The sequence below is a fragment of the Streptomyces sp. NPDC054883 genome (assembly GCF_053610645.1).
In genome coordinates this window covers 78,024-160,525 of the sequence record NZ_JBSGYT010000011.1, presented here as the reverse complement: position 1 = coordinate 160,525, position 82,502 = coordinate 78,024, and the positions used below count along the sequence as shown (strand labels likewise).

The following is an 82,502-nucleotide window of genomic DNA, read 5'->3' as shown; positions in this document are numbered from 1 at the left end:
AGGGTCTGGGTGGGCGTGCACTACCCGCACGACGTACTCGCCGGCTTCCTCGTCGGCGCCCTCGTCGCCGCCACGGCGGCCACCATCGTCCGACGCCACGGCCCGGCCCTCACCACCCGCCTGGGCGCGGGCCCCCTCCGCCCGCTCCTGACCGCGCGCTAGCCGGCGAGGTCCGCGACCGTCGGGGCGACGACGCCGAACAGGTCCCCGATGGTGGTCAGGGCGCCCGCCTGGAGGGCGGCGGCGGGCACCACGACGCCGTCCGGACCGGTCAGCGCGCGGGTGGCCGTGGCTTCGGCGACGACGGTGGGCCGGTAGCCGCGGTAGAAGGCGCCCTCGGCCGTGAAGGTGACGCACATGTGCGTCATGAAGCCCGCCAGCACCAGCTCCTTGCCCGCGCCCACCTCGTGCAGGGCCTTCTCCAGCCCGGTGTCGTGGAAGGCGTTCGGGAACTGCTTGACCACCACCGGCTCACCGGCGACCGGCGCGACCTCGTCGCTGATCGCGCCGATCTCCGCGCGGATGTCGTACGGCGTGCCCTCGCCGCCGTCGTTGACGATGTGGATGACGGGGATCCCGGCGGCCCGCGCCGCCCCCAGCAGCCGGGCCCCGGCCGCGAGCGCCCGCTCGGCGCCTTCGAGGGCCATCACGCCGGTGCGGTAGGTGTTCTGGTAGTCGATCATGATGAGGGTGCTGTCGGCGAGGCGGGGCAGCTCGTTGTCGAGGCCGATCACATCGCGCAGGGTCGCGGAAGCGGACATGGCAAAGCTCCTTGGGTCAGTGAGATCCGTCAGGAAGAGACGCGGAAACGGCGGCGGTACGCCGCCGGAGTGGTGCCGATCTGCTTGCGCAGCGCGCGGTGGAGCGTCTCCACCGAACCGAGCCCGCAGGCGGCGGCCACTTGATCGAGCGGCCGGTCGGTGCTCTCCAGCAGCCGACGCGCCGCCTCCACCCGGGCGGCCTCGACGTACGCGGCGGCGGTCGTGCCGGTCTCCTGGCGGAACACCCGCGCGAAGTGCCGCTCGCTCAGGCACATCCGCGCCGCGAGGGCCGCGGCGGACAGATCGCCGTCCAAGTGCTCGGCGATGTACATCCGCAGCTCGTCGATGTCCCTGCGGGAGGCCGCCGGCCGGCTGAGCGGGACCGAGAACTGGCTCTGGCCGCCCTGCCGCTTGAGGTACATGACCAGCTGCCGCGCCACCGCCAGCGCCACCTCCTCCCCCAGGTCGTCGGCCACCAGCGCCAGCGCGAGATCCATGCAGGCGCTGATCCCGGCCCCGGTCCACACGTTGCCGGACCGGACGAAGATCGGGTCCGGGTCGACCGTCACCGCCGGATGGTCGGCGGCCAGTTGGGCGGCGGTCGACCAGTGGGTGGTGGCCGTCTTCCCGTCCAGCAAGCCGGCCGCGGCCAGCAGGTGCGCGCCCACGCACACCGACGCCACCCGCCGGGCGAGGGGCGCGACCGTCTCCAGCCACGCCACCACCTCCCGGTCGATCCGGGCGACCGGCCCGTCCGGGTGCAGATCCACGGCGCCGGGCACCAGCAGCGTGTCCAGCACCCCGTCCACGTCGCCGAACGCGAGGTCCGCGACCAGCCGCACCCCCGCCGACGTGGCGACCACACCCGCCGACGGCGCCGCGAGCTCCACCAGGTACCCCGCCCGCCCCCCGGTCTCCCGGTTGGCCAGTGCGAACACCTCGGCCGGGCCGGTGACGTCGAGCAGGTCGACGTCGGGGAAGACCGCGATGACGACGCGGCGGTTCGTGGGCATGCCCCCATCGTCACCCGCGCCCCGGATGACGGCAATGACACCGTTCTGTCACATCCGGCCCCGCCCTGCCCGCACTTACGGCGGCGGAATCGGCCCCGGGGCGGTCACACCCACCGCGGGACGCCAAAAGCGCCCGTCAGGCAGGGCCTGACGGGCGCCGAGGTAGTAGTCCGCATCGCGCTGGAAGCCGAGCCCCGGGACGGCCTGCCGCAGGTGGGGCCAGAGGCCCGGTGCCACACGGTACTCACCCGCCACCATCCAGGGATCGTCGCCCAGCACGAACAGGTGCCGGACGGCGAGGAACTGGTCCCGGGTCAGGGTGGCGGACTCGACCATCTCCTCGTCGGGACTGAAACCGGTCAGGTCCCAGACGAGGTTGTGCCCGTCGGCGAATGGATAGTCGCTGCTCACCGCCTCACGCTAGGCCGCGGGGTGGCCGGCCGCACCTGCTTTTCGGGCCCGCCGACCCCAGCCGGTGCCGGCGGCTTCGACGCCAGGGCACGCAAGCCGGGCTGACGGCCCGCGGACGCCGTCCCGCAGGAGCGCGTAGCGATCTGCGGCGCCGCGGCTAGGCCCCCTCGCTGCGCTCGGAGCTCCCTGAGGCTCCGCCCCGGACCCCGCGCCTCGATCGCCGGTGGGGCTGGGTCGTGAACCCGAACGGCCCGGCCGTTCTTCGGGGGTTTCCCGGCGGTCTTTGGCTTTTCGGGGCGGGGCGGTCGGTCAAGGGTGGCCGAAGGCCATCAACGAAGCGACGCGAGCGCAGCGAGCGCCCTTGACGGGCCGACACGACACGAAAGGACAGTGGACTGACGGGAAACCCGCAGCACTTCCCCGATACCGGGGCAGGGGACACCGCCCCCCGAAGCCCCCGTCAGCCGTCACCGTCCGCCGCCGGGTCCCTGGCCAGCAGCGCGATGTACGCCAGGTCGAACACGGAGCACAGCACCCCCAGCCCGAGGATGAACGGGGCGTCCTCGATCACCCCGAACAGCACGGTCGGTGCCAGTGTCCCCAGCCACTTCGCGGCGGCGATGACCATCGACTGCCCGCGCCGCCCCCGCCGGGCTGTGTACAGCGAGAGGAACAGGACGGACATCAGCAGGTTCTGCAGGAACGCGGAGTAGCGCGTCGCGTCATGCATCCCGAAGTGCGCCACCCGAATCGGCCCCGGCAGCCCCCTTGCCTGACGACCCGTCAGCTACGACGATGCCCGTGCCGGTATGGCGAATCGAGGCGGGTCGGCAACGACGACGCCCCACCCGGTACGGCCCACCAGCGGACGCACGGCACACACGAAAGCGAGGCGGTCACGGCATGGCGCGCGTGTTTACGGAAGGCCGGCTGGCGTACGGGATGCAGCTCCCGATCCAGTCGCAGAGCACCCTGTACGCCGAGCCCTGGGAGGCCGCGGCCACCGCCGCCGACCTCGCCGAGGTGGCCCGGGCCGCCGATCGGGCCGGGTTCGGCTACCTCGCCACCTGCGACCACGTGGCCGTCCCGCGCCGCCTCGCCGGCCCCATGGGCACCGTTTGGTACGACCCGGTGGCCACCCTGGCCTACCTCGCCGGGATCACCGAGCACGTGCGGCTGCTGAGCCACATCGCGATCGTCGGACTGCGCCACCCCCTGCTCACCGCCAAGCAGTACGCCACCCTCGACCACCTCTCGGGCGGCCGGCTGATCCTCGGGGTCGGCGCCGGGCACGTGGCGGAGGAGTTCGAGGCGCTCGGCGTCGACTTCGAGCGCCGCGGTGCCGTCCTCGACGAGACCCTGGACGCCCTGCGCGCGGCCCTCGGCCCCGAGGAGTTCCCGGAGTTCGAGGGGGAACGGTTCTCCTTCAAGGACCTCGGCCAGTTGCCCCGGCCCGCCCAGGCGCGGATCCCCGTGTGGGTCGGCGGCTCCTCGCCCGCCGCCGTGCGCCGGACCGCCGTACGCGGCGACGGCTGGCTCCCGCAGGGCGACCCGCGCGGCGAGCTCCCCGCCCGGATCGCCCGCATCCGGCAGCTCCGCGAGGCGGCCGGGATCACCGAACCCATCGAGTTCGGCGCGATCACCGAGGCGCTGTACGTGGGCGAGCCCGCCTGGGCCACCGGCCGGCGCACCCTCACGGGCAAGGCCGAGGGGCTCGCCGAGTCCCTGCGGGAGTACGCGGCCCTCGGCGTGGACCAGATCCAGGTCCGCTTCCGCAGCCGCGACCGTGCCGAACTGACCGACCAGATCGCCGCGTTCGGAGCCGAGGTGGCCCCCCTCCTCAACGACTAGGAACTCCGATGACCAGGACACTCAACGACTAGGAGCACCCGCATGGGCAAGCTGGAGGGACGCGTCGTCCTGATCACGGGCGCCGCGCGCGGCCAGGGCGAGCAGGAGGCCCGCCTGTTCGCCGCCGAGGGGGCCAAGGTGCTGCTCGGGGACGTACTGGACGAGCAGGGCGCGGCGGTCGCCAAGGAGATCGGCCGGGACCGGGCCCGCTACGTACGGATGGACGTGGGCCGGGAGGAGGACTGGGCGGCCGCCGTCACCGCCGCGAAGGAGGCCTTCGGCCGCATCGACGGGCTGGTCAACAACGCGGGCATCCTGCGCTTCAACGAGCTGACCGCGACCCCGCTGGAGGAGTTCGAGCAGGTGGTCCGGGTCAACCAGGTCGGCGCCTTCCTCGGCATCAAGGCGCTCGCCCCCGAGATCGAGGCGGCCGGTGGCGGGACGATCGTCAACACCTCCTCCTACACCGGCCTGACGGGCATGGCGTACGTGGGTGCGTACGCGGCGACCAAGGCGGCCGTCCTGGGGCTGACGCGCGTCGCCGCGCTGGAACTGGCGGCGAAGAACGTCCGGGTCAACGCGATGTGCCCGGGTGCCGTGGACACCCCGATGGCCAACCCGGGGCTGCTGGACCCGGCAGGCATGACCGACGAGGCCAGGGACGCGATGGCGGACCTGTACAAGCGGGTGGTCCCGCTCGGCCGGGTGGGCCGGCCGGAGGAGGTCGCGAAGCTCGCGCTCTTCCTGACCAGCGAGGACTCCTCGTACATCACCGGACAGCCGTTCGTCATCGACGGCGGCTGGATGGCCGGGGTCAGCCTCCCCTAGCCCTGCGCCCACCGCATTTCCTGATGGCGCGTCAGGTATTGACGCTCCCGGCACACGGTGGAACAGTCGGCTGCATCGAATCTGACGCTACGTCAGAAAACTAAGGACGGTGAACCCCTTGGAATTCGGGCTCTTCGTGCAGGGATACGTGCCTGAGGCGCGGTCCAAGGTCGACCCCGAGGCAGAGCACAAGGCGCTGATCGAGGAGACCGAGTACGTCATCCAGGCCGACAAGTCCGGCTTCAAGTACGCCTGGGCCTCCGAGCACCACTTCCTGGAGGAGTACTCGCACCTCTCCGCGAACGAGGTGTTCCTCGCCTACCTCGCCCACGCCACCGAACGCATCCACCTCGGCTCCGGCATCTTCAACCCCCTCGCCCCGGTGAACCACCCGGTCAAGGTGGCCGAGAAGGTCGCCATGCTCGACCACCTATCCAAGGGACGCTTCGAGTTCGGCACCGGCCGCGGCGCGGGCAGCCACGAGATCCTCGGGTTCCTGCCCGGCATCACCGACATGAACCACACCAAGGAGATCTGGGAGGAGACCATCGCGGAGTTCCCCAAGATGTTCCTCCAGGAGGAATACGAGGGGTTCCAGGGCAAGCACTGGTCGCTCCCGCCGCGCAAGATCTTCCCCAAGCCGTACGGCAAGGCGCACCCCGCCATGTGGTACGCCGCCGGGTCGCCGTCCTCGTACGCGATGGCCGCCAAGAAGGGCCTCGGCGTCCTCGGCTTCAGCGTGCAGAAGGTCTCCGACATGGAGTGGGTGCTGGAGCAGTACAAGACGGCCATCCAGGAGGCCAAGGCCATCGGCGCCTTCGTCAACGACAACGTGATGGTCACCTCGACCGCGATCTGTGCCGAGACCCACGACAAGGCCGTGGAGATCGCCGTCAACGCGAACATGAACCGGTTCCAGTCGCTGGTCTTCCGCTACCACGACACGTTCCCGCGCCCCGAGGCCATCCCGCAGTGGCCCGAGACGCTGCCCGAGTACAACGCGGAGATCATCGAGCTGCTGATCGCGGAGGAGCTGCTGATCTGCGGCGACCCGTCCGAGGTGCGCGCCCAGTGCAAGCGCTGGGAGCAGGCCGGCGCCGACCAGTTGTCCTTCGGCCTGCCGACCGGCGTGTCCTACGAGGACACGATGACGAGCATCAAGCTCATCGGTGAACACGTGATCCCGCACATCGACACGGACCCGGTCCACCGCACGACCCGCTTCCGCCAGGCCGCCTGACCGGGCCTGCCGACCCCGCCCGCCCGACCGGGCCACCCCCCGCCCCGCCTCCGCCCCCGCCCCCGCCGCACCGCCCCGGCGGGGGGGCCGGTTACGCCCGCGGACCAACGGTGCCGACGTGCCAGCGATCACGTCACGGACGAAGGAGCCTCAGCGTCATGCTCGACCACCTGATCAAGGGAGCCACTGTCGTCGACGGAACGGGCGCGCCCGCGCACGTCGGCGACGTCGGCATCCGGAACGGGCGGATCGTCGTCATCGGCGAACCCGGCACCGTCACCGAGGCGGCCCGGACCGGCGAGGACGCCACCGGGCTCGTGCTGACCCCCGGGTTCATCGATCCGCACACGCACTACGACGCCCAGCTGTTCTGGGACCCGTACGCCACCCCCTCCATGAACCACGGCGTCACCACCGTCGCCGGCGGCAACTGCGGCTTCACCCTGGCCCCCCTCAACCCGGCCCGCCCCGACGACGCCGACTACACCCGCCGCATGATGAGCAAGGTCGAGGGGATGGCCCTCGCCGCGCTCGAAGAGGGCGTCGACTGGACCTGGTCCACCTTCGGCGAGTACCTCGACGCGCTGGAGGGGCGGATCGCCGTCAACGCCGGGTTCATGGTCGGCCACTGCGCGCTGCGCCGGCACGTCATGGGCGAGGACGCCGTCGGCGGGCAGCCCACCGAGCAGCAGATGCGGCAGATGCTCGACCTCTTCCACGACGCCATGGACGCCGGGGCCTGGGGCCTGTCCACCACCCAGTCCTCCACCCACTCCGACGGCTCCGGCGCCCCCGTCGCCTCCCGGCACGCGAAACCGGCGGAACTCCTCGCACTCTCCCGCGCGGTCGCCGAACACGAGGGCACCCAGCTGGAGGCGATCGTCGCGGGCTGCCTCGACCAGTTCTCCGACGCGGAGATCGACCTCTTCGTGGAGATGAGCGCGGCCGCCGGACGCCCCCTGAACTGGAACGTCCTCACCATCGACGCCTCCGTCCCGGAACGGGTCCCGCGCCAGCTCGTACCGAGCGAGCGGGCCCGCAAGGCCGGTGGCCGGATCGTCGCGCTGACCATGCCGATCCTCACGCCCATGAACATGTCCCTCGGCACCTTCTGCGCGCTGAACCTCATCCCCGGCTGGGGCGAGGTCCTGGGCCTGCCCGTCCCCGAACGGATCGGCAGGCTGCGCGACCCGGACGTACGCGCCGAGCTGCTGCGCCGCGCCGACAGCAAGGAGGCCGGGGTCTTCCGGCGCCTCGCGAACTTCGGCCGCTACGTCATAGGGGACACGTACAGCAAGGAGAACGAGGGCCTGTCGGGCCGGGTCGTCAATGACATCGCGGCCGAACGCGGCCTGGACGCCTTCCACTGCCTGGTGGAGATCTGCGCCAACGACGACCTGCGCACGGTCCTGTGGCCGATGCCCACCGACAACGACCCGGCCAGCTGGGCCCTGCGCGCCGAGACCTGGCAGCACGAGGACGTCATGCTCGGCGGCTCCGACGCCGGCGCCCACCTGGACCGGATGTGCGGGGCCCCGTACACGACCCGCTTCCTCGGCGACTGCCTGCGCGGCCGCAAGCTGGTGCCGCTGGAGCAGGCGGTACGGATGCTCACCGACGACCCGGCGAAGTTGTTCGGGCTGCGTGGGCGCGGGCGGATCGCCGAGGGGTACCACGCGGACCTGGTGCTCTTCGACCCGGAGCGGATCGAGGCCGGTCCGGCGACGCTCGTGCACGACCTGCCCGGGAACAGCCCGCGGCTGGACGCGCGGGCGGTCGGGATCGTGTCCGTACGCGTCAACGGCGTGGAGACGATCCGCGACGACCAGGTGACCGGCGCGATCCCGGGCACCGTGCTGCGCTCGGGCCGTGACACGAGGACGGTGAGCACGCGATGAGCGCTCCGCAGCGGCTGTACATCGGCGGCGAGTGGGTGGAGCCCGCGGGCGGCCACTACGAGGTGGTCAACCCCGCCGACGAGTCGGTGGTGGGCCTGGCCCCCGAGGCCACGCGCGCCCAGGTGGCGGAGGCGGCCCGCGCGGCGGCCGACGCCTTCGAGGACTGGTCCCGTGCGAGCCCCGAGTCGCGCGCGGCGGTCCTGGACCGGGCCGCGGACATCATCCAGCGGGAGTACGAGCCGTGGGCGGCGCTCGCGCAGGCGGAGACGGGCGCGCCGACGGGCATCGCGCGCGGCATGCAGGTGGGCGTCGGGGCGGCCCGTTTCCGGCGGTACGCGAAGGGCGCCCTGGAACCGGTGGAGCGGGGGCTCCCGCCGCAGGTCACCGAGGCCGGCCCGATGGGCGGGGCGAGCGTGCTCGGCGCGCTGGAGGTGCGCCAGCCGGTCGGCGTGGTCACGTGCATCACCTCGTACAACAACCCGTGGGCGAACCCGGCGGGCAAGGTGGCCCCGGCGCTGGCGATGGGGAACACGGTGGTGGTGAAGCCGGCCCCGCAGGATCCGCTGTCGGTGTTCAAGATGGCCGAGGCGCTGCACGAGGCGGGGGTCCCGGCGGGCGTCGTCAACGTGGTCTCGGGCGCCTCCGTGGAGGTGGGCGAGGCGGCGGTGGACTCCCCGTACGTGGACATGGTGTCGTTCACCGGCTCCACGGGGGTCGGGCAGCGCATCGCCGAGGTGTGCGGCCGCTCCATGAAGCGGCAGCTGATGGAGCTGGGCGGCAAGGGCGCGGCGGTGGTGATGGACGATGTCGACGCCGCCGGTCTCGACGCGGCGGTCGCGGGGATCGGCACCACCTTCTCCTTCTACAGCGGCCAGATCTGTACGGCGCCGACCCGGGTGATCGTGCACCGGTCGGTGTACGGGGCGCTGGTGGAGAAGCTCACCGGCTATCTGGCGTTCATGAAGGTGGGCGATCCGGGGGTGCGGGGCACGGTGGTCGGCCCGGTGATCTCGGCGGCGCACCGGGACCGGGTCGAGTCGTACGTGGAGCTCGGCCGCAAGGAGGGCGCGCGGATCGCGTACGGGGGCGAGCGGCCGGTGGTGGGGGACGGCCGCGGCTTCTACGTCGCCCCGACCCTGCTCGTGGACTGCACGAACGACATGCGCGTGGTGCGGGAGGAGATCTTCGGGCCGGTGGTGGTGGTCGTGCCGTTCGACGGGGGCGAGGACGAGGCGGTGGCGCTGGCCAACGACAGTGACTTCGGTCTGCTGAGCTACGTGTGGTCCGGGGATCCGGCGCGCGCCTTCCGGGTCGCGCGGCGGCTGCGGGCGGGTGGGGTGGGCGTGAACACGATCGGGCGGAACATGGAGGCGCCGTTCGGGGGCTTCAAGCGGTCCGGGGTGGGGCGGGACGTCGGCTCGTACGCGCTGCACGCCTACAGCGAGGTGCAGTCGATCGTATGGGCGGGCTGAGGGCGGGGCCGGGTGGGGCGCAGGTGAGGCGCGGGTCACACGGAAACTTTCCGACCCGACAAAACAGACACATCTGCGGTTTCCGCATAACGGAAGCTTCTATCCGGTTCCTCTCGAACCATGGATGGGTGCCTGAGCGAACCTTGCATTGCCGTGGCGTCAACAACAATCGACGGCGGATTCTAAGGTGATTTGGCGCCCGGCCATCCGGAGTCAAAGCCTCCAGATGTGGAAACCGCACCGTCTAACGTCCTGACCCATGACTCAGCTGGACGTTCGGCCGCCCCACCCGGCCGCAGAGACGGAGGGCGGCGCCGCCGACGGCGACGTCCGCGGCAAGGGGCTCGGCAAGGGGTCCGTCGGCCTCGTCGGAAGCGCCGTCATCGGCATCTCCACCGTCGCCCCCGTCTACTGCCTGACCTCCACGCTGGGCTCCACGGCCGGCGAGGTCGGCGTCCAGATGCCCGCGGTGTTCCTCGCCGGCTTCCTGCCGATGCTGCTCGTCGCCTTCGCGTACCGGGAGCTGAACAAGGCCGTCCCCGACTGCGGAACCTCCTTCACCTGGACCGTCAAGGCCTTCGGCCCGCGCGTCGGCTGGATGTGCGGATGGGGCCTGGTGATCGCCACGATCATCGTGCTCTCCAACCTGGCCGGCGTCGCCACCTCCTACTTCTGGCTGCTGGCCGGGCAGATCACGGGCAACGAGGCGATCGCCGCCCTGGACGGCGACAAACTCGTCCACATCACCACCTGCCTCACCCTGATCGCGGCCGCGACCGCCATCAGCTACCGCGGCATGACCGCCACCAAGGGCGTCCAGTACACCCTGGTCGGCCTGCAACTCGCCGTCCTGGCGATCTTCGTGGCGATGGCCTTCCAGAAGGCCTCGGCCGGGGCGTTCGACACCGGCGCGCACTTCTCCTGGCAGTGGATGAACCCCTTCGCGGTCGAGTCCATGGGCGCCTTCACCGCCGGACTCTCCCTCTCGATCTTCATGTACTGGGGCTGGGACACCTGTCTCACCGCCAACGAGGAGACCATCGGCTCGGCCAAGACCCCCGGCCGCGCCTCGCTGATCGCCATGGTCGTCCTCGTCGGCTCCTACCTGGCCACCGGCATCGCCGCCCAGATGGCCGTCGGCTCGGGCACCAAGGGGCTCGGCCTCGGCAACCCCGAGACCTCGGGCAACGTCTTCGCCGCCCTCGCCGGTCCCGTGATGGGCCCGCTGCTCGGCGTGCTGCTCTTCGTCGCCGTCCTCGCCTCCGCCGCCGCCTCCCTCCAGACCACCTTCATCCCGGTGGCCCGCACGGTCCTGGCCATGTCCACCTACGAGGCGCTGCCCGCCTCCTACGCCAAGGTCCACCCGCGCTTCAAGACGCCGGGCCGCGCCACCGTCATGGCGGGCGTCGCGACCGGCGTCTTCTACACCGTGATGTCCCTGGTCAGCGAGAACGTCCTGACCGACACGATCTTCGCGCTCGGCCTGATGATCTGCTTCTACTACTCGCTGACCGCCTTCGCCTGCGCCTGGTACTTCCGGCGCGAGCTGCGCGGCTCCGCCCGCGACCTGCTCTTCAAGGGCGTCTTCCCGGTCCTGGGCGGTCTGCTGCTGGCCTGCGTCTTCTGCAAGACCCTGGTCGACATGTGGAACCCGGCCTACGGATCCGGTTCCACCGTCTTCGGCGTCGGCAGCGTCTTCATCATCGGCGTCGGCCTGCTCGTCCTCGGCCTGGTCGTCATGCTCGTCACCGAACGCCGCAGCCCCGCTTTCTTCCGGGGCGAAGTGCTGACGAAGTCGACGCCGGCGCTGGTGGTCGAGGACTGAGCGGTCCGCGGACGCGCCCGGCGAGTGACCCCCGGCGCCGTGGGGTCGTTGGGCCCGGCATGAACCCCATCAAGCGCAGCTTCGCCGCCCTGGTCCTCACCGGGGGCGCGGCCCTCGCCCTCACCCCGGGCCTCGCCCACGCCGACGAGCCCGCCGCCCAGGCGCCCCCGATCACCGAGCGCGTCGGCGACATCGTCGACCACCCCGGACACGCCGTGCAGGACACCAAGACGGCGGTGGGCGTCACCGCTTCGACGGCCGGCAACGCGACCAAGGCCACCGGCAGCTCCCTGACCGGCGCCGGCTCGGCGCTGACGGCCGGCCTGCCGAAGGCGCCGAAGGTCGGCTGATACGACGTCGCCCTGCCCGCGGTGGCCGTCGCCGCGGGCGGCCGGACTCGTTGAGCCGTGCATGATCCTCTGGTTACTCAACAACCTCAGCACGTTCGTCCTGGGCGTCCTGCTCGTGGGCGGTTTCACGGCCCTCGCGGTGACCGGCAGCGTCGCCGCACGGCGCCGTTTCCCGCACCTGGCGGCCGGCGAGCACAACGAGATGGTCGGGGTCGCCCTCGGCATGTTCGGCGCGATCTACGGAATCATCCTCGCGTTCGTCGTCGTCACGCTCTGGACACAACTGGAGAACACCCAGAACGTCGTCGCCACCGAGGCCACCGACCTGGCCCTGGTCGTGCGCAGCGCGGAGGCGTTCCCGCCGGCCGACCGGGCCAAGGTGGACCGGGCGGTGGGCTCGTACGTGCACGCCGTGGTCGACGTCCAGTGGCCGCTGATGCGCGAGGGCAGACCCAGCTTCGACGCGACCGCCGAGCAGACGCACGCCCTCTACACGGCGCTCCAGGCGTACGAACCCGCCGGCCCCCGCAGCGAGACCTTCTACCAGGAGGCCGCGAGCCGCCTCAACGACGTCGCGGCGCAGCGCAGGGCGCGGGTGACGATGGCGGAGACGTCGCTGCCGACGCTGTTGCAGGTGCTGGTCTACGGGGGCGCACTGGTGATCCTGCCGCTCACGTTCCTGTTCGGGCTGCGGAGCCTGAAGATGCAGCTGCTGTTCGTGTCGGCGGTGGCCGCGCTGATCGGTTTCAGCCTGCTCCTGGTGATGGCCCTGGACCGCCCGTTCGCGGGTGACCTGAGCGTCAGCCCGGCCCCCTACAAGGAGGCGGCGCTGGCACAGTTCTGGCAGACGCCCGGATAGGACGGCCGGCCCCGGGCCGAGGGTGGGGGCGGGTCCCCGCTGGGCGGGGGTGGTGGGGTGCGGGGGTCCGGGGGCGGGGCCGCAACTTCAGCCTCGTGGAGGCACCTCTGGCCCCCCCGGACGGAGTCTGGGGGAGGCAGCAGCCGGGGGAGATTGAGGCGCGGGGCCCGGCGCGGAGCCCCAGGCCCCGGGGCCCACCGGCGCGGCCCGGCGGCTAGCCGTCCAGGCGGACCGGCATCAGGAGTGAGAAGACGCCCTCGCCATCCGCCCGGCGGATCGCCAGCGGGGCCGTGGGGGCGCCGAGTTCCAGCAACAGCCGGTCCCGGCCTCCCGCGGCGAGCGCCTCCAGCAGGAACGCGCGGTTGACGGCGACGCGCCCCTGATCGTCGTCACCGTCCCCGCAGACGGCCACCACACCACCGGCCGTCACCTTGAGCACGGTGACGTCACAGGACACGCCGTCCTCCTCGCTCGTACGGACGGGACCGCATTCCACCGCCTCCCGGAAGGCCGGCACATCAACCGGCGCACGGCGCCCCGCCGGCAGGCGGACGAGGCGACGGTAGTCAGGGAAGTCGTGATCGAGGCACGGGCCGGCCGCCTGCCGGTCACCCGCCTCCAAGGACACCCGGTCACCATCCACCGTGAGCCGGACGGACGCTTCGCCACCCAGCAGCGCCCGCATCGCATCGGCGAGCGGGGACGGCACGATGACCTGCACCCGGGCCCCGCCGTACCCGGCGGCGCCGACCCGCGCGACGGCCATCCGGTACCGGTCGGTGGCCACGACACGAAGCTCGTCGCCCTCGATGTCGAACAGGACACCGCCGAGCATCGGCAGCTCCGGATCGCTGCCGACGGCGAAGCGGACCGCGTCCAGTGCGGCCGCGAGCTCCGGCGCGGAGACGGCCGACCGGACGGTCGTGGTACGGAGCGAAGTCATGGGGTTCTCCCTGCGTTCGAGTAGCGCTCGGATCGTGGAGAACTCGCTGCGGGCCTCCGCCAGCCCCCGTTCGAGACGGCGCAGATGCGCCTGGAGCAGCTTCCGGACCAGGTCGGTTTCCGCACCGGACCATCCGGCCAGTACCAGCCGGATGTCCGCCAACGGCATGCCCGCCCGGCGCAGCCGGGCCAGTACCCGCGACTCCTCGAGCTGCTCGGGGCCGTACCAGCGGTAGCCGCTCACCGGATCCACCCAGGCCGGCACCAGCACACCGGCCCCGTCGTAGAACCGCAGGGCGCTCACACTCAGACCACTGTCCCGAGCCATCTCACCGATACTGCGCATCTCGCTCTCCACACCCAGGACCCTGGGCCCTCCACCAAGTCGAGGGTCAAGCCCATCTCCTACCGGGCGCTGGGCTCGGCCAGAACCGATCCGAGGACCATGGCTCCAGGAGCCATACCCGCGACCAGCGCTATGACGGCCGCCGCCCCACCGCACCGCATTACGTCCGAAGCCCCTCGCGGCACCGGTGCGTCATGGAAAGACGAGCCGGAACATGCCGCCAGTGAGCCGGCCGGTCCGTGTCCTTGTCATGGCGGCAGTCTCACCGACGTGGACCAGGCGACCAATTCCGGTCCGTGACGCAGCCGATGACGGCCTGGTCGGCGGCGGATGAGGTCAGGCGGCCTACGCCCAGCCCCCGAACGGGCCGCGGTCGCCGTCCCGGAGGAGCGCGTAGCGATCTGCGGCGCCGCGGCTAGGCCCCCTCGCTGCGCTCGGTGCTCCCTGAGGCTCCGCCCCAGAGTCCCCGCTTCCATCGCCGGCGGGGCTGGGTCGTGAACCCGAACGGCCCGGCCGTTCTTCGGGGGCTTCCCGGCAGTCTTTGGCTTTTCGGGGCGGGGCGGTCGGTCAAGGGTGGCCGAAGGCCATCGCGAAGCGACGCGACGAAGGAGCGCCCTTGACGGGCCGGACCGACACGAAAGGACAGTGGACTGACGGGAAACCCCCAGCACCTCCCCAACACCGCCCAAGCGGACCCCGCCCTCCGAAGCCCCCGCCCCCACACCGGTACCGTCGCGCCCCTTCCGACGTACCCTGATCTGATGAGAACTCCACGTCAGGCAGCGCGAATTGTCGTACTCTCCCCGACTGGATCCGTGTTCCTCTTCCGGGAGAACAACATCGAAGTCGGCATCCACTGGCTCCCGCCCGGCGGGGGGATCGACCCCGGGGAGAGTCCCGAGGAGTGCGTGCGGCGCGAGTTGCGGGAGGAGACCGGGTGGACCGATCTGGAGCCGCAGCGGCTGCTCTGCACCTGGGAGCACGACTTCACCCACCAGGGCATACCGGTCCGCCAGTACGAGCACATCTACGTCACCACCGGCCCCCGCCGCGACCCCGTCCCGGAGTATCCCGAGGCCCACTGGCGCTGGCTCTCGCAGGATGCGCTGGCCACGCTCGGGGAGCCGTTGTGGCCGCCGCGGCTCAACGAGTTGCTGGCCCGCGCCTCCGCCGAGCCCGTCCACCTCGGCCTGATCGCCTGACCGCCTGACCGCCTGACCGCCTGATCGCCCGGCCGCCCGGCCGCCCGGCCGCCTGCCCCGTGATCACCCGCCCGTTGACCGCCTGACGGCCCGCCCGCCAACTCCCAGGGCGGGCCGGCGCGATCGCTCACCCACCGAGCTGGGGCCTGTCTCAAAGTCCGGCTCAATTGGTCTTGTGGCAAGATCGCGGGATGCTACGACTAACCGACTTCATCATCGACTGCCCGGACACGATGAAGCTGGCAGCCTTCTACTCCGAGGTGCTGGGGCTCCCGGTCAAGGAGGACAGTAACGAGAACTGGGCCGGTATCCAGTTGGGAAAGATCGAACTGGCCTTCATCCAGGTGGAGGACTACCGCGCCCCGCAGTGGCCCGACAGCGAGCACCCCAAGCAGTTCCACCTCGACTTCGAAGTCGACGACATCGAGGCCGAACAGCGCCGCGTCCTGGCTCTCGGCGCGACCCTGCAGCGGGACTGCACCGGCCCCGACGGCTACGGCTTCCGCGTCTATGCCGACCCCATCGGCCACCCCTTCTGCCTCTGCCGCAACAAGGGTGTCATCTGGACCGATCAGGACCTCATCTGGTCCAAGCGCGGCTAGGGCGTGTTTTGAGTCGGCTGAGCGGCGGCGTGTCCCGCCCGGGAAGGAGCGAGGTCTCCGGTAGGCATCGACGGCATCCGAGGGCGGGTGCGGGTCGGCGCGCCGCGGCGGGACGTGCCCGCGTGCTACGGCTCCTGGCAGGCGGTCCGCGCGCTGTTCCGGCGCTGACAGCGCGACGAGTCCGGACGTGCATCCCGGCCCCGTGGCAGGCCAGGGCCGATGCGGCGGGGCTGGTCGACTGGCAGGTGAGCGTGGATCACCATCATGCGTGTGCATCAACACGCCGCCGGCGCCCGTCGGCAGCCGGATGCCCAGCGGAGCCCGCCGGGCGGGAGCACACCGGAGCCCGGGCGATCACGCGCTGGGCCGTCCCGCGGCGGGCTGTCGACCACACCGCACCTGACCTGCGAGCACGGGCAAAGGCCCTTGTCCCTGGTCATGAGCGCCGGGCAGGCCGGGGATGCCCCGCACTTCGAGGCGGTGATGGCCGGTATCCGCATCGCCCGGCCGTTTGGTGGCCGACCGCGGACCCGGCCGCAGCGGGTCCCCGCCGACAAGGCGCATTCCTCCCGCGCCATCCGCGCCCACCTGCGGCGGCGGCGCCAGATCGCCTGCACCGTTCCCGAGCCCGCTGACCAGGCCGGTCACCGGCGCAGGTGCGGCAGCCGTGGCGGCCGCCCGCCCGCCTTCGACCCGATCGGCTACCGCGGCCGGCATGCCGTGGAGTGCGGCATCGACCGCCTCGAACGCCACCGGGCGGCAGCCACCCGGTTCGGCAAGATCCTCGTCCGCTACCTGGCCACCGTCCACATCACCGTCGTCAACGAATGGCTCCGCCTACTTCGAAACGGCCTAGCCGCGGCCGCCCGGGGCGGCCGTCGCGCGGGCGTACAACGCGGCCGCGTACTCGCCCAGCACCGTACTCGTGGAGACGTCGTCGGTGTCGCCGCCCGTCAGGATGCCGACGATCTTCCCGTCCCGGGCGATCCACGCGCTGCCGCTCGTGCCGCCCGGGAAGTCGGCGCAGTCGAAGCGCTGTTCCGTCGCCTTCTCCCGGCTCGCCACCGCCGTGCACGTGCGGGGCACCTTGCGGTCGGCCGGGTAGCCCGTCACCGTGACCTCTTCGCCGGTGCGGCCCGAGGTGTCCAGGACGGCCGCGCCGGTGAGGTCCTCGATGTTGCGGCCCGACGCGTCGGGGGCCAGGCGGGCGAAGGCGAGGTCGTAGTCGTCGTTCCCGTCGTCCGTCCAGCGTCCGTCCTCGTAGACCTCTTCCAGCTTCCAGGTGCCGTACGGCGCCGCCCCGTTCGCGTACGCGGGTGCGAAGACCGCGCTGCCCACGCCGTCCTTGCCCGCCACCAGGCAGTGCCCGGCGGTGACGATCAGGTTCCGGCCGGGGCTGTGCACGACGGTCGCGGTGCAGAAGTGGTCGCCGTCCAGGCCGCCCTCGAACAACGCTCCCGTGAAGGCGGCCGGGCCACCCGGGCGCGGGGTCACCGGCGTTGAGCTCGGGCGCGGCGGCTTGGACAGTTGGGGCTGCTTCGGCGATTGCGACCGCGACGGCGGGTTCCCGGAAACCGCCTTCGACGGCGCCGCCTTCGGCTGCGCCGACACCGTGCCGTCCGCAGCCGGCACCACCGTCGTCATCGCCGCCGACGCGCCCAGCGCCGCCACCCCGCACAGCACCGCGGTCACCACGGTCCGCTTGTCCACCACCGCCACCCTCCCCACTTTGCTCTGGCGAAGCATGCCTTGGCGCCCCCGCTGCCGCAAGGGCCGGAGCCGGCCAGGGTCCCGCACCCACCATGCCACCCCTGGACCAGGGGTGTTGACACGACAACGCGACACCCGCACACTCCTCTGCATACGGCAGAAACAGTTTCCATAGGACACAGTCTGCGGAGACGGACACAATTAGGAGGACACAGTGCTTTTCGAAGCCACCACCACGGTCGTCACCGGCCTCGCCGCGCCGGCCGCCGCCCTGTTCGGCCACCGCGCACTGCGCCGCTCCCAAGGCGCCCGGGCGCTGCGGATCGACTCCCCCCGCGGGGTCGACGAGCAGGGCTTCGTCCGCATCGGCGGCATCGAGCAGTGGGTCTCGGTGCGCGGCGAGGACCGCGCCAACCCGGTCATCGTCGAGGTCCACGGCGGCCCGGGCGCCCCCAACTCCATCCAGACGGTGCGCACCCGCGCCTGGGAGCGGCACTTCACGATCGTCCGCTGGGACATGCGCGGCGCCGGCAAGACCTACGGCCACGGCGGCCCCGAGGGCCAGGGGGAAACCACGTTCGCCCGGCTCTACGAGGACGCCCTGGAGGTCGTCCGGCACGCCCGCCTCCGGCTCGGTGTCCGCCGGGTCGTGCTGCTCGCCAACTCCTTCGGCAGCATCTTCGGCCTGCGCCTGGTCAGGGACCACCCCGAGCTGTTCTCGGCCTACGTCGGCACGGACCAGAACGTCCCCGACACGGACGCCGACGGCGGCGCCTGCGCCCACCGGGCCGTCCTGGACCGGCTGCGCACCGCCGGGAAGACGCGGCAGCTGGCACGGATCGAGGCGCTGGGTCCGGACCCGCGCGCGTGGAGTGCCGGCCAGCGCGCCACGTACAGCCGGCTCTGTGCCCAGAGCGACCCGCTGACCCTGGACACCCTCAAGAAGGTGGTGCTCGGCTCCATGTGGCTCAGCCCGCTGCACACCCTGCGCGACCTGCGGGACTTCTTCAAGGGACAGGGCTTCTCGGAGCGGGCCGCCGAGGACGCGGCCGGATTCGACGCCCGGGCGGACGGGACGCGCTTCGAGGTGCCGTTCTTCGTCTTCCAGGGCGAGTTGGACGTGCTCACCCCGCCGGAGCGGGCCAAGGCCTTCTTCGACGAGGTCGAGGCACCGGTGAAGGCCTTCGCGCTGATCGGGGGCGCGAGCCACTTCGCCTCGTTCCGGCGCCCCGAGGTCTTCCTGGAGCTGCTCCTGACCCACGTCCGGCCGGTGATCACGGCCGAACGGGTCCGGGAGGCGCCCGCCCACGACCCCGCGCACCCCGACCGCAGCCGGAAGTGACGCCCGCGCGGCGACGCAGGAGGCACCACGGCCGGACCACCACGGCGAGAGCACCACAACCAGACCACCACGGCCGGACCACCACGGCCGGGCACAGGCCAAGGAAGCCGCCCCCTACCCCCTCACCCCGCCGCCCACAGCCCCTCCGGCGTCAGCCCGAGCAGGTCGATGGCGTTGCCCCGGACGATGCGCTCCACCACATCGGGGGCGAGGTGGCCCATCTGGGCCTCGCCGACCTCGCGGGACTTCGGCCAGGTGGAGTCGGAGTGCGGGTAGTCCGTCTCGTAGAGGACGTTGCCCACGCCGATCGCGTCCAGGTTCCGCAGCCCGAACGCGTCGTCGAAGAAGCAGCCGAAGACGTGCTCCGCGAACAGCTCGGACGGCGGCCGGTGGACCTTGTCCGCCACCCCTCCCCAGCCCCGGTTCTCCTCCCACACCACGTTCGCGCGTTCCAGGATGTACGGGATCCACCCGATCTGGCCCTCCGCGTACATGATCCGCAGGTTCGGGAAGCGCTCGAACTTGCCGCTCATCAGCCAGTCGACCATCGAGAAGCAGCAGTTGGCGAAGGTGATGGTGGAACCGACGGCCGGCGGGGCGTCCGCCGAGGTGGACGGCATCCGCGACGAGGAGCCGATGTGCATGGCGATGACCGTGCCGGTCTCGTCGCAGGCCTGGAGGAAGGGGTCCCATTCGTCGGTGTGGACGGAGGGGAGCCCGAGGTGCGGGGGTATCTCCGAGAAGGCGACGGCCCGTACCCCGCGCCCGGCGTTGCGGCGGACCTCGGCGGCGGCCAGGCGGGCGTCCCAGAGCGGGACCAGGGTCAGCGGGATGAGGCGGCCGTGGGCGTCGGGGCCGCACCACTCCTCCACCATCCAGTCGTTGTACGCCCGTACGCCGAGCAGCCCCAGTTCACGGTCCGCGGCTTCGGTGAAGGTCTGGCCGCAAAAACGCGGAAAGGTCGGGAAGCAGAGCGCCGACTGGACGTGGTTGACGTCCATGTCGGCGAGCCGGTCGGGAACCGAGAAGGAGCCCGGGCGCATCTGCTCGTAGGTGATGACTTCCAGTTTGATCTCGTCGCGGTCGTATCCCACGGACGTGTCGAGGCGGGTGAGCGGCCGGTGCAGGTCTTCGTACACCCACCAGTCGCCGACGGGCCCGTCGTCGCCCTTGGCCCCCATGACGGGGGCGAACTTCCCACCGAGGAAGGTCATTTCCTTGAGCGGGGCGCGGACGACACGGGGTCCGGTGTCCCGGTACTTGGACGGGAGCCGGTCCCGCCAGACGTGAGGGGGCTCCACCGTGTGGTCGTCCACCGAGATGATCTTGGGGAAGGTCTCCATGGGGACTACGGTAGCGCTGATCTGACGGATCGTCAGCTGCTTGGGCGTCGGCCGGGAGGGGATCACTCCGCTGCGGGCTGACGGGTACGCGCAAGACAGGGCAGACTGGCCCTTACACCGACGGAAGGCAGGGGGGACGACAGATGGACGGCATACCGGCCATCCCGCACCAGCGGAACCACCCCGAGGCAGCCAGGAGCACTCCCACCACGGTGCCCACCACCGCCGACCCCGCCGCCACCGCCCCGAGCCCCGCCACCGTCCCCACCCCCGGGCCCCCCAACGGCAACCGCTTCGCCGTCCTCGGCACCGTCCGCGCCTGGCGCGGCGCCGAGTCGCTGCCCTCCGGCAGCCCCCAGCAGCGCGCCCTGCTCGCCGCGCTCCTGCTCCGCGACGGCCGCACCGCCACCGCGCCCGAACTCATCGACGCCATCTGGGGCGAGGAGCCGCCGCCACAGGCCCTCGCCACCATCCGTACCTACGCCTCCCGCCTGCGCAAGGTCCTCGATCCCGGGCTGCTCGTCACCGACGCCGGCGGCTACGCCGTCCGCCTGCGCCACGCGGCCGCCCTGGACCTCGGTGTGGCCCGCGCCCTCGCGGCCGACGCCGACAAGGCCCGCGCCGCCGGGGACCGGGTCCTCGCCCGTACGCTGCTCGCCCGCGCCCTGGACCTGTGGGACGGCGAACCCCTCGCCGGCGTCCCCGGCCCGCACGCCGAGACCGAGCGCACCCGCCTCTGCGAGTGGCACCTCCAGCTGCTGGAGACCCGCCTCGACCTGGACCTGGAGGTCGGCCACCACGCCGAGGCCGTCTCCGAGCTCACCGCCCTCACCGCCGCGCACCCCCTGCGCGAGCGGCTGCGCGAGCTGCTGATGCTGGCCCTGTACCGCAGCGGCCGCCAGGCCGAGGCGCTCGCCGTCTACGCCGACACCCGCCGCCTCCTCGCGGACGAACTGGGTGTCGACCCCCGCCCCGAGCTCTCCGCGCTCCAGCAGCGCATCCTGCGCGCCGACGCCGAGCTCGCCCGGGCCGAGGACCCGGCCCCGGCCGCCGCCCCGGTAGCCGTCAGGCCCGCCCAACTCCCGGCCACGGTGCCCGATTTCACCGGTCGCGCCCCCTTCGTCAGCGAGCTCGGCACCATTCTGTCCGGCGCCGAGGGCCAGGTCATGGCCGTCTCCGCGCTCGCCGGGATCGGCGGCGTCGGCAAGACCACCCTCGCCGTGCACGTCGCGCACGCCGCCCGGCCGCACTTCCCCGACGGCCAGCTCTACGTCGACCTCCAGGGCACCGAGCCCCGCCCCGCCGAGCCCGTCGCCGTCCTCGGGTCCTTCCTGCGGGCGCTCGGCACGCCCGACACCGCCATCCCCGACACCGCCGCCGAACGGGCCGCGCTGTACCGCTCCACCCTCGACGGCCGCCGCGTGCTGGTCCTGCTCGACAATGCCCGCGACGCCGCCCAGGTGCGTCCGCTGCTCCCGGGCACGCCGGGCTGCGCCGCCCTGGTGACCAGCCGGGTCCGCATGTCGGGTCTCGCCGGCGCCCACCTCGTCGACCTGGACGTGATGAGCCCCGACGAGGCACTCCAGCTCTTCACCCGCATCGTGGGGGCCGAGCGGGTCGGCGCCGAGCGCCAGGCCGCCCTCGACGTGGTCGGGGCCTGCGGGTTCCTGCCGCTCGCCATCCGGATCGCCGCCTCCCGGCTCGCCGCCCGCCGCACCTGGACGGTGTCCGTCCTCGCCGCGAAGCTCGCCGACGAACGCCGCCGCCTGGACGAGCTCCAGGCGGGCGACCTGGCCGTCAAGGCCACCTTCGAGCTGGGCTACGGCCAGCTGGAGCCCGCCCAGCAGCGGGCGTTCCGGCTCCTCGGGCTCGCGGACGGCCCCGACATCTCCCTGCCAGCGGCCGCCGCCGTCCTCGACCTGCCCGAGCACGACACCGAGGACCTCCTCGAAGCCCTGGTCGACTGTTCCCTGCTCGAATCCGCCGCGCCCGGCCGCTACCGCTTCCACGACCTCGTACGCCTCTACGCGCGCGCCTGCGCCGACCGCGACGAGCAGCCCGAGGACGGCCGCACCGCGGCCCTCGACCGGCTCCTCGACTTCTACCTGGCCACCGCCGCCGGGGTGTACGCGCTGGAGCGCCCCGGCGACCGGCTGCCCGCGCACATGTCGGCCACCCGCCACCCGGGCCTCGCCTTCACCGAGGCCCGCGCCGCCCTGGACTGGCTGTTCGCCGAGGCGGACCCGCTGCTGGCGTGCGTACGGCAGTCCTCCGTACGCGGCGCCGAGCGGCGCGACGTGCTGCGCCGGGCGGTGGACCTGCTGTGGGCGGCGAAGGACCTCACCGAGTCCGGGGCCAACTCCAAGCAGTACGAGTCCGCCGCCCGCGCGCTGTGCGAGACGGCGCGCGCCGTGCGCGACCCGCACGCCGAGGGCCGGGCCCGCACCACGCTGACGATGGTCCACCTGGTGGCGGGCCGCTTCGCCGAGGCCGACGACGAGGCCCGCCAGGCGACGGCCCTGGCCCGGGAGGCGGACGATCCGCTGCCCAGCTGCTGGGCCCCCAACGACCGCGGGATCATCGCGCTCTACCAGGGCCGGCACGCCGACGGCGAGCGGTTCCTGCTGGAGGCGATCACGAACTTCCGGGCCGACGGCAACTTCGTCGGCGAGGCCAGCGCGCTGTGCAACCTCTCCCGGATCCACGTCGGACTCGGGCGCCTGAGCAGTGCCATAGACCTCGCACAGCAGGGCATCGCGATCTACGACCGGATGGGCCTGACCCTGCGCCTGGCCAACGGCCGGTACGCGCTGGGCATCGCCCTCACCCAGGCGGGCCGGCTCGGGGAGGCGCTGGAGCAGCTCGGCGAGGCGCTGTCGCTCTTCCACGAGAACCGGCAGCCGCTGTGGGAGGGCGTGACGCACTTCCGGCTCGCCGAGGCCCATCTGGCGGCCGACCGGCCCAGCTTGGCCGCCTCGCACGCCGAGCAGGCCATCGCGCTGCGCGGCATCGGCGGCGAGTGGCGCCGGGCGACGGTGCTGACGGTGCTGGGGAAGGCCCTGGTGCGGCTGGGGCAGCGGGACCGGGCGCGGGTGTGCTGGCGGGACGCGGAGAGCGTGTTCGCGCAACTGGGTTCGGCGGAGCTGGCCGAAGTACGTACGTTGCTCGCTTCACAGCTGGCGGCCTGACCTGCGCGGCAGCCCGTTGAACGAGACGTTCATCGTTCGTTTATCGCCGCCCGCCATCATGGATACATCGGCTCGGCGCGTCGGGGGGCTCGCGGGTCGACTGGAGGACTACCCGTTCGGCGGTCCACGGGGGAATCGCCGAACGGGCCCGACTCATCCATCAGGAGATCCGATGACGACGAACGAGAACGCCCTGCCGAACGACGGTGACATCAAGCCGCTCGACAACCACGCATCGGGCATCGAGATCAAGCCGCTCGACAACCATGCCTCGGGCGGTACGCCGCTGCCCGGGCAGGAAGAAAAGGCTCCGGACGCGGACATCGTGACGCTGGACAACCACGCGTCCGTACCGCGCCCGTAGCGGAGGCGAGCACGGCAGGTACGGGACAAGCGTACGGGGGAGACGTACCGGCACGTACGGGGGACGTACGGGGGAAGAGCCCACGGGATGCGTACGGGGGGATGCGTACGGGGGAACCGGGGGCTCGGTACGGGGGACGGCGGCCGCGGTGGCCTTGGGGGGACCACCGCGGCCGCCGCACGTCGTTGTGACGGCCCTGTGACCGGAAGCATGGCCTCCGTCACAGCTGCGGGCACCCGTTCCTGATCTGCTGGGGCGATGCGCCCCGCCACCCCCGCCGCCCTGTGCGCCGTCCTCGCCACCACCGTGCTCCTGACCGGATGCGGAACGCGGAACGCCGCCTCCGGACCGGCCGGCGGCTCCGCCCCGCCGAGCTGCAGCCCCACCGCGACCGCGCGCCCGCCCGCCTGGGCGGAGCACGACGGCGTGAGCCTCATCGGCCCGGAGTGCGGCCCCTCCCCGGCTGCGGGCGCCGCCTTCCGGGTCACCAACACCGGCGCGGAAGCCCTCACCTACACCATCACCTTCACGATCCTGAACGGCTCCGGCCCGGCCACGGAAGACGTCCGGCAGACCGTGGCGTCCGTCGGCCCCGGTCAGAGCGTCACCCGCACCGTCGAGCGGACGGACACCGCGCCCGGTTCCGGAGCCCGGCCACGGGTGCGGGTCTCCAAGGTCCGGGCCGTTCCGGCCGCCGAGGCACCCGCCCCGGCCGGCAGCTGCCCGCCCTCCGGGATCCGGGTGACCGCCGACGAGGGCGACGCCGCCATGGGACTGCGCGTCGTGGGACTGCACCTGACCTACTGCGGCGCCGGCACGTACGAGCTCGCCGGCTACCCCGAGCTGCGGCTGTTGGACGAGAGCCGCTCACCCGTGACCGGCGTCGACGTCCTGCACGGCACCGCGGAGATCGCCACGGGCATCGGTCCGGACGCACCGCCCGCGCCGTTGACCCTGCGGCCGGGCGAGTCGGCTTCGGCCTCCCTGGCCTGGCGCAACACCACCGGCTCGGGCGACGCGGTGAACGCCCCGTACGCCAGGGTGACGGCGAAGCCCGGCGCGCCGGCCGTGACCGTGACACCGGAACTCGACCTCGGCACCACGGGCCGGCTCGGCGTCAGCGCCTGGCGGAAGGACGGTGCGCGCACACCGTGAGACCGGCGGGGAACGCGTCTAGGCTGGCTGGGTGTTCACCTCCCAGGGGCCGACCCTCCGCGAACTGGCCGTGCAGGCGCTGTCCTCCGTCGAGCGCGGCTACGACCTGCTCGCCCCGAAGTTCGACGGGACGCCGTTCCGCACCCCGGACCGGATGCTCGACGCGGTCGAGGAGACCCTGGCCGAGCACGAGGGGTCCTTCGGCGCCGGGCTGGACCTGTGCTGCGGCACCGGCGCGGCCCTGCCGCTGCTGCGGCGGCTGTGCCGGGACCGGGTCACCGGGGTGGACCTCAGCGCCGGCATGCTCCGGCAGGCCGCCCGGGGCCTCCCGGACGGGGCCGACCTCGTACGGGCCGACGCGCTGGCGCTGCCGGAGGCGCTCACGGACTCGTACGACCTGGCGGTGAGCTTCGGGGCGTTCGGCCACTTCCTGCCGGCCGAGCGGCCCGCCCTGTTCTCGGGCGTGCACCGGGCGCTGCGCCCCGGCGGCGTGTTCGCCTTCCCGATCGGGGCGCCGATCCCGCCGACGTCCGCGCTGTGGTGGGCGGTGACCGGCTTCGACGCGGCGATGCGGGTCCGCAACGCGGTGTGGCGGCCGCCGTTCGTCATGTACTACCGCTCCTTCCCGTGGGGGCCGGTCCGGGCCGATCTGCGCGCGGCGGGCTTCACGGTGGGGACGGTCCCGGTGGAGCACTTCGGCCGCCGGCCCGACGGGGCCCCGCGCTGGCGGCTGGTGCTGGCCCGCAAGCCCGTGTGAGCCGCACCCGCCGCACCGGGTGCCCGAGCCGCGTCAGCCCCGGGTGCGCAGCTCCCGCTTGAGGACCTTGCCGCTCGCGTTGCGCGGCAGCTCGGTGACGAACTCCACCGTGCGCGGCACCTTGTAGTTGGCCATCTCCCGCCGGGACCAGGCGATCAGGTCGTCGGCGGTGAGCGTGGCGCCGGGGCGCCGGACCGCGTACGCCTTGCCGACCTCGCCGAGGCGCGCGTCGGGTACGCCGACGACGGCGACGTCCGCGATGTCCGGGTGCAGCCCGAGGAGCTGCTCGATCTCGGCGGGGTACGCGTTGAACCCGCCCACGATGAACATGTCCTTGATCCGGTCGGTGATGCGCAGGTTCCCGGCCGGGTCGAGGACGCCGACGTCTCCGGTGCGCAGCCAGCCGTCCGGGGTGATGGCGCGCCGCGTCTCGTGCGGGTCCTCGAAGTAGCCCCGCATGACGTGGTGGCCGCGTACCCACACCTCGCCCGGGGTGCCCGCCGGTGCGGGGGCGCCGCTGTCCTCGGCTATCCGTACCTCGGTGCCGGGGATGGCGCGCCCGGAGGTGGCGGCGATGGTTTCGGGCGGGTCACCGCGGCGGCACATGGTGACGATGCCGCCGGCCTCGGAGAGCCCGTAGGCGGTCAGCACGGTGGATATGTGCAGTTCCCCGCGCAGCCGCTCGACGAGCTGCAGCGGGACGACGGCCGCGCCGGTGACGACCAGGCGCAGCGCGGACAGGTCGTGGTGGTCGCGCTGGGGGTGGTCGAGGAGGGACTGGTGGAGGGTGGGCGGGCCGGGGAGGACGGAGATCCGTTCGGCGGCGACGTTCGCGAGGACGGTGTCGACGTTGAAGACTGGCTGGGGGACCATCGTCGCCCCGCGCATCAGGCAGGCGATGATCCCGGCCTTGTAGCCGAAGGTGTGGAAGAAGGGGTTCACGATCAGGTAGCGGTCGCCTTCGCGCAGGCCGGCGAGCTCGCTCCACACGTCGTAGCAGCGCAGCGTCTGGGCGTGGGTGATGACGGCGCCCTTGGGGCTGCCGGTGGTGCCGGAGGTGAAGATGATGTCGGAGGGTGCGTCGGCACGGAGGGAGTCGGCGCGCTCGCGGACGGCTGCGGCCGGTACGGGGTCGCCGCCGACGAGGAAGTCCTTCCAGGTGCGGAAGGCCTCGGGGGCGTCTTCCGCGAGGACGACGACCTGTTCGAGGTGGGGGAGGCCGGGCAGCGGGCCGCTGCCGTGGCCTTCGGCGGCGGCGCGGCGCAGGGAGGCGACGTACGAGGTGCCGAGGAAGGTGCCGGTGATGAACAGGAGCCGGGCCCGGCTGCGCTGGAGTACGTACGCGGCTTCGGCTCCTTTGAAACGGGTGTTGAGGGGGACGAGCACCGCGCCGGCGCAGACGGCGCCGAGGGCGGAGACGATCCAGTCGAGGCTGTTGGGCGCCCAGACGGCGACCCGGTCGCCGGGCTCGATCCCGGCGGCGAGGCAGCCGGCCGCGGCGCGTTCGACGCGTTCGCCGAGCTGGGCGTAGCTGATGCGGACCCGGCCGTCGGCGACGGCCTCACGGTCCCGGTAGCGGGCGGCGGCGTCGCGCACAAGACCCGCGATGGTGCCCCAGCGCAGGTCGCCGCGGGGGTCGACGGCGTCGGCGATCGCGGCGGCGACGGCCGTGGCACCGGCGGTGATCCCGTCCGGGGTGCCGGCCGTCGCGTCCTGCGTGATCCCGGCCGGGCCTTCGCCGCCGGTCCGACCGCCGTCCCGGCGCTGCCCGGGCACGGCGTCGGCCCGCTGCCGCCGCCGGCCGACGCCACCGTCCTCGTGCTGCTCCTCGCCCATTGCGCGTCGCCCTCCACGGTGCCGCTAGCTGACTATCCGTCAGATTAGCTGTAGCCTTCGCGGCTGTCAGCACTGGCGCGCACCGGAGGTGGCGATGGCGGCAACGCTCAAGGACGCTACGGCAATCGTCGGCATCGGCCAGACCGCCTTTGCCAAACGACTGCCGGGCAGCGAAAAGGAATTGGCCTGCCGCGCGGTCCTCGCGGCGCTCGCCGACGCGGGCATCGAACCGGCCGAGGTGGACGCCTTCGCCTCCTACACGATGGAGGAGACCGACGAGGTCGAGGTCGCCAAGTCCATCGGCGCCGGCGACGTCACCTTCTTCTCCAAGGTCGGCTACGGCGGCGGCGGCTCCTGCGCCACGGTCGGCCACCTCGCCGCCGCCGTCGCCACCGGCCAGGCCTCCGTCGGGGTCGCCTGGCGCTCGCGCAAGCGCGGCTCGGGGCCGCGCCCCTGGAAGAACACAGCCGTGCAGCTGCCCACACCCGGCCAGTGGACCCGCCCGTTCGGGCTGCTGCGCCCGGCCGACGAGATAGGCCTGCTGGCCCGGCGCTACATGCACGAGTACGGGGCCACCCGCGACCACCTCTTCAACGTGGCGATGGCCTGCCGCAACCGGGCCAACGAGAACCCCGCCGCGGTGATGTACGAGCGGCCGCTGACCCGCGAAATGTACATGACCTCGCGCATGATCAGCGAGCCGCTCTGCCTCTTCGACAACTGTCTGGAGACGGACGGGGCGCTGGCCTGCGTCATCGTCTCCGCCGAGCGGGCGCGGGACTGCCGCCACAAGCCGGTCTACGTCCACTCGGTCGCGCAGGGCCTGCCCGCGCAGCACCACGGGATGGTCAACTACTGGAACGACGACCCGCTGTCCGGTCCGGCGTGGACGGCCGCCCGGCACCTGTGGAAGCAGGCGGACTTCGGGCCCGGGGACGTCGACGTCGCCCAGATCTACGACGCGTTCACCCCGCTGATCCCGCTGTCCCTGGAGGGCTACGGATTCTGCGGGCGCGGCGAGGGGGCGGCCTTCACCGAGGGCGGTGCGCTGGAGATGGGCGGCCGGCTGCCGATCAACACCGGTGGCGGCGGCCTGTCGGAGGCGTACGTGCACGGCTTCAACCTGATCAACGAGGGCGTCAAGCAGCTGCGCGGCATCTCCACCGCCCAGGTGCCGGACGCCGCGACGTGCCTGGTGACGGCGGGCGAGGGTGTCCCCACGTCCGCGATCCTGCTGAGGAGCTGACCCGACCATGACCGCGCCCGCCGAAAGCCTCCTCCTCCCGGTCCCGGACGAGGACGGCGCCCCGTTCTGGGAGTACGCCGCCCGGGGCGAACTCCGCGTCCAGGCCTGCGCCGACTGCGGCAGGCTCCGCTTCCCGCCGCGGCCGTGCTGTCCGCACTGCGGGTCGTTCGGCTCCGAGTGGCGGCTGATGAGCGGCCGGGGCCGGATCTGGTCGTACGTACGGCCACACCCGCCGCTGCTGCCCGCCTACGCGGCGCAGGCCCCGTACAACGTCATCCTCGTGGAGCTGGCGGAGGCCCCGCTGATCCGCCTGGCCGGGAACCTCGTCACCTCGGCGGACGCCCCGCTGGACTCCGTGGATCCGGCCCGGCTGCGGATCGGGGCGCGGGTGCAGGTGGTGTTCACCGAGACGGGCGGGATGAGCGTGCCGCGCTGGGTCCTGGAGCGGCCGTGACGGTACGGGTGGAGCGGGACCGGGCGGCCGGGGTCGCGGTCGTCACCCTGGACCGGGAGCGCAAGCACAATGCGATCGACCTCGCGACGGCCGCCGAACTGGCCGCCGTCTGGCAGGGGTTGCGCTACGACGACGACGTACGGGCGGTGGTGCTGACGGGCGCGGGGACGGCCGCGTTCTGCACGGGCATCGACCGGGACGTCTCGGTGCCGCAGCCCGCGTCCCCGTACTCGGCCGACGACCCGCTGCTGGCCGTCGGGCCGAAGGCCAACGACCTGTGGAAGCCGGTGGTCGCGGCCGTCAACGGCATGGCGTGCGGCGGGGCGTTCTACCTGCTGGGCGAGTCGGAGTTCATCGTCGCGTCCTCGTCCGCGACGTTCTTCGACCCGCACACCACGTACGGGATGGTCAGCGCGTACGAGGCGGTGTACATGGCCCAGCGCATGCCGTTCGGGGAGGTGGCCCGGATGTCCCTGATGGGGACGGCCGAGCGGCTCTCGGCGCGCCGGGCGTACGAGACCGGTCTGGTCTCGGAGCTGGCCGAGCCCGGGGAGCTGCCGGCGGCCGCCCTGCGGTCGGCGCGGACCCTGGCGGGCTTCCCGACGGCGGCGGTGCAGGGCACGGTCCGGGCCCTGTGGTCGGCCAAGCGGGCGGCCCTGCGCCAAGCCCTGGACGAGGCGCCGGCCCTGATCGCGCTCGGCAACCTGCCCCCGGCCGAACAGGCGGCCCTCTTCACCGGCCGCCGCGCGTCGCCGGAGCCGCGCGTCCGGTAGGCGGGCGCTCGGCCGGTCAGCCGGCGGCGACGGGGCCGAGCCGGCAGTTCGTGACCCCGCCGGCCTTCGCGGGGTTGCCGAGCGGAACCTCGACCGTGCGGGTCTCGCCCTTCTTGAGCGTGACCCGGGCGGAGGTGCGCTCGACGGTCCCGGTCGCGCCTTCGAAGGTGAGCGGGATCTGGACGGTGCGCTCCGTGCTCGCGAGGGAGGTGACCCTGACGGTGGCCTTCGGCGTACCGGGACCGGCGCAGGTGACGACCTCGGCGCGGGCGGGTGCGCCGGTGCCGGTGGGACTGGGGCCGGCCGTCGACCGGCTGCCGCTCGTCCTGTTGCGGTTGCTGTTGGTGGTGCTGTTGTAGCTGCTGCTCTTGTGGCTCGTGGAGCCGGAGCCGGAGCAGCCGCCCCCGCCCCTGCTCTTGTGGCCGGACGAGAACCCGGTGAGCGCGAGCACCACCCCCACGAGCACCGCTCCGAACCTGATGCGCCGTCCGACCGTCATGACCGGCTCCCTCCCCCTGGGCAACGGCGCGCCACGCTACCAGGCCCCCCGACGGCCCACCCGGGGTGCGGGCGCCGCGGGCCGCACGTAGCGTCGGGACCAAGATCCCCACCTCGGAGGGCCGGGCATGATCCGCAACGTACTCGGCTCGATCCTCGGCCTGATCGGGGCCGCGGTCGCCGTCTGGAGTCCCTTCCGTGCCTGGTACGACGGCCGACACGGGCGCGACTACCGCCTGGTGGAACTCTTCTCCCCGAGCGGGATCACCGGGGCGAAAGCCGCCCTGTTCACCGGGCTGTTGCTGCCGTTCTGCGTCGCGGCGCTGCTGGCCGTCGTCGCGATCGTGCTGTGCTCGCGCGCCCTGATGGCGCTCGCGGGGGTCGTGGTCCTCGGCTTCGCCTTGCTGTGGATGGTCCGGCAGGGCCAAGCCTTGGGAGGCATCTCCGTCGGCGGCGCCCGGGGCGTCGGCGCGGGCGTCGCGAGCGCGTTCGGCGCCGGCGCGCTGCTCCTCCTGGCGGCGGCCGTCATGCGCGGCCGCCCCCGCCGCCGCCTCCGTGACCGCGATCTCCCGCCCACCACCCGGGCTCCGACCTCCCCCACCCGCCACGACGAGCCGTGGCCCCCGGCGCCGCCCGACCGCCCTTAGGCTCGTGCCGTGAGCGACAGCACAGACGGCACGAACGCCGACGGCGTACACATACGGATCAGGCCGGGCGGCCCGGCCGACGCGCCGGCGGTACTGGACATGCTCGACTCCGCGGTGGCCTGGATGAACGCCCGCGGCAACACCGAGCAGTGGGGCACGGTCCCCTATTCGCGGCGGCCCGGCGGGGCCGATCGGGTCGAGCGGTACACGACCGAGAACCTCCCCTTCGTCGCGGAGTGGGACGGCGTACCCGCCGGAGCCCTGGTACTGGATTCGGGACCGAGCCCGCAGCTGCCCATCGCGCCGGCCGGGGAACCCGAGCGGTACGTCCGCCTGCTGGTCGGCGACCGGCGGTACGCGGGCCTGGGGATCGGGGCGGCGCTGCTGGAGCGCGCCGCCGAGGAGACCTGGCGGGCCGGAGCCGGGCTGCTGCGGGTCGACTGCTGGGCGGGCGGCGATGGCGCGCTGGTCGCCTACTACGAGCGCAACGGCTTCACCCCCACCGACCGCTTCCGGTCCGGCACCTGGCCGGGCCGGGTCCTGGCCCGGCGGGTCTGAGCCGGCCCGTCAGCCGTCCGCGGCCGGGGCGCGGTGGCGGAGCTCCGCCAGGGCGCCGGCGTACTTGAGCATCAGGCGGGCGAAGTCGAGGCGCTCGTCCTCGGACCAGTCGGCGGTGATGTACTCGTACGCCGAGCGCTGGTGGCGGCGGAAGCGGGCCATCAGTTCGTGGCCGGCCTCGCTGAGGTGGAGCACCGTGCGGCGGCCGTCGTGCTGGGAGGCGCCGCGCACGAGGTAGCCGGCCTTGATGTTGTCGCTGACCATGCGGCTGGCGACCGAGGGGTCCACGCCGAGCAGTTCGGCCACTCCCCCGACGGTGATCTCCCGGTCCGGCTGCCCGGTGGCTTCCAGTACGTGGTTCAGGACGATGGTGCGGCTCAGGTCCTTCGCCGAGATCGGGTTCTCGACCTCCAGCAGTGAGGTGCGGCGCAGCTTGGAGAACGCCGGCCCGACGGCGTCCAGCAGTTCGTCGGCCGTCATCGTCTCGGGGTTCGCCATGGCCCGAGGATACCTCCGTGAAACCGCGCAGGCATGTGTTGACGCGAAAACGTGTGCGTGCAAGCATGCATATGTTTACTCTCACAGACAAGGCTTCTCATGACCACTCTCGTCACCGGCGCCCGCGGCGCCGTCGCCCGGGCCGTCACCGGTCTCCTGCACTCCGCCGGCCACTCCGTCCGCGCCGCCAGCGCCCGGCCCGCCGAGCTCACCGTGCCGCCCGGCGTGGAGAGCGCCGAGCTGGTCCTGGACCGGCCCGGGACCTTCGCCGCCGCGCTGGCCGGCGTCCGCCGGGTGTTCCTCTACCCCGAGCCGGCCGGTATCCCCGCGTTCGCCGAGGCCGCCGCGGCCGCGGGCGTCGAGCACGTCGTACTGCTGTCGTCCGCCTCCGTCCTGGAACCCGGCGCGGAGGACGACCCGCTGGCCTCGCACAGCCTCCGGGTCGAACGGGCCCTCGCCGGCGCCCCCTTCACCGTGACCCTGCTGCGTCCCGACGCCTTCGCCTCCAACGCCCTCGGCTGGGCCCGCTTCATCGCCCTGGGCGTACCGGTCCCGCTCGCCTACCCGCAGGCGCGCACCGCGCCGGTCCACCCCGCCGACATCGCCGACATCGCCGTCGGCGCGCTGACCGGTGACGGCCTGGCGGGCCGCGCGCTCACCCTCACCGGAGGCGAGTCGCTGACCTTCCGGGAGCAGCTCGCGATCATCGCCGGCGCCATCGGGCGACCCGTTGCCGTAGCGGAGATCACCCGCGAGGAGGCCGAGCAGCAGTTGGCCCGCCACATGCCCTCCGAGATGGCCGGCTCACTCCTCGGCCTGTGGGCCCGCGCCACGGTCACGCCGGTGCCGATCGCCGACACCACGGCCTCCCTCCTCGCCGCCCCGCCGCGCACCTTCGCCCAGTGGGCCCGCGAGAACGCCGCAGCCTTCGCCCCCCGGTGACCACCCGGAACGGAGACCCGCCATGCAGGACACGGACAGGCCCATCGGCTACTGGCTGGCACGCACCGACCAGGCCCTCACCGCCCATATGGACGCCATCCTGACCGATGCCGGCCTCACCCGCCTGACCTGGCAGGTCCTCAACGCGGTCGGAGAGGATCCCGCGACCGATCGCGCGGTACGGGACCTCCTCGCCGCCAACGCGGCGGCGCCGGCCCTGACGGCGGCGGTCGAGGCCCTCCTCGCCACGGACCGGCTCACCCGCCCGGCCCCCGGCACCCTGGCCCTCACCGACGCCGGACGCACCTGTCGCGCCGAGGCTGCCGTACGCGTCGACGCCTTCCGGGCGCTCGCGAAGCAGGGCATCTCCCCCCACGAATACACCACCGCCGTCAGCGTCCTCGCCCGCATGGCCCGCAACCTCACGCCGGCCGCGTGACCTGGGGGCCGGCCGGGTCCTGGCCCGGCGGGTCTGCGCCGGCCCGTGGGCCCGCGAGAACGCCGCAGCCTTCGCCGCCCGGTGACCGCGCGCGGCGTTCAGTCGAGGGGCAGTGCCCGGTGCGCGGCCACGATCGCGTCGATGCGGCGGGCCAGGTCGAAGTCCGCCGCGGTCAGCCGGTTGCCGGTGCCGGGCGTGGTGATCGACGCGCGCAGGTGGTCGATGCGCAGGTCGAGGTCCGCGTGGTGGCGCACGCGCCGGGACCGGTCGGCGATCGTCACGATCGCCGCGACCGCCGCGTGGTACGGGATCTCGTAGGTCCGGGTGATCACGTCGCCGTCCTGCTCCCACCCGGGCAGCTCCGCCAGGCCTTCGGCGATCTCCTCGTGCGTCAGCGGCTTCGGTACGCCCATGTCGGCTCCCCTCGGTCACAGGCGCCGGGACCCGGCGGGCCCGGCCTGCCGGGGCATCGTGCCACGGCCTCAAGCCCCGCCGCACGGTGTCCGGTTCACCGGTCTGGCGCACTCCGGCCGGGCCCGGACATGGCGGCGGCCCCGGTCCCCCGGAGGGGGCGGGGCCGGCCGGCCGGAGCGGGAGGGGTCAGGCGGCGTCGACGACGCCCGAGGCCGCGATCTCGATCTTGGCCGAGGTGCGGCCGGACTGGGAGCCCAGGGACTCGATCTTCTTGACCAGGTCCGAGCCCTCGACGACCTCGCCGAAGACGACGTGCTTGCCGTCGAGCCACGGGGTGGCGATCGTGGTGATGAAGAACTGCGAGCCGTTGGTGTTCTTGCCGGCGTTCGCCATGGACAGCAGGAACGGCCGGTCGTGCTTCAGCTGGAAGTTCTCGTCGGCGAACTTCTCGCCGTAGATGCTCTTCCCGCCGGTGCCGTTCTGGTTGGTGAAGTCACCGCCCTGGAGCATGAACTCGGGGATGACGCGGTGGAAGGGCGAACCGGCGTAGCCGAAGCCGTGCTGCCCGGTGGCCAGCTCGCGGAAGTTCTGGGCCGTCTTCGGGACGACGTCGTCGAAGAGGTTGAAGACGACGCGGCCCGCGGACTCGCCGTTGATGTTGATGTCGAAGTAGACGTTGCTCATGGGGTCCATCCTGTCACTCCCGGTGCGGCGCGCGACCCAGGGGCCCGGCCGCGCTCATCCGCCCGTCCGGGTGCCCGTCCCCTTCGCCGCATCCAGCGCGTACACGCAGCGGTCCTTGCTGCACGCGTAGACCACGCCCGACTCGGCCACCGGGGCGCCGGTGATCTCGCCGCCCGTGGCCAGCTTCCAGCGCAGCTGGCCGCCCGCCGCGTCCAGGGTGTACAGACAGTGGTCCGCCGAGCCGAAGTGCACGCGGCCGTCCGCGACGGCCGGCGAGCCGGTGATCTCCCCGCCCGCCGCGAACCGCCACTTCGGGGTGCCGGTGACCGCGTCGAGCGTGTACAGGGCGCTGCCCGCGCCCAGGTGGACGTTGCCGGCCGCCACCAGGACCGGGTCCGGCGAGGGCCGCGACTCCGTCGCGATGCGCCAGCGGTCCTTGCCGGTCACCGCGTCCAGGGCGTAGACGGTGCCCAGGTAGTCGACGAGGTACACGCCGCCGCCCGTCACCGCCGCGCCCGGGGCGTAGGCCGGGGGCGCCAGGAAGACCGCCGGGGCCTCGAAGTGCCAGCGCACCCGCCCCGAGGCCCGGTCGACGGACAGGACGCGGGTGCCGGCCGCGACGTAGACGTTGCCGTCCGGCGCCGGGGTGACCCGTACCGGGACGTTCCCGCAGGACGCCGCGTCGCCGACCGGGTACGACCAGGCCTCCAGGCCGGAGCGGGCGTCCAGGGCGCGCAGCCGGGCGTCCTGCCACACGTACACGGTGCCGTCGTGCAGGACGGGCGCCGCCTCCGGGGTCTCGAAGTCGGACTGCGCGCCGCTGAGCTCCCACAGCTTCTGGCCGTTGGCGGCCTCCCAGCCCTGGACGCCGCCGCCGCGCGTGGCGGTGATGACGGTGCCCCGCTCGGCGCGCAGCGCGTACACCCACGCCTCGGTGGCCAGCCGCCACCGCTCGGAGCCGTCGGAGGCGTCGAGGGCGTACAGGGAGGGGCCGTCGGAGGCGTGGATGCGGCCGTCCGCGACGGCCATGGACCAGGCGACGTCCCGCGTCTTGAACTGGCGGCGGCCGCTGCCGACGTCCAGGGCGTGCACCTCGAAGGAGGTGACGTAGAGCAGGTCGCCCGCGACGGTGGGGGTGCCCCAGACCTCGTTGGACATGCGGAAGCGCCAGGGCCGCCAGCGGCCGCTGTCGGGCGAGGGGCCGGTCGGGCCCGCGGCGGACGCCGCCGACGACTGGTGCGGCACGGCGGGGACGGCCTCGGCGGACGCGCCGCCCGGCGGGCGGATCCAGCCCGTCGCCAGGTCGGCCCCGGCGGCGGCGGGCGCGGCGGCCGTCGCGCGCGGCCCGGGCCCGATCGGCACCGGCGAGGCGCCGATCCGCACGGGCTCGCCCGAGGGCACCGGGGAGCCGCCCGGCGGGTGGGGCGGGAGCGGCGGGGCGGCCTGGCCGGTGCGCGGGTCCACCCAGGACTCGGCGCCCTCGCGGCGCGGCCGGTGCGTGGCGGGGCCCGACGGCGGACCCTGGACGCCGCGCGGCTTGCGGGCGGGAGCGGGGACCACCGCGGTACGCAGTCCCGCGCGCCGGGCCTCGATCATGGCGACGGCCTGGCCGGGCAGCCAGGCCGAAGCGGTGCCGCTGTCGTCGCCGCCGTCGAAGAGGTGCGGGGCCAGCTGCGCCTGGAGGTCGGCCGGGGTGGGGCGGCGGGTGGCGTCCGTCTGCATGCAGGAGTCGATGAGGGGCCGCAGCTCGTCGGGGAGCCCCTCCAGGTTCGGGCCCTCGCGCAGCAGCATGAACACCGTCTCGACCGGGTTGGCCCCGTGGTAGGGCGGGTGTCCGGTGGCGGCGAAGACGAGCGTCGAGCCGAGCGAGAAGACGTCGCTGGCACCCTTGACGCTGCGCGAGTCCTTCGCCTGCTCGGGCGACATGTAGGCGGGGGTGCCGACGGCGACGTTCGTCATGGTCAGGCGGGTGTTGGAGACCCCGCTCGCGATGCCGAAGTCGATGACGCGCGGGCCGTCCTCCACGACGAGCACGTTGGACGGCTTCAGGTCGCGGTGGACGAGGCCGGCGCCGTGGATGGACTGGAGGGCTTCGGCGATGCCGGCCGCGAGCCACCGCACGGCCTGCACGGGCATGGGCCCGCACTCGTTGACGATCTCCTCCAGCGAGGGCGCGGGCACGTACGCGGTCGCCAGCCACGGCACCGCGGCCCGCGGGTCGGCGTCGACCACGGCCGCGGTGTAGAAGCCGGAGACGGCGCGCGCCGCCTCCACCTCGCGGGTGAAGCGCACACGGAACAGCTGGTCCTCGGCGAGTTCGGTGCGCACCGTCTTGATCGCGACGCGCCGTCCGGATGCCGACCGCGCGAGGTAGACCAGCCCCATGCCGCCGGCGCCGAGCCGTCCCAGCACCTCGAAGGGGCCGATCCGTCTCGGGTCGTGCTGCGTCAGCTGCTCCACCACTCGCCTCCACACCTCCCCGTACGGGCCGTCCGGCCCACGCCGGGCCCGCCCGCAGCGCGCGTCCACCGGCGCGCACGCCCGATTCTGTCAGGCCCGCGCCTGGTCCGGCCCCGGGTCAGGGCCGGGTTTCGCCGCCGGCTTTGGTCCGGGGCTCCGAGAGCACCCCGAACACCGCCCCCTGATTGTCGGCGACGACGGCGATGCGGCCGTACGGGGTGTCCACGGGATCGGCGGTGACCCGGCCGCCGAGGCGCCGTGCGGTGGCCACGGTCTGGTCGCAGTCGGGGACGGCGAAGTAGGCGAGGAAGTGCGACGGCATGATTTCCGGGAACGCGTCGGTGATGACGCTGCGCCCCATGACGGCGGTGGCGGAGCCGGGGGCGCTGCCGGGCGGGGACCAGACGCGGTACTCGATGCCGGAGGCGGGGTCGTCCTGGTCCTCGGGGACGTAGCCGAAGACCTTGGCGTAGAACACGTCGACGGCGTCCCGGGCCCGGGTGTAGACCTCCGACCAGCGGTACGTGTACGGCTCGCCCTGCGCTTCGAAGCCGTGGTGGGTGCCGGGCTGCCAGAGACCGAAGACCGCGCCGCCGGGGTCGGCGGCCATCGCGGCCGTGCCGTAGGGGCCCACGGGCTGCGGGTCCATCACCAGCTGGCCGCCGGCGGCGCGGATGCGGGCGGCGCACGCGTACGCGTCGACGGTGTAGAGGTAGATCCCCCAGACGGTCGGCATGCGCCCGTCGGGTTTGGGGGCGAGGGCGGCGACGTTGCGGCCGCGGCTGTAGGCCTGGGTGTAGTGCCCGTACTCGGCGCCCGCGCTGTCGCCGAAGGTCCACCCGAAGAGCTCACCGTAGAAGCGCTTTCCCGCCTCGACGTCCGGGAGCGAGGCGTCGACCCAGCAGGGGGAGCCTTCCGCGAATGCCGTCATGGGCCCGGTTCCTTCCGTCGTGCGGGGGTATGCCCCCCTTCGTCCGCCCTGCGCCTCCCAGCCATGATGGGTCCGAAAACTTGTCCACAGCCTGTTGACAAGACTATTCGGGGGATTACGACCCGATACGGGTGGGGGCGGTGACGGCCCGCGACGGCGGCGGTGGCGGCGCGGGCGGCGGGCCGGAACGAGCGCCGAGAACGGCCGAAATGCATCGGGTGGCCGGGGCTGCGGGCGCTGTGGCCCAGGTCGGCGGCCGGTTGACCCCATTTGCAGGCGGCCGAATAGCGCGCCGATCACCCCTCGGTAAGCTGACGGCATGACAGGACAAGTACGCACCGTCGACGGGCGTGTCGCCGGCCGGCGCGGCCAGGCGACGCGGCAGAAGCTGCTCGACTGCCTCGGCGAGATGCTCAGCTCCTCGCCGTACCGCGACGTCAAGGTGATCGACGTCGCGCGCAAGGCCGGTACCTCCCCCGCGACCTTCTACCAGTACTTCCCGGACGTCGAAGGTGCCGTCCTGGAGATCGCCGAGGAAATGGCCACGGAGGGCGCCCAGTTGACCGCGCTCGTCGAGGGCCGCAACTGGGTCGGCAAGGCGGGCTGGGCCGCGGCCGAGGAACTGGTCGAGGGCTTCCTGGACTTCTGGCGCCGCAACGACGCGATCCTGCGGGTGGTCGACCTCGGCGCGGCCGAGGGAGACAAGCGGTTCTACAAGATCCGCATGAAGATCCTGAACTCCGTCACCAACTCCCTCACGGAGTCGATGAAGGACCTCCAGACCAAGGGCAAGGTCGACAAGGACGTCAGCCCGGCCGCGATGGCCGGTTCGCTGGTCGCGATGCTGGCCGCGGTCGCCTCGCACCAGAAGGGGTTCCAGACCTGGGGCGTCAAGCAGGCCGAACTCAAGCCGAACCTGGCGCTCCTCGTCCACCTGGGCATCACCGGCAAGAAGCCGACCAGGTAACGGCGGATCCCGGACCCCACCCGGGGGTCCAGGTCCGCCGCGTGGCCTGCCGCACCGCGATCAGCGGCGCTCCAGGCGGAACAGCCGGATCTCACGCTCGATGCGCGCCTGGTACGTCGCGTACGGCGGCCAGAACGCCAAGGCCTCCCGCCAGGCCGCCGCGCGCTCCTCGCCCTGGAGCAGCCGGGCCCGGACGGCGATGTCCTTGCCGTGCCAACTCACCTGCGCGTCGGGGTGTTTGAGCAGGTTGGCGGTCCAGGCCGGGTGGCCGGGGCGGCCGAAGTTGGAGCCGATCAGCAGCCAGCTCGCGCCGTCGTCCAGCGGCATGCAGGCGAGCGGCGTGGTGCGCGGCTCACCCGTTCTGGCGCCCTTGGCGGTGAGGATCACCCCGGGGAGCATCTGCGCGCTGAGGATGACCTTGCCCCGGGTGAGCTTGTGCACCGCCTTGTCCATGGCGGGGATGACGTGCGGTGCGATCTTGGCGAACAGCAGGGTCGAGGAGACCTTCTGCATCAGGCGGACACCGACGGCTGCCATCAGACGGCCATCCCCTCTCGGATCGCCGGGAAGAGCCCGGCGCGCTGCGCGGCGTGCGCCCGCAACCGGTGGGCCGGGCCGAAGAGCAGCTCGTCGGCCGCGGCCCGCTTGAAGTAGAGGTGCGCGTCGTGCTCCCAGGTGAAGCCGATGCCGCCGTGCAGCTGGATGGCCTCCCCGGCCGTCAGCCGCAGCGCCTCCAGCGCCTGGGCGAGGGCGAGGCCGCCCTGGTCGGGGTCCCAGGCGGCGTAGTACGCGGCGGAGCGGGCCGCCTGGACCTGGACGTAGAGGTCCGCGAGCCGGTGCTTGACCGCCTGGAAGGAGCCGACCGCGCGGCCGAACTGCTCGCGCTGGGTCACGTACTCCACCGTGCGGGCCAAGGCCTGGCCGGCCGCGCCGACCGCCTCGGCGGCGAGGACGGTGGCGACGGTGCGGCCGGTCGCCGCGAGCGCCCCGGGCACGTCGCCGTCGCCGCCGCCCAGGAGTTCGGCTTCCACGTCGCGCAGCTGGATACGGCCCTGCGGCCGGGTCTCGTCGAGGGTGGCCTGCCGGGTCCGGACCAGGCCGGGCGCATCCTGCCGTACGAGGAACAGCAGGGTGCGGCTGCGGGCGAAGCCGCCGGTGTGCGCGGCGACCAGGAGCAGCCCGGCGCCGTGCCCGTCCAGCACCTGGGCGGCCTCCCCGTACAGCCGCCAGCCGCCGTCCGGGCCGCCACGGGCCTGCACCCCGCCGGCACGGCCGCCCCCGGACCAGTCGCCGGGGGTGTTGGCGCCGGTCAGCGCGAGGGCGGTGGCCAGGGCCGGCCCGGGTACGGCGAGTGCGGCGGTCAGGGTCCCGGCGGCGAGCGGGGGCAGCAGCGCCGAGCGCTGGACGGGCGTCCCGAGGGCGCCGATCAGCGGTGCGACGAGCCCGGCGGTGGCCAGCAGCGGGGAGGGCAGCAGTACGCGCCCGGTCTCCTCGCAGGCCAGGGCCAGGTCGGCGGGCGTGCAGCCGACCCCGCCGTACTCCTCGGCGAGGGCGATGCCCGGCAGGCCGAGCTGCCGGGAGAGCTGCTGCCACAGCTCGCGGTCGTATCCGGCGGCGGTCCGGACGGCGGCCTTGACCTCATCCGGGCCGCAGCGTTTGCCCAGGACCTCGCGCAGGGTGCGGCGCATCTCGTCCTGCTCCGCGGTGAAGGCGGCATCCATCGTCGGGCTCCTCCCGGGGGCACCTCCCAGCGGTGGCTGGGCACATCTGACGGGGCGTCATGTTAGGGCGGCCGGCCGCGGATGCCCAGGGCCTGTCACCGTCGAAGTCGGCGCGGCGGAACGCGGCCTAGCGCCTGACGGTATGTCAGATATACCGTCGCCCCATGCCTGGACCCCTCTCCGCCGGACCCCCCTCCGCCGCCTCCTCACCCCGCCGCAGGGTCGCGGTCGTCGGCGTCGCGCTCTCGGACTGCGGCCGGGTGGACGGACCCACCCCCTACGCCCTGCACGCCCAAGCCGCCCGCCGGGCGCTCGCCGACTCGGGCCTGGACCGCTCCGTCATCGACGGCCTGGCCTCGGCCGGGCTCGGCACCCTGGCCCCCGTCGAGGTGGCGGAGTACCTGGGTCTGCGCCCCACCTGGGTCGACTCCACCTCCGTCGGCGGCTCCACCTGGGAGGTCATGGCGGCCCACGCCGCCGACGCCATCGCCGCCGGCCACGCCAACGCCGTGCTGCTGGTCTACGGCTCCACCGCCCGCGCCGACATCAAGGCCCGGCGGCGCACCTCGAACCTGTCCTTCGGGGCGCGGGGCCCGCTCCAGTTCGAGGTCCCGTACGGCCACACCCTCGTCGCGAAGTACGCGATGGCCGCGCGCCGCCACATGCACGAGTACGGCACCACGGCGGAGCAGCTCGCCGCGGTCGCCGTCCAGGCCCGGGCGAACGCCGCGACCAACCCGGACGCGATGTACCGCGACCCGATCACGGTGGACGACGTGCTGTCCGCCGAGATGATCGCGGACCCCTTCACGAAGCTGCACTGCTGCATCCGCTCGGACGGCGGCTGCGCCGTGCTGCTCGCGGCGGAGGACTTCGTACCGGACACCGCGAAGGCGCCCGTGTGGATCCTGGGCTCGGGCACCTCCGTCTCCCACACCACCATGTCGGAGTGGCAGGACTTCACCGTCTCCCCGGCCGCGGTCTCGGGCCGGCTCGCCTTCGAGCGGGCGGGGCTGACCCCGGCGGACGTGGACCTGGCGGAGATCTACGACGCCTTCACGTACATGACGCTGGTGACCCTGGAGGACCTCGGCTTCTGCGCGAAGGGCGACGGCGGGGCCTTCGTGGAGAAGGGCCGCCTGCTGCGGGACGGCGAGCTGCCGGTCAACACCGACGGCGGCGGCCTCTCGGCCTGCCACCCGGGAATGCGGGGGCTGTTCCTGCTGGTGGAGGCGGTCCGCCAGCTCCGCGGCGAGGCCGGCCCGGGCCGCCAGGTCACGAAGCGGGACGGCCGGCTGCCCGAGGTGGCACTGGCCTCGGGCACGGGCGGCTGGTTCTGCTCCTCGGGGACGGTACTGCTGGGGCGGTAGGGGGTGTCCGGCGGCTCAGTAGTTCCAGCGGGACCGACTGCCGTCCGGTCGGCAATGGATGAGGCGGCCGTTCGCGCCGTGCGTCTCACGGCCGACGTCGGCCTTGCGGCAGAACTGGCCCGCCTTGTAGCAGTTGCCCGCGTCGGAGACGATCTCGCAGGAGGTCTCCGCGGCGGGCGTCGCCTCGCGAGTCGGCTCCGGGGCCGGGTCCTGGGTCGTGGGCTTCGCCGCGGGCCGCGTCGTCGGTTCGGCGGAGGGTGTCGCTACGGCGACGGTCGCCGGGGCCGAGGCCGAAGCCGAAGCCGTGGCCGAGGGGCCGGGCAGCGGCGTGGCCGAGGGCGGTGCGGAGGCGACCGCCGACGGTGTGGCCGGCGCCAGTGACCGGGCCGGGGCGCTCCCGGTATCGGGCCCGCAGGCTACGGCCACCCCTGCCAGCAGCAGCGTCGTCAACGCCCGCCGCAGCACCGCCCCGGTACGTCCCCCGCGTCTGGCGCCCGTGTCGTCCATCGGTACCCCCACACCTAGCCGTTTGACGAGGGCACATCATACGAACGCCGGCCCCGTGCCGGAGGCGCTTTCCACCGATCCCTGGTCCGCCGGCCCGTGAGGTGCGGCCACGGGCGGAGCCCGGGCGCGCCGCCGCTGCCGGGGACCAGCCCCGGACCCGTCCGGGCGGGGCCCGGGGAACGGGGGAAGGGCGGGGAGGGGACGGCTCCGCGCAGTGGACAACTGCGGCGCCGCTGCCCGGGACCGGCCCCCGGAACCCTCGCCTCAATCACCCAGGGGGCTGGAGTCGCCCGGGCCGGGATGGTGTTCCATGGGTCCATGACCAGCGAGACCGGCGGCGACGACTTCCACCGCACCCTGCACTCCCTGCGCGTCTGGGACGCCCCGCTCCCCTCCTTCGCCCCCCAGGCGGCGCCGCCCGCGCCCTTGCCGCTGTTCCGCGAGTGGTTCGTCCACGCCGCCCGCGCCGGGCAGCCCGAGCCGCACACGATGAGCCTCGCGACCGTCGACGACGAAGGGCGCCCCGACGTACGCACGCTGATGCTGCACGACGCCGACGCGCAGGGCTGGCACTTCGCCTCGCACGCCACCAGCGCCAAGGGCCGCCAACTGGCCGGTCGGCCCGAGGCGGCGCTCGGCTTCTACTGGCCCGCCGTCGCCCGGCAGGTCCGCATCCGCGGACACGTCACCGCCTGCGGCGCACGGGAGAGCCGCGAGGACCTGGCCGTGCGCTCGCGCGGGGCGCTGGCCGCGGCCCTGACCGGCCGCCAGAGCGAGGTGCTGGGCTCCCTGACCGAGCTCGCCGAGGCCTCGGCCGCGGCCTGGGCCCGGGCCGGCGCCGACCCCGAGGCCGCGGCGCCGACGTGGACGCGGTACGTGCTGGCGCCCGTGGAGGTCGAGTTCTTCCAGGGCGACGCGGCCCGCCGCCACGTCCGCCTCCACTACCGGCGCGACCCCGCCGGGGCCTGGACGCGCACCCTGCTGTGGCCGTGAGGGCCGGCGCCGCCCGGCCCGCGCCTCAGCCGTGCGAGTACGAGCCGAGGCCGACCAGGCAGTACACGTACTCGTTGATCGGCGCCCCGTTGAGGGTGTAGCGGTACGAGAACGCGTACTCCGTGCGCGGCGTGTCGTCGCAGCGGTGCAGGTCCGAGGTGAACCCGAAGCGCTGGATCACCTTGTAGTGCGCGTCCGACGCCGAGCAGGAGACCTCCTCCACGTTCTCGACGCTCTGCGCGGTCGTCGAGTCCGGCAGCTGCCCGTTGAGGCAGGTACCCGTGTCGAAGGGGCTCGGATCCGCCGTGGTGGGGGCGGAGGAGGGGTACGGGACGGAACCCGCACCGCCGCTCGTGCCGGAGGTGTACGAGGTCCCGGTCGGCAGCGGCGCCGGCGAATAGGAGCTGTACGTCGGAGTCGGCGACGAAGAGGACGAGGACGAGGACGAAGACGCGGTGTGCTTGTCGTCGTCGCCGCTGTTCACCACGACCGCACCGATGATCACTGCCGCGACGACACCGACCACCGCCAGGCAACCGCCCACGCCGGACGAAGACTTGGGCTGCTGCGGTTGCGCCGGCCCGGGCACGGCCGCGGACGCAACGGTCGGTTGCCCCGCCGCCGCCCCCGCCACCCGGATCCGCAGCAGCACCTCGCCGTCGCCCACGCGGGCCCGTACGAGCTCGCCGTCCCGGCACCCGGCCGGGATCCGCAGTCGCGCGTCCCCGCCGGGAAGCGACACCGGCAGGATCACGCCGTAAGCGGCCTGCTCGGGGGTGATCGTGAGGGGGATCTCCTGCGAGGACACCGGCTGCTCCGAGGGGTGAGGTGGTACGGACCTTTCTGCCGCCGTCCCAGGATCGCCGGGCCCCGCCCGGGGACGCAGCCGTTCCGCCCGACCGGTGCGGGTCTGTGACATACGGCGCGCACTGCCACCGGCTACGCCAACTCCCCGGTGCGCGAGCCGGTTTACCGTTCAGGACGGAACACCGGGACGGCCGTACCCGGGCCGCTCTCGCGGAACGCGACCCTCAGCGGCATTCCGACCCTCAGGTCCGCCGCCTCGCAGTCCACGAGTTCCGTCATCATGCGCGGCCCCTCCGCCAGGTCCACCACCGCCGCCACGTACGGCACCCGCTCCCCGAAGGGCGGCAGGTCGTTGCGGTGGATCACCGACCACGTGTACAGGACGGCCGACCCGTCGGCGTCCTCCCACCGCACCCGCTCCTCCCCGGCCCAGCAGAACGGACATAACTCCCTCGGGTAGTGGTGCGCCCGGCCGCACTCCGCGCAGCGCCGCAGCAGCAGCCGGCCCCGCGCGGCGGCCTCCCAGTAGGGGCGGGTGAAATCGTCCGCCTCGGGCAGGTCGTACCGCGCCGTCGACCCGCTCGACCCGCTCACAGGAACAGTCCCATCGCCGCGTCGAGGGACCAGACCTGCCAGCCCATGGCGAAGAGCGCGACGGCCGAGACGAGCGCCATCATCGCGTTCTGCCCCTGCTCGGCCCAGTCGTGGATCATCAGCACCAGGTACAGCAGGTTCAGCAGCAGTCCGCCGATGAGCGCGACCGGCGTCAGCAGTCCGAGGACCAGGCCGAGGCCGAGGGCGAGTTCCGCGTACACCACCACGTACGCCATGAGCTTGGGGCGGGGCCGGACGACCCGGTCGAAGCCGCCCCGCACGAAGGCCCAGCGGTGCTTGCCCACCACGTCGGCGGCCCACGCGATGCCGGTGCCGCGTTCGAACCAGCCCTTCTTGTCCTTGTGCCGCCAGCTCTCCAGCCACCACAGGCCGAGGCCTGTCCGGAGCACGGCTGTCCATTCGGCCCCACTGAGCCAGACGGTCTGCATCGGCAGCTCCCATCGTCCCTGATCTGACGGTACGTCAGTTGACCCGATCGGGGCCCGTCCCGCAAGGCCCCCGCAGCCGGTCCGTGACCGATCCGCAATCGATTCCCTCCTCGTCCGAGACCCATCAACCCTCTGTGTCGATACGCTCACACCTCATGCCCGGAGTCCCCACAGCCCCCGACCTGACCACCCAGCCGCGCCCCGTGTACGTGATCGGCGCCGGCCCCGGCGGCCTCGCCGCCGCCGCCGCGCTGCGCGCCCGCGGGGTCCGCGCCGTGGTGGTCGAGAAGTCCGACGCCGTCGGCGCCTCCTGGCGCGCCCACTACGACCGGCTCCGCCTGCACACCACGCGGCGCCTCTCCGGCCTGCCGGGCCTGCCCCTGCCGCGCCGCTTCGGGCGCTGGGTCGCGCGGGAGAACGTCGTGCGGTACCTGGAGAAGTACGCCGAGTTCCACGAGCTGGAACTGGTCACCGGCGTGGAGGTGACCCGGATCGAGCGCGCCGCCGACGGGGCCGGCTGGACCCTGCACGCCAGCGGCGGCCGCGAGCTGGCGGCCGGGGCCGTCGTCGTGGCCACCGGGTTCAACCACACCCCGGCGCTGCCCGACTGGCCCGGCCGGGCCGGCTACCGGGGGCGGCTGCTGCACGCCGCCGAGTACCGCCACCCCGCCCCGTACGCCGGCCGGGACGTGCTCGTGGTCGGCGTCGGCAACACCGGCGCGGAGATAGCCGTCGACCTCGCCGAGGGCGGCGCGGCGCGGGTGCGGCTCGCCGTGCGCACCGCCCCGCACATCGTGCGCCGCTCCAGCGCCGGCTGGCCCGCGCAGCGCACCGGCATCCTGGTGCGCCGGCTGCCGGTACGGCTCGTGGACCGGCTCGGCGCACTCGTCGCCAGGGCGACCGTCCCGGACCTGTCGGCGTACGGGCTCCCCCGCCCCACCACCGGCCTGTACAGCAGGGTCCACGAGGGCGCCATCCCCGTCCAGGACGTCGGGCTGATCGACGCGGTCCGCCGCGGCGCGGTCGAGCCGGTCGCCGCCGTCACCGCCTTCGACGGGGCCGGGGTGGAGCTGGCGGACGGCAGCCGGATCACCCCGGACGTGGTGATCGCGGCCACCGGCTACCGGCGGGCGCTGGAGGGCCTGGTCGGCCACCTCGGCGTACTCGACGGGCGCGGCCGCCCCCTCGCGCACGGCGCCGGCAACCCCGCCGGGGCGCCGGACCTCTACTTCACCGGATTCACCAACCCCGTCAGCGGGATGTTCCGCGAAATGGCCCTGGACGCGGAGAAGATCGCGAAGGTCGTGGCCCGCCGCAGGCCGGCCGAACGCCGCCGACGCCGGCGCAGGGTCGGCTGAAACCGTCCTGGACCCCCCGCCCGGGGTTCTGGGACCGTTCCACACACCACCTCCACCATCTTTCCTGCGCAGCCCTGTTCCTGACGGCGTGTCAGTTCAGTAATCTGACTATGCGTCAGCTAGCGAGACTCATGGAGTTCATCGAGCAGGAGCGGGCGGAACGATGCTTGGATCTACTCACGGCACCCTCACCACCGACTTCCGCGCACGGGTCGAGGCCTGCGGCGAGACCCCCCGGACGGCCGTCCACTCCACGGCGGCCCCCACCGCCGAGGACGCGGCCGCACTCGACGTCAGCGGCCGGCCGCTGCGCTCCGACGTGCCCGACCTGGACCGGTTCTTCCGGCCCGGGGCCGTGGCCGTCATCGGCGCCTCCGACGCCGAGGGCAGACCCAACACCGGCATCACCCGCCAGCTCATCGCCTGGGCGGAGCGCGTCGGCGCCCGGCTGCACCCGGTGCACCCGACCCGCGCCACCGTCTTCGGACTGCCCTGCCACGCCTCCGTGGCCGAGCTGCCCGAACAGGTGGACCTGGCGGTCCTGCTCGTGGCCGACCCGCTCCCGGTGATCGAGGAACTGGCCGAGGCCAAGGTCAAGTTCGCAGTGGCCTTCGCCTCCGGGTTCGCCGAGACCGGTGACGCGGGAGCCGCCGCCCAGGCCCGGCTCTCCGCCGCCGTCCGCCGGTCGGGCCTGCGCCTGCTCGGCCCGAACACCAACCTCAACGCCTTCGAGGCGTTCCGCGCGGACCTCGACGGCCCGGCCATCGCGCTGATCACCCAGTCCGGCCACCAGGGCCGGCCCGTCTACGCCCTCCAGGAACTCGGCATCCGGCTCTCGCACTGGGCCCCCACGGGCAACGAGGCCGACCTGGAGACCGCGGACTTCATCTCCTACTTCGCCGAGCGGCCCGAGGTCGGGGCGATCGCCTGCTACGTGGAGGGCCTCAAGGACGGCCGCGCCTTCCTGCTCGCCGCCGACCGGGCCGCGCGGGCCGGGGTGCCCGTCGTCGCCGTCAAGGTCGGCCGTACCGAGACCGGCGCCCGGATGGCGGCCTCCCACACCGGGAAGCTGACGGGCGCCGACGCGGTGGTGGACGCGGCCATGCGGCAGTTCGGGGTGATCCGGGTCGACGGACTGGACGAGCTCCAGGACACCGCCGCCCTGCTGGCCCGCGCGCGCCGGCCCCGGGCCGACGGGGTGGTCGTGTACTCCATCTCCGGTGGCACCGGAGCCCACTTCTCCGACCTGGCCACGGAGGCGGGGCTCACCCTTCCCACCCTCTCGCAGGCCAAGCAGGACGAGCTGCACCAGTGGATCCCGGAGTACCTGAGCGTCGCGAACCCCGTCGACAACGGCGGCCACCCCGTCGGCGACTGGCGCGGCCCCAAGATCATCGAGGCGATCCTCGCCGACCCGTCCGTGGGCGTCCTGATCTGTCCGATCACCGGGCCCTTCCCGCCCATGAGCGACAAGCTGGCGCAGGACCTGGTGGACGCCGCCGAGCGGACGGACAAGCTGATCTGCGTGATCTGGGGCTCCCCGGTCGGCACGGAGGAGGCCTACCGCACCACGCTGCTCGGCTCCTCCCGCGTGGCCACCTTCCGCACCTTCGGCAACTGCATCAGCGCCGTCCGGGCCTACCTGGGCCACCACCGCTTCACCGCGTCCTACCGATCGCCCTTCGAGGAGGCCCCGCGCACGCCGTCCCCCTCCTACCGCAAGGCACAGGCCCTGATGCGCCCCGGCCGGCAGCTCAGCGAGCACGCGGCGAAGCAGCTGCTGCGGGCGTACGGGATCCGGGTCCCGCGCGAGCAGCTGGTGACCAGCGCGGCCGCGGCGGTGCGGGCGGCGGGGCTGGTCGGGTACCCGGTGGTCATGAAGGCCTCGGGGCCCCAGCTGGGGCACAAGACGGAGCTGGGCCTGGTCAAGATCGGCCTGACCTCGGCGAGCCAGATCCGCGACGCCTACCGGGAGCTGACGGACATCGCCCGCTACGAGGGCATCCCGCTGGACGGCATCCTCGTCTGCCAGATGGTCGAGCGGGGCGTGGAGATGGTCGTCGGCGTCACCCAGGACGACCTCTTCGGCCCGACGGTGACGGTGGGCCTCGGCGGGGTGCTGGTGGAGGTCCTGCGCGACGCGGCGGTGCGGGTACCGCCGTTCGGGGAGGACCAGGCCCGGACGATGCTGGCCGAACTGCGCGGGCACGCGCTGCTGGAGGGCGTACGGGGCGCACCCCCGGCGGACGTGGACGCGCTGGTGGAGGTCGTCCTGCGGGCCCAGCGGATGGCGCTGGAACTGGGGGACACCCTCGCCGAGCTGGACATCAACCCCCTGATGGTGCTCCCCCGCGGGCAGGGCGCGGTGGCCCTGGACGCCCTGGCCGTCTGCCGATGACGCCTGCCGCCGCCGCTCCGAGCCACGATCCGGGCCCCCGCGCCCCGGCTCCCGGGCGGCCGGGACGCCCCTGACACGAACGGAGTCCAGCCATGAACCGCGCCCCCGAGGACGAGGTGCTGCACCGCGTCGACAACGGCGTCTCGTGGATCACGCTCAACCGGCCCGAGGCCATGAACGCGGTCACCCGGGAGCAGCGGGAACGGGTCATCGCGCTGCTCGCGCAGGCGTCCGGCGATCCCGGGGTACGGGCCGTCGTCCTCACCGCCACCGGGAAGGGGTTCTGCGCGGGCGCCGACCTGCGCGGCGGCCCGGCCGCCGGTGACCGGGTCGCGGGGGACGTGGCGCGGATGATCAGGCTCGGCGCCCAGCGGCTGATCACCGCGGTGCTCGACTGCGAGAAGCCGGTCATCGCCGCCGTCAACGGCACCGCGGCCGGGATCGGCGCCCATCTCGCATTCGCCTGCGACCTGGTCATCGCGGCCGAACCGGCCCGTTTCATCGAGGTGTTCGTGCGCCGGGGCCTGGTCCCGGACGGCGGCGGCGCGTACCTGCTGCCCCGGCTGCTGGGGCCGCAGAAGGCCAAGGAGCTGATGTTCTTCGGCGACGCCGTCCCCGCCGCCGAGGCGGAACGCCTCGGGCTGGTCAACACGGTGGTCGCGGCCGAGGCACTGGAGGCGACCGCCCGCGCCTGGGCGGAGCGCCTGGCCCAGGGCCCGACCCGGGCCCTGGCCCTGACGAAGCAGTTGGTCAACGCCTCCCTCGACGGGGACCGGGCGGCAGCCCTGGCCGCCGAGGCCGCCGCCCAGGAGATCAACATGACCACCGCCGACGCCAACGAGGGCGTGGCCGGCTTCGTCGAGCGCCGCACCCCCAAGTACCTCGGCCGCTGAGTACGCCGGGGGGCCGGGCCCGGGGCCTACATCCGGGGGCTGGGCTTCAGCAGTGCGAAGGTGGCCCCGAACGGGTCCGCCACCCAGCCGATCCGGCCCACGTCCGGCACGTCCGCCGCCGGCATGAGCACCGAGCCTCCGTTGCCCTGCGCGGCGCCCACGGTGGCGTCCACGTCCGCGACGTGGAAGTAGGGCACCCAGCTCGGCCCGAGGCCGCCGCCGCCCGCGCCGTCACCCAGCGGCGCCACCCCGCCGAAGGACGCCTCGCGCTGGTCGCCGCCTTCCTTGGTGCTCAGCACCCGGTACGTCATCCCCGGCGCCTGCATCTCCTCGCTGCGCCACCCGAACACCCCGTTGTAGAAGGAGATGGCCGCGACCGGGTCCGGCGCGTGCAGCTCCACCCAGACCAGCGAATTCTCGGCCGAGGCCACCTCCAGGCCGGCGGTCTTGCCGGGCTGCCACGAGGCGAACTGGGCGCCCTGCGGGTCGGTGAACTGGGCGAGCCACCCCTCCCCCATGACGTCCATCGGCTCCACCCGGACGGTGCCGCCGCCGTCCCTCACGGCCCGGACGGTGGCCTGTAGGTCCGGGCTCATGAAGTGCACCGTCCAGGCCGACTTCGCGCCCTCCTCGGTGAGCGGTCCGATCCCGGCGACGGTCTTGCCGTCCTGCTGGAAGAAGCCGTACCCGCCGGCCTCGGGTCCGGCGGAGGCGAAGTCCCAGCCGAAGACGCCCCGGTAGAAGGCGACGGCCGCGTCGGTGTCGGGGGTGCCGAGGTCGAGCCAGTTGGGCGAGCCGGTACGGAAATCGGTGCCGAGCATGGGGTCTCCCGGGTGTCTGCGGTGGTGCGGCGTACGGCGGCACGCCGGTCCCCGCCACCATGCCGAGCCCGCGCGCGGCTGTCCGGCGTACGGGTCTCCGGCGGGCCGGGGTTCACCCGACCGGGGTAGAGCGGCGCGGCGCCACTCCACGGCCGGGCTGCTCCACCCCTTCCCGCCCCTTCCCATCTGACGAACCGTCAGCTTCAATCGAATCGTGATGGGACACGCAGGGATGGCGGCCACCGTCGTCCGATACCTCAGGTCGGCCGGCTCCCCCACCTCCGCCGCGGCGGAGCCGGATCCACTGCCGCGCCCCGACCTGCGGGCGGTCCGGGAGGACGAGCGGGCGCCGGTCGGCGCCGCCGAGTTCCGGGCCGTCCTCGGCAACTTCGCCAGCGGGGTCACCGTCATCACCGCCCCGGCCACCGACGGCTCGGCCGGACCGGCCGGTTTCGCCTGCCAGTCCTTCGCCTCCCTGTCCCTGGAGCCGCCCCTGGTCACCTTCATGGTGGCCCGTACGTCGACCACCTGGCCCCGGATCGCCCGGGCGGGGGTGTTCTGCGTCAACGTCCTGGGCGCCGAACAAGGGGCGCTGTGCCGGTCGTTCGCGGTCAGCGGCACCGACAAGTTCGCCGGCGTCGCCCACCGGCCGTCCCCGGCGACCGGCTCACCGCAGCTGGACGCCGTGCCCGCCTGGATCGACTGCCGGATCCACGCCGTCCACACGGGCGGCGACCACCTCATCGTCGTGGGCCGCGTCGAGGCCCTCGGCGCATCCGGCGAGGGCGACCCCCTCCTCTTCCACCGGGGCAGGTTCGGCCGCTTCGCCCCGTGAGCCGGCCGGCTCGCGCCCCACGGGCCGCAGCTGCCCGCCCGGCCCCGACCGGTCAGCCGGATGCGGCGGACAGGAGCACGTCCACCAGCCTGTGCGCCGCGTCCGGCCGTCCGTGCGCCCGGGCCCGTGCCGCCATCGACTCCCGCCGCGCGGGGTCGGTGAGGAGCGGGCCGACCGCGTCCTTGAGCCGGTCGGGGGTGACGTCACCGAGCAGGGCGACGGCGGCGCCGGCCTCCTCCAGGTGGCGGGCGTTGTGCGCCTGCTCGTTCCCGGCCGAGGAAGCGAGCGGGACGAACACCGCGGGCTTGCCCAGCGCCGTCAGCTCGGCGAGCGTCCCGGCGCCGCTTCGGGAGACCACGACGTCGGCCAGCGCCAGCACGTCGGGGAGTTCCGGGCCGACGAACCCGGCGAGGTAGTACCGGCCCGACAGGTGCGGCGGAAGTGCCGCCGCGCGCTGCCGCAGGCCGTCGACGTTGGCCGGCCCGCACTGGTGGAGCACGTTCGCCCGCTCCAGCAGCCACGGCAGTGCGTCCCGTACGACGTCGTTGATCTGTTGGGAGCCCTGGGCGCCGCCGGTGACGTACACGGTCGGCAGGCGCCGGTCGAAGCCGTGCAGGGCCAGCGCCTCCACCGCCTTGTCCGGGTGCCCGGTCAGCACCTCGGGGCGGATCGGGTTGCCGGTGACGACGGCGATCCCGCGCACCGACTCCGGCAGCAGCGGCAGCGACGACTCCGACGACACGGCGATCCGCGTCGCCGAACCGGCGAGCTTCCGGTTGGCCAGGCCCAGCCGCACGGTCTGCTCGTGCAGGACCAGCGGGCGGCGGCACATGCGGGCGGCCAGGCCGGCCGGGACGGCGACGTATCCGCCCGTCGCGAGCACCACGTCGGGCCGGAAGTCGGCGATGATCTTCCGGGCCTGGGCCACGCCGAGCGGCACGCGCGCCATGTCCTTCACGTTCGCCGGGCTCACCATCTTCAGCGGATTGCTGGAGCGGCGGATCTTGCCCGTGGCCACGGTCTTGAAGGCGATGCCCTCGGCCGGTGCCACCCGGGCCTCCAGGCCTTCCGCCGTGCCGATCCAGAGCACCTCGACCGCCCTGCCCTCCGCCGCCAGCCGGTGCTGGAGCGCACGGATCGCGGTCAACGCGGGATAGGTGTGCCCCCCGGTTCCTCCCCCCGTGACGATCAGACGGAAGCCGGCCGGGTGATGAGAAGAACTGTTCATCCGGCGCACCCTACCGGGCCCCCGCCTTTCGTGGCGTGCGGTGCCGGTCGGCGACGGGCGCCCGTGCCAGCGGCCCGACGAGCCTCAGAAGGTGAGCACCCCCCGCGCGACGCGGCCGTGGCGGGCGTCGTCCGCCGCCTTCGCGAAGTCCTCCACCGGGTAGACCTCCGTCACCAGCTCGTCCAGCAGCAGCTTCCCCTGCCGGTACAGCTCGGCGTACAGCGCGATGTCGCGCTGCGGCCGGGAGGACCCGTACCGGCAGCCCATGATCGTCTTGTCCAGGTACAGGGACGACACCTGGAAGGAGGCCTCCTCCTTGAAGCCGGGCACGCCCAGCAGGACCGCCTGCCCGTGCCGGTCGAGGAGGTCGACGGCCTGCCGGATGAGCCGTACGTGGCCCACGCACTCGAAGGCGTGGTCCGCGCCGGTCGGCAGGATCTCGCGGACCGCCGCCGAGGAATCCCCGGCGGCCGACGCGTCGATGAAGTGGGTGGCCCCGAACTGCCGGGCCACCGCCTCCTTCGCCGGGTTGGCGTCCACCGCGACGATGGTCCCGGCCCCGGCGATCCGGGCGCCCTGGAGCACGTTCAGCCCGATGCCGCCGGCGCCGATCACCACCACCGTCTCGCCGTGGCCCACCCGCGCCCGGTTCAGCACTGCCCCCACCCCGGTCAGGACCCCGCAGCCGATCAGCGCGGCCGAGGTCGCCGGGATGTCCTCCGGGATCTTCACGGCCTGCACGGCCCTGACGATCGTGCGCTCCGCGAAAGCCGAGTTGGAAGCGAACTGGAACAACGGCTTCCCACCGCGCGAGAAGGGCTGTCCGGGCATGCCGATGGCCTTGCGGCACATGGTCGGCCGGCCCCGGTCGCAGTCCGCGCACGCCCCGCAGTTGGCCAGGGTGGACAGCGAGACGTGGTCCCCGGCCGTCACGTGCGTGACGCCGGGTCCGACGGCCTCGACCACCCCCGCCCCCTCGTGCCCCAGTACCACCGGCGGCGGGAACGGGATGGTCCCGTCGATCACCGAGAGGTCGCTGTGGCACAGTCCGGCCGCCCTGATCGCGACCAGCACCTCCCCCGGGCCCGGGTCGCGGAGTTCCAGATCGTCGACCACCTGGGCCTGCTTGCCGTCGAACACGACGCCTCGCATGTCGTCACCGCGTCTCTCTGGGCAGGCCGAGCACGCGCTCGGCGATGATGTTCCGCTGGATCTCGTCCGAGCCGCCGTAGATGGTGTCGGCCCGGCTGAACAGGAAGAGTCGCTGCCCCTCGTCGAGCCCGTGTTCGTACGGGTCCTCCCGGCCCCAGTCCGCCGGTCCGGCGGTGGCCGCCGCGCCCCGTACCGCCACCGCCAGCTCGCCGAGCCGCCGGTGCCAGCCGCCCCACAGGAGCTTCGCGACGCTCGGCGCGCCCGGGTCGCCGCAGCCGCCCAGGGTGCGCAGGGCGTTCCAGCGCATGGTGCGCAGCTCGGCCCACTGGCGCACCAGCCGCTCCCGCAGGACGGGGTCGTCCGCCCCCGAGGCGGCGTGGGCGGCCAGGACCCGTTCCAGTTCGGCCGCGAAGCCGATCTGCTGCACGAGGGTGGAGACGCCCCGCTCCAGGGCGAGCAGGCCCATGGCCACGCTCCAGCCGTCGCCTTCGCCGCCGACCGGCTCGGCGGCCACCGCCCCGTCGAAGAACACCTCGTTGAACTCGCTGGTCCCGGTCAGCTGGCGGACGGGCCGGACCTCGATCCGGCCCGGCTGGTCCATCGGCACCAGCAGGAAGGTCAGGCCCCGGTGGCGGCGGGAGCCCGGTTCGGTGCGGGCCAGAACGAAGCACCAGTCGGCCTCCCGGGCGAGGGAGGTCCAGATCTTCTGTCCGGTGATCCGGTAGCGCCCGTCGGCCGGGTCCCGGACGGCCGCCGTACGGACTCCGGCCAGGTCGGAGCCGGCGCCCGGCTCGCTGTACCCCTGGCACCACAGTTCCTCGCCGCGGGCGATCCCGGGCAGGTAGCGGTCCCGTTGCTGCGGGGTGCCGTGGGCGACGAGGGTGGGTGCGAGGAGGTTCTCCCCGATGTGGCCGACCCGTCCGGGGGCGCGCAGCGCCGCGTACTCCTCCGCCCACACCACCTGTCCGGTCAACGAGAGCCGGCGCTGCCCGTAGGCCCCGTCGGGCACCTCCCAGCCCTGGCCGATCCAGCCGCCCCGGCCCAGCTCGCGCTCCCAGGCGCGGCGCGCCTCGACCCCCTCGTGCTCGCTGCCGGGGCCGCCGAGTCCGCGGGCGTTCGCGTACGGGCCCACGAGGTGCTCCCGCAGCCACGACCGGGCGCGGCGGCGCAGTTCCTCGTCCTCGGGCCCGAAGCCGAAGTCCATGGGTCCCCCTCACGCGTTGGGGCGGTCCTTGGCGGCCGCCGCCTTGGCCATGGCCTCCAGCTGCGCGAGCATCGGCATCGGATCGGTGCCCACCGTCCCGGGCAGGAAGTCGGCGATCTTCTCGGGGGTCCAGGAGCCTTCCGCGTACCCGGCGCGCAGTTCGCGCGGCTGCGCCCACACGGCGATCTTCGGGCCCGCGATGGTGTACACCTGCCCGGTGATCGCCTCCGCCTTCGCCCGGTCGCTGAGCAGGTACGTCACGAGCGCCGCGACGTCCTCGGGTTCGCCGATCTCCTTGAGCTCCATGGGTACGTTGGCGGACATCCGGGTCCGGGCGACGGGCGCGACGGCGTTGGCGGTGACCCCGTACTTGGCCAGGCCCAGGGCGGCCGAGCGGACCAGGGAGATGATCCCGCCCTTGGCGGCGCTGTAGTTGGCCTGGGCCACCGAGCCCTGGTGGTTGCCGCTGGTGAAACCGATGAGCGTGCCGGAGCCCTGCCGGCGCATGACGGCGGAGGCGGCGCGGAAGACGGTGAAGGTGCCCTTGAGGTGGGTGGCGACCACGGGGTCCCACTCCTCCTCGGACATGTTGAACAGCATCCGCTCGCGCAGGATGCCGGCGACGCAGACCACCCCGTCGACGCGCCCGTACCGCGCGAGGGCGGTGTCGACGATGCGCTGGCCGCCCGCCATGGTGGAGATGTCGTCGGCGACGGCGACGGCCTCGCCGCCCGAGGTCTCGATCTCCTTGACCACGGACGCGGCGACCTCGCTGGTGGGCTCGCCGCCCTCGATGCCCACGCCGTAGTCGTTGACGACGACCTTGGCCCCCTCGGCGGCCGCGGCGAGTGCCACGGCCCGTCCGATGCCCCGGCCCGCCCCGGTGACGGCGACGACCTTGCCTGCCAGGAAGTTCCCCACGCCCGACCCCTTTCCGCAGTTTCTGACGGACCGTTAGATTCTATGGGCAGTCCGATGCCGCAGCACAAGCCCTGGGAGTTGATGAGGCCATGACCCTGCCGGCCGAGTTCCACGACATCGCCAAGCGCGTCAACAACTGGGGCCGGTGGGGAGCCGAGGACGAGAGGGGAACCTTGAACCTGGTCACCGACGCGGTGGTGCGCGCCGCGGCGGCCGAGGTCCGCACGGGCCTACGGGTCCCGCTGGCGCTCCCGCTCAAGGAGGACGGGGTCCAGGCCGGTCTGATCCCCGGCCGGGTCAACCCGCTGCACACGATGGTGCAGATCAACCAGGAGCTGTTCGGTCCGGGCACGGTGGCGTGCAGCGACGACGCCGTGACGATGGGGCTCCAGGCCGGGACGCACTGGGACGCGCTCACGCACGTCTCGCACTCGGGGCGGATCTACAACGGCCGTCCGGCCGCTTCGATCACGGCGCACGGCCGGGCCGAGTACAGCGGCATCGACAAGGCCGGTCCGGTCGTCTCGCGGGGCGTCCTGCTGGACGTGGCCCGCGCCAAGGGCCTGGACCGGCTGCCGGGCGACCACGCGGTGACCCCCGAGGACCTCGCGGAGGCGGAGGAGTTCGGCCGGGTCACGGTCCGGGCCGGTGACGTCGTCCTGGTCCGCACGGGTCAGGTCCGGGTGTACCTGGCGGGCGACAAGCACGGCTACGGCTTCCCCTCACCGGGCCTGTCGGTCCGCACCCCGGAGTGGTTCCACTCGCGGGACGTGGCGGCCGTCGCCAACGACACCCTGACCTTCGAGGTCTTCCCGCCGGAGATCGAGAACCTGTGGCTGCCGGTGCACGCGCTCGACCTGGTCGAGATGGGCATGCTCCAGGGCCAGAACTGGAACCTCGAAACGTTGTCCACAGCCTGTGCGGAAGCCGGCCGCTACGCGTTCCTCCTGTCGGCGATGCCGGAACCCTTCGTCGGCGGCACCGGCACCCCGGTGGCCCCCGTCGCCGTCCTGTGACCCCCGAGTGGGGCGTACGCCCCGCCGACCACGTGTTCCTGGCGCCCGGCCTCCGACGCGACCACCGGCGCGCGGGAGGGAGACCTACTGGGTGGCGGCGTACGCGCATGCACGCCCCGAGCGCGGCACGGCAGCCGCCACCCCACGACCCGCACTCGTCAAGGCAGGACCCTTGGCGTCCCCTCGCGACGAATCGCTCCCCACCAGAGTGATCAACACGTGACGAACCGTCAACACCTCGTTAGAGGTACACGCGGGGTTCCCCGATCGGGGCAAAGAATTCGGCAGACCTTTCCGGGGTGTCCTCGGCGCGGTCGGCGCACGCCTTCTTCGCCCGGTCGATCTCGCACCAGATCCGTTTCCCCGCGCCCTCGCGCTGCCAGCCCCAGCGGTCCGCCAGCCCGTCGACCAGCTCCAGGCCGCGCCCGCCGGTGTCGTCCCCGGCGGCCTGCCGCCGGGCGGGCGCCCGGTCGCTGGCGTCCGCGACCTCGACCCGCACCCCGGGCCCCCCGAACAGCATCCGCAGCACGGCGGGACAGCCGGTGTGCACGACCGCGTTGGTGACCAGCTCCGAGATCAGCAGGATCAGCGTCTCGGCGAGCGGCTCGTCGTCCCCTATCCCGGAACCCGCCAGCCGGGAGCGCGCCCACCGGCGCGCCCGGCCGACCTCGGCGGGGTCCGCTCCTACCTCAAGCTGAACCTGAAGCACCTGCACCGCTCACACCATCCGAACCGGCGGACACTTCGCCTCACGACGGAACGGGGTCACGGCCAGTGACCCCCTTGCGGAGCAGCATGGTTGACATACAGTCACCACAACAAGCGCTTCGGGCATATTCCAGCGCGAAGGAGTAGGCGTGGTGCATACTGTGCGACGCTCACGCCGCTCAACCGCTCGCATTCGTCGGAGCGTACCGGAGCGCGCCCCGACTCCGGTCCGTAAGGGGGCGGCCGAAGGACACAAACCGATATCAACTCTCCGTAATCGGACATGAGTCCCGCCTCGTTCGTCCCGTGCCTCACGGGCCCGACCCGCACGGCCACGACCCCAGCAGGTCCGCCGCCAACAGCTCCTCCGCCCGCGCCGCCGTCCGCCACTGCTCCGCGCGGACCCACGCCCGCTTGAGGTGCAGGTGTACGTCCGCCTCCCAGGTGAAGCCCATCCCGCCGTACACCTGGAGGCAGTCGCGGGCCCCCCGCACGGCCGCCTCGTCGGCCAGCAGCTTCGCCGCCGCGATCTCGGCCCGGTCGCCCGTCACCGCCGCCGCGTACACCGCCGTACGGGCCAGCTCCGCCCGCACCAGCATGTCCGCGCACAGGTGCTTGACCGCCTGGAACGCCCCGATCGGCTGCCCGAACTGCTCGCGCCCGCGCGCGTGGGCCACGGCCAGCTCCACCGTGCGCAGGGCGCTGCCGGCCTGGAGCGCGGCCGTCAGCAGCGCGCCCTCGTCCCGGTGCGCGTCGGCCTGCCCGGTCCGGCCCACCCGGTGCAGCGGCGTCAGCGGGTCCACCGAGCGCACCGGCTCGCCCTCGGGCGGCTCCGGCGCCCCGAGCACCGCGTCGGACTCCGCCAGGTGGGCCACCAGGGGCCCGTCCAGGTCGAACGCCGTCACCACCGTCGTCCCGGCCGCGGCGCCCGGGACCACCCCGGCCGCCAGGTGCGTGGCCACCAGCGGCCCCGGCAGCAGGGCCCGCCCGGCCTCCTCGAAGACCAGGACCGCCTCCGGGAGCCCGAGCCCGACCCCGCCGTCGGCCTCCGGCAGCCGCAGCGAGAAGAACCCGGCATCGCCCAGCTCCCGCCACAGCCGCCGGTCCACCGCGGCGCCCGCCTCCACCGACGCCCGCAGCGCCTCGCGCCCGTACCGCCCGGCGAGCAGGCCCCGTACGCCCGCACGCAGGTCGCGCTGCTCCCGGCTCGGCTGGAAGTCCACGCCGCTCACCGCCCCTTCGGCAGGCCGAGGACGCGCTCGGCGACGATGTTCCGCTGGATCTGCGAGGTGCCCGCCGCGATGGTGTACGACAGGGACGAGAGCCGGTCCGGCACCCACTCCTCGTCCAGCACGAGCGAGCCCGCGCCGAGCACCTGCGCCGCGGCCTCGTACAGCTCCTGCCGCGCGTGGGAGTACGCCAGCTTGAAGACGCTGCCGCCCGTGCCGGGGACGCCGCCCGAGCGCTCGGACTCGCTGACGTTCCACTGCGTCAGCCTCCAGAGGGCGCCGAACTCCCCGTGGAGGCGCCCGAGGGTGCGACGCAGGACGGGATCGTCCCAGCGACCGTTCTCCTTCGCGGTCCGGGCCAGCAGCGCGAGCGTGCGGCGGCAGGCCACCACCTCGCCGACGAACGCGGTGCCCCGCTCGAAGGACAGCGTGACCATCGTGACCCGCCACCCGTCGTTCTCCGCCCCCACCCGGTTCGCGGCCGGCACCCGCACCTCGTCCAGGAACACCTCCGCGAACTCGGCGGATCCCGCGAGGGTGCGCAGCGGCCGTACGGTGATCCCGGGCGCGTCCATCGGCATGGCCAGCCAGCTGATGCCCTTGTGCTTGGGGGCCCCCGGGTCGGTGCGGACCAGCAGCTCGCACCAGTCGGCGACCTCCGCGTGCGAGGTCCAGATCTTCGAGCCGGTCACCACGTAGTCGTCGCCGTCGCGGACCGCGCGGGTGCGCAGCGAGGCCAGGTCGGAGCCGGCATCCGGCTCGCTGAACCCCTGGCACCACATCTCGTCGCCGCGCAGCACCGGCGGCAGCCAGCGCGCCCGCTGCGCGGCGGTGCCCTCGGCGGCGATGGTGGGCCCCGCGTGCAGCAGTCCGACGAAGTTCGCGCCGACGTACGGAGCGCCGGCCCGTTCCGTCTCCTCCAGGAAGATCAGGTGCTGGGTCGGGGTCGCGCCGCGCCCCCCGGCGTCCAGGGGCCAGTGCAGGCCCGCGTACCCGGCGTCGTACAGCCGTCGCTGCCAGCCCGCGTCGTAGGCGCGGCGGGCCGGCCAGTCGTCGGGGGACGGCCTGGGGGGCAGGGCGGGCAGCTCCTCGGCGAGCCACTCGCGCAGCCGGGCCCGGAACTCCCGCTCCTCCTCGGTGTAGGTCAGCTCCACTGGCGGTCCCCGCGCCGGCGGTCTCCGCGGTCACGGTCCAGGTCCAGGCCCAGCATGCGGATGGCGTTGCCGCGCATCAGCTTGTAGACGGTCTCGTCGTCGAGGCCCTTCACGTGGTCGAGGGCGACGTCCTTGGTGTGCGGGAAGGTCGAGTCGACGTGCGGGTAGTCGGTCTCGAAGGTCGCGTTGTCGCGCCCGACGACGTCGAGCGAGGCGATGCCGTGCTTGTCGCGGAAGAAGCAGCAGAACATCTGCCGGTAGTAGTACGTGGACGGCGGCTCGGGGATCAGGTCGCGGACCCCGCCCCAGGCGCGGTGCTCGCGCCACACGTCGTCGGCGCGTTCCAGGGCGTAGGGGATCCAGCCCATCTGGCCCTCGCTGTAGGCGAGCCTGAGCGTCGGGAACTTGACCAGCACCCCGCTGAACAGGAAGTCCATCATCGAGGCCATCGCGTTGTTGAAGCTGAGCGAGGCCTGGACGGCGGGCGGCGCGTCGGGGGACGCGGCGGGCATCTGGGAGGAGGAGCCGATGTGCATGTTGACGACGGTGCCGGTCTCCTGGCAGACGGCGAAGAAGGGGTCCCAGTACCCGGAGTGGATCGACGGCAGGCCGAGGTAGGTCGGGATCTCGGAGAAGGTCACGGCGCGCACGCCCCGTGCGGCGTTGCGCCGGACCTCCGCCACCGAGAGGTCGATGTCCCAGAGCGGGATGATGCAGAGCGGGATCAGCCGTCCGCCGCTGTCCCCGCACCACTCCTCGACCATCCAGTCGTTGTACGCGCGCACGCAGGCGAGGGCCACTTCCTTGTCGTGCGCCTCGGCGAAGGTCTGGCCGCAGAAGCGGGGGAAGGTCGGGAAGCACAGGGACGCCTCGACGTGGTTCAGGTCCATGTCGGCGAGGCGCGCGGCGGGGTCCCAGCAGCCGCGGCGCATCTCCTCGCGGGTGATGCCCTCCAGGGTCATGTCGTCTCGGTCGAAGCCGACGGCGGCGATGTTGCGCTTGTACGGGAACTTGAGGTCCTCGTAGATCCACCAGTCGGTCGGCGGTCCGTCGGGATCCATGGAGATCACGTACTTGCCTCCGGTGTAGACGAGGTCGCCTATGCCGGCGGTCAGCGCCTTGGGGCCGCGGTCGCGGTATTCGGCCGGCAGCCACACGTCGAAGAGGTGGGCGGGTTCGATCACATGGTCGTCGACGCTGATGATCCGAGGCAGTTCCGTGTCCATGGTGTCAGGTGTCCCCTCGCCGTATCTGATGGACCGTCAGAAATAAGCTAGCCCCGCCACCTCTGGACCGGCAAGCGCCGGAGCCCTACGCTCTCGCCAGATCTGACACATCGTCAGCCAAGGGGAGGCCGGGATGACGGCGACGGACGGGGCCGGGACGGCGGCGGCGGACCGCGGGGCGGCGGCGGACCCCGGCACGGCTCGCGGGGCGGCCGTGGAAACGGCGCGGGCCCTCGGCGGCTGCGCCACTCTCTGGGAGCTCGTCGCCCGCCGGGCCGCGCTCACCCCCGCGGCCCCCGTGCTCATCGAGGCCGCCCCGGACCCCGCCGACGACCGCACCCTCACCTTCGGTGCGCTGCACGAGCGCGCCGAGCGGGTCGCGGCGGGCCTGTACGGGATGGGGGTGCGCCCGGGCACGGTCGTCGCCTGGCAACTGCCCACCCGCATCGAGACGGTACTGCTCTCGCTCGCCCTGGCCCGGCTGGGCGCCGTCCAGACGCCCGTCATCCCCTTCTACCGGGACCGTGAGGCCGGCTTCGCGCTGCGGGAGTCGGGAGCGGAGTTCTTCGCCGTCCCCGGGGAGTGGCGCGGCTTCGACCACGCCGCCATGGCCGCCCGGCTGGGGGCGCGGGGCGTCTTCCGGGCTTACCGGGACCTCCCGGCGGGCGACCCGGCCGCGCTGCCCGCACCACCCGCCTCCGGGACGGACGTGCGCTGGATCTACTGGACCTCCGGCACGACCTCCGACCCCAAGGGCGTGCTGCACACCGACCGGTCCCTGATCGCGGGCGGCTCCTGCCTGGCGCACGCCCTTCGGCCGGGGCCGGGGGACGTCGGCTCGGTGGCCTTCCCGTACGCGCACATAGGCGGCCCGGACTACCTGGTGATGCTGCTGCTGTACGGGTTCCCGGCGGTCCTGTTCGAGAAGTTCGCGATGCCGGACGCGCTGGACGGGTACCGCCGCCACGGGGTCACCATCGCCGGCGGCTCCACCGCGTTCTACTCGATGTTCCTCACCGAACAGCGCAAGGACCCCGGCAGGAGGCTCATCCCGAGCCTGCGCCTGCTGGCGGGCGGCGGCGCCCCGAAGCCGCCGGAGGTCTACCACGCGGTGGTCCGCGAGCTGGGCTGCAAGCTCACCCACGGCTACGGCATGACCGAAGTCCCGATGATCACGATGGGGGACCCGGACGACACGGACGAGAACCTCGCGACGACCGAGGGCCGGCCCCCGCAGGGCATGTCGATCCGCATCACGGCCCCGGACGGCACCCCGCTCCCGCCGTCCGCCGACGGGGAGGTCCGCCTGCGCGGCGAGGCGGTCTGCCGCGGATACCTGGACCCCGACCGGTCGGCGGAGGCCTTCGACGCCGATGGTTACCTGATCACCGGCGACCTCGGCCACCTCACCCCGGCCGGGCACCTGGTCCTGACCGGCCGCAGCAAGGACGTCATCATCCGCAAGGGGGAGAACATCTCGGCGAAGGAGATCGAGGACCTCCTCCACCTGCTCCCCGAGGTCACGGACGCCGCCGTCATCGGCCTCCCGGACCCCGACCGCGGCGAACGCGTCTGCGCGGTGGTCGAGCAACCGCCGTCAGCACCCCCGTTGACGCTGACGGCGGTCACCGCCCACCTGCGCTCCCAGGGCCTTTCCCCGCACAAGCTCCCGGAACAACTGGAACTGGTCGAGGCGCTCCCCAGAAACGAAGCCCTCCGCAAAGTGCTCAAGTACAAACTCCGCGAGCGCTACGCGTGAAAGCACGCCGCCGGCCTCCGAGACCGATAAGGGATTTCGGAGACCGGCGAAAGCGATTCCCCGTTGTGGGGGGTGAATCAGGAAACCGCCGCACCCGCTCTCAGCCCATGGCGACTGTCCCCATTAGATGTTCTTGAGGTAACCGCTCTTGAAGCCGTAGGCGTTCGCGACGACCTGCTGGCGCTTGTCGATCTCGACGCCGAAACCCTTGTAGATGATCGAGCCTTCCCAGACGACCTGGCCGATGGCGTTGCCGCTGGCCAGCTGGGCCTTCGGGACGCCGTGGCCGATGGAGACGGCGCCGTTGAAGTTGCGCTTGCCGCAGTCGGCGTGGTCCACGCGGTCGATCTTGGAGCCGTTGGTGTGGTAGTTCACCCACACGCTCAGCTTGGTGATGGTGATGCCGAAGATCTTCTGGCGGACGGTGTAGGTGGTGTCCCACCAGCCGGCGTGCAGCTTGCCCGCGGCCGAGACCCCGGAGGCGTCGCCCGCGTCGGGGGTGAAGGTGGCCTCGCTGTCGGAGGCGATCTGCACGTCACCGCCCTTGAGGTTCACCAGCTGGTGCACGGGGGCGGGGTTGACCGTCTCGGGGACGTCGGCGACCTCTTCGAGGAGGGCCTTGAGGTTCTCGGGGTCCTCGGCGTAGTTGAGGAACTTGACCTGCTTGTCGTGGGTCAGGGCGTCGAAGTCGCGCAGCGCGTCGGCGGCGCCTTCCTCGGTGCTGCTCTTGAGGCTGTTCTCGTAGGCGGCGATGCGCATGCCGTCCTGCGAAATGAGAGAGGCGCTGGCGTTCGCGGTGCCCATCAGCGTGGTGGCGGCGACGACGGCGAGAACAGCGGCGGTGCGGCGGGGGGTTATGACCTTGGACATGGCTGAGCGGAAGCCTCTCGTGTTGGGGGGTGGCTTGTGGTCTCAGCTAATCAGCGGAACAAACCGTTCCCGCTCAACAGATCCTCAGATCTTCGATCTTCATCGGGCGCGCATCCACACAGGGGGTAAATGCCTGGCCATAGCTGGCAGTTGGGCAAAAAGGTGCGCTAGCGTCCGGCTCACCACGAACTGAAGACAGGTGACCCCGGCGGTGCGCCAACACCCCGGGGTCCGACACCGAAGTAAAGGCCCTTCGATGCACATTCACCTTAGCCCCCGCACGCGCGCGTTCACCGTCCTCGGGAACGAACTCCTCCGCGACCGGCGCCTCAGCTTCACCGCCCGGGGGATCCTCGGCTACCTCCTGTCCCAGCCGGACCAGGTCCGCGAGGACGTACGCTCCCTCGCCGACAACAACCCCGGAGTGGGGCGGCGCGGGGTCTCCAAGGCCGTCGACGAGCTGATCAAGTACGGCTACTACGTGCGGGAGACCGTACGGGACGCCCTGACCGGGCAAGTACGCACGAAGGTGCTCGTCTTCGACACCCCGTACGGTGCTGGGGAGCCGGTTCCCGCAGTACCGGCCACCGGTGAACCGGCCGTCGGGAACCCGGGAACGTTCCCCCTTCGGGCGAAGCAGTACGAGGAGAAAAAACCCACCCTCCCTGAACCCGTGAAGCTGACGGAGGCCGTCAGCCGAGGGGGCGCGCTGCTCCAGCGGCTCGGCGTCTACGAGCCACGGCTGGCGCTCAGCGCCGAAGAGACCCTCGCCCTCGCGCCCCTCGCCGAACAGTGGCTGGACCACGGCGTACCGGAGCTGGAGGCCCGCTCCCTGCTCGCGGACGGGCTACCCCGCCCCGTCCACTCCGCCCGCGCCCTGCTGGCCGACCGCCTCGTGCGCAAACTCCCCGCGTTCCGCACCCGCCGCGACCCCGCCGCCCCGGCGGCACCCCTGCCCGAATGCCCGGCGTGCCGCAACCCGCTCAGCACCCCGGGCGCCCCCTGCACCCCCTGCGCCCGCACCCCCGACCGACCGCCCCGCCGGACCCCGCTCCCCCCGACCGCCGTATCGGCCCACGCCACGGCGGTCCGCCAAGCCCTGCGCGGCGTCCCGGCGCCGGCTCCGTAAGCCGGCGGGTCCGGGCCCGCACCGGTGCCCCCGCCCATGGATGGCCGAGGTCCGCACGCGCCCTTCGGCATGGGCTCCGGCGGGCGTCACTGGCGGGCGCGGCGGGCCGGGCGGGGGGTGTCGGAGGGGCTGTCGAGAGCGCCCTGCGCAAGGAGGCCGAGGGCGCGCAGCAGCGCCTCGCGGTCGGCGGACGGGAGCGAGCCGAGGGCGTCGGCGTGGACCTGGTCGACGATGCGCCGGCTTTCGGCGGCGACGGCGGCGCCCCGCTCGGTGACGGCGATGACGCGGGCCCGCCGGTCCTTGGTGGAAGGCCGCCGCTCGGCCAGCCCCGCCTTCTCCAGCGCGTCGACGGTGACGACCATCGTCGTCTTGTCCATGTCGCCGATCTCGGCGAGCTGGATCTGGGTCCGCTCCTCCTCCAGCGCGTGGACGAGGACGCAGTGCATGCGGGCGGTGAGCCCGATCTCGCCGAGGGCGGCGGCCATACGCGTACGCAGGACGTGGCTGGTGTGGTCCAGGAGGAAGGAGAGATCGGGCTCGGTCCGGGCGGGTGACATGGCGGTCATGGACCCAGCCTAACCGTTAGGTCCGAGATAAATCGTCTGCAACGAAACCATCTGCTACGGTCTCACTATCGCTCGGCCTTCCGCCCGCTCACCGGAGAGAGAGACAGACCGATGTCCGCCGTCACGCGCACCTCCCCCCTGCCCGCCGCCGCCCGCGGCTCCCGCTTCCGCTCCCGCTGGACCGCACTCGCCGTGCTCTCCACCGGCGTCCTCATGACCGTCCTCGACGGCAGCATCGTCACCGTCGCGATGCCCGCCATCCAGGACGACCTCGGCTTCACCCCCGCCGGCCTGAGCTGGGTCGTCAACGCCTACCTGATCGCCTTCGGCAGCCTCCTGCTCCTCGCGGGCCGGCTCGGTGACCTGATCGGCCGCAAGCGGATGTTCCTGGCCGGCACCGGCGTCTTCACCGCCGCCTCGCTGCTCGCCGGATACGCAGCCTCCCCCGCCGTCCTACTGGCCGCGCGGTTCCTCCAAGGCGTGGGCAGTGCCATGGCCTCCGCCGTCAGCCTCGGCATCCTGATCACCCTGTTCACCGAACCCGGGGAACGGGCCAGGGCGATAGCCGTCTTCTCCTTCACCGGGGCGGCGGGCGCCTCGCTGGGCCAGGTCCTCGGCGGGGTCCTCACCGACGCGCTCGACTGGCACTGGATCTTCTTCATCAACCTGCCGATCGGGCTCGCGGCACTGCTCCTGGCCGTTCCCGCGATCCCCGCCGCCCCCGCGGCCCCCGGCACCCCCGCGGGGGCCGACGTACTCGGCGCGGTACTCGTCACGACTGGGCTGATGGTGGGCATCTACAGCGTGGTCAAGGTGGAGGAGTACGGCTGGTCCTCCGCGCACACCCTCGGCCTCGGGGCGCTGGCCCTGGTCCTGCTGGCGGCCTTCACCGCGCGGCAGGCGACGGCCCGCACCCCCCTGATGCCGCTGCGGATCTTCCGCTCCCGCGCCGTGGTCGGCGCGAACCTCGTGCAGATGCTGATGGTGGCCGCGCTGTTCTCGTTCCAGATCCTCGTCGCCCTCTACCTCCAGAAGGTGTCGGGGTACGGGGCCGGCGCGACGGGTCTGGCCATGCTGCCGGCCGCCCTGGTGATCGGAGTCGTCTCGCTGGGCGTCTCGGCCCGGCTGAACTCCCGCTTCGGTGAGCGCGCCGTCCTGTCCGCCGGGCTCGGCCTGCTGGTCGTGGCGCTGGGTCTGCTCACCCGCCTGCCGGTGCACGCCGACTACGTACGGGACCTGCTGCCGGTGATGCTGCTCGCCGCAGGCTTCGGCCTGGCCCTGCCGGCGCTCACCGCCCTGGCCATGTCACAGGCCGGCGAACACGACGCGGGACTCGCGTCCGGCCTGTTCAACACCACCCAGCAGATCGGCATGGCCCTCGGCGTGGCCGTCCTGTCCACCCTGGCGGCCTCCCGCGCCGCTTCCCTCGCCTCCGCCGGCCGGACCTCCGCCGAGGCGCTCACCGGCGGCTACCACCTGGCCTTCGGCATCGGGGCCGGTCTGCTGCTCACCGCGATGGTCATCGCCGCGGCCCTGCTCCGGGGAGAGCGCCGCGACTGATGTCCCCCGTGGAACCCGCCCCGGCGCCCCGCCCCGGTCAGGCGTCCGGGGCGGCCACACCGCAGTAGGCGGCGAAGGCCTTGAGGATTTCGTCCTCCGAGATGCGGTCGTCGCCGTCCGCGTCGAGGGCCGTGGCGATCTGGGCCGCCAGTTCCGGCGGGGTGCCGAGCACGCGCAGGACGCGGGTCGCCGCGGCCGGGGAGGCGCCGTCCGCGGGGCCGTCGCCGGAGGCCACCGCGATCACCGCGCGCAGGAACGGCCGGGCGATCTCCGCGAAGCGCTCCGGGTTGTCGCGCAGCCGCTTCACCGCGCCCGTCACGAACTCCTCGCGTGACACCCGCTGGTCCCCGTCGACGTCGGCGATCCCGGCCATGCCCTGCCAGAACGCCTCCGCGCCGGCGAAGACGGCCTGGCCCCTGTCCGACCGGGCCCGGACGCCGAATTCGGCCAGTACGGCCCGCGCGGCCACGCTGAAGTCCTCCCGGTCGATGTAGCCGGACCCGTCCTGGTCGAAGGTGGCGAATCGGGAGGCGATCTTGCGCTCGTACTCTGCGCTGTCCATATTCGGCGTTCCGCCTTCACATGTGCGTGTGGGTGCAGTTGAGGTGCGGTCGAGACGTGCAGTCGAGACGTGCGGTCAAGAGGTGCAGATCAAGACAAGGCAGGAGCGTACGTCCTCGGTGGCCCGTGCGTTAAGCGGAGCCGTCGGGGAGATGGCCGCATCGAACCCGCGCACGGGAAGCGCGGCAGGGCGCGTACAAATGTGCCTATGCGGGCGTCATGTTCCGCCGGGCAACCCGTGCCGCCCGTAGCACGACGGGCACACTTCCGGGGCGGGCTTCGCCCAAAGACGGGCGCATCCCGCCAGGTGCCGACTACATTCGACGGGTCGACACACGGCTGGGCTGGGGGCACGATGCCGAAGGACGCACCACCGCGCTGGGACCGCCGCATGCAGCAACGCCTCGCCCGCGGTGAGGCCGCCGCGCTCGGGGAGCTGTACGACCGCTTCGCCTCGCTCGTGCACAGCCTCGCGCACCGGGTGCTGGGTGACGAGACGGCCGCGGACCGGATCACCCGCGAGGTGTTCGGGTACATCTGGGAGAACCCGGACGCCTACGACCCCAAGCAGGGCTCCCTGCGCTCCTGGGTCGCCCGGATCACCCAGGGCCAGGCCGTGGCCCGGCTGCGCCAGGCCGAACTGGGCCGCGGCTCCCGCGAGGAGCTGGAGCAGAAGGTGCGCAGCGCCAACGCGGCCGCCCGCGCGGACTACATCGTCACGTCGATGCCCGCGCCGCTGCGCTCCGCGCTGGAACTCGCGTACTTCAAGCGGCGCGACTACCGCCAGGCCGCCGCCGACCTCAAGATCAGCGAGGACGAGGCGCGGCGCCGGCTGCGGCTCGGCCTCCAGTTGCTGTCGACCGCCAACGCCCTCCCGCGGGAGGACACCGCCCCGCCCGGATACGGCCCGCCCGGATATGGAACGCCCCGATGACCGGCCCCGCCGAAGACGCGCCCGACGACGGTTACGAGCGGCCCGTGGGCGGTGCGGCGCGGATACCGGGCCCGCGCTGGGCCGCCGACGACCTCGAACCGCTGCGGGGCCCGAAGCCCGTGCCGGAGCCCGTGAACGTACCCGTACCCGCGCCGGAACCGGTAGCCGCGCCGGAACCGCCGCCCACGCACGCCGTACTGAAGTCCCTGCTCGGGGCGTGGGCGCTGGCCGCCTGCTCCGCCGAGGAGACCCGGGCGGTGGAGGACCACCTGACCGAGTGCGCGCCCTGCGCCGAAGAGGCGCTGCGGTTGCGGGACGCCGTCGGGCTGCTGCACCCGGAGGAGAGCCTGGACCTGAAACCGCTGCTGCGCTCGCGGGTGCTGGAGGACTGCCTGGGCAAGCGCCCGGCCCGCATCCCCGTCCCGGCGTGGGCGACCCCGTACGACACCGAGACCGCCCGCCTCGACGCCCTGCTGCGGGACTTCGGCGACTCGGAGTGGCACACCCCGGTCCGGCTCAAGTGGTTCGAGGAGGAGCGGCGCCGGTCGCGGCGCACCACCGTGGCAGGGGTGATCGGCCACCTGCTGACGGTGGACGGGCTCGTCGCGACGGCGCTCGGGCTGGACGACCCGCTGGGCGCACAGGCTCCGTCGGGCGGTACGGCGGAGCGCACGGAGTTCTTCTGGGACTCCGCACCGCACCCGGCCACCCGCCAGGTCCGCGAGCCGTGGCGGGAGCAGGGCCACACCCTGGTCCGCACCGTCTCCTTCGCGGGCCACGGGGTGGCCGAACTGGAGGTGGACTACGGGAGCTTCGCCCTGCCGCTGGGGGACGCGTTCCTGGAGCGGGCCTTCGAGTGCTGGGTGCACGCGTGGGACATCGCGGAGGCGGTGGACTATCCGTACGAGCCGCCGTCCGGGCCGCACTTGCACCGCATGATCGACCTGGCGGCGCGCCTGCTGCCGGGCGCGCTGGCCGAGCGGCGCCGCGCGGGTCTGGCGGGACCGCCGCGCGGCCTGGTCGCGGCGGGCGCCCCGGGGCGGACCCTGCACCTGGAGATCGAGGGTGCGGGCGGCGGGGGTTGGGACATCGCCCTGGACTCCCCGGCGGCGAAGCCGTCGTCGGACCACACGGTGGCGGAGATCGCGCTGGACGGCCTGGAGTTCTGCCAGCTGGCCGCCGGCCACATCTCCCCGGAGGAAGCGGCGGCGGGCCAGCACGGCGACCGCGAGGCGATCCGCGGCGGCTTCGCTCAGCCGCCTGTAGCGCCGTCGTCCGGCGGCGCTACAGGCGCAACCCGCGGCCCACGCGGCTCGTCCGCGTCAGGCGAAGACCACCGTCCGGGTGCCGTTCAGCAGCACGCGGTGCTCGCTGTGCCACTTCACCGCGCGGGCGAGGGCCTGACACTCCACGTCGCGGCCGATCGCGACGAGCTGTTCCGGGGTCACCTCGTGGCCCACCCGCTCGACCTCCTGCTCGATGATCGGGCCCTCGTCCAGGTCGGCCGTGACGTAGTGCGCGGTCGCGCCGATCAGCTTCACGCCCCGCGCGTGCGCCTGGTGGTACGGCTTCGCGCCCTTGAAGCTCGGCAGGAAGGAGTGGTGGATGTTGATGATCCTGCCGCTCAGCTCCCGGCACAGGGTGTCGGACAGCACCTGCATGTACCGCGCCAGCACCACCAGCTCGACGTTCTGCGCGCGCACCAGCTCCAGCAGCTCCGCCTCGGCGGCCGCCTTCGTGTCCTTCGTCACCGGGATGTGCACGAACGGGATGTCGTAGGAGCCGACCAGCTCCGCGAAGTCGGTGTGGTTCGAGACCACCGCCGCGATCTCCACCGGCAGCGCGCCGATCCGCGACCGGAACAGCAGGTCGTTGAGGCAGTGCCCGAACTTCGACACCATCAGCACGATCCGCATCCGCTCGTCGGAGCGGTGGATCTGCCAGTCCATCTTGAAGGAGTCCCCGATCGCGGCGAAGCTGGCCCGCAGCTTCTCCACGGTGGCCGGCGCGTCCGCCTCGAAGTGCACCCGCATGAAGAACAGACCGGTGTCGCGGTCGCCGAACTGCCGGCTGTCCTCGATGTTGCATCCGGTCATGAACAGGTAGCTGGACACGGCGTGCACAATGCCCTTTTTATCCGGGCAGGAGAGGGTAAGGACGTACTGCTGCGGCTGCGCCTGGCGCTGCGGGTCATCGTTCATGACGGCAAAGCCTTTCACACCGCGCGGGTGATGATTCTCAACAGTTCGAGGGAGCGCGGCGCGGCGTCCGGATCGTCCCCGTCCGCCGTCGCGAGCCGTACGTGGGCCTCGCGCGCCGCCCGTACCGCCTCGGGCCAGGCGTGGTGCTCCAGGTACACGGACACGGGCGCGTCCGGGCCGACCTGGTGCAGGATCCGCAGCACGCGCAGGACCGCGAGGTCGACGAGGGCCGCCTCGCCCGAGTCGCGGAAGATCGTGCCGACGTACTTCTCGGCCGACCAGCTGTCGAGCCAGGTGTCCTCGACGAGCCGGTACACGGCGTCGGTGAGGTCCCCGTACCCTTCGACGCCGGCCTGCCAGACCTCCTCCTGGAACACCGGGTCGGAAAGCATGTGCAGCGCCGAGCGCACGTTGCTGCGCCAGCGCCACCACGGCATGTCGTTGAGGGGCATGCCGCCCATGGTGGAGGAGCGGCCGCCGCGGCGGGAAGAGTTCTTCGAACCTTGGGCGAATGTCACGCTTTCGATCGTACGTTCCCCCATGGCGCGATCTTGAAGCACCTGTGCGTGACCGGACCCCCGCAATTCACCTTCCGGTCACCACATGTTGTGTACACCTCATGCTCGCGTTCCCCCGGGGGCGGAATGGTGCGTGGACATGACCGACCGGCGACGTACGACCTCCCTGTCCCGCACCCTCCTGGCCACGGCGATGGGTGCGTGCCTCGTCGCCGGATGCGGGGTGACCCCCGGGGGCTCGGGGGGCTCCGGGGGCACCATCACGGTGATGACCTTCGCCCCCATGGGGACCAAGGCGACCAACATGCCCGGCATGCCCGGCATGGCCAAGGCGTACGAACGCTGGGTCAACGCCAAGGGCGGCATCAACGGCCACAAGCTGCGCGTCCTGACCTGCAACGAACGGAACACCCCCACCGGCGCCGCCGACTGCGCGCGCAAGGCCATCGCCGAGAAGGCCGTCGCGGTCGTCGGCTCGTACAGCCAGCACGGCCGCGCCTTCATGGCCCCCCTGGAGGCCGAGGGCATCCCCTTCATCGGCGGCTACGGGGTCTCCTCCGAGGAGTTCGAGAGCACTCTGTCCTACCCCGTCAACGGCGGCCAGCCCGTCCTCCTCGCGGGCGCCGGACACCAGCTGGGCAAGGTGTGCGGCCAGGTCGCACTGGTCCGCCCCGACACCCTCGCCGGCGATTCCATGCCGGTGCTGCTCAACGCCGGGCTGCGGGCCAACAAAGTGCCGGACGCCGCCGACATCCGCGCGGCCGAGGACGGCGCCGACTACACGGCGCAGGCCCGCGAGGCGCTGGCCGACTCCACCGGCACCGCCGCCAAGGACCGCGGCTGCGTGACGGCGGTGCTCGGCGAGCGCACGGAGACCTTCCTCGACGCCTTCCGCCGCACCGACGACAAGCACAAGAAGCCGCAGATCGCCTCCGTCCTCGGCAGCGTCAGCCAGGCGCTGGTCGACCGGACCGGCGGCCGCGAGAGCCCCTTCGAGGGCGCCTACCTCACCAGTTGGTACCCGGTGGCCGGCGACCCCCTGTGGGGACCGATGCGCAAGGTGATCTCCGAACAGGCCTTCGGCGACGACAGCGTGGACCCCGACGACAGCGGAACGCAGACGACCTGGATCGCGTACACCGTGCTGAACGAGGTCGTCGGCCGCCTCAAGCGTGACGAGGAGGTCACCGCGCGCAAGATCGCCAAGACCCTCAACCAGACGGCGGGCGTCCAGACCGGCGGCCTCACCCCCGAGCTCAGCTGGCGCTACCAGGACGTACGGGCCGTCGCCGGGTTCCCGCGCATCTCCAACGGGCGGGTCACCTTCCAGGTCGTCCAGCAGGGCCGGCTCGTCGCGCAGCCGGGCGAGGAGCCCCAGGACATGACGCCGACCCTGGAACAGGCGCCCCGCGCAGCCTGACGCCCGGGGCGCCGGGCGTCACAGCTCGGTCTTGTCCCGGCGGGTGAGGCCGTACTTGGCCGCGATCGAGTTCCACATGGTCGCGGCCGACTCCTTGGCCCGCGTCGCCTCACCGCTGGACTTGTTGCCGTCGGCGGCGTTGTCGGTGGACTTCGCCTTGCCGTCCTTGCACTTGCCCTTGTCGTGGTTGACGTCGTCCGCCCAGCCCGCGTAGCTGCGGTCGGCGGCGGCCGAGGACTTCCACGCCTTGGTGAGGGCGGCGGCGAGCTTCGCGTGGTCCGGCAGCTCGTCCATCTTCAGATCCTGCAGCCGGGTGACCATGTCGTCGCGCTTACTCGCGGCGTCCCGCAGGTCCAGGGCCGCCTGGTCGAGGTTGCGGCAGCTCTTGACGTCGTCGACGGCCTTGATCACCGCCGCCCGGCTCTCGTTGCTGTCCGCGAGCACCTTGTCGAGCTGGACGGCCTGTGGGCGGGCCGGATCGACCTGGGCGTCACCGGCCGCCGATCCGGAGCCGGTCGGGGCGGGGGCCTCGGCGGCGCCCGGGTCGCTGTTGGCGGCCTTGCCGCCGTCGCCGAGCAGGGAGCCGACGCCGAGGCCGGCCACGGCGAGGCCGATGACCGCGGCGGCGATGACCCCGGCCGAGATCTTGCGCGGCGGGGCGGGCGGGGGCGGGGCGGGGGCGTAGTGCTGCTGGGGCTGGGGCGGTACGGGGCCTGCCGGAGGCCCGACGGGCCCGCGGCCGCGCGGGGCCCGGCGCGGCACCGGCTCCTGGATCTTGGGCAGTTGCCGGGTGTGGCCGGCGCTGTCTTCATCGCTGCGGAACAGGCCGTCGAAACCCTGCACGGCGGAGTCCGCGGGCGCGGCCGGAACGGGCGGGATGAACTGCGTGGCCGCCTCGTGCGGGGCGGGGCCGTCCACGACCGGCGGGATGTACTGCGTCGCCGCCTCGTGCGGGGCGGGCCCACCAGCGGCCGGAACGGGCGGCATGAACTGCGTCGCCGCCTCGTGCGGGGCGGGCCCGTCCACGACCGGCGGGATGAACTGCGTCGCCGCCTCGTGCTGGGCAGGCCCGTCCACGACCGGCGGGATGAACTGCGTCGCCGCCTCGTGCTGGGCAGGCCCGTCCACGACCGGCGGGATGTACTGGGTCGCCGACTCAACGGGGCCCGGTGTGCCCGGTATGGGCGATATGTATTGGGTCACCGCCTCCGGCAGCGGCGGGTACCCGTAGCCGTGCGGGTCCCCCGGCCCCTCGAAGCCCGGGCCGACCACGTGCCCCGGCGGCGGGTACCCGTACCCCGGCTGCGGGGCGTACCCGGGCGCGGCCTGCGGCGGGTACCCGTAGGCGGGACCGTCCGGCGCCTGCTGCTCCTGCACCCCGTACGCCGGGTACTGCGGCTGCCGGGCGCCGTACTCCGGCTGCGGTGAGCCGTACTCGGACTGCCGGGCGCCGTACTCCGGCTGCCCCGACCCGTACTCCGGCTGCTGCGCCGCGGGCCCCGGGTCCGGGCCCCACGGCGCGCCGGCCTGCGGGGCGGCCTCATGACCGCTCCCCTGTCCGCTCTCCGTCACCGGGAACTCCTTCACCGACCTGCCCGCACGTACGGAACCGTCGGCCCACGCTACCCGGTCACCGGCCGCCCCGGTCAGTCCCACCCGGAGCCGCACCCCGGCTCAGACCGCCGCCACCTCCAGCCGCGCCGCGAACTCCCGCACCGCCGCCTCCTCGCGGTACGGCTCCAGCCGGGCCCGGAAGTCCTCCAGGTACTCCGCCCCGCGCCGGGTGCGCAGCGAGTCCAGCAGATCGGCTGCCTTGGCCGCCGTCTGGCAGGCCTGCTCCACCTCCCGCTGCTGGACCTGCGCCGCCGCCAGCAGCAGCAGCCCGATCGACCGGCGCCGCGCCTTGGCCTCGGGCAGCCCCCGCAGGGCCTCCTCGGCCCGCCGGGCCGCCGCGTCGGCCTGGCCGAGGTCCCGGTGGCAGTGGGCCAGCTCGTCCGCGAGGTAGGCCTGGTCGAAGTGGCGGATCCACACCGGGTCGTCCCCCGACTCGGGCTCCGCCCGCTCCAGCGCGGTCACCGCCCGCCCGGACAGCACCGCCGTGGCCCGGGCATCGCCCAGCAGCGCGTGCCCGCGCGCCTCGGCGGCGTAGAACATCGCCTCCACCCGCGGGGTGACCTGACCGCGCGTGCCCTCCTGGGCGGCCCGGGCCAGCTGCGCGATCTCCCGCGGGTTGCCCAGTTCGGCGGCGAGGTGGCTCATGGACGCGGCCAGGACGTAGCCGCCGTACGCGCGGTCGCCGGCCGCCTGGGCCAGCCGTAGCGCCTGGATGTAGTAGCGCTGGGCGAGGCCCGGCTGGCCCGTGTCCACCGCCATGTAGCCCGCGAGTTCGGTCAGCCGGGCCACGGCCGCGAACAGTGCCCGCCCGACCGGCTCCCGGTAGGAGCCGCCGATCAGCCCGGACACCACGGAGTTGAGGTAGTGCACCACGACCGGGCGCACGTGCCCGCTGCCGAAGCGGTGGTCGAGCTCCTTGAGGGCCTCGGTGGTCGCCCGTACCGCTTCGACGTCGGGCATCCCGACGCGCGAGCCGCTGTTGCGGGCCACCTGGGGGTCGGCGCCGGTGATCAGCCAGTCGCGGCTGGGCTCGACGAGGGCGGAGGCGGCGACGCTGGAGCCGGAGAGGAAGTCGCGGCGGCCGACGTCGCTGCGCCACAGCTCGCAGACCTGCTCGATGGCGCCGATGACGGTCGGGGAGAACTGCAGGCCGACGCCGGAGGCGAGGTTCTTGCCGTTGGCCATGCCGATCTCGTCGATGGTGACGGTCCGGCCGAGTTTGCGCCCGATCGCCTCGGCGATGATGCCCGGTGCCCGGCCGCGCGGCTGCTGTCCGCGCAGCCACCGGGCCACGGAGGTCTTGTCGTAGCGGAGATCGAGGCCGTGCTCGGCCCCGCACATGTTCACGCGCCGGGCGAGCCCGGCGTTGGAGCACCCGGCTTCCTGGATGAGCGCCTGCAGCCGTTCGTTCGGCTGGCGGGCGAGGAGAGGCCTGGCTGCCATGAAAACCCCCTGAAGCCGCGGGAGAGCGTTGGAATGATCACTTCCCGCCTGATGTGCGGAGAATCTTCCTCTCTGCGTGGTGTCGCTACCCACGGACCGCGCCCCGGGCTCCTACGCGCCCCCGCCCGTGCTTCCGTGCGCCCCATTTGCAGGATCGATGCTCCGCCCACGGGCCGGTTTACGCCCGTAACCCCGGCTGGGTGCGGGAGTTGTGATGGGCGTGGAAGAGACCATCGGAGTCACGGAGACCGCACCCATCCCCAAGCAGCGCGGCGAGCAGCTGCTGGACCATGCCGTGCGGTACGCGGAAGAACGGCACTGGGATGTCTTCGCGGGCACCTGGCTGGAGGCGGGCGACGGCCGGGAGGTGTGCTCCTGCGGGAACCCGGAGTGCCCCGCGCCGGGCGCCCACCCGGCGGTGAAGGACTGGGCGGCGCTGGCCACCGGCAGCGCGGTACAGGTGCGCCGGATCTGGGCGAAGCAGCCGCGCGCCTCCATCCTGCTGCCGACGGGCCGGACCTTCGACGCCATCGACGTGCCCTCCGCCGCCGGGATCCACGCCGTGGCGCGGCTGGAGCGGATGCAGCGCACCCTCGGCCCGGTGACCCTCACCCCGGACCACCGGATGCTGTTCTTCGTCCTGCCCGGCGCCGGGGCGAAGGTGCCGGACCTGGTACGGAAGCTGGGCTGGTCGGCGCCCGCGATCGACATGGTCGCGCGGGGCGAGGGCGAGTACGTCGCCGCGCCGCCCACCCGCTTCGGCGGCCGGGGCCCGGTGCAGTGGGCCTGCAAGCCCACTCCGGCCAACCGGTGGCTGCCGGACGCCGAGGAGCTGATCGACGCGCTCGCCTACGCGTGCGGCAGCCAGGCCGCCGCCGCGCGCGCGGGCCGCACCGCCTGAGTTCATGACATAAGTAACTGCTGCCGCCTCGTCCCCTGCTCCTATGGTGAGGAACGTACGACCACGGGGATCAGAACGAGAGGCAGGCGCATGCCGGACCAGGGTGATGCGACGAGCAGGACGGACGGCGGAACGGGGGGCGTGCGATCCGCGCCGCCCGCCGCCGTGCGGATAGAGGGGCTGTGGAAGCGGTTCGGCGAGCAGGTGGCCGTGGCCGGCATCGATCTGGAGATCCCGGCGGGCCGGTTCATCGGGCTCGTCGGACCGAACGGCGCGGGCAAGACGACGACGCTGTCGATGGTGACCGGACTGCTGCGCCCCGACATGGGGCGGGTGTTCGTCGCCGGACACGACGTGTGGGCGGACCCGGCCGAGGTAAAGTCGCGGATCGGCGTCCTGCCGGAGGGGCTGCGGCTGTTCGAGCGGCTCTCCGGGCGGGAACTGCTCGGCTACATGGGCCGGCTGCGCGGTCTGCCGGGCGAGGAGACCGACAAGCGGGCGACGCAGCTGCTGGACGTGCTGGACCTCGCGGGCTCGCAGCACAAGCTGGTCGTCGACTACTCGACGGGCATGCGCAAGAAGATCGGGCTGGCGGCCGCGCTGCTGCACAACCCGGAAGTCCTGTTCCTGGACGAGCCGTTCGAAGGCGTCGACCCGGTGTCCGCGCAGACCATCCGCGGAGTGCTGGAACGTTACACCGCGTCCGGGGCCACCGTGGTGTTCTCCTCCCACGTGATGGAACTCGTCGAGTCGCTGTGCGACTGGGTGGCCGTCATGGCCGGCGGCCACATCCGCGCGGCGGGCCCGCTGGCCGACGTGCGGGGCGCCGCGCCCTCCCTCCAGAGCGCGTTCCTGGAACTGGTCGGAGCGCACGACCGGGCCGCGGGCGACTCCCTGGACTGGCTGGGCGGCGGCCGATGAGCACCCTCCCGGTCACCACCGCCGCGCCCGCGGCACCCGTCACCGCCGCCCCGGCCCTCTCCCTGACGCCGCTCTTCGTCCGCCTGAAGCTGTCGCTGCTCAAGAACGGGCTGAAGGGCTCCTCGAAGCGCAAGGCGGCCTGGTTCGGCACCCTCGTGCTGGCACTGGTGGTGGGCTTCTTCGTCACGCTGGGGCTGGCCCTGCTGCACGGCAACGCGCACGCGGGCACGGTCGTCGTGATCCTCGCGGCGATCCTGGCGCTCGCCTGGAGCTTCATGCCGCTGTTCTTCCCCAGCGGCGACGAGACGCTCGACCCGAGCCGGCTGGTGATGCTGCCGCTGCGCCCGCGGCCGCTGGTACGGGCGCTGCTGGCGTCGTCGCTGGTCGGCATCGGCCCCCTGTTCACGCTCTGCCTGGCCGTCGGCTCGGTGGTGGCGGTGGCCCGGGGCGCGGCCGGGGCGGTGTTCGCCGTCGTGGCCGTTCCGCTGCTGCTGCTGGGCTGTGTGACCCTGGCGCGGGCCGTGGCCACCGCCAACGTACGGCTGCTGTCGAGCCGCAAGGGGCGTGACCTCGCGCTGCTCAGCGGGCTGCTGATCGCGATCGGCGCCCAGCTGGCCAACTTCGCCGCGCAGCGGCTGTCCCAGCCGGGCGGACTGGCCCACCTGGAACCGGCGGAAGCCGTGATCCGCTGGCTGCCGCCCGCGACGGCGGTGGGCATGGTGGACTCCGCGAGCGAGGGCGACTACGCCGCGGCCGTGGCCCAGCTGGTGCTCACCCTCGCCGCCCTGGCCGGGCTGATGTGGTTCTGGGAGCGCAGCCTGACCAGGCTGATGGTGACCCCGGACGGCTCGACCCTGGCGGCCGCCGCCCCGCGCAAGGACCGCGACACCGGGCCGGGCCCGTGGGCCCTGTTGCCGGGGGGCCGTTCGGGCGCCGCGATGCAGCGCACCCTGCGGTACGTGCTGCGCGACCCGAAGACGAAGTCGGCGTGGGTGACGGCGCTGGCGGTGGGCCTGATCGTGCCGGTGTTCAACGCCCTCCAGGGAACCGGCTCCGTCTACCTCGCCTGCTTCGGCACGGGCATGCTCGGCATCCAGATGTACAACCAGTTCGGCCAGGACACCTCGGCGTTCTGGATGGTCGCGCAGACCCTGTCGACGCCGCGCGACGTCTTCGTGGAGATGCGGGCCCGCGCGGGGGCGCTGGCCCTGGTCACGGTCCCGTACGCGGTGCTGGTCACGGCGGTCACCGCCGGGCTGGTCGGCGACTGGGCCTACTTCCCGACGGCGCTGGGCCTGGCGCTGGCCCTGCTGGGCGCGATGCTGTGCACGGGCGCACTGGCGTCGGCCCGCTTCCCGTACTCCATCCCCACGGACGGCGCGTTCAAGAACGTGGCGCCGGGCCAGGGCGGGCTCGCCTGGCTGGGCATCTTCGGCGGCATGTTCACCTCGGCGGTGATCTGCGCGCCGGTGATCGCGGTGACGGTGTACTTCGCCATCACCCCGGAGCAGCAGCCCCTCGCCTGGGCCGTCCTCCCCCTGGGCATCGCCTGGGGCACCCTGGCGGCCTGGGCCGGACTCCACCTGGCGGCCCCCATGGCAGCCCGCCGCCTGCCGGAAATCCTGACGGCAGTCAGCAAGGGCTGACGCCCCGCAGCCCGGCCCGCGCTCCTGAGGGCGGCGCGGGCCGGGCTTTTCCGTGTCCCGATCAGCCGGTGGGGAGCTTCGCCGTGAAGGCGGTCGGGACGCTGACCACGTCGTTGAAGCTGAGCTTGCCCTCGCCGAACCGGTCGGCGGTCATGGCCTTCTTCTTGCCGCCGGTGACCTGCCAGACGGTGTTGCCGTCGGGCTCCGCGTATCGCGGGCCTGGCGCAGGAGGCGCGCACCGATCTGATGACCTTCGCGCCGGGCGGCGGACACCGTGCGGAGAGCCTGGAAACTTCACCGGCTTCGGCTACGACAAGCGTCCGCAACAGTCAGCCGACGGTGGTCTACGCGGCCTGGCTGGGTGACCTCGGCGGCGAGGTGCGGACCGCTCCGGAGCTGCCCACCCGGTTGATGATCTTCAACCGGTCGACCGCGGTGATCCCGGTCAGCAGCGAGGACAGCGCGGCGGGCGCGGTGGTGCTGACCGGGCAGGGCACGCTGATGGCGCTGTGCGCGCTCTTCGACAACGTCTGGGCCGCCGCGCGCCCGCTGGGCACGGCCGAGCCGGTGCGGGACGAGGGCGGGCTCAGCCCGCAGGAGACCACCGTCATCCGGTTGCTGGCCCAAGGCCTGACCGACGAGGCGATAGCCAAGCGACTGGCGGTCTCCCCGCGCACCGCCCGCCGGCTGGCCACGGACCTGATGGACCGGCTGAACGCCCGCAGCCGCTTCGAGTTCGGCGTACGGGCGGTCCAGCGCGGCTGGCTGCCGCACTCGACGGACTGAGACCGGGCCCGGACGGCTACGAATCGGCCTCGATGCCGGCCAGGTCCAGGGAGGACAGGCGGTCGGGGTTCCCGATGGCGGTGATGGCGACGATCAGGCCGTCGGTGACGGTGAAGGCCATGACCGAGAGCGGGCGGCCGTTCGCGGAGACGACGACGCCCGCGGCGCCGTTGACGAGCGCCGGGCGGACGAACGGTGAGAGCCCGCTGAACATGAGCGCCTGACCGGCCACCGTCCGCGCGCCGTTGAGCACGACCGTGTGGCGGGCGCGGCCGGCGCCGCCGTCGGAGCGCAGGACGATGTCGGGGTGCAGCACCGAGACGAGCGCGTCGAAGTCGCCTTCACGGGCGGCGGCGAAGAACGCGTCGACCACGCGCCGCTGCGCGCCCAGATCGGGGTCCGCAACCGGGGCCTGGCCCTGCACCCGACGGCGGGCGCGGCTCGCCAGCTGCCGCACCGCGGCCGGGGTCTTGTCTAGCATCGGGGCGATCTCGTCGAAGGGCACGGCGAACATGTCGTGCAGGACGAACGAGAGCCGCTCGGCGGGCGACAGCGACTCCAGCACCACCAGCAGGGCCAGCCCGACCGAGTCGGCCAGCATCGCCTGCTGCTCGGGGTCGGTCACCGTCTCGCGGCTGACGACGGGGTCGGGGATGAAGGTCTCCAGCGGATCCTCGCGCCGGGTCGCACGCGAGCGCAGGGCATCCAGGCAGAGCCGGGACACCACGGTCGTCAGCCACCCGCCGAGGTTCTCCACCGCGCCGACGTCACTGCGCCCGAGCCGCAGCCAGGCTTCCTGCACGGCGTCCTCGGCCTCGCCGAGGGAGCCCAGCATCCGGTAGGCCACCGCCTTGAGGTGCGCGCGGTGCTCCTCGAACCGTCCGGCCAGCAGTTCGTGCTCGTCCACGTCTCGCGTTCCCCTCCACCACGCCCCGCCTGCGGGAGCGACCTGCTACGCATCCTGGGCCCTGGCTCGCGCGAACCCCAGGCGGTATCGGCGAGTCCGTCAGGAAAGGGCCCTGACGCCGTCCAGGAACGGCTCCAGCACCGCGCGCCAGGCGGCCGGCTGGTCGTAGTGCAAGTAGTGGCCCGCTTCCGGGATTTCGGCGTACCGGCCCGCCGGGAGGACGCGGACCATCTCCTGGGCTTCGGCGCGGCCCAGTTCGCCGTCGAGCCCGCGCACGACCAGCGTCGGGCAGCGGACCTGGGCCAGCTCCTCCCAGTGGGCGTCGTGGACCCACGTCTCGCGGGCCGTCAGCATCTGGCGGCGGGAGAAGAGGGGGCGCCAGCCGTCCTCGGCCTGGTGCATGACCTCGGCGAAGAACGCGCCGCGGCCGGGATCGGGGCGGTCCACCCGGGGGTCGTCCTCGCCGAACCAGCGGCGGGCCGCGTCCTGGGTGGGGAAGGGCAGCGGCCAGCGGCGGAACCAGTCCTCCCACTCCCGCTGCGAGGCCTCGCCGAGGGCGGAGGCCCGCATGTCGCAGATGACCAGGGCCTCCACCAGCTCGGGACGGCGGGCCGCGAGCTGCCAGGCGGTGAGGGCGCCCATGGAATGGCCGATCAGGGTCACGGGGGCGAGGCCGAGCTGCTCGACGGCGGCCTCGGCATCGGCGACGAAGGCCTCGCGCCCGAAGGCCGCCGGGGCGCCCTGGGCACCGGCGGCGTCAGGGGTGCCCTGGGCGCCGGGGCGGCCCGGGGGACGTCCGCTCTGGCCGTGCCCGCGCTGGTCCAGGGCCACGACCCGGCGGTGCTCGGCCAGCCAGCGGGCGGTGCCGGCCCAGTGCATGGCGCGGCCCATCAGGCCGTGGAGTAACAGGACCGCGGGCCGCTCGGCTTCGTCGGGCGCGCGGCGTTCCCCACAGGTCTCCCGGCCCGGTGCGAGGAACTCCCAGGCGGCCAGGCGTACGCCGTCGGCCCCTGTGACATCGATGCGCTGTACCACCGCAGATGCACCCCCTTCGATCCCCGCCAGGGTATCGAACCCGTATTCGAAAACGGTGTTCTCGCCGACAACACCGCTCTTTCGAGTGACCTTGCTCAAGGATTGGCCGCCGCTGCCGATGGAGATCCTTTCAACAGGGAGGCGGGCCGCTCGGGGAAGACGGTCCGAAGGGGATGACCTTGAGAGCTCGGGGCTCCAGGTCAGTCGGGGAGGACCGGTCCCCGCGCCCGAAAGCCCCCGGGCCCGTTATTTAAGCCCCGGGGGGCGCATAGTGGGCCAAGAAACCCCGGACGGTTCACCCCCTATTCCGGGAGCCCCGGACCCCCGCCCCAGCACCCCCA

At 73.2% G+C, this 82,502-nt stretch carries 78 protein-coding genes and 1 pseudogene; 41 read left to right on the top strand and 38 right to left on the bottom strand.

Annotation, left to right across the window (positions count from 1 at the left end; genetic code table 11):
* The first annotated feature begins 9 nt into the window (after positions 1-9).
* Positions 10-162, top strand: coding sequence for a hypothetical protein (locus ACWGH1_RS11620; RefSeq protein WP_453408641.1), 153 nt, complete (start codon positions 10-12; stop codon positions 160-162).
* Here the strand turns inward: ACWGH1_RS11620 and ACWGH1_RS11615 are convergent.
* From ACWGH1_RS11615 to ACWGH1_RS11600, 4 genes are all read right to left on the bottom strand, one after another.
* Positions 159-761, bottom strand: a complete 603-nt coding sequence (locus ACWGH1_RS11615; protein ID WP_453352943.1) for an isochorismatase family protein — start codon at positions 759-761, stop codon at positions 159-161. The genes ACWGH1_RS11620 and ACWGH1_RS11615 overlap by 4 nt on opposite strands.
* Positions 762-790: 29 nt before the next feature.
* Entirely contained in the window at positions 791-1,774 is a 984-nt protein-coding gene (locus tag ACWGH1_RS11610) for a GlxA family transcriptional regulator (RefSeq protein WP_453408640.1), read from the bottom strand.
* Positions 1,775-1,849: 75 nt separating this feature from the next.
* A complete protein-coding gene (locus tag ACWGH1_RS11605; protein WP_453408639.1) occupies positions 1,850-2,185 on the bottom strand; it encodes a hypothetical protein in 336 nt (111 codons plus the stop codon).
* A 460-nt stretch (positions 2,186-2,645) separates the two neighbouring features.
* Positions 2,646-2,915, bottom strand: a complete 270-nt coding sequence (locus ACWGH1_RS11600; RefSeq protein ID WP_453353724.1) for a hypothetical protein — start codon at positions 2,913-2,915, stop codon at positions 2,646-2,648.
* A gap of 173 nt (positions 2,916-3,088) precedes the next feature.
* On the opposite strand from ACWGH1_RS11600, the gene ACWGH1_RS11595 reads away from it, so the two are divergent.
* The 8 genes from ACWGH1_RS11595 to ACWGH1_RS11560 all read left to right on the top strand — a co-directional run bounded on the left by ACWGH1_RS11595 (position 3,089) and on the right by ACWGH1_RS11560 (position 12,508).
* Positions 3,089-4,036 (top strand): TIGR03619 family F420-dependent LLM class oxidoreductase, encoded by a 948-nt coding sequence (locus ACWGH1_RS11595; protein WP_453353725.1) that lies wholly within the window; start codon positions 3,089-3,091, stop codon positions 4,034-4,036.
* 42 nt (positions 4,037-4,078) lie between these two features.
* A complete protein-coding gene (locus tag ACWGH1_RS11590; RefSeq protein ID WP_453353726.1) occupies positions 4,079-4,864 on the top strand; it encodes an SDR family NAD(P)-dependent oxidoreductase in 786 nt (261 codons plus the stop codon).
* Between the two features lie 118 nt (positions 4,865-4,982).
* Positions 4,983-6,104: an LLM class flavin-dependent oxidoreductase gene (locus ACWGH1_RS11585; protein WP_453353732.1), complete on the top strand. Its 1,122-nt coding sequence runs from the start codon at positions 4,983-4,985 to the stop codon at positions 6,102-6,104.
* A gap of 158 nt (positions 6,105-6,262) precedes the next feature.
* Positions 6,263-8,002, top strand: coding sequence for an N-acyl-D-amino-acid deacylase family protein (locus tag ACWGH1_RS11580; RefSeq protein ID WP_453353727.1), 1,740 nt, complete (start codon positions 6,263-6,265; stop codon positions 8,000-8,002).
* Positions 7,999-9,474, top strand: a complete 1,476-nt coding sequence (locus ACWGH1_RS11575; protein WP_453353728.1) for an aldehyde dehydrogenase family protein — start codon at positions 7,999-8,001, stop codon at positions 9,472-9,474. The genes ACWGH1_RS11580 and ACWGH1_RS11575 overlap by 4 nt, the downstream gene beginning before the upstream one ends.
* A gap of 259 nt (positions 9,475-9,733) precedes the next feature.
* Positions 9,734-11,299, top strand: coding sequence for an APC family permease (locus ACWGH1_RS11570; RefSeq protein ID WP_453353729.1), 1,566 nt, complete (start codon positions 9,734-9,736; stop codon positions 11,297-11,299).
* A 59-nt stretch (positions 11,300-11,358) separates the two neighbouring features.
* Complete coding sequence (locus ACWGH1_RS11565; RefSeq protein ID WP_453353730.1) at positions 11,359-11,649, top strand: hypothetical protein; 291 nt, start codon at positions 11,359-11,361, stop codon at positions 11,647-11,649.
* A 61-nt stretch (positions 11,650-11,710) separates the two neighbouring features.
* Complete coding sequence (locus tag ACWGH1_RS11560) at positions 11,711-12,508, top strand: bestrophin-like domain (protein WP_453353731.1); 798 nt, start codon at positions 11,711-11,713, stop codon at positions 12,506-12,508.
* Positions 12,509-12,722: 214 nt separating this feature from the next.
* Here ACWGH1_RS11560 and ACWGH1_RS11555 read toward each other — a convergent pair whose 3' ends face one another.
* The gene (locus tag ACWGH1_RS11555; RefSeq protein ID WP_453408638.1) at positions 12,723-13,796 is read right to left on the bottom strand and encodes a DNA polymerase III subunit beta family protein; all 1,074 of its coding nucleotides are present in this window, start codon (positions 13,794-13,796) and stop codon (positions 12,723-12,725) included.
* A 761-nt stretch (positions 13,797-14,557) separates the two neighbouring features.
* Between ACWGH1_RS11555 and ACWGH1_RS11550 the strand changes: the two genes are divergently transcribed.
* The gene (locus tag ACWGH1_RS11550; RefSeq protein WP_453354162.1) at positions 14,558-14,998 is read left to right on the top strand and encodes an NUDIX hydrolase; all 441 of its coding nucleotides are present in this window, start codon (positions 14,558-14,560) and stop codon (positions 14,996-14,998) included.
* 191 nt (positions 14,999-15,189) lie between these two features.
* A complete protein-coding gene (locus ACWGH1_RS11545; protein ID WP_453354163.1) occupies positions 15,190-15,600 on the top strand; it encodes a VOC family protein in 411 nt (136 codons plus the stop codon).
* 852 nt (positions 15,601-16,452) lie between these two features.
* Here ACWGH1_RS11545 and ACWGH1_RS11540 read toward each other — a convergent pair.
* The gene (locus tag ACWGH1_RS11540) at positions 16,453-17,310 is read right to left on the bottom strand and encodes a trypsin-like serine peptidase (RefSeq protein WP_453354164.1); all 858 of its coding nucleotides are present in this window, start codon (positions 17,308-17,310) and stop codon (positions 16,453-16,455) included.
* Positions 17,311-17,524: 214 nt separating this feature from the next.
* On the opposite strand from ACWGH1_RS11540, the gene ACWGH1_RS11535 reads away from it, so the two are divergent.
* The gene (locus ACWGH1_RS11535) at positions 17,525-18,652 is read left to right on the top strand and encodes an alpha/beta fold hydrolase (RefSeq protein ID WP_453354165.1); all 1,128 of its coding nucleotides are present in this window, start codon (positions 17,525-17,527) and stop codon (positions 18,650-18,652) included.
* Positions 18,653-18,774: 122 nt separating this feature from the next.
* Here the strand turns inward: ACWGH1_RS11535 and ACWGH1_RS11530 are convergent, their stop codons facing one another.
* Entirely contained in the window at positions 18,775-19,995 is a 1,221-nt protein-coding gene (locus tag ACWGH1_RS11530; RefSeq protein ID WP_453354166.1) for an amidohydrolase family protein, read from the bottom strand.
* Positions 19,996-20,138: 143 nt separating this feature from the next.
* Between ACWGH1_RS11530 and ACWGH1_RS11525 the strand changes: the two genes are divergently transcribed.
* The 4 genes from ACWGH1_RS11525 (at position 20,139) to ACWGH1_RS11510 (ending at position 25,459) form a co-directional block, all read left to right on the top strand.
* The gene (locus ACWGH1_RS11525) at positions 20,139-23,183 is read left to right on the top strand and encodes a BTAD domain-containing putative transcriptional regulator (protein WP_453354167.1); all 3,045 of its coding nucleotides are present in this window, start codon (positions 20,139-20,141) and stop codon (positions 23,181-23,183) included.
* Between the two features lie 172 nt (positions 23,184-23,355).
* The gene (locus ACWGH1_RS11520) at positions 23,356-23,547 is read left to right on the top strand and encodes a hypothetical protein (protein ID WP_453354168.1); all 192 of its coding nucleotides are present in this window, start codon (positions 23,356-23,358) and stop codon (positions 23,545-23,547) included.
* 258 nt (positions 23,548-23,805) lie between these two features.
* Entirely contained in the window at positions 23,806-24,702 is an 897-nt protein-coding gene (locus tag ACWGH1_RS11515) for a DUF4232 domain-containing protein (protein ID WP_453357004.1), read from the top strand.
* Positions 24,703-24,733: 31 nt separating this feature from the next.
* Positions 24,734-25,459, top strand: a complete 726-nt coding sequence (locus tag ACWGH1_RS11510) for a class I SAM-dependent DNA methyltransferase (RefSeq protein ID WP_453357005.1) — start codon at positions 24,734-24,736, stop codon at positions 25,457-25,459.
* A 33-nt stretch (positions 25,460-25,492) separates the two neighbouring features.
* On the opposite strand, the gene ACWGH1_RS11505 is transcribed toward ACWGH1_RS11510, so the two are convergent.
* Entirely contained in the window at positions 25,493-27,295 is a 1,803-nt protein-coding gene (locus tag ACWGH1_RS11505; protein WP_453408637.1) for a FadD3 family acyl-CoA ligase, read from the bottom strand.
* A gap of 94 nt (positions 27,296-27,389) precedes the next feature.
* Here ACWGH1_RS11505 and ACWGH1_RS11500 point away from each other — a divergent pair, with 94 nt between their 5' ends.
* From ACWGH1_RS11500 to ACWGH1_RS11490, 3 genes are read left to right on the top strand one after another with little or no spacing between them, the layout of a single operon-like run.
* On the top strand, positions 27,390-28,541 hold the full coding sequence (locus ACWGH1_RS11500; RefSeq protein WP_453351984.1) for a lipid-transfer protein: 1,152 nt from the start codon (positions 27,390-27,392) through the stop codon (positions 28,539-28,541).
* A gap of 7 nt (positions 28,542-28,548) precedes the next feature.
* The gene (locus tag ACWGH1_RS11495) at positions 28,549-28,995 is read left to right on the top strand and encodes a Zn-ribbon domain-containing OB-fold protein (protein WP_453351983.1); all 447 of its coding nucleotides are present in this window, start codon (positions 28,549-28,551) and stop codon (positions 28,993-28,995) included.
* Complete coding sequence (locus tag ACWGH1_RS11490) at positions 28,992-29,768, top strand: enoyl-CoA hydratase/isomerase family protein (RefSeq protein WP_453351982.1); 777 nt, start codon at positions 28,992-28,994, stop codon at positions 29,766-29,768. Before ACWGH1_RS11495 ends, ACWGH1_RS11490 begins: the two co-directional genes overlap by 4 nt.
* 16 nt (positions 29,769-29,784) lie before the next feature.
* Here ACWGH1_RS11490 and ACWGH1_RS11485 read toward each other — a convergent pair whose 3' ends face one another.
* Entirely contained in the window at positions 29,785-30,267 is a 483-nt protein-coding gene (locus ACWGH1_RS11485; protein WP_453351981.1) for a hypothetical protein, read from the bottom strand.
* Positions 30,268-30,394: 127 nt separating this feature from the next.
* Here ACWGH1_RS11485 and ACWGH1_RS11480 point away from each other — a divergent pair, with 127 nt between their 5' ends.
* Positions 30,395-30,913, top strand: a complete 519-nt coding sequence (locus ACWGH1_RS11480) for a hypothetical protein (protein WP_453351980.1) — start codon at positions 30,395-30,397, stop codon at positions 30,911-30,913.
* Positions 30,914-31,012: 99 nt separating this feature from the next.
* Entirely contained in the window at positions 31,013-31,471 is a 459-nt protein-coding gene (locus tag ACWGH1_RS11475; protein ID WP_453351986.1) for a GNAT family N-acetyltransferase, read from the top strand.
* A 9-nt stretch (positions 31,472-31,480) separates the two neighbouring features.
* Here the strand turns inward: ACWGH1_RS11475 and ACWGH1_RS11470 are convergent, their stop codons facing one another.
* Complete coding sequence (locus tag ACWGH1_RS11470; protein ID WP_453351979.1) at positions 31,481-31,969, bottom strand: MarR family winged helix-turn-helix transcriptional regulator; 489 nt, start codon at positions 31,967-31,969, stop codon at positions 31,481-31,483.
* A 99-nt stretch (positions 31,970-32,068) separates the two neighbouring features.
* On the opposite strand from ACWGH1_RS11470, the gene ACWGH1_RS11465 reads away from it, so the two are divergent.
* Complete coding sequence (locus tag ACWGH1_RS11465) at positions 32,069-32,911, top strand: SDR family oxidoreductase (protein WP_453351978.1); 843 nt, start codon at positions 32,069-32,071, stop codon at positions 32,909-32,911.
* A 22-nt stretch (positions 32,912-32,933) separates the two neighbouring features.
* Positions 32,934-33,350, top strand: a complete 417-nt coding sequence (locus ACWGH1_RS11460) for a MarR family winged helix-turn-helix transcriptional regulator (protein ID WP_453351977.1) — start codon at positions 32,934-32,936, stop codon at positions 33,348-33,350.
* A gap of 98 nt (positions 33,351-33,448) precedes the next feature.
* Here the strand turns inward: ACWGH1_RS11460 and ACWGH1_RS11455 are convergent, their stop codons facing one another.
* The 4 genes from ACWGH1_RS11455 to ACWGH1_RS11440 form a co-directional block, all read right to left on the bottom strand.
* The gene (locus ACWGH1_RS11455) at positions 33,449-33,763 is read right to left on the bottom strand and encodes a 4a-hydroxytetrahydrobiopterin dehydratase (protein ID WP_453351976.1); all 315 of its coding nucleotides are present in this window, start codon (positions 33,761-33,763) and stop codon (positions 33,449-33,451) included.
* A gap of 187 nt (positions 33,764-33,950) precedes the next feature.
* Positions 33,951-34,448 (bottom strand): peptidylprolyl isomerase, encoded by a 498-nt coding sequence (locus tag ACWGH1_RS11450; protein ID WP_453351975.1) that lies wholly within the window; start codon positions 34,446-34,448, stop codon positions 33,951-33,953.
* A gap of 54 nt (positions 34,449-34,502) precedes the next feature.
* The gene (locus tag ACWGH1_RS11445) at positions 34,503-36,911 is read right to left on the bottom strand and encodes an outer membrane protein assembly factor BamB family protein (RefSeq protein ID WP_453351974.1); all 2,409 of its coding nucleotides are present in this window, start codon (positions 36,909-36,911) and stop codon (positions 34,503-34,505) included.
* 115 nt (positions 36,912-37,026) lie between these two features.
* Complete coding sequence (locus ACWGH1_RS11440) at positions 37,027-37,839, bottom strand: VOC family protein (RefSeq protein ID WP_453351973.1); 813 nt, start codon at positions 37,837-37,839, stop codon at positions 37,027-37,029.
* Positions 37,840-38,158: 319 nt separating this feature from the next.
* Here ACWGH1_RS11440 and ACWGH1_RS11435 point away from each other — a divergent pair, with 319 nt between their 5' ends.
* Positions 38,159-38,806 carry a TetR family transcriptional regulator gene (locus tag ACWGH1_RS11435; RefSeq protein ID WP_453351972.1) on the top strand — a complete coding sequence of 216 codons (648 nt, stop codon included), beginning with the start codon at positions 38,159-38,161 and terminating at the stop codon, positions 38,804-38,806.
* Between the two features lie 60 nt (positions 38,807-38,866).
* Here ACWGH1_RS11435 and ACWGH1_RS11430 read toward each other — a convergent pair whose 3' ends face one another.
* Positions 38,867-39,343, bottom strand: coding sequence for a nitroreductase family deazaflavin-dependent oxidoreductase (locus ACWGH1_RS11430; RefSeq protein ID WP_453351971.1), 477 nt, complete (start codon positions 39,341-39,343; stop codon positions 38,867-38,869).
* Positions 39,343-40,527, bottom strand: a complete 1,185-nt coding sequence (locus ACWGH1_RS11425; protein ID WP_453351970.1) for an acyl-CoA dehydrogenase family protein — start codon at positions 40,525-40,527, stop codon at positions 39,343-39,345. Before ACWGH1_RS11425 ends, ACWGH1_RS11430 begins: the two co-directional genes overlap by 1 nt.
* A gap of 164 nt (positions 40,528-40,691) precedes the next feature.
* Between ACWGH1_RS11425 and ACWGH1_RS11420 the strand changes: the two genes are divergently transcribed.
* A complete protein-coding gene (locus ACWGH1_RS11420; RefSeq protein ID WP_453351969.1) occupies positions 40,692-41,897 on the top strand; it encodes a thiolase C-terminal domain-containing protein in 1,206 nt (401 codons plus the stop codon).
* 15 nt (positions 41,898-41,912) lie between these two features.
* Here the strand turns inward: ACWGH1_RS11420 and ACWGH1_RS11415 are convergent, their stop codons facing one another.
* Positions 41,913-42,404, bottom strand: a complete 492-nt coding sequence (locus tag ACWGH1_RS11415) for a hypothetical protein (protein WP_453351968.1) — start codon at positions 42,402-42,404, stop codon at positions 41,913-41,915.
* Between the two features lie 318 nt (positions 42,405-42,722).
* Here ACWGH1_RS11415 and ACWGH1_RS11410 point away from each other — a divergent pair, with 318 nt between their 5' ends.
* Positions 42,723-43,397 carry a pyridoxine/pyridoxamine 5'-phosphate oxidase gene (locus ACWGH1_RS11410; RefSeq protein ID WP_453351967.1) on the top strand — a complete coding sequence of 225 codons (675 nt, stop codon included), beginning with the start codon at positions 42,723-42,725 and terminating at the stop codon, positions 43,395-43,397.
* A 25-nt stretch (positions 43,398-43,422) separates the two neighbouring features.
* Here the strand turns inward: ACWGH1_RS11410 and ACWGH1_RS11405 are convergent, their stop codons facing one another.
* The 3 genes from ACWGH1_RS11405 to ACWGH1_RS11395 all read right to left on the bottom strand — a co-directional run bounded on the left by ACWGH1_RS11405 (position 43,423) and on the right by ACWGH1_RS11395 (position 45,247).
* A complete protein-coding gene (locus tag ACWGH1_RS11405) occupies positions 43,423-44,205 on the bottom strand; it encodes an LppU/SCO3897 family protein (protein WP_453351966.1) in 783 nt (260 codons plus the stop codon).
* 161 nt (positions 44,206-44,366) lie between these two features.
* Positions 44,367-44,798: a Zn-ribbon domain-containing OB-fold protein gene (locus ACWGH1_RS11400; protein WP_453351965.1), complete on the bottom strand. Its 432-nt coding sequence runs from the start codon at positions 44,796-44,798 to the stop codon at positions 44,367-44,369.
* A complete protein-coding gene (locus tag ACWGH1_RS11395; protein ID WP_453351964.1) occupies positions 44,795-45,247 on the bottom strand; it encodes a DoxX family membrane protein in 453 nt (150 codons plus the stop codon). Before ACWGH1_RS11395 ends, ACWGH1_RS11400 begins: the two co-directional genes overlap by 4 nt.
* A gap of 155 nt (positions 45,248-45,402) precedes the next feature.
* On the opposite strand from ACWGH1_RS11395, the gene ACWGH1_RS11390 reads away from it, so the two are divergent.
* From ACWGH1_RS11390 to ACWGH1_RS11380, 3 genes are all read left to right on the top strand, one after another.
* Entirely contained in the window at positions 45,403-46,605 is a 1,203-nt protein-coding gene (locus ACWGH1_RS11390; protein WP_453351963.1) for a flavin-containing monooxygenase, read from the top strand.
* Between the two features lie 163 nt (positions 46,606-46,768).
* Positions 46,769-49,003: an acetate--CoA ligase family protein gene (locus tag ACWGH1_RS11385; protein ID WP_453351962.1), complete on the top strand. Its 2,235-nt coding sequence runs from the start codon at positions 46,769-46,771 to the stop codon at positions 49,001-49,003.
* Between the two features lie 92 nt (positions 49,004-49,095).
* Positions 49,096-49,896 (top strand): enoyl-CoA hydratase/isomerase family protein, encoded by an 801-nt coding sequence (locus ACWGH1_RS11380; RefSeq protein ID WP_453408636.1) that lies wholly within the window; start codon positions 49,096-49,098, stop codon positions 49,894-49,896.
* A 26-nt stretch (positions 49,897-49,922) separates the two neighbouring features.
* Here the strand turns inward: ACWGH1_RS11380 and ACWGH1_RS11375 are convergent, their stop codons facing one another.
* Positions 49,923-50,717 (bottom strand): VOC family protein, encoded by a 795-nt coding sequence (locus ACWGH1_RS11375; RefSeq protein ID WP_453354717.1) that lies wholly within the window; start codon positions 50,715-50,717, stop codon positions 49,923-49,925.
* 232 nt (positions 50,718-50,949) lie between these two features.
* Between ACWGH1_RS11375 and ACWGH1_RS11370 the strand changes: the two genes are divergently transcribed.
* A complete protein-coding gene (locus ACWGH1_RS11370) occupies positions 50,950-51,552 on the top strand; it encodes a flavin reductase family protein (RefSeq protein WP_453354724.1) in 603 nt (200 codons plus the stop codon).
* 52 nt (positions 51,553-51,604) lie between these two features.
* On the opposite strand, the gene ACWGH1_RS11365 is transcribed toward ACWGH1_RS11370, so the two are convergent.
* From ACWGH1_RS11365 to ACWGH1_RS11350, 4 genes are all read right to left on the bottom strand, one after another.
* Positions 51,605-52,780 carry a UDP-N-acetylglucosamine--N-acetylmuramyl-(pentapeptide) pyrophosphoryl-undecaprenol N-acetylglucosamine transferase gene (locus tag ACWGH1_RS11365; RefSeq protein ID WP_453354718.1) on the bottom strand — a complete coding sequence of 392 codons (1,176 nt, stop codon included), beginning with the start codon at positions 52,778-52,780 and terminating at the stop codon, positions 51,605-51,607.
* A gap of 84 nt (positions 52,781-52,864) precedes the next feature.
* Complete coding sequence (locus ACWGH1_RS11360) at positions 52,865-53,932, bottom strand: Zn-dependent alcohol dehydrogenase (RefSeq protein ID WP_453354719.1); 1,068 nt, start codon at positions 53,930-53,932, stop codon at positions 52,865-52,867.
* 4 nt (positions 53,933-53,936) lie between these two features.
* Positions 53,937-55,136, bottom strand: coding sequence for an acyl-CoA dehydrogenase family protein (locus ACWGH1_RS11355; protein WP_453354720.1), 1,200 nt, complete (start codon positions 55,134-55,136; stop codon positions 53,937-53,939).
* Between the two features lie 9 nt (positions 55,137-55,145).
* Positions 55,146-56,057 carry an SDR family oxidoreductase gene (locus ACWGH1_RS11350; RefSeq protein WP_453354721.1) on the bottom strand — a complete coding sequence of 304 codons (912 nt, stop codon included), beginning with the start codon at positions 56,055-56,057 and terminating at the stop codon, positions 55,146-55,148.
* A gap of 89 nt (positions 56,058-56,146) precedes the next feature.
* On the opposite strand from ACWGH1_RS11350, the gene ACWGH1_RS11345 reads away from it, so the two are divergent.
* Positions 56,147-57,073: a cyclase family protein gene (locus ACWGH1_RS11345; protein WP_453354722.1), complete on the top strand. Its 927-nt coding sequence runs from the start codon at positions 56,147-56,149 to the stop codon at positions 57,071-57,073.
* A 241-nt stretch (positions 57,074-57,314) separates the two neighbouring features.
* Here the strand turns inward: ACWGH1_RS11345 and ACWGH1_RS11340 are convergent, their stop codons facing one another.
* The 4 genes from ACWGH1_RS11340 to ACWGH1_RS11325 form a co-directional block, all read right to left on the bottom strand.
* On the bottom strand, positions 57,315-57,788 hold the full coding sequence (locus ACWGH1_RS11340) for an ATP-binding protein (RefSeq protein WP_453408635.1): 474 nt from the start codon (positions 57,786-57,788) through the stop codon (positions 57,315-57,317).
* 304 nt (positions 57,789-58,092) lie between these two features.
* Complete coding sequence (locus ACWGH1_RS11335; protein WP_453353237.1) at positions 58,093-59,004, bottom strand: acyl-CoA dehydrogenase family protein; 912 nt, start codon at positions 59,002-59,004, stop codon at positions 58,093-58,095.
* 5 nt (positions 59,005-59,009) lie between these two features.
* On the bottom strand, positions 59,010-60,164 hold the full coding sequence (locus tag ACWGH1_RS11330) for an acyl-CoA dehydrogenase (RefSeq protein WP_453353235.1): 1,155 nt from the start codon (positions 60,162-60,164) through the stop codon (positions 59,010-59,012).
* On the bottom strand, positions 60,155-61,390 hold the full coding sequence (locus ACWGH1_RS11325; protein WP_453353234.1) for an amidohydrolase family protein: 1,236 nt from the start codon (positions 61,388-61,390) through the stop codon (positions 60,155-60,157). The genes ACWGH1_RS11330 and ACWGH1_RS11325 overlap by 10 nt, the downstream gene beginning before the upstream one ends.
* Before the next feature lie 133 nt (positions 61,391-61,523).
* Here ACWGH1_RS11325 and ACWGH1_RS11320 point away from each other — a divergent pair, with 133 nt between their 5' ends.
* The gene (locus ACWGH1_RS11320; RefSeq protein WP_453353233.1) at positions 61,524-63,149 is read left to right on the top strand and encodes a class I adenylate-forming enzyme family protein; all 1,626 of its coding nucleotides are present in this window, start codon (positions 61,524-61,526) and stop codon (positions 63,147-63,149) included.
* A 123-nt stretch (positions 63,150-63,272) separates the two neighbouring features.
* Here ACWGH1_RS11320 and ACWGH1_RS11315 read toward each other — a convergent pair whose 3' ends face one another.
* Complete coding sequence (locus ACWGH1_RS11315) at positions 63,273-64,019, bottom strand: hypothetical protein (protein ID WP_453353232.1); 747 nt, start codon at positions 64,017-64,019, stop codon at positions 63,273-63,275.
* 256 nt (positions 64,020-64,275) lie between these two features.
* Between ACWGH1_RS11315 and ACWGH1_RS11310 the strand changes: the two genes are divergently transcribed.
* Complete coding sequence (locus ACWGH1_RS11310; protein WP_453353231.1) at positions 64,276-65,148, top strand: hypothetical protein; 873 nt, start codon at positions 64,276-64,278, stop codon at positions 65,146-65,148.
* An 86-nt stretch (positions 65,149-65,234) separates the two neighbouring features.
* On the opposite strand, the gene ACWGH1_RS11305 is transcribed toward ACWGH1_RS11310, so the two are convergent.
* On the bottom strand, positions 65,235-65,714 hold the full coding sequence (locus tag ACWGH1_RS11305; RefSeq protein ID WP_453353230.1) for a MarR family winged helix-turn-helix transcriptional regulator: 480 nt from the start codon (positions 65,712-65,714) through the stop codon (positions 65,235-65,237).
* Between the two features lie 111 nt (positions 65,715-65,825).
* Here ACWGH1_RS11305 and ACWGH1_RS11300 point away from each other — a divergent pair, with 111 nt between their 5' ends.
* Positions 65,826-67,274, top strand: a complete 1,449-nt coding sequence (locus tag ACWGH1_RS11300; protein WP_453353229.1) for an MFS transporter — start codon at positions 65,826-65,828, stop codon at positions 67,272-67,274.
* A gap of 37 nt (positions 67,275-67,311) precedes the next feature.
* Here the strand turns inward: ACWGH1_RS11300 and ACWGH1_RS11295 are convergent, their stop codons facing one another.
* Positions 67,312-67,836 (bottom strand): EF-hand domain-containing protein, encoded by a 525-nt coding sequence (locus ACWGH1_RS11295; RefSeq protein ID WP_453353228.1) that lies wholly within the window; start codon positions 67,834-67,836, stop codon positions 67,312-67,314.
* A gap of 354 nt (positions 67,837-68,190) precedes the next feature.
* Between ACWGH1_RS11295 and ACWGH1_RS11290 the strand changes: the two genes are divergently transcribed.
* Positions 68,191-68,769 (top strand): sigma-70 family RNA polymerase sigma factor, encoded by a 579-nt coding sequence (locus ACWGH1_RS11290; RefSeq protein WP_453353227.1) that lies wholly within the window; start codon positions 68,191-68,193, stop codon positions 68,767-68,769.
* Positions 68,766-70,010 (top strand): annotated as a pseudogene (locus ACWGH1_RS11285) (maleylpyruvate isomerase N-terminal domain-containing protein); the annotation flags it as partial. The gene ACWGH1_RS11290 and the pseudogene ACWGH1_RS11285, both read left to right, overlap by 4 nt.
* Positions 70,011-70,091: 81 nt before the next feature.
* On the opposite strand, the gene purU reads toward ACWGH1_RS11285, so the two are convergent.
* Together purU and ACWGH1_RS11275 are read right to left on the bottom strand one after the other, a co-directional pair.
* A complete protein-coding gene (purU, locus tag ACWGH1_RS11280; RefSeq protein WP_453354132.1) occupies positions 70,092-70,970 on the bottom strand; it encodes a formyltetrahydrofolate deformylase in 879 nt (292 codons plus the stop codon).
* Positions 70,971-70,984: 14 nt separating this feature from the next.
* Positions 70,985-71,512, bottom strand: a complete 528-nt coding sequence (locus tag ACWGH1_RS11275) for an SCO4402 family protein (protein WP_453354131.1) — start codon at positions 71,510-71,512, stop codon at positions 70,985-70,987.
* Positions 71,513-71,627: 115 nt separating this feature from the next.
* On the opposite strand from ACWGH1_RS11275, the gene ACWGH1_RS11270 reads away from it, so the two are divergent.
* The gene (locus ACWGH1_RS11270) at positions 71,628-72,908 is read left to right on the top strand and encodes an ABC transporter substrate-binding protein (protein ID WP_453354130.1); all 1,281 of its coding nucleotides are present in this window, start codon (positions 71,628-71,630) and stop codon (positions 72,906-72,908) included.
* An 18-nt stretch (positions 72,909-72,926) separates the two neighbouring features.
* Here ACWGH1_RS11270 and ACWGH1_RS11265 read toward each other — a convergent pair whose 3' ends face one another.
* Entirely contained in the window at positions 72,927-74,480 is a 1,554-nt protein-coding gene (locus ACWGH1_RS11265; RefSeq protein WP_453354129.1) for a hypothetical protein, read from the bottom strand.
* A gap of 102 nt (positions 74,481-74,582) precedes the next feature.
* Positions 74,583-75,965 carry a transcriptional regulator gene (locus ACWGH1_RS11260; protein WP_453354128.1) on the bottom strand — a complete coding sequence of 461 codons (1,383 nt, stop codon included), beginning with the start codon at positions 75,963-75,965 and terminating at the stop codon, positions 74,583-74,585.
* Between the two features lie 220 nt (positions 75,966-76,185).
* Here ACWGH1_RS11260 and ACWGH1_RS11255 point away from each other — a divergent pair, with 220 nt between their 5' ends.
* The 4 genes from ACWGH1_RS11255 (at position 76,186) to ACWGH1_RS11240 (ending at position 80,219) form a co-directional block, all read left to right on the top strand.
* A complete protein-coding gene (locus ACWGH1_RS11255; RefSeq protein WP_453354133.1) occupies positions 76,186-76,866 on the top strand; it encodes a bifunctional DNA primase/polymerase in 681 nt (226 codons plus the stop codon).
* Positions 76,867-76,956: 90 nt separating this feature from the next.
* Positions 76,957-77,787 (top strand): ABC transporter ATP-binding protein, encoded by an 831-nt coding sequence (locus tag ACWGH1_RS11250; protein ID WP_453354127.1) that lies wholly within the window; start codon positions 76,957-76,959, stop codon positions 77,785-77,787.
* Complete coding sequence (locus ACWGH1_RS11245) at positions 77,784-79,433, top strand: transporter (protein ID WP_453354126.1); 1,650 nt, start codon at positions 77,784-77,786, stop codon at positions 79,431-79,433. Before ACWGH1_RS11250 ends, ACWGH1_RS11245 begins: the two co-directional genes overlap by 4 nt.
* Before the next feature lie 246 nt (positions 79,434-79,679).
* Positions 79,680-80,219: a LuxR C-terminal-related transcriptional regulator gene (locus ACWGH1_RS11240; RefSeq protein ID WP_453357126.1), complete on the top strand. Its 540-nt coding sequence runs from the start codon at positions 79,680-79,682 to the stop codon at positions 80,217-80,219.
* Positions 80,220-80,235: 16 nt separating this feature from the next.
* Here ACWGH1_RS11240 and sigJ read toward each other — a convergent pair whose 3' ends face one another.
* Both sigJ and ACWGH1_RS11230 read right to left on the bottom strand, forming a co-directional pair.
* Positions 80,236-81,126, bottom strand: a complete 891-nt coding sequence (gene sigJ / locus ACWGH1_RS11235) for an RNA polymerase sigma factor SigJ (protein ID WP_453357127.1) — start codon at positions 81,124-81,126, stop codon at positions 80,236-80,238.
* 99 nt (positions 81,127-81,225) lie between these two features.
* Positions 81,226-82,161: an alpha/beta fold hydrolase gene (locus ACWGH1_RS11230; protein ID WP_453357128.1), complete on the bottom strand. Its 936-nt coding sequence runs from the start codon at positions 82,159-82,161 to the stop codon at positions 81,226-81,228.
* Positions 82,162-82,502: the final 341 nt, after the last annotated feature.

Excerpts from the sequence above, each read along its gene's own strand:
- ACWGH1_RS11615 (WP_453352943.1), bottom strand. The coding sequence starts at position 761 with ATGTCCGCTTCCGCGACCCTGCGCGATGTGATCGGCCTCGACAACGAG.
- ACWGH1_RS11610 (WP_453408640.1), bottom strand. The coding sequence starts at position 1,774 with ATGCCCACGAACCGCCGCGTCGTCATCGCGGTCTTCCCCGACGTCGAC.
- ACWGH1_RS11600 (WP_453353724.1), bottom strand. The coding sequence starts at position 2,915 with ATGCATGACGCGACGCGCTACTCCGCGTTCCTGCAGAACCTGCTGATG.
- ACWGH1_RS11595 (WP_453353725.1), top strand. The coding sequence starts at position 3,089 with ATGGCGCGCGTGTTTACGGAAGGCCGGCTGGCGTACGGGATGCAGCTC.
- ACWGH1_RS11590 (WP_453353726.1), top strand. The coding sequence starts at position 4,079 with ATGGGCAAGCTGGAGGGACGCGTCGTCCTGATCACGGGCGCCGCGCGC.
- ACWGH1_RS11580 (WP_453353727.1), top strand. The coding sequence starts at position 6,263 with ATGCTCGACCACCTGATCAAGGGAGCCACTGTCGTCGACGGAACGGGC.
- ACWGH1_RS11575 (WP_453353728.1), top strand. The coding sequence starts at position 7,999 with ATGAGCGCTCCGCAGCGGCTGTACATCGGCGGCGAGTGGGTGGAGCCC.
- ACWGH1_RS11570 (WP_453353729.1), top strand. The coding sequence starts at position 9,734 with ATGACTCAGCTGGACGTTCGGCCGCCCCACCCGGCCGCAGAGACGGAG.
- ACWGH1_RS11565 (WP_453353730.1), top strand. The coding sequence starts at position 11,359 with ATGAACCCCATCAAGCGCAGCTTCGCCGCCCTGGTCCTCACCGGGGGC.
- ACWGH1_RS11560 (WP_453353731.1), top strand. The coding sequence starts at position 11,711 with ATGATCCTCTGGTTACTCAACAACCTCAGCACGTTCGTCCTGGGCGTC.
- ACWGH1_RS11555 (WP_453408638.1), bottom strand. The coding sequence starts at position 13,796 with ATGCGCAGTATCGGTGAGATGGCTCGGGACAGTGGTCTGAGTGTGAGC.
- ACWGH1_RS11550 (WP_453354162.1), top strand. The coding sequence starts at position 14,558 with ATGAGAACTCCACGTCAGGCAGCGCGAATTGTCGTACTCTCCCCGACT.
- ACWGH1_RS11545 (WP_453354163.1), top strand. The coding sequence starts at position 15,190 with ATGCTACGACTAACCGACTTCATCATCGACTGCCCGGACACGATGAAG.
- ACWGH1_RS11530 (WP_453354166.1), bottom strand. The coding sequence starts at position 19,995 with ATGGAGACCTTCCCCAAGATCATCTCGGTGGACGACCACACGGTGGAG.
- ACWGH1_RS11525 (WP_453354167.1), top strand. The coding sequence starts at position 20,139 with ATGGACGGCATACCGGCCATCCCGCACCAGCGGAACCACCCCGAGGCA.
- ACWGH1_RS11520 (WP_453354168.1), top strand. The coding sequence starts at position 23,356 with ATGACGACGAACGAGAACGCCCTGCCGAACGACGGTGACATCAAGCCG.
- ACWGH1_RS11515 (WP_453357004.1), top strand. The coding sequence starts at position 23,806 with ATGCGCCCCGCCACCCCCGCCGCCCTGTGCGCCGTCCTCGCCACCACC.
- ACWGH1_RS11505 (WP_453408637.1), bottom strand. The coding sequence starts at position 27,295 with ATGGGCGAGGAGCAGCACGAGGACGGTGGCGTCGGCCGGCGGCGGCAG.
- ACWGH1_RS11500 (WP_453351984.1), top strand. The coding sequence starts at position 27,390 with ATGGCGGCAACGCTCAAGGACGCTACGGCAATCGTCGGCATCGGCCAG.
- ACWGH1_RS11495 (WP_453351983.1), top strand. The coding sequence starts at position 28,549 with ATGACCGCGCCCGCCGAAAGCCTCCTCCTCCCGGTCCCGGACGAGGAC.
- ACWGH1_RS11485 (WP_453351981.1), bottom strand. The coding sequence starts at position 30,267 with ATGACGGTCGGACGGCGCATCAGGTTCGGAGCGGTGCTCGTGGGGGTG.
- ACWGH1_RS11480 (WP_453351980.1), top strand. The coding sequence starts at position 30,395 with ATGATCCGCAACGTACTCGGCTCGATCCTCGGCCTGATCGGGGCCGCG.
- ACWGH1_RS11475 (WP_453351986.1), top strand. The coding sequence starts at position 31,013 with ATGCTCGACTCCGCGGTGGCCTGGATGAACGCCCGCGGCAACACCGAG.
- ACWGH1_RS11470 (WP_453351979.1), bottom strand. The coding sequence starts at position 31,969 with ATGGCGAACCCCGAGACGATGACGGCCGACGAACTGCTGGACGCCGTC.
- ACWGH1_RS11465 (WP_453351978.1), top strand. The coding sequence starts at position 32,069 with ATGACCACTCTCGTCACCGGCGCCCGCGGCGCCGTCGCCCGGGCCGTC.
- ACWGH1_RS11460 (WP_453351977.1), top strand. The coding sequence starts at position 32,934 with ATGCAGGACACGGACAGGCCCATCGGCTACTGGCTGGCACGCACCGAC.
- ACWGH1_RS11455 (WP_453351976.1), bottom strand. The coding sequence starts at position 33,763 with ATGGGCGTACCGAAGCCGCTGACGCACGAGGAGATCGCCGAAGGCCTG.
- ACWGH1_RS11450 (WP_453351975.1), bottom strand. The coding sequence starts at position 34,448 with ATGAGCAACGTCTACTTCGACATCAACATCAACGGCGAGTCCGCGGGC.
- ACWGH1_RS11440 (WP_453351973.1), bottom strand. The coding sequence starts at position 37,839 with ATGACGGCATTCGCGGAAGGCTCCCCCTGCTGGGTCGACGCCTCGCTC.
- ACWGH1_RS11435 (WP_453351972.1), top strand. The coding sequence starts at position 38,159 with ATGACAGGACAAGTACGCACCGTCGACGGGCGTGTCGCCGGCCGGCGC.
- ACWGH1_RS11430 (WP_453351971.1), bottom strand. The coding sequence starts at position 39,343 with ATGGCAGCCGTCGGTGTCCGCCTGATGCAGAAGGTCTCCTCGACCCTG.
- ACWGH1_RS11425 (WP_453351970.1), bottom strand. The coding sequence starts at position 40,527 with ATGGATGCCGCCTTCACCGCGGAGCAGGACGAGATGCGCCGCACCCTG.
- ACWGH1_RS11420 (WP_453351969.1), top strand. The coding sequence starts at position 40,692 with ATGCCTGGACCCCTCTCCGCCGGACCCCCCTCCGCCGCCTCCTCACCC.
- ACWGH1_RS11415 (WP_453351968.1), bottom strand. The coding sequence starts at position 42,404 with ATGGACGACACGGGCGCCAGACGCGGGGGACGTACCGGGGCGGTGCTG.
- ACWGH1_RS11410 (WP_453351967.1), top strand. The coding sequence starts at position 42,723 with ATGACCAGCGAGACCGGCGGCGACGACTTCCACCGCACCCTGCACTCC.
- ACWGH1_RS11395 (WP_453351964.1), bottom strand. The coding sequence starts at position 45,247 with ATGCAGACCGTCTGGCTCAGTGGGGCCGAATGGACAGCCGTGCTCCGG.
- ACWGH1_RS11390 (WP_453351963.1), top strand. The coding sequence starts at position 45,403 with ATGCCCGGAGTCCCCACAGCCCCCGACCTGACCACCCAGCCGCGCCCC.
- ACWGH1_RS11385 (WP_453351962.1), top strand. The coding sequence starts at position 46,769 with ATGCTTGGATCTACTCACGGCACCCTCACCACCGACTTCCGCGCACGG.
- ACWGH1_RS11380 (WP_453408636.1), top strand. The coding sequence starts at position 49,096 with ATGAACCGCGCCCCCGAGGACGAGGTGCTGCACCGCGTCGACAACGGC.
- ACWGH1_RS11375 (WP_453354717.1), bottom strand. The coding sequence starts at position 50,717 with ATGCTCGGCACCGATTTCCGTACCGGCTCGCCCAACTGGCTCGACCTC.
- ACWGH1_RS11370 (WP_453354724.1), top strand. The coding sequence starts at position 50,950 with ATGGCGGCCACCGTCGTCCGATACCTCAGGTCGGCCGGCTCCCCCACC.
- ACWGH1_RS11365 (WP_453354718.1), bottom strand. The coding sequence starts at position 52,780 with ATGAACAGTTCTTCTCATCACCCGGCCGGCTTCCGTCTGATCGTCACG.
- ACWGH1_RS11360 (WP_453354719.1), bottom strand. The coding sequence starts at position 53,932 with ATGCGAGGCGTCGTGTTCGACGGCAAGCAGGCCCAGGTGGTCGACGAT.
- ACWGH1_RS11355 (WP_453354720.1), bottom strand. The coding sequence starts at position 55,136 with ATGGACTTCGGCTTCGGGCCCGAGGACGAGGAACTGCGCCGCCGCGCC.
- ACWGH1_RS11345 (WP_453354722.1), top strand. The coding sequence starts at position 56,147 with ATGACCCTGCCGGCCGAGTTCCACGACATCGCCAAGCGCGTCAACAAC.
- ACWGH1_RS11325 (WP_453353234.1), bottom strand. The coding sequence starts at position 61,390 with ATGGACACGGAACTGCCTCGGATCATCAGCGTCGACGACCATGTGATC.
- ACWGH1_RS11320 (WP_453353233.1), top strand. The coding sequence starts at position 61,524 with ATGACGGCGACGGACGGGGCCGGGACGGCGGCGGCGGACCGCGGGGCG.
- ACWGH1_RS11315 (WP_453353232.1), bottom strand. The coding sequence starts at position 64,019 with ATGTCCAAGGTCATAACCCCCCGCCGCACCGCCGCTGTTCTCGCCGTC.
- ACWGH1_RS11310 (WP_453353231.1), top strand. The coding sequence starts at position 64,276 with ATGCACATTCACCTTAGCCCCCGCACGCGCGCGTTCACCGTCCTCGGG.
- ACWGH1_RS11305 (WP_453353230.1), bottom strand. The coding sequence starts at position 65,714 with ATGACCGCCATGTCACCCGCCCGGACCGAGCCCGATCTCTCCTTCCTC.
- ACWGH1_RS11300 (WP_453353229.1), top strand. The coding sequence starts at position 65,826 with ATGTCCGCCGTCACGCGCACCTCCCCCCTGCCCGCCGCCGCCCGCGGC.
- ACWGH1_RS11295 (WP_453353228.1), bottom strand. The coding sequence starts at position 67,836 with ATGGACAGCGCAGAGTACGAGCGCAAGATCGCCTCCCGATTCGCCACC.
- ACWGH1_RS11290 (WP_453353227.1), top strand. The coding sequence starts at position 68,191 with ATGCCGAAGGACGCACCACCGCGCTGGGACCGCCGCATGCAGCAACGC.
- purU (WP_453354132.1), bottom strand. The coding sequence starts at position 70,970 with ATGAACGATGACCCGCAGCGCCAGGCGCAGCCGCAGCAGTACGTCCTT.
- ACWGH1_RS11275 (WP_453354131.1), bottom strand. The coding sequence starts at position 71,512 with ATGGGGGAACGTACGATCGAAAGCGTGACATTCGCCCAAGGTTCGAAG.
- ACWGH1_RS11270 (WP_453354130.1), top strand. The coding sequence starts at position 71,628 with ATGACCGACCGGCGACGTACGACCTCCCTGTCCCGCACCCTCCTGGCC.
- ACWGH1_RS11260 (WP_453354128.1), bottom strand. The coding sequence starts at position 75,965 with ATGGCAGCCAGGCCTCTCCTCGCCCGCCAGCCGAACGAACGGCTGCAG.
- ACWGH1_RS11250 (WP_453354127.1), top strand. The coding sequence starts at position 76,957 with ATGCCGGACCAGGGTGATGCGACGAGCAGGACGGACGGCGGAACGGGG.
- ACWGH1_RS11245 (WP_453354126.1), top strand. The coding sequence starts at position 77,784 with ATGAGCACCCTCCCGGTCACCACCGCCGCGCCCGCGGCACCCGTCACC.
- ACWGH1_RS11240 (WP_453357126.1), top strand. The coding sequence starts at position 79,680 with ATGACCTTCGCGCCGGGCGGCGGACACCGTGCGGAGAGCCTGGAAACT.